This is a genomic window from Acrocarpospora macrocephala, from assembly GCF_009687865.1.
In the GTDB taxonomy this organism is placed as follows: Bacteria; Actinomycetota; Actinomycetes; order Streptosporangiales; family Streptosporangiaceae; genus Acrocarpospora; species Acrocarpospora macrocephala.
Genome location: NZ_BLAE01000021.1, coordinates 1 through 113314, shown reverse-complemented (window position 1 = coordinate 113314; position 113314 = coordinate 1). Strand labels below are relative to the sequence as shown.

The 113314-nt window shown below is 70.5% G+C and carries 111 protein-coding genes and 1 riboswitch (1 of these 112 cut by a window edge); of the genes, 77 read left to right on the top strand and 34 right to left on the bottom strand.

Translation table 11 applies throughout. The features are described from left to right. The 5 genes from Amac_RS19630 to Amac_RS19615 form a co-directional block, all read left to right on the top strand. On the top strand, positions 1-30 hold the end of the coding sequence (locus tag Amac_RS19630; RefSeq protein ID WP_246268490.1) for a zinc-binding dehydrogenase. The gene continues 963 nt to the left of window position 1, outside the view; the window shows 30 of its 993 coding nt (coding positions 964-993); its start codon lies off the left edge, out of view; its stop codon occupies positions 28-30. 355 nt (positions 31-385) lie between these two features. Next, positions 386-820: a hypothetical protein gene (locus Amac_RS19625; RefSeq protein ID WP_155355819.1), complete on the top strand. Its 435-nt coding sequence runs from the start codon at positions 386-388 to the stop codon at positions 818-820. Between the two features lie 282 nt (positions 821-1102). Then, positions 1103-1933: a peptidase MA family metallohydrolase gene (locus Amac_RS56270; RefSeq protein ID WP_246268488.1), complete on the top strand. Its 831-nt coding sequence runs from the start codon at positions 1103-1105 to the stop codon at positions 1931-1933. A 32-nt stretch (positions 1934-1965) separates the two neighbouring features. After that, positions 1966-3219 (top strand): M48 family metallopeptidase, encoded by a 1254-nt coding sequence (locus tag Amac_RS19620; protein ID WP_246268486.1) that lies wholly within the window; start codon positions 1966-1968, stop codon positions 3217-3219. A gap of 367 nt (positions 3220-3586) precedes the next feature. After that, positions 3587-4711, top strand: coding sequence for a glycosyltransferase family 4 protein (locus Amac_RS19615; protein WP_155355863.1), 1125 nt, complete (start codon positions 3587-3589; stop codon positions 4709-4711). A 405-nt stretch (positions 4712-5116) separates the two neighbouring features. Here the strand turns inward: Amac_RS19615 and Amac_RS19610 are convergent, their stop codons facing one another. Next, positions 5117-6865, bottom strand: coding sequence for an AMP-dependent synthetase/ligase (locus Amac_RS19610; protein WP_155355817.1), 1749 nt, complete (start codon positions 6863-6865; stop codon positions 5117-5119). A gap of 195 nt (positions 6866-7060) precedes the next feature. On the opposite strand from Amac_RS19610, the gene Amac_RS19605 reads away from it, so the two are divergent. The 7 genes from Amac_RS19605 (at position 7061) to Amac_RS19575 (ending at position 12801) form a co-directional block, all read left to right on the top strand. Then, the gene (locus tag Amac_RS19605; protein WP_155355816.1) at positions 7061-7828 is read left to right on the top strand and encodes a metallophosphoesterase family protein; all 768 of its coding nucleotides are present in this window, start codon (positions 7061-7063) and stop codon (positions 7826-7828) included. A gap of 14 nt (positions 7829-7842) precedes the next feature. Next, positions 7843-8277: an SRPBCC family protein gene (locus Amac_RS19600; RefSeq protein ID WP_155355815.1), complete on the top strand. Its 435-nt coding sequence runs from the start codon at positions 7843-7845 to the stop codon at positions 8275-8277. After that, positions 8274-9422 (top strand): ArsA family ATPase, encoded by a 1149-nt coding sequence (locus Amac_RS19595; protein WP_155355814.1) that lies wholly within the window; start codon positions 8274-8276, stop codon positions 9420-9422. Before Amac_RS19600 ends, Amac_RS19595 begins: the two co-directional genes overlap by 4 nt. After that, entirely contained in the window at positions 9419-9832 is a 414-nt protein-coding gene (locus Amac_RS19590; protein WP_155355813.1) for a DUF5304 family protein, read from the top strand. The genes Amac_RS19595 and Amac_RS19590 overlap by 4 nt, the downstream gene beginning before the upstream one ends. An 18-nt stretch (positions 9833-9850) precedes the next feature. Beyond that, positions 9851-10795, top strand: coding sequence for an ROK family glucokinase (locus Amac_RS19585; protein WP_155355812.1), 945 nt, complete (start codon positions 9851-9853; stop codon positions 10793-10795). Positions 10796-10876: 81 nt separating this feature from the next. Next, entirely contained in the window at positions 10877-11572 is a 696-nt protein-coding gene (locus tag Amac_RS19580) for an endonuclease/exonuclease/phosphatase family protein (protein ID WP_246268484.1), read from the top strand. Positions 11573-11670: 98 nt separating this feature from the next. After that, positions 11671-12801 carry a hypothetical protein gene (locus Amac_RS19575; RefSeq protein ID WP_155355810.1) on the top strand — a complete coding sequence of 377 codons (1131 nt, stop codon included), beginning with the start codon at positions 11671-11673 and terminating at the stop codon, positions 12799-12801. Here Amac_RS19575 and Amac_RS19570 read toward each other — a convergent pair. Both Amac_RS19570 and Amac_RS19565 read right to left on the bottom strand, forming a co-directional pair. After that, positions 12798-13259, bottom strand: coding sequence for a hypothetical protein (locus tag Amac_RS19570; RefSeq protein ID WP_155355809.1), 462 nt, complete (start codon positions 13257-13259; stop codon positions 12798-12800). The two genes, Amac_RS19575 and Amac_RS19570, sit on opposite strands and share 4 nt — an antisense overlap. Before the next feature lie 12 nt (positions 13260-13271). After that, positions 13272-14036, bottom strand: coding sequence for an alpha/beta hydrolase (locus Amac_RS19565; RefSeq protein WP_155355808.1), 765 nt, complete (start codon positions 14034-14036; stop codon positions 13272-13274). Between the two features lie 114 nt (positions 14037-14150). Here Amac_RS19565 and Amac_RS19560 point away from each other — a divergent pair, with 114 nt between their 5' ends. Further along, positions 14151-14852 carry a lysophospholipid acyltransferase family protein gene (locus Amac_RS19560; protein WP_155355807.1) on the top strand — a complete coding sequence of 234 codons (702 nt, stop codon included), beginning with the start codon at positions 14151-14153 and terminating at the stop codon, positions 14850-14852. A 141-nt stretch (positions 14853-14993) separates the two neighbouring features. Here Amac_RS19560 and Amac_RS19555 read toward each other — a convergent pair whose 3' ends face one another. Both Amac_RS19555 and Amac_RS19550 read right to left on the bottom strand, forming a co-directional pair. Next, positions 14994-17465 carry a VIT domain-containing protein gene (locus Amac_RS19555; protein WP_155355806.1) on the bottom strand — a complete coding sequence of 824 codons (2472 nt, stop codon included), beginning with the start codon at positions 17463-17465 and terminating at the stop codon, positions 14994-14996. Beyond that, positions 17462-18073 carry a MerR family transcriptional regulator gene (locus Amac_RS19550; protein ID WP_155355805.1) on the bottom strand — a complete coding sequence of 204 codons (612 nt, stop codon included), beginning with the start codon at positions 18071-18073 and terminating at the stop codon, positions 17462-17464. Before Amac_RS19550 ends, Amac_RS19555 begins: the two co-directional genes overlap by 4 nt. 193 nt (positions 18074-18266) lie before the next feature. Between Amac_RS19550 and Amac_RS19545 the strand changes: the two genes are divergently transcribed. After that, complete coding sequence (locus Amac_RS19545) at positions 18267-18734, top strand: Dps family protein (RefSeq protein ID WP_155355804.1); 468 nt, start codon at positions 18267-18269, stop codon at positions 18732-18734. Here Amac_RS19545 and Amac_RS19540 read toward each other — a convergent pair. Next, positions 18731-21625 (bottom strand): KAP family P-loop NTPase fold protein, encoded by a 2895-nt coding sequence (locus Amac_RS19540; protein ID WP_155355803.1) that lies wholly within the window; start codon positions 21623-21625, stop codon positions 18731-18733. The genes Amac_RS19545 and Amac_RS19540 overlap by 4 nt on opposite strands. A 177-nt stretch (positions 21626-21802) precedes the next feature. Between Amac_RS19540 and Amac_RS19535 the strand changes: the two genes are divergently transcribed. Next, positions 21803-22975 (top strand): alkaline phosphatase PhoX, encoded by a 1173-nt coding sequence (locus tag Amac_RS19535; RefSeq protein ID WP_155355802.1) that lies wholly within the window; start codon positions 21803-21805, stop codon positions 22973-22975. On the opposite strand, the gene Amac_RS19530 is transcribed toward Amac_RS19535, so the two are convergent. The 4 genes from Amac_RS19530 to Amac_RS19515 form a co-directional block, all read right to left on the bottom strand. Beyond that, the gene (locus tag Amac_RS19530; RefSeq protein WP_155355801.1) at positions 22945-23721 is read right to left on the bottom strand and encodes an ABC transporter ATP-binding protein; all 777 of its coding nucleotides are present in this window, start codon (positions 23719-23721) and stop codon (positions 22945-22947) included. The two genes, Amac_RS19535 and Amac_RS19530, sit on opposite strands and share 31 nt — an antisense overlap. Further along, the gene (locus Amac_RS19525; protein WP_155355800.1) at positions 23702-24730 is read right to left on the bottom strand and encodes a taurine ABC transporter substrate-binding protein; all 1029 of its coding nucleotides are present in this window, start codon (positions 24728-24730) and stop codon (positions 23702-23704) included. The genes Amac_RS19530 and Amac_RS19525 overlap by 20 nt, the downstream gene beginning before the upstream one ends. A gap of 17 nt (positions 24731-24747) precedes the next feature. Continuing rightward, positions 24748-25515, bottom strand: coding sequence for an ABC transporter permease (locus Amac_RS19520; RefSeq protein WP_246268482.1), 768 nt, complete (start codon positions 25513-25515; stop codon positions 24748-24750). Positions 25516-25593: 78 nt separating this feature from the next. Continuing rightward, positions 25594-26493: a bifunctional helix-turn-helix transcriptional regulator/GNAT family N-acetyltransferase gene (locus Amac_RS19515; RefSeq protein ID WP_174900191.1), complete on the bottom strand. Its 900-nt coding sequence runs from the start codon at positions 26491-26493 to the stop codon at positions 25594-25596. A gap of 97 nt (positions 26494-26590) precedes the next feature. On the opposite strand from Amac_RS19515, the gene Amac_RS19510 reads away from it, so the two are divergent. Next, complete coding sequence (locus Amac_RS19510; RefSeq protein ID WP_155355797.1) at positions 26591-27523, top strand: lactonase family protein; 933 nt, start codon at positions 26591-26593, stop codon at positions 27521-27523. On the opposite strand, the gene Amac_RS19505 is transcribed toward Amac_RS19510, so the two are convergent. After that, positions 27506-28939 (bottom strand): FGGY family carbohydrate kinase, encoded by a 1434-nt coding sequence (locus Amac_RS19505; RefSeq protein WP_155355796.1) that lies wholly within the window; start codon positions 28937-28939, stop codon positions 27506-27508. The genes Amac_RS19510 and Amac_RS19505 overlap by 18 nt on opposite strands. Positions 28940-29045: 106 nt before the next feature. Here Amac_RS19505 and Amac_RS19500 point away from each other — a divergent pair, with 106 nt between their 5' ends. Next, on the top strand, positions 29046-30071 hold the full coding sequence (locus Amac_RS19500) for a 6-phosphofructokinase (protein ID WP_155355795.1): 1026 nt from the start codon (positions 29046-29048) through the stop codon (positions 30069-30071). A 39-nt stretch (positions 30072-30110) separates the two neighbouring features. Here the strand turns inward: Amac_RS19500 and Amac_RS19495 are convergent, their stop codons facing one another. Further along, a complete protein-coding gene (locus Amac_RS19495) occupies positions 30111-30953 on the bottom strand; it encodes an MHYT domain-containing protein (RefSeq protein ID WP_155355794.1) in 843 nt (280 codons plus the stop codon). Between the two features lie 175 nt (positions 30954-31128). On the opposite strand from Amac_RS19495, the gene macS reads away from it, so the two are divergent. From macS to thiI, 3 genes are all read left to right on the top strand, one after another. Beyond that, positions 31129-32277 (top strand): MacS family sensor histidine kinase, encoded by a 1149-nt coding sequence (macS, locus tag Amac_RS19490; protein ID WP_155355862.1) that lies wholly within the window; start codon positions 31129-31131, stop codon positions 32275-32277. Between the two features lie 97 nt (positions 32278-32374). After that, positions 32375-33022, top strand: coding sequence for a response regulator (locus tag Amac_RS19485; RefSeq protein ID WP_155346931.1), 648 nt, complete (start codon positions 32375-32377; stop codon positions 33020-33022). A 35-nt stretch (positions 33023-33057) separates the two neighbouring features. Next, positions 33058-34254 carry a tRNA uracil 4-sulfurtransferase ThiI gene (gene thiI, locus Amac_RS19480; RefSeq protein ID WP_155355793.1) on the top strand — a complete coding sequence of 399 codons (1197 nt, stop codon included), beginning with the start codon at positions 33058-33060 and terminating at the stop codon, positions 34252-34254. Between the two features lie 27 nt (positions 34255-34281). Here the strand turns inward: thiI and aroF are convergent, their stop codons facing one another. Then, a complete protein-coding gene (aroF, locus tag Amac_RS19475; RefSeq protein ID WP_155355792.1) occupies positions 34282-35316 on the bottom strand; it encodes a 3-deoxy-7-phosphoheptulonate synthase in 1035 nt (344 codons plus the stop codon). Between the two features lie 256 nt (positions 35317-35572). Between aroF and Amac_RS19470 the strand changes: the two genes are divergently transcribed. The 5 genes from Amac_RS19470 to Amac_RS19450 all read left to right on the top strand — a co-directional run bounded on the left by Amac_RS19470 (position 35573) and on the right by Amac_RS19450 (position 39875). Continuing rightward, a complete protein-coding gene (locus Amac_RS19470; RefSeq protein WP_155355791.1) occupies positions 35573-36184 on the top strand; it encodes a sulfite oxidase-like oxidoreductase in 612 nt (203 codons plus the stop codon). A 28-nt stretch (positions 36185-36212) separates the two neighbouring features. Then, positions 36213-37313 carry a sensor histidine kinase gene (locus tag Amac_RS19465; RefSeq protein WP_218041174.1) on the top strand — a complete coding sequence of 367 codons (1101 nt, stop codon included), beginning with the start codon at positions 36213-36215 and terminating at the stop codon, positions 37311-37313. Positions 37314-37378: 65 nt separating this feature from the next. Further along, complete coding sequence (locus tag Amac_RS19460; protein ID WP_155355789.1) at positions 37379-38125, top strand: LytR/AlgR family response regulator transcription factor; 747 nt, start codon at positions 37379-37381, stop codon at positions 38123-38125. Next, complete coding sequence (locus Amac_RS19455) at positions 38122-38373, top strand: hypothetical protein (RefSeq protein ID WP_155355788.1); 252 nt, start codon at positions 38122-38124, stop codon at positions 38371-38373. Before Amac_RS19460 ends, Amac_RS19455 begins: the two co-directional genes overlap by 4 nt. Next, positions 38373-39875, top strand: coding sequence for a sodium:solute symporter family transporter (locus tag Amac_RS19450; RefSeq protein WP_155355787.1), 1503 nt, complete (start codon positions 38373-38375; stop codon positions 39873-39875). Before Amac_RS19455 ends, Amac_RS19450 begins: the two co-directional genes overlap by 1 nt. A 210-nt stretch (positions 39876-40085) precedes the next feature. On the opposite strand, the gene Amac_RS19445 is transcribed toward Amac_RS19450, so the two are convergent. Further along, positions 40086-40919: a deoxyribonuclease IV gene (locus Amac_RS19445; protein WP_155355786.1), complete on the bottom strand. Its 834-nt coding sequence runs from the start codon at positions 40917-40919 to the stop codon at positions 40086-40088. A 112-nt stretch (positions 40920-41031) separates the two neighbouring features. Here Amac_RS19445 and uraD point away from each other — a divergent pair, with 112 nt between their 5' ends. The 11 genes from uraD to Amac_RS19390 all read left to right on the top strand — a co-directional run bounded on the left by uraD (position 41032) and on the right by Amac_RS19390 (position 51881). Then, positions 41032-41505 (top strand): 2-oxo-4-hydroxy-4-carboxy-5-ureidoimidazoline decarboxylase, encoded by a 474-nt coding sequence (uraD, locus tag Amac_RS19440; RefSeq protein ID WP_155355785.1) that lies wholly within the window; start codon positions 41032-41034, stop codon positions 41503-41505. Next, positions 41502-41843: a hydroxyisourate hydrolase gene (gene uraH, locus Amac_RS19435; protein ID WP_155335348.1), complete on the top strand. Its 342-nt coding sequence runs from the start codon at positions 41502-41504 to the stop codon at positions 41841-41843. Before uraD ends, uraH begins: the two co-directional genes overlap by 4 nt. Position 41844: 1 nt before the next feature. Further along, positions 41845-42696 (top strand): factor-independent urate hydroxylase, encoded by an 852-nt coding sequence (gene pucL, locus Amac_RS19430; protein ID WP_155355784.1) that lies wholly within the window; start codon positions 41845-41847, stop codon positions 42694-42696. Positions 42697-42699: 3 nt separating this feature from the next. Then, on the top strand, positions 42700-43554 hold the full coding sequence (locus Amac_RS19425) for an FAD binding domain-containing protein (RefSeq protein WP_155355783.1): 855 nt from the start codon (positions 42700-42702) through the stop codon (positions 43552-43554). Further along, complete coding sequence (locus Amac_RS19420) at positions 43554-44027, top strand: (2Fe-2S)-binding protein (RefSeq protein ID WP_155355782.1); 474 nt, start codon at positions 43554-43556, stop codon at positions 44025-44027. Before Amac_RS19425 ends, Amac_RS19420 begins: the two co-directional genes overlap by 1 nt. After that, positions 44024-45352, top strand: coding sequence for an 8-oxoguanine deaminase (locus tag Amac_RS19415; protein WP_246268481.1), 1329 nt, complete (start codon positions 44024-44026; stop codon positions 45350-45352). The genes Amac_RS19420 and Amac_RS19415 overlap by 4 nt, the downstream gene beginning before the upstream one ends. An 81-nt stretch (positions 45353-45433) precedes the next feature. Then, a complete protein-coding gene (locus Amac_RS19410; protein WP_155355781.1) occupies positions 45434-46642 on the top strand; it encodes a glycerate kinase in 1209 nt (402 codons plus the stop codon). Positions 46643-46861: 219 nt separating this feature from the next. Next, positions 46862-48184 (top strand): allantoinase AllB, encoded by a 1323-nt coding sequence (gene allB / locus Amac_RS19405; protein ID WP_155355780.1) that lies wholly within the window; start codon positions 46862-46864, stop codon positions 48182-48184. Positions 48185-48607: 423 nt separating this feature from the next. Continuing rightward, positions 48608-49675: an allantoicase gene (gene alc / locus Amac_RS19400; RefSeq protein WP_155355779.1), complete on the top strand. Its 1068-nt coding sequence runs from the start codon at positions 48608-48610 to the stop codon at positions 49673-49675. Positions 49676-49816: 141 nt separating this feature from the next. Further along, a complete protein-coding gene (locus Amac_RS19395; protein WP_155355778.1) occupies positions 49817-51586 on the top strand; it encodes a hypothetical protein in 1770 nt (589 codons plus the stop codon). Positions 51587-51590: 4 nt separating this feature from the next. After that, entirely contained in the window at positions 51591-51881 is a 291-nt protein-coding gene (locus Amac_RS19390; protein ID WP_155355777.1) for a WXG100 family type VII secretion target, read from the top strand. Between the two features lie 9 nt (positions 51882-51890). On the opposite strand, the gene Amac_RS19385 is transcribed toward Amac_RS19390, so the two are convergent. Then, positions 51891-52331: a hypothetical protein gene (locus Amac_RS19385; RefSeq protein WP_155355776.1), complete on the bottom strand. Its 441-nt coding sequence runs from the start codon at positions 52329-52331 to the stop codon at positions 51891-51893. A 459-nt stretch (positions 52332-52790) separates the two neighbouring features. Between Amac_RS19385 and Amac_RS19380 the strand changes: the two genes are divergently transcribed. Next, a protein-coding gene (locus Amac_RS19380; protein WP_155355860.1) for an IS3 family transposase occupies positions 52791-53944 on the top strand; the annotation gives its coding sequence in 2 pieces (ribosomal slippage) (positions 52791-53004 and positions 53004-53944; 1155 coding nt in all). Between the two features lie 270 nt (positions 53945-54214). Next, positions 54215-54634, top strand: coding sequence for a cupin domain-containing protein (locus Amac_RS19375; protein ID WP_246268480.1), 420 nt, complete (start codon positions 54215-54217; stop codon positions 54632-54634). Between the two features lie 377 nt (positions 54635-55011). On the opposite strand, the gene Amac_RS19370 is transcribed toward Amac_RS19375, so the two are convergent. Then, positions 55012-56847: an ABC transporter ATP-binding protein gene (locus Amac_RS19370; RefSeq protein ID WP_155355775.1), complete on the bottom strand. Its 1836-nt coding sequence runs from the start codon at positions 56845-56847 to the stop codon at positions 55012-55014. Continuing rightward, the gene (locus Amac_RS19365; RefSeq protein WP_246268479.1) at positions 56847-58670 is read right to left on the bottom strand and encodes an ABC transporter ATP-binding protein; all 1824 of its coding nucleotides are present in this window, start codon (positions 58668-58670) and stop codon (positions 56847-56849) included. The genes Amac_RS19370 and Amac_RS19365 overlap by 1 nt, the downstream gene beginning before the upstream one ends. 147 nt (positions 58671-58817) lie before the next feature. Between Amac_RS19365 and Amac_RS19360 the strand changes: the two genes are divergently transcribed. After that, on the top strand, positions 58818-58982 hold the full coding sequence (locus Amac_RS19360; RefSeq protein WP_155355774.1) for a hypothetical protein: 165 nt from the start codon (positions 58818-58820) through the stop codon (positions 58980-58982). A 13-nt stretch (positions 58983-58995) separates the two neighbouring features. Here the strand turns inward: Amac_RS19360 and Amac_RS19355 are convergent, their stop codons facing one another. After that, complete coding sequence (locus tag Amac_RS19355; protein WP_155355773.1) at positions 58996-59781, bottom strand: SDR family NAD(P)-dependent oxidoreductase; 786 nt, start codon at positions 59779-59781, stop codon at positions 58996-58998. Between the two features lie 119 nt (positions 59782-59900). Here Amac_RS19355 and Amac_RS19350 point away from each other — a divergent pair, with 119 nt between their 5' ends. Continuing rightward, the gene (locus Amac_RS19350) at positions 59901-60449 is read left to right on the top strand and encodes a TetR/AcrR family transcriptional regulator (RefSeq protein WP_155355772.1); all 549 of its coding nucleotides are present in this window, start codon (positions 59901-59903) and stop codon (positions 60447-60449) included. A 108-nt stretch (positions 60450-60557) separates the two neighbouring features. On the opposite strand, the gene Amac_RS19345 is transcribed toward Amac_RS19350, so the two are convergent. The 3 genes from Amac_RS19345 to Amac_RS19335 form a co-directional block, all read right to left on the bottom strand. Continuing rightward, positions 60558-61766, bottom strand: coding sequence for a hypothetical protein (locus tag Amac_RS19345; RefSeq protein WP_155355771.1), 1209 nt, complete (start codon positions 61764-61766; stop codon positions 60558-60560). A 254-nt stretch (positions 61767-62020) separates the two neighbouring features. Beyond that, positions 62021-62164: a hypothetical protein gene (locus tag Amac_RS19340; protein WP_155355770.1), complete on the bottom strand. Its 144-nt coding sequence runs from the start codon at positions 62162-62164 to the stop codon at positions 62021-62023. 43 nt (positions 62165-62207) lie between these two features. Next, the gene (locus Amac_RS19335) at positions 62208-62621 is read right to left on the bottom strand and encodes an ATP-binding protein (protein ID WP_170322563.1); all 414 of its coding nucleotides are present in this window, start codon (positions 62619-62621) and stop codon (positions 62208-62210) included. A 263-nt stretch (positions 62622-62884) separates the two neighbouring features. Here Amac_RS19335 and Amac_RS19330 point away from each other — a divergent pair, with 263 nt between their 5' ends. From Amac_RS19330 to Amac_RS19320, 3 genes are all read left to right on the top strand, one after another. Further along, the gene (locus Amac_RS19330) at positions 62885-63712 is read left to right on the top strand and encodes a helix-turn-helix domain-containing protein (protein WP_170322562.1); all 828 of its coding nucleotides are present in this window, start codon (positions 62885-62887) and stop codon (positions 63710-63712) included. Positions 63713-63717: 5 nt separating this feature from the next. Then, positions 63718-63936: a DUF397 domain-containing protein gene (locus tag Amac_RS19325; protein WP_218041173.1), complete on the top strand. Its 219-nt coding sequence runs from the start codon at positions 63718-63720 to the stop codon at positions 63934-63936. A gap of 356 nt (positions 63937-64292) precedes the next feature. Then, positions 64293-66548: an esterase-like activity of phytase family protein gene (locus tag Amac_RS19320; RefSeq protein WP_218041172.1), complete on the top strand. Its 2256-nt coding sequence runs from the start codon at positions 64293-64295 to the stop codon at positions 66546-66548. Between the two features lie 242 nt (positions 66549-66790). Here Amac_RS19320 and Amac_RS19315 read toward each other — a convergent pair whose 3' ends face one another. Both Amac_RS19315 and Amac_RS19310 read right to left on the bottom strand, forming a co-directional pair. Beyond that, the gene (locus Amac_RS19315) at positions 66791-67261 is read right to left on the bottom strand and encodes a hypothetical protein (RefSeq protein WP_155355766.1); all 471 of its coding nucleotides are present in this window, start codon (positions 67259-67261) and stop codon (positions 66791-66793) included. 390 nt (positions 67262-67651) lie between these two features. Then, positions 67652-67834: a hypothetical protein gene (locus Amac_RS19310; RefSeq protein ID WP_155355765.1), complete on the bottom strand. Its 183-nt coding sequence runs from the start codon at positions 67832-67834 to the stop codon at positions 67652-67654. A gap of 223 nt (positions 67835-68057) precedes the next feature. Here Amac_RS19310 and Amac_RS19305 point away from each other — a divergent pair, with 223 nt between their 5' ends. Further along, the gene (locus Amac_RS19305) at positions 68058-69131 is read left to right on the top strand and encodes a helix-turn-helix transcriptional regulator (protein ID WP_170322561.1); all 1074 of its coding nucleotides are present in this window, start codon (positions 68058-68060) and stop codon (positions 69129-69131) included. A gap of 76 nt (positions 69132-69207) precedes the next feature. Here the strand turns inward: Amac_RS19305 and pknB are convergent, their stop codons facing one another. The 4 genes from pknB to thiO all read right to left on the bottom strand — a co-directional run bounded on the left by pknB (position 69208) and on the right by thiO (position 73208). Next, entirely contained in the window at positions 69208-71067 is a 1860-nt protein-coding gene (gene pknB / locus Amac_RS19300; RefSeq protein WP_155355763.1) for a Stk1 family PASTA domain-containing Ser/Thr kinase, read from the bottom strand. Positions 71068-71137: 70 nt separating this feature from the next. Beyond that, complete coding sequence (locus Amac_RS19295; protein ID WP_174900190.1) at positions 71138-71929, bottom strand: thiazole synthase; 792 nt, start codon at positions 71927-71929, stop codon at positions 71138-71140. Further along, positions 71926-72126 (bottom strand): sulfur carrier protein ThiS, encoded by a 201-nt coding sequence (gene thiS, locus Amac_RS19290; RefSeq protein ID WP_155355761.1) that lies wholly within the window; start codon positions 72124-72126, stop codon positions 71926-71928. The genes Amac_RS19295 and thiS overlap by 4 nt, the downstream gene beginning before the upstream one ends. Beyond that, positions 72117-73208 carry a glycine oxidase ThiO gene (gene thiO, locus Amac_RS19285; RefSeq protein ID WP_246268478.1) on the bottom strand — a complete coding sequence of 364 codons (1092 nt, stop codon included), beginning with the start codon at positions 73206-73208 and terminating at the stop codon, positions 72117-72119. The genes thiS and thiO overlap by 10 nt, the downstream gene beginning before the upstream one ends. A gap of 36 nt (positions 73209-73244) precedes the next feature. Then, positions 73245-73359, bottom strand: a riboswitch (TPP riboswitch). 128 nt (positions 73360-73487) lie between these two features. Between thiO and Amac_RS19280 the strand changes: the two genes are divergently transcribed. Genes Amac_RS19280 through thiE form a run of 3 tightly spaced genes read left to right on the top strand, consistent with a single transcriptional unit; the run spans position 73488 to position 75803 of the window. Then, positions 73488-74657: an NAD(P)/FAD-dependent oxidoreductase gene (locus tag Amac_RS19280; protein WP_155355759.1), complete on the top strand. Its 1170-nt coding sequence runs from the start codon at positions 73488-73490 to the stop codon at positions 74655-74657. 43 nt (positions 74658-74700) lie between these two features. Then, complete coding sequence (locus tag Amac_RS19275; protein WP_155355758.1) at positions 74701-75075, top strand: Rv2175c family DNA-binding protein; 375 nt, start codon at positions 74701-74703, stop codon at positions 75073-75075. Between the two features lie 50 nt (positions 75076-75125). Then, complete coding sequence (gene thiE / locus Amac_RS19270; RefSeq protein WP_155355757.1) at positions 75126-75803, top strand: thiamine phosphate synthase; 678 nt, start codon at positions 75126-75128, stop codon at positions 75801-75803. A 193-nt stretch (positions 75804-75996) separates the two neighbouring features. Here the strand turns inward: thiE and Amac_RS19265 are convergent, their stop codons facing one another. After that, complete coding sequence (locus tag Amac_RS19265; protein ID WP_155355756.1) at positions 75997-77064, bottom strand: polyprenyl synthetase family protein; 1068 nt, start codon at positions 77062-77064, stop codon at positions 75997-75999. A gap of 120 nt (positions 77065-77184) precedes the next feature. On the opposite strand from Amac_RS19265, the gene metF reads away from it, so the two are divergent. Then, a complete protein-coding gene (gene metF / locus Amac_RS19260; RefSeq protein ID WP_155355755.1) occupies positions 77185-78099 on the top strand; it encodes a methylenetetrahydrofolate reductase [NAD(P)H] in 915 nt (304 codons plus the stop codon). A gap of 111 nt (positions 78100-78210) precedes the next feature. Here metF and Amac_RS19255 read toward each other — a convergent pair whose 3' ends face one another. Further along, positions 78211-78750, bottom strand: a complete 540-nt coding sequence (locus Amac_RS19255; protein WP_246268477.1) for a GNAT family N-acetyltransferase — start codon at positions 78748-78750, stop codon at positions 78211-78213. Positions 78751-78950: 200 nt separating this feature from the next. Here Amac_RS19255 and Amac_RS19250 point away from each other — a divergent pair, with 200 nt between their 5' ends. Then, positions 78951-79469, top strand: coding sequence for a flavin reductase family protein (locus Amac_RS19250; protein WP_218041171.1), 519 nt, complete (start codon positions 78951-78953; stop codon positions 79467-79469). Between the two features lie 5 nt (positions 79470-79474). Here Amac_RS19250 and Amac_RS19245 read toward each other — a convergent pair whose 3' ends face one another. Genes Amac_RS19245 through Amac_RS19235 form a run of 3 tightly spaced genes read right to left on the bottom strand, consistent with a single transcriptional unit; the run spans position 79475 to position 82163 of the window. Beyond that, positions 79475-79942 carry a nuclear transport factor 2 family protein gene (locus Amac_RS19245; RefSeq protein ID WP_155355754.1) on the bottom strand — a complete coding sequence of 156 codons (468 nt, stop codon included), beginning with the start codon at positions 79940-79942 and terminating at the stop codon, positions 79475-79477. Continuing rightward, a complete protein-coding gene (locus Amac_RS19240) occupies positions 79939-80970 on the bottom strand; it encodes a TIGR03617 family F420-dependent LLM class oxidoreductase (RefSeq protein WP_155355753.1) in 1032 nt (343 codons plus the stop codon). Before Amac_RS19240 ends, Amac_RS19245 begins: the two co-directional genes overlap by 4 nt. After that, on the bottom strand, positions 80967-82163 hold the full coding sequence (locus tag Amac_RS19235; protein ID WP_155355752.1) for an acyl-CoA dehydrogenase family protein: 1197 nt from the start codon (positions 82161-82163) through the stop codon (positions 80967-80969). Before Amac_RS19235 ends, Amac_RS19240 begins: the two co-directional genes overlap by 4 nt. Before the next feature lie 119 nt (positions 82164-82282). On the opposite strand from Amac_RS19235, the gene Amac_RS19230 reads away from it, so the two are divergent. The 14 genes from Amac_RS19230 (at position 82283) to Amac_RS19165 (ending at position 96809) form a co-directional block, all read left to right on the top strand. Then, a complete protein-coding gene (locus Amac_RS19230; RefSeq protein ID WP_155355751.1) occupies positions 82283-83671 on the top strand; it encodes a zinc ribbon domain-containing protein in 1389 nt (462 codons plus the stop codon). Beyond that, entirely contained in the window at positions 83671-84858 is a 1188-nt protein-coding gene (locus Amac_RS19225; RefSeq protein WP_155355750.1) for an acetyl-CoA acetyltransferase, read from the top strand. The genes Amac_RS19230 and Amac_RS19225 overlap by 1 nt, the downstream gene beginning before the upstream one ends. 60 nt (positions 84859-84918) lie before the next feature. Then, positions 84919-85560 carry a TetR/AcrR family transcriptional regulator gene (locus Amac_RS19220; RefSeq protein ID WP_155355749.1) on the top strand — a complete coding sequence of 214 codons (642 nt, stop codon included), beginning with the start codon at positions 84919-84921 and terminating at the stop codon, positions 85558-85560. A gap of 80 nt (positions 85561-85640) precedes the next feature. Beyond that, positions 85641-86729, top strand: a complete 1089-nt coding sequence (locus tag Amac_RS19215; protein WP_155355748.1) for an acyl-CoA dehydrogenase family protein — start codon at positions 85641-85643, stop codon at positions 86727-86729. A gap of 2 nt (positions 86730-86731) precedes the next feature. Further along, positions 86732-87643: a hydroxymethylglutaryl-CoA lyase gene (locus Amac_RS19210; protein ID WP_155355747.1), complete on the top strand. Its 912-nt coding sequence runs from the start codon at positions 86732-86734 to the stop codon at positions 87641-87643. Positions 87644-87656: 13 nt separating this feature from the next. Next, on the top strand, positions 87657-88493 hold the full coding sequence (locus Amac_RS19205; protein WP_155355746.1) for a MaoC/PaaZ C-terminal domain-containing protein: 837 nt from the start codon (positions 87657-87659) through the stop codon (positions 88491-88493). A gap of 134 nt (positions 88494-88627) precedes the next feature. After that, entirely contained in the window at positions 88628-89824 is a 1197-nt protein-coding gene (locus Amac_RS19200; protein ID WP_155355745.1) for an ABC transporter substrate-binding protein, read from the top strand. A 19-nt stretch (positions 89825-89843) separates the two neighbouring features. Beyond that, positions 89844-90617 carry an LLM class flavin-dependent oxidoreductase gene (locus Amac_RS19195; RefSeq protein ID WP_170322560.1) on the top strand — a complete coding sequence of 258 codons (774 nt, stop codon included), beginning with the start codon at positions 89844-89846 and terminating at the stop codon, positions 90615-90617. Between the two features lie 20 nt (positions 90618-90637). Continuing rightward, complete coding sequence (locus Amac_RS19190; protein WP_170322559.1) at positions 90638-91525, top strand: LLM class flavin-dependent oxidoreductase; 888 nt, start codon at positions 90638-90640, stop codon at positions 91523-91525. Then, the gene (locus Amac_RS19185; RefSeq protein ID WP_155355742.1) at positions 91522-92709 is read left to right on the top strand and encodes an acyl-CoA dehydrogenase family protein; all 1188 of its coding nucleotides are present in this window, start codon (positions 91522-91524) and stop codon (positions 92707-92709) included. The genes Amac_RS19190 and Amac_RS19185 overlap by 4 nt, the downstream gene beginning before the upstream one ends. Then, positions 92706-93722 (top strand): acyl-CoA dehydrogenase family protein, encoded by a 1017-nt coding sequence (locus Amac_RS19180; RefSeq protein ID WP_155355741.1) that lies wholly within the window; start codon positions 92706-92708, stop codon positions 93720-93722. The genes Amac_RS19185 and Amac_RS19180 overlap by 4 nt, the downstream gene beginning before the upstream one ends. After that, positions 93719-95281 (top strand): AMP-binding protein, encoded by a 1563-nt coding sequence (locus Amac_RS19175; RefSeq protein WP_218041170.1) that lies wholly within the window; start codon positions 93719-93721, stop codon positions 95279-95281. The genes Amac_RS19180 and Amac_RS19175 overlap by 4 nt, the downstream gene beginning before the upstream one ends. After that, the gene (locus Amac_RS19170) at positions 95278-95667 is read left to right on the top strand and encodes a Zn-ribbon domain-containing OB-fold protein (protein ID WP_155355740.1); all 390 of its coding nucleotides are present in this window, start codon (positions 95278-95280) and stop codon (positions 95665-95667) included. Before Amac_RS19175 ends, Amac_RS19170 begins: the two co-directional genes overlap by 4 nt. After that, on the top strand, positions 95664-96809 hold the full coding sequence (locus Amac_RS19165) for a thiolase C-terminal domain-containing protein (RefSeq protein WP_155355739.1): 1146 nt from the start codon (positions 95664-95666) through the stop codon (positions 96807-96809). The genes Amac_RS19170 and Amac_RS19165 overlap by 4 nt, the downstream gene beginning before the upstream one ends. Position 96810: 1 nt before the next feature. Here Amac_RS19165 and Amac_RS19160 read toward each other — a convergent pair whose 3' ends face one another. Both Amac_RS19160 and Amac_RS19155 read right to left on the bottom strand, forming a co-directional pair. Next, positions 96811-97281, bottom strand: coding sequence for a MaoC family dehydratase (locus tag Amac_RS19160; RefSeq protein ID WP_246268476.1), 471 nt, complete (start codon positions 97279-97281; stop codon positions 96811-96813). 8 nt (positions 97282-97289) lie between these two features. Continuing rightward, a complete protein-coding gene (locus Amac_RS19155; RefSeq protein WP_155355737.1) occupies positions 97290-98519 on the bottom strand; it encodes an acetyl-CoA hydrolase/transferase family protein in 1230 nt (409 codons plus the stop codon). Between the two features lie 154 nt (positions 98520-98673). On the opposite strand from Amac_RS19155, the gene Amac_RS19150 reads away from it, so the two are divergent. From Amac_RS19150 to Amac_RS19085, 14 genes are all read left to right on the top strand, one after another. Then, positions 98674-99561, top strand: coding sequence for a branched-chain amino acid ABC transporter permease (locus Amac_RS19150; RefSeq protein WP_170322558.1), 888 nt, complete (start codon positions 98674-98676; stop codon positions 99559-99561). Then, positions 99558-100415 carry a branched-chain amino acid ABC transporter permease gene (locus Amac_RS19145; protein ID WP_155355735.1) on the top strand — a complete coding sequence of 286 codons (858 nt, stop codon included), beginning with the start codon at positions 99558-99560 and terminating at the stop codon, positions 100413-100415. Before Amac_RS19150 ends, Amac_RS19145 begins: the two co-directional genes overlap by 4 nt. Continuing rightward, on the top strand, positions 100412-101224 hold the full coding sequence (locus tag Amac_RS19140; RefSeq protein WP_155355734.1) for an ABC transporter ATP-binding protein: 813 nt from the start codon (positions 100412-100414) through the stop codon (positions 101222-101224). The genes Amac_RS19145 and Amac_RS19140 overlap by 4 nt, the downstream gene beginning before the upstream one ends. Beyond that, a complete protein-coding gene (locus tag Amac_RS19135; RefSeq protein WP_218041169.1) occupies positions 101166-101885 on the top strand; it encodes an ABC transporter ATP-binding protein in 720 nt (239 codons plus the stop codon). The genes Amac_RS19140 and Amac_RS19135 overlap by 59 nt, the downstream gene beginning before the upstream one ends. A 12-nt stretch (positions 101886-101897) precedes the next feature. Then, a complete protein-coding gene (locus Amac_RS19130; protein WP_155355733.1) occupies positions 101898-102791 on the top strand; it encodes an SDR family NAD(P)-dependent oxidoreductase in 894 nt (297 codons plus the stop codon). A 98-nt stretch (positions 102792-102889) separates the two neighbouring features. Continuing rightward, the gene (locus Amac_RS19125) at positions 102890-104149 is read left to right on the top strand and encodes an LLM class flavin-dependent oxidoreductase (protein ID WP_155355732.1); all 1260 of its coding nucleotides are present in this window, start codon (positions 102890-102892) and stop codon (positions 104147-104149) included. Next, a complete protein-coding gene (locus tag Amac_RS19120; protein WP_155355731.1) occupies positions 104146-104940 on the top strand; it encodes an alpha/beta fold hydrolase in 795 nt (264 codons plus the stop codon). The genes Amac_RS19125 and Amac_RS19120 overlap by 4 nt, the downstream gene beginning before the upstream one ends. After that, entirely contained in the window at positions 104937-106121 is a 1185-nt protein-coding gene (locus Amac_RS19115) for an acyl-CoA dehydrogenase family protein (RefSeq protein WP_174900189.1), read from the top strand. Before Amac_RS19120 ends, Amac_RS19115 begins: the two co-directional genes overlap by 4 nt. 9 nt (positions 106122-106130) lie before the next feature. Continuing rightward, positions 106131-106931, top strand: a complete 801-nt coding sequence (locus tag Amac_RS19110) for an SDR family NAD(P)-dependent oxidoreductase (RefSeq protein WP_155355730.1) — start codon at positions 106131-106133, stop codon at positions 106929-106931. A gap of 103 nt (positions 106932-107034) precedes the next feature. After that, entirely contained in the window at positions 107035-108210 is a 1176-nt protein-coding gene (locus Amac_RS19105; RefSeq protein ID WP_155355729.1) for a thiolase family protein, read from the top strand. Beyond that, positions 108207-109169, top strand: coding sequence for an amidohydrolase family protein (locus tag Amac_RS19100; RefSeq protein WP_155355728.1), 963 nt, complete (start codon positions 108207-108209; stop codon positions 109167-109169). The genes Amac_RS19105 and Amac_RS19100 overlap by 4 nt, the downstream gene beginning before the upstream one ends. Further along, entirely contained in the window at positions 109166-110713 is a 1548-nt protein-coding gene (locus tag Amac_RS19095; RefSeq protein ID WP_155355727.1) for a class I adenylate-forming enzyme family protein, read from the top strand. The genes Amac_RS19100 and Amac_RS19095 overlap by 4 nt, the downstream gene beginning before the upstream one ends. Further along, entirely contained in the window at positions 110710-111600 is an 891-nt protein-coding gene (locus Amac_RS19090; RefSeq protein ID WP_155355726.1) for an LLM class F420-dependent oxidoreductase, read from the top strand. Before Amac_RS19095 ends, Amac_RS19090 begins: the two co-directional genes overlap by 4 nt. Before the next feature lie 383 nt (positions 111601-111983). Beyond that, a partial coding sequence (locus Amac_RS19085; protein ID WP_155355725.1) for a DUF222 domain-containing protein occupies positions 111984-113314 on the top strand: 1331 nt, incomplete at its 3' end.

Sequence of the window (113314 nt, the reverse complement as noted above, 5' to 3'; positions counted from 1 at the left end):
CCCTGCGGGCGCATCGTCGTCCTCCCGTAACGCGTCCGTTTCCGGTGGGACGCGAGACGGGTCCGGTAGCGGGGCGCGGTCGCTGTGAAGCAGCATCCATCGCCCTGCCGTCCTGAGTGATCGGCCCGAGTCCGGGCGTCGCTGGGCCGACCCAGCAAGGAAGCGAAGAGTCGGTGAGAGGGCCACCCATGATCCTTGATCTTTTTGACGGCGAGTAGTTCTTAACCTCCTGAGCAGGGCGAATGGCGAGCAAGGTAGGGCGACGGTCGCCTCACCATTCGGGTAGTGTTACTGAGAGTAGTCGACTGATTATTCTGAGTAGTGAACTGGATCGGTCCAATGTCGTCTGGCCGGGCCGGTCGTCCCCCACATCAGGAGGATCGTCATGCCGAACAAGACCACCGTCCTCATGCTGACCGCCGCCACCGCTCTGGGCATCGGCGCGGGCGTCGCCGCCAACGCCGCGATCGGGGGAGACAGCACCCCCAAGACCACCGTCCGCGCCACGATCGGGGGAGCCATCACTCCCCACGCCACCGCCGCGGCCGTCGTCAAGGCCAACGGCGCCGTGGTGCGCTCCACCGGCGTCACCGCCGTACGAAGGATCGCCACCGGTCAGTACTGCGTCTACCTCGAGCCCAACATCGACGCCACCAAGACGATCCCGGTCGCCACCAAGATGTGGGGCGCCCCTTGGAGCGCCACCGTCCTGGTCTACTCCGGCAACACCGCGTGCGGCACTGGACGCCATGTCTTCGTCGGCACCGGCTACACCACCGGCGGCGCCCACGATGTCCCCTTCCACGTGGTCGTGCCCTAACCGAATAACCCTGTGACCGAAGGAGGCGATCGGTGACGAAGGAACCTCCGCTCAGCATGATCAGGAACCGTTTCGGATTCGTCGGGACCGCCGCCGCACTGGCCGACCGCGGATAGGCGCCGCCTTTGCCGGACCACCGCGTCCCCGGATGACCCGCGGAATCGTCGCGTAGCGGACAGCCGCCCAGCTCCCCAGAGCTGGGCGGAGCCGTCCCAGGTCCTGGCCGCGCATAGCATGCCTCCCATGCGCGTACGGCTGACGTCTGCCGATTCGGCTGGATCAATGCCTGCCATGCGTGTACGGCTGACCGCCGCCCTGCTGGCGGCCCTGCTGACGGCGTCCGCCGCCGCGCCCCCCGACGACCTGCTCGTCCAGGCCCGCGCGATCGCCCGCGAACATCCCCGGTTCTGGACGGACGCCACGATTATTCGCACGGGCGGATCGCTGCTGCTGATCGCGCGGGGCGCCCCCGGTGCGGCGGCGCTCGCGGAGGAGGTCGAGCGGGCCCGCCGGGCGGTCAACCGGGTGTGGAAGGTAGCGGAGGCGGTGGTCCTGGTGCCGCGATCGACGCAGGACGCGGCGGTGCTGGCCGAACCCGCCGGAGTACGAGGGATGGCCGCGCTGGCGGACGTGGATCACGTGATCATCGAGCCGGAGGGGTTCGGGCGGCTCTCCGAGGTGGGGCGGCGGGTCGTGCTGGCCCACGAGCTCACCCATGTCGCGACAGGGGCGGCGACGAGCGGGGATATGCCGATGTGGCTGGTGGAGGGATTCGCTGACTATGTCGGATATCTGGACAGCGGGCTCTCGCCGCGCGTGGCCGCGGCCGAACTGGCCGAGGAAGTGCGCGCCGGTGTCCTGCCCCGGGAGCTGCCGGGCCGCGACGCCTTCGAGGCCGGTTCCGCGCGGATCGCGCAGGTGTACGAGGAAGCCTGGCTGGCATGCCGTTACATCGCCGAGCGTTACGGGGCGGAACGGCTGGTGGCGCTCTACCGGGCCGCGCGGGACGGCGATCCGGACACCGCGATGGCACGCACCCTTGGGGGGAACATGGGGGATTTCACCAAGGGCTGGCGTCAGTACGTGCGGCGGCAGCTTGTCGGGCCGGTGTGATACGAAGGTCTGCGAGTCGGGGGAGGTGGCCGGTGGAACGGTCGGGGACGCGGGGGGCGGCCTTCGCGCTGGCGGGGCTGGGCGTCCTGCTGATCGCGGTGGTCGCGGTGACGACGCCGTGGCAGGTGCTCTCCGGCGCGCCCGCGGCGGAGCCGGATCCGGCGCGGGACTTCAGTGCCCAGGAGATCGCCCGCGCTCAGGCTTTCGACGCGGCGACCAGCGTGCCGTCCTACCTGTCGCTGGGCGTGACGCTGCTGGTGGCGGGCGTGCTGGTGCTCACGCCGTTCGGCACCCGGGCGCTGGCCCGGCTCAGAGGCCCGTGGTGGGTGCGGGTCCTGAGCGGGGTGGTCGCCGTCTACGGCGTCTCACTGGCGCTGAAATGGCCGCTCGGCATGTGGGCCGAGACCGTTCTCCGGGAGTATGGCCTGTCCACCCAGACGTGGGCGGCCTGGACGGGGGACCGGCTCAAGAACTTCGGTCTGCAGGTGGCGCTCTCGGCGATCATGATTCTCGTGGTGGTGGCGCTGGCCAGGAAGTGGCCCAGGCGCTGGTGGATTCCGGCCTCGGCGGGCGCCTTCGTGCTCACCGTCGGGTTGTCGTTCGCGTATCCGGTGCTGGTCGAGCCCGTGTTCAACGACTTCGCGCCGCTCCCCGCCGGGCAGCTGCGCACCGATCTGCTCGCCATGGCGGAGCGGGACGGCGTTCCGGTGAACGATGTGCTGGTCGCGGACGCGTCCCGGCGGACCACCGCGCTCAACGCGTACGTGTCCGGGTTCGGGGCGACGCGCAGGATCGTGGTGTACGACAACCTGCTCAAGGAACCCGCGAAGGAGACCGAGCTGATCGTCGCCCACGAGCTCGGCCACGCCAAGAACGGTGACGTCCTCTACGGCACGCTCGTCGGAGGCCTCGGGGCCGCCCTCGGCACCTGCCTGCTGTTCCTCGTGGCCCAGGGCCTGCGCCGCCGGACGGAGGTTCCCGCCCTCGGGGATCCCCGGGCGGTCGGCCTGCTGGTCGGGCTCATCTCCCTCGGCACGTTCCTATCCGGACCCGCGCAAAACCTGGTGAGCAGACACATCGAGGCCCGCGCCGACGCCCACGCCCTGGAACTCACCCGGGACCCCGTCACCTTCACCGCCATGCAGAAACGCCTGGCCACCAGAAACATCTCCGACCTGTCCCCGGACATCCTGGAATATGTGCTCTACGTCTCGCACCCAACGGCTCCCCAGCGCATCGCCATGGCGCGCTCCTGGGCCCTCCTGAACAGCGTCAAGGAACCGTGACCCCGGCCAAGGGCACAGGACGGGGGCCCACGTGGGCCGAACCGCGCCTCTGCCCTTCACCCGCCGCCATCAGATGGGAGTCCGGGTGGGTTGGGCCGCGCCCCTGCCCTTCACCTGCCTCCATCGGACGGGTGCCCACGTGGGCCGGGCCGTCTTGGAGCCTCTGCCCTTCACCTGCCGCCATCGGATGGGTGCCCGCGTCGGCAGGGCCGCGCTTTCGCCCTTTACCTGCCGCGATCGGATGGGAGGCCGCGTGGGTGGGGCCGTCTTGGAGCCTCTGCCCTTCACCTGCCGCCATCGGACGGGTGCTCGCGTGGGCTGGACCGCGCCCCTGCCCTTCACCCGCCGCTGCTGGACGGGGGTCCGCGTGGGTCGGACGCTGATTGTCACTAATGACTTTCCGCCGCGGCCCGGGGGTATTCAGTCGTTTGTGCACGCGCTCGCGTCTCGGCGGCCGCCTGGCTCGGTGGTGGTGTACGCGCCGCGGTGGGCGGGGGATGGGGAGTTCGACGCGCGGCAGCCGTACGAGGTGGTGCGGCATCCGGGGAAGTTGATGTTGCCGACCCGGGATGTGGCGCGGCGGGCGGCGCGGCTGGTGGAGCCGGGGACCACGGTGGTGTTCGGGGCAGCCGCCCCGCTGGGCCTGCTCAGTCCCGCGCTCCGGGCCGCTGGAGCCGAGCGGGTGATCATGCTGACGCATGGGCATGAGGCGTCCTGGGCGCGGCTGCCGATCGCCCGTGATCTCCTGCGCCGGATCGGCGAGCATGCCGACATCGTCACCTACCTGGGGGCGTACACCCGGGCGCGGCTCAGCACGCAGATCCCCGCGGCCAAGCTGGTGCGGCTGGCGCCCGGCGTCGACACCGCCCTGTTCCGCCCGGGGGCGGGTGGCGCCCAGGTCCGGGCGAACCTCGGCCTGACCGGCCGCCCGGTGGTGGTGTGCGTCTCCCGCCTGGTCCCGCGCAAGGGCCAGGACATGCTGATCAAAGCCTGGCCCCACGTCCTGGCCCGGGTCCCGGACGCCGCCCTGCTGCTCGTCGGCGGCGGCCCCGCCCGCAAATCCCTGGATCGCGCCGCCGCCGGGCACCGCGACAGCGTCGTCATCACCGGAGCCGTGCCCTGGTCCGCGCTGCCCGCTCATTACGACGCCGGCGACGTCTTCGCCATGCCCTGCCGCACCCGCCTGGCGGGCATCGACGTCGAAGGCCTGGGCATCGTCTACCTGGAAGCCTCCGCCACCGGCCTCCCCGTGGTGGCCGGCTCCTCCGGCGGCGCCCCCGACGCCGTCCGCCACGGCGAGACCGGCCTCGTCGTCGACGGCACCGAACCCCACGCCATCGCCACCGCCCTGCTCACCCTGCTCCAGGACCCCGCCACCGCCCGCGCCATGGGCGAACGCGGCCGCGCCTGGATCGAACGCGAATGGACCTGGAACCAGGTGGCCGCCCGTTTCGCCACCCTGCTCCTGGATCGCCGCTCTGGCGTCTCCTGACGTCGGGAGACGTGCAGTTCATCGAACGCGGCTGGGCCTGGAACCAGGTGGCCGCCTGTTTGCCGCCCTGTTCCTAGATTCCGCCACCGCCGGGCCGTGGGCGAACGTGGCTGCGCTTGGATTGAACGTGAGTGGACCTGGAACGAGGTGGCCACTCGCTTCGCTGGTCTCCTCCTGGGCCGTCGCTCTGGCGTCTCCTGGCGTGAGGAGACGTGCAGTTCATCGAACGCGGCTGGGCCTGGAACCAGGTGGCCGCCTGTTTTGCCGCCCTGTTCCTAGATTCCGCCACCGCCGGGCCGTGGGCGAACGTGGCCGCGCTTGGATTGAACGTGAGTGGACCTGGAACGAGATGGCTACTCGCTTCGCCGGTCTCCTCCTGGGCTGTCGCTCTGGCGTCTCCTGGCGTCAGGAGCCGTAGAGTTCGTCGATTTGTTTGGCGAAGTCGCGCATGACGAGGTTGCGCTTGACCTTGAGGGACGGGGTGAGGTGGCCGGTTTCTTCGGTTATGTCGTTTTCTAGGATGATGAATTTTTTGATTTGTTCGGCTTTGGAGACCATGCGGTTGGCGTTGTCGATGGCGCTTTGGACTTCGGCGTGGAGTTCCTCGTCGGTGAGAGTGACCTGGGCCAGGGCCTCGGGGTCGAGGGTGACGAGGGCGCCGATGAAGGGCTTGTCGTCGCCGACCACCATGACCTGGCTGATCAGCCGGTGTGCGCGGATGCTGTCCTCAAGGGGGGCGGGCGCCACGTTCTTGCCGGCGGCGGTGACGAGGATCTCCTTCTTGCGGCCGGTGATCCTGAGGTAGCCGTCCTTGTCGAGTTCGCCCACGTCGCCGGTGTGGAACCAGCCGTCGGAGTCGATCACCTCGGCGGTGGCGCTCTCGTTGTTCCAGTAGCCGTCGAAGATGTGGCGTCCCTTGACCAGGATCTCGCCGTCCTCGCCGATGCCGATGGTGACCCCGGGGAAGGGCTTGCCGACCGTGCCGACCTTGTTGGCGCCGGGGATGTTGACCGTGGACGGGGCGGAGGTCTCGGTGAGGCCCCAGCCTTCGAAGACCTCGATGCCGACGCCGCGGAAGAAGTTGCCCAGGCGCTCGCCGAGCGCGGAGCCGCCGGAGACGGCCGCGGTGAGCTTGCCGCCGGTGGCCGCGCGCAGCTTGGTGTAGACGAGCTTGTCGAAGGCGGTGTGCTTGAGCCGCAGGCCGAGACCGGCGCCGCCGGTGGCCTCGGCCTTGCTGTACTCGATGGCCACGTTCGCGGCGGTGTGGAAGATCTTGCCCTTGCCGTCCGCGGTGGCCTTCTGCTCGGCGGCGTTGTAGACCTTCTCGAACACGCGCGGCACGCCCAGCAGGAAGGTCGGCTTGAACCCCTGCAGGTCGGGGGCGACGTTCTTCATGTTCGGGGTGTGCGCGAGCACGGTGCCGGTCTCCAGCAGGACGATCTGCACCATCCGCGCGAAGCTGTGCGCCAGCGGCAGGAACAGCAGGGCGGCCCTGTCGTCCACGGTGAACATGCTCTCCAGCGGGCCGAACGCCACGTTCCGCGCCGTGAACAGCAGGTTGTCGTGGGTGATCCGGCAGCCCTTCGGCATGCCGGTGGTGCCCGAGGTGTAGATGATCGTGGCCAGGTCCCGGCCGCTCTGCCCGGTGCGGCGCTCGGTCAGCGTCTCGTCGCTGACGGACGCGCCGGACTCGATCAGCGACTCCAGGGCGCCGCCGTCGATGTTCCAGAGCAGCGGAAGGTCGGGCGCGGCCTCCCGGACGGTCTCCTCGTGCGCGGCGGTCTCCACGAACGCGGCCTTGGCGCCGCTGTCGGAGATGATCCACTTGACCTGGTCGGCCGAGCTCGTCTCGTAGATCGGCACGCCGACGCCGCCCGCCGCCCAGATCGCGTAGTCGGCCACCGTCCACTCGTACCGGGTGCGGGACATGAGGGCGACCCGGTCGCCCGGCTCGACGCCCGCCGCGATCAGGCCCTTCGCCACGCCCGCGACCGTGTCGCGGAGCTCCGCGGCGGTGACCGCGACCCAGTCCTCGCCGACCTTGCGCCGGATGGACACGGCGCCGGGCTCGTCCACCGCCCGCTGGAACACCGTGTCGGTGCAGTTGGCCGACAGTGGAACGTCCACCAGCACGGGAACGCTGTACTCGCGCACGGTCACTCCTTTGGGACACCGCTGGGTAAGTTTTGCACCGGACGCTACCCCGAGAAGTTACGCGTTGGTAGGTCCGTCACCCAGGCGTTATCCGGGCGATTTCACGCTATCAGCCTGAATATGGATCATGGCTGCGACGCGCAGGCCCAAGCCGGGTCGAGGCCCGGAGCCAAGCGTTTAGTTAGGATTGCGGGCATGCGGATCAACGTCGTCAGCGACGTCCACGGGCGGGCCGACGCGCTGGCCCGCGCGGGCGAGGGCGCCGACGCCCTGATCTGCCTGGGGGATCTGCTCCTGTTCGTCGACTACGCCGACCACTCGCAGGGCATCTTCCCCGACCTGTTCGGCGCGGCCCGGGCCAGCGAATACGTCGGTCTGCGCACGGCCGGGCAGTTCGACGAGGCCAGAGCCCTGTCGGCCGCCCTGTGGGCGGAGCGCGGCGGCGACCCGCGCGAGCACATCGAGACCGCCGTCCGGGCGCAGTACGCGGAGATATTCGCCGCCATGCCCACCCCCGCCTACCTCACCTACGGCAACGTGGACCTGCCCGGTCTCTGGACGGAGTACGCCCGCCCGGGGCACCAGATCCTGGACGGCCAGACGGCCGAGATCGGCGGGCTGACCTTCGGGTTCGTCGGCGGCGGGTTGCGCACCACTTACCGCACGCCGTACGAGATAGACGACGAGGAGTATGCGCGCAAGGTCGACGCGCTCGGCCACGTGGACGTGCTCTGCAGCCACATCCCCCCGGCCGTCCCCGAGCTCCTGTACGACACCGTCGCCCGGCGGTTCGAACGCGGCAGCGAGGCCACCCTGGCCGCCATCCGCCGCATCCAGCCCAGGTTCGCGCTGTTCGGCCACGTGCACCAGCCACTGGCCCGCCGCACCAGAATCGGCCGCACCGAATGCGTAAATGTCGGGCATTTCCGGGGTCGCGGGACGCCGTTCACTCTCGAATGGTGAAGTACGGTTAGCCCATGGCTGATCGCACCACGTCGAGCATCACGATCGGCGCAGACCCGTCAACGATCATGACCGTGATCGCCGACTTCGCGGCGTACCCCCAATGGGCCGGCCAGGTGAAGTCGGCGCAGGTCCTGAGCGACGACGCGGAGGGCCGGCCGCGGACCGTCAGGTTCGTCCTGGACGCGGGCGTGATCAGCGATGAGTACACGCTGGCCTACGACTGGGACGACGCCGCCGTCAGCTGGCACATCGTCGACAGCGGCCGGATGGTGTCCGGCCTCACCGGCAGCTACCGCCTGGCCGAGCGGGGCGGCGGCACCGAGGTCACCTACGAGCTGGCGGTGGACCTCAAGGTGCCGATGATCGGCATGATCAAGCGCAAGGCCGAGAAGGTCATCATCGACACCGCTCTGAAAGGGCTGAAGAAACGCGTCGAGGGCGCATGAGGATCCTGCTTTTCACGGGGAAGGGCGGCGTCGGCAAGACCACCGCCGCCGCGGCCACGGCGACGCTCGCCGCCAGGCGCGGCCTCAAGACGCTGGTCGTGTCCACCGACACCGCGCACTCCCTGGCCGACGCGCTGGCCGTGCCGCCCTCCGGCGAACCGGTCGAAGCCGCGCCCGGCCTCTACCTGCAGCAGGTCGACACCCAGCGCTCGCTCGAACGGCACTGGGGCGAGCTGCAGGACTACGCCAGGTCGGCCTTCCACGAGCTCGGCCTGGACGAGATCACCTCCGAGGAGGTGACCGTGCTGCCCGGCGCCGAGGAGATCATCGCGCTGCTGGAACTGCGCGAGCAGGCCCGCACCGGCCGGTGGGACGTGATCGTCGTGGACTGCGCGCCGACCGCCGAGACGCTCCGCCTGCTGGCCCTGCCGGAGGCGCTGGACTGGCACGTCAGCCGCCTGCTGCCGATCGGGCGGCGGCTGCTGAAGGCGCTCGGCCCCCTCGTCCGGCACGTCGCCAAGGTCAGCGCGCCCGAGGAGAGCGTGCTCTCGGCCGGGGAACGCCTGCACCGCGGCCTGCTGGCCGTCCGCGAACTCCTCACCGGCGACAACGCCTCCGTCCGCCTGGTGCTCACCCCCGAGGCCGTCGTCGTCGCCGAGGCCCGCCGCACCCTCACCTCCCTCAGCCTGTACGGCTACCGCGTGGACGCCGTCATCGCCAACCGCGTCTTCCCCGCCGGCGGCGCCGACGAATGGCGCGCCCGCTGGGTCGAAGCCCAGACCAGGCAGCTGGCCGACGTGCACGCCTCGTTCGCGCCGCTGCCCATCCTGACCGTGCCGTACCTGCCCGCGGAACCGGTCGGCGTCGACGCGCTGGCCGAGGTCGGCGACGCCCTGTACGGCGAGCACGACCCCTTCGCCGCCCCCACCGGCGAACCCCCGATGCGCATCAGCGCCGACGAACTCACCCTCTGGCTCCCCCTCGCCGACAAATCCGACGTCGATCTGGCCCGCAAGGGCGACGAGCTCATCGTCACCGCGGGCTCCTACCGCCGGGTCATCGCGCTCCCGGCCGCCCTCGCCCGCCGGACGGTCGCCTCGGCGGCGCTCCAGGACGGCCACCTCCGGGTAACGTTCGAGATATGACGGAAAGCAATGATCGGCCGGATCCGCTCGGTTCCGCCGCTGAAGAGGCGATGAAGTTTCTCGACTCGCTGCAGCAGCGGGTGGGCCGGGAGCTCGGCAAAGGGTTCGTCAAGGGCGCCGGGAGCGGGATCGGCAACGCGTTCGGCGGCGGCGGGAGCCGCGGCAGGCAGCAGGATGTGTGGGGGGAGGCGGTTTCCGGGCATGATCACGAGGAGTACATCTGCCGGGCCTGCCCGGTCTGCCGGGTGATCGCCGCGCGCAGGGAGTCGGGCGGCGACGTCGCCGACCACCTGATCGCGGCGGGTGGCGAGCTCCTCGCCGCCTTCCGGCAGGCGGTCGACTCCCTGCAGCGCCCGGCCACGTCCCGGCGGCACGATGACTCGCGAGTAGAGCACATCGATCTGGGCTGAGACCGGAAGAGGGACGGCATGACGCTGACCATCGGCATCGACATCGGCGGAACGAAGGTCGCGGCCGGGGTGGTGGACGACGACGGGAAGATCGTCGAAAGCCTGCTCCGGCCCACCCCCGCTGACAATCCCGAGCTGGTGGCGGGCGTCGTGGCGGAGGCGATCAAAGAGCTGGCCTCCCGGCACGAGGTCGAGGCGGTGGGCGTCGGCGCGGCCGGGTTCGTGGACGAGACCCGGTCGGTCGTCCGGTTCGCCCCCAACCTGGCCTGGCGCGAGGAGCCGCTGCAGAAGAAGGTCGCCGATCTGGTCGGGCTGCCGGTGGTGGTGGAGAACGACGCCAACGCGACCGCCTGGGGCGAATACCGCTTCGGGGCCGGGCGCGGCGAGACGCATGTCGTGTGCGTCACGGTCGGGACCGGCATCGGCGGCGGCGTCGTGGTCGGCGGCGCGCTGTATCGCGGCCGCTGGGGGATGGGCGCCGAACTCGGCCACATCCAGAGCGTGCCCGACGGCAAACGCTGCGGCTGCGGCAACCTCGGCTGCTGGGAGCAGTACGCGAGCGGCAACGCCCTGGTCGCCGAGGCCCGCCGCCTGGCCGCCATGGACCCTGGCCGCGCGTCCGTCCTGCTGGAGATCGCCGGCGGCACGCCCGAGCGGATCGAGGGCCGCGAGATCACCGAGGCGGCCCGGGCGGGCGACCCGGTCGCGCTCGAAGCCTACGCCTGGCTGGCCGGGTGGATCGGCCAGGGCCTCGCGGACCTGGCGGCGGTGCTGGATCCCGGCTGCTTCATCATGGGCGGCGGCGTCTCCGCGGCGGCCGACCTGTGGCTGGACGGCGTGAAGGAGTCCTTCGCCGAACGCCTGACCGGCCGGGGGCATCGCCCGCTCGCCGACATCAGGACCGCCGAGCTCGGGCCTTCCGCGGGGTTGGTGGGGGCGGCCGACCTGGCCCGCATGCCGTGAGCGCGGGTCAGCTTGCAGCGCCAAAGCGGTAAGGCCGCCGAGCGGCGCCCGCATGCCCTGAGCGCGGGTTAGCGTGGATTGGTGATCAGGGTCGCGTCTTACAACGTGCGCGCGCTGCGCGACGATCAGAGGGCGCTGGCCCGGGTCATCTCCGTCCTCCGCTCCGACGTGCTGTGCGTTCAGGAAGTCCCGCCCTTCTACCTGTGGCGGCGGCGGCGCGCCCTGCCCCGGGTCACCGGAATGCGGCTGGCGGCGGGTGGCCGTACCAGCGGCGTGGCCGTCCTGGTCGGCCCCCGCGCCCGCGTCGCGCACGTCGAGCACCACCGGCTGCGGTGGTTCTTCGGGCTGGAATGGCGAGCCATGGCCATCGCCATCGTGGAGGTCGAGGGAACCCGCCTGGCCGTCGGCTCGGTCCACCTGGATCTCCACTCGGGCGCCCGGATGTGGCACATCACCGAGGTGGCCGCCCGGATCCAGGCCGCCGCCGCCGAACACGACGCCTTCCCCGTCCTGGCGGGCGACTTCAACGAGCAGCCCACCGAACCGGCCTGGCGATACCTGTCCCGCCGTTTCACCGACGGCTATGCGGTGGCCCCACGCGGCGACGGCTTCACTTACCACGCGGGCAAACCCGACAAACGCATCGACGCCATCTTCGCCGGCCCCGGCCTGACCGTGCACGCCTGCGGCGACGCCGACGTGATCCCCGCCTTCGAGGACCTGCGCGCCGCCACCGACCACCGGCCGGTGGCGGCGGAGATCTCACGGTCCGCTTGACCTCGCGTGAGGATTCGGGCGGATCGAACTGTCGCTTTTCGGGGGCGGAAATGGCGTCTCTCGCCCCCGGACGGGCGGTCGGCCCGTACGATTCCCCTATGACCCGCTGCCTGACTCGGCGCGTGGTGCCGTTGTGTGGGCTTCTCACCGGGCTTCTGGCCGGGCAACTACCTCACGTCACATCGGTCGCGCACGCTCAGCCGTCTCCCACCCGCCCCAGGGCGGTCGCCGACGAGATCGTGCGGCAGGCCACGTCCGCGCGCCTGGGCAACGGGAGCTCGCTCTCCGATGTGGCCGCGCTGTCCGAAACCGACGTGTGGGCGGTCGGGCAGGAGGGCATCTGGGACGTCTGGCAGAACCGGGGCGTGGTGACCCGGTGGGACGGGCGGGCCTGGACCGAAGTGGGGGCCAGGGGCGACGTCACCGGCGTCGGGCCGTTGCGGTCGATCAGCGCGGTGTCGGCCACCGAGTTGTGGGTGGTCGGGGACGGGCACGACGGGGTGCCGTACATCGGGAAAGGCGGGCGCGGCGGGTTCGATCGGGTGATCGTGCCGCCGGTGCGGGGCGGGGACTGGCTACGGGCGGTGGCGGCGCAGCCGGGGCGGGTGGTCACGGTCGGGAGCCGGGGCGGGCGCAGCTTGATCGCGACCGGCGCGGGCAGCTGGACCGCCACGATCGGGCCCGCGGGCGCGTTGCACGGGGTGGCGCTGTCCGGCAAGGACGGCTGGGCGGTGGGCGACACCGGGTCCCGGCCGCTGGTGATGCGGCTGACCGGGAACGGGTGGAAATCCGTGTCCGTGCCCGCGATCAAGGGCGGGTATCTCCGGGACGTCTACCTGCAGAGCGCCAAGCGGGCGGTCGCGGTCGGCGGGGTCTTCCACGGCGACGAGGGCATCGAGCCGCTGATCCTGCGGTGGGACGGCAAACGCTGGACCAAGGACGAGCTCCCGATCGCCGAGGCCGAGCTCTACGGCGTGACCGGCGACGGCGAGGGCGGCTACTGGGCCTCCGGCCACGACCCGGCCCGCCCGGACGAGGCGTTCCTGTTCAAGTTCACCGGCCGCCGCTGGGAACCGCTGCGCGGCGAGCCCGCCACCAGCCGGCGCACGGTCCGGCTTCAGGCCGTGACCCGGATCGGCGACCTGACCATGGCCGTCGGCCACGTCCTGGACAAAGCCAACCGCTACGGCGACCTGGTCGAAACCTTCGGTCCAGTCGCGGAACGTTAAACGACGGCGCCGTCGTCCCAGCCGGAGTCGTTCGGCGGGCCGTCCCCCATCCGGACCACCAGCGCCACGAACCCGCCGATGAAGGCCGCGACCGCGGTGAACACGATCCACGGATCCATCGGCCAGCTCAGCAGCGCCGCCAGCAGCAGGTAGGCGGGCCCGCCGAACAGCGCCAGCCAGGACGCCTTCGTGAGCGCGTCCGTCTTGGGCAGCGGCGGAGGCGGCGGCGGGATGTAGTGGTCGTTGTCCTCATCGGGCTGAGCTTCGGCCGCGGTGTCCGCCGCGTCGTCCGCCACCACCGCGCCGGTGGACTCGCCGTCCACCTCCACGGTCGCCGGACTCGCCGGCACGTTCTCCCGATCCGGCCATGGCTGATCGGCCGAGCCGTTGTCGGGTGTGTCGTTATAAGAGGCGACGATCTGACGCCAGACCTCGTCCTCATCACTCTGTGGCGTCACATCGATCCCAGGTCAAGAGTCCTTCGTCAAGGGTACAGACGCGTAACGGCGGATGAAGTCCAGGCTCCCCGAGAAGATGGCCGGAGCGTCGTTGTCCAGGGTCGCGACGTGATAGCTGTCCACGCATTCCCGGACCTCCAGATTGTCCCCCATACGCGTCCGGAGGAACTCCACGTTAGCCGGTTTCAGCACATGGTCCTGCGTGCTCCGGTAGACCAGCACCGGCTGGCCGATCCGGTCCAGCTCGGACTGGACCAGTTTCCAGAGCCGCGGCAGCGTGGCGGCGGCGCGCACGGGCGTGCGGTCGTACGCGAGTTCGACGCTGCCCGGCTTCTTGATGTCGCTGCCGATCCCGGGCACCGACGGCAGCACCCACTTGAGCACCGGGGCCAGCAGCAGGATCGGCGAGTCGTTCACCACGGACGGGTTGACGATCACCAGCCCCCGGATCGCGGGGCCGTGCACCTCGGCCAGGCGCAGGGCCATGCAGCCGCCCATGGACAGGCCCATCACGAAGACCTCGGCGCAGGTCGCCTTCAGTTCGGCGAAGGCGCGGTCGAGCTCGGCGTACCAGTCCTCCCAGCGGGTGCGGTTCATCTCCTGCCAGGTGGTGCCGTGCCCGGGCAGCCGGGGCAGCGAGACGGTGATCCCGGCCTCGGCCAGGAACTCCCCCCAGGGCCGCAGCGACTGCGGCGTCCCGGTGAAACCATGGCAGAGCAGCACGCCGATCTGACCGCCTTCGTGGTGGTACGGCTCAGCGCCCGGCAGCAGCGGCATGTCTCCTCCAAAATCGGAAAGATTGCCCGATAGTCGCACGTTACGCCTCAGTCGTGCGAGAGGGTCAGCCGTGCGAAGATGACTCCACTGAAAACAACCGAAGGAGAGCCCCGAGTGTTCTACTGGGTGGTGAAGGCCATCCTCTGGCCGTTCCTCCATTTCGTGTTCCGTCCGTGGGCGGAAGGGGTGGAGAACGTGCCGAAGGAGGGGCCCGTCATCCTGGCCGGGAACCACCTGTCGTTCGCCGACCATTTCTTCGGGGCGCTCTTCCTGCCGCGCAAGGTCATCTCGCTCGGCAAGTCTGACTATTTTACCGGTAGCGGCATAAAGGGCCTGGTCAGCCGGGCGTTCTTCTCGGGCGTCGGCACGGTTCCGATCGACCGTTCCGGCGGGAAGGCCAGCGAGGCCGCGCTCCGGACCGGCCTGCGCGTCCTCGGCGAGGGCAGCGTGCTGGGCATCTACCCGGAGGGCACCCGCTCGCCCGACGGCCGCCTCTACAAGGGCAAGACGGGCGTCGCCCGCCTCGCCCTGGAGTCGCGCGCGCCCGTCATCCCCTGGGCCATGATCAACACTTTCGAGATGATGCCGCCGGGCCGCCCGATCCCCAAGTTCGGCATCCGCCCGGGCGTCAAGTACGGCAAGCCCCTCGACTTCTCCCGCTACTACGGCATGGAGAACGACTTCCTGGTCCTGCGCGCGGTCACCGACGAGATCATGTACGCGCTGATGGAGCTCTCCGGCCAGGAATATGTCGATAAATACGCCGCCAGCGCCAAGGTCGAAATGATCCGCGCGGCCCGCGAAGTCCACGGCTAGAACCCCAGAGCCCGCGACCGGCCGCCGGGCGGCGGCCGGTGCCGTATTCCGTGCGCGGGATGCCCTCCCGTCGCCAGGGGACAGGGCCCGGCCACATGGCCTTCCCCGGAACCCCTGGCGCGGCATGGTCATGATCGCAGTCTACGTGCGCTTCCAGAACGGGCGGCGGGCGCGGGTCGAATCCGGCGGCGCGGGAGCGTCGGCCGCGCCTCCGGTGAGGCGGCCGAGCAGATCGACGGCGCGCTGCCAGAGCCGGGCCAGGTCGGCGTCGGCACGCTCCGCCCCTTCCAGCTCGGCGGCCAGCGACGCCAGGTCGGCGTGGCCGCCCGCCATCTGGTCGATCACCCGCAGGCGGCTGGCCAGGTCGGACAGGTAGCGCCGGCGCTCCTGATCCGGCCGCCCGGCCGCCGCGCGCAGCCGGACCAGCTCCTCGGCGAGCAGGGCGCGCACGCTGTCCAGGCTGGGCTGCCGCTCCCGGCCCGGGTGGGGCCTCATCGGTCCCGGCGAAACGCTCCGTCCGCGGGCCCGGGGTCCCGCGCCCGGACCGGGGGACGGGATCGGCGCCGGCGGCGCGCCGGGCGGCTGGGCGAACGGCTGGGACGGCGTGTCCGGAGCGGGCGTCCGCCGCATCATGCGCGGAGCGGGTGGCGGCGGAGGCGCGGGCGCGCCGGGCGCCGCCCCGCCGAAGGTCTCGTCCATGGCGAAGGAGGCCTTCTCCATCCGGATCGGCGCGGCGGCCGCGACGGCGGACATGTTCATCGGCATCTCCCAGCCGCTGGGCTGCTCGACCGGCTGGATCACGTGGTGCCGCGGCTTGCCGTCGGCGACCACCCGCGAGTCGACCGCGACGAACGAGGTGAACCGGCACAGCACGCCGAACCGCAGCGAGGTCGCCACGATCCGGGACTCCAGCTCCCGCTCGCCGATCGTGTACCGATCCTCCAGGCGGCGCAGCTCGGCCCGCGCCCAGACCGCCCGCGCGGCGGGCGCGCCGGCCCCGCGGCCCTCGACCGTACGCTCCCACGGCTCGCCGTCGGCCGTTCCCCGTACGGCGATCGCCGGGCTCTCCCCACGACCCCGGAACCGCCCGGAGACGACCAGCGGCACCCCCGGGAAGAGGGAACCCACATGGGTGAGCGTGTCCTCGACCAGATCGAGGTCCACGGCGGTCAGGGTGAGGTCGGTGACCAGCGGGGAGCCGATGCGGCGGTGGATGTGCTCCATCGCCTCGTCCAGCCGGTCCTCCGACTCGACCAGCTCGCACCGGCCGGAGCCGAGCATGGCCAGCCGCCCGAGGAACCCGGCGTTGACCGCCCGGTCGATGCCGACGGCGTGGATCCGGATCCCCGAGTCGCCGGTGATCTTCGCGCCGACCCGTTCGACGATCTCGTCCTCGTTGCCGACCTGCCCGTCGGTCACCAGGACCATGACCCGGTCCCTGTTCGGATCATCGAGCAGCCGGAGCGCCTCTTCCATCGGCGCGAGGATCTCCGTGCCGCCGCGCGCGTCCAGCCGCGACAGGTGCTCGACCGCCCGGTAACGGTTCCGGTCGCTCGCCGCCACCAGCCCGCCGGTGAACGCCCGGTTGACGTCGTGGTCGAAGGCCAGCACGGCCAGCCGGTCGTGCGCGGTCAGCGTGTCCACGATCCGGGCGGCGGCGCGCCGGGCGGCGACCATCTTCCAGCCGGTCATGCTGCCGGAACGGTCGAGCAGCAGCACCACGTCCCGGGGGGCCGGTGTGGCGGCCGCGTCGGCCGGGGGAGTGAGGGTGAGCGTGAAGGTGCCCTCCTGGCCCTCGTCGTCCGGGGTCAGCGCCAGCGACGTGGACGCGTCGAAGGCCAGGCGCAGGATGAAGTCCCGGTCCAGGCGCTCGCCCGGCCGGAGTTCGACGGTGATGGTCTCCCCGGTGGTGGTGTCCACGGTGTGCAGGCTGGAGCGGATCTCGCGCAGGTCCAGACCGGCCGGGTCGATGGTGGTGGCCAGCGACAGCCGTACGGGATTGGGGAAGCCCGGGAGCAGGACCGGCGGGGTGATGCGGGACGCGTCGGGGACGGCGTCGGTGTCGGCGGCCACGCCGCCGCCGGACTGCGCGCCCTCCAGGGGCACGCCCGGGATGTAGCGGGGGGCGACCACCAGCGGGAAGCGGAATTCGGCCGCGCCGTCCTCGTAGGGCAGCGGCTGGCTGAGCGTCAGCCGCACGGTGACCCGCTCGCCGGGCACGATGTTGCCGACCCGGATGGTGAACACGTCCGGCCGGTCCTCCTCGGCGATCGCCGCCCGCTGACCCTGCGCCAGCGCGCGGTCGTAGTCGGCCCTGGCCTCGCCACGCTCCTTGAGCAGCCCTTCGACCACCCGGTCGTCGGCCTCCAGGGTGAACTTGGTGACCGCGGCCCGGGGCGGGAGCGGGAACACGTAGGTGGCCTCAAGCGAGACGTCGTAGGGATTGCGGAAGCCCTGCGCCACCTCCACGCCCGCGGTCAGGCCGCTGAGGTGCGCGGTCACCGCCACGCTCTCCAGCGGCAGGTTGCCCTTCTCGGTCTCCAGGGCGCCGAACCCGGAGTCGGGCACCGGCGCGTACTCCTCCGGCCGCAGCGGAGTGATGGGAACGGTCATGACGGTGTCCCTTCCGATTTCATGGTGATCAGGCCGAGTTCGCTCAGCGCCGCCAGCAAGGGCTGGGCCGCCGCCGCCAGCGCGACCAGGTCCGCGTCCGACGGTGCCCGGTCGGCGGCGTCCAGCACCAGAGCCACTCCTGGGGCGATCCGCACGCCGTGCACGCGCGCGGCGGGCGGTGGGCCGGCCGGTGGTGTGGGGGTTGAACGCTCACCGGTGGCGGCCCAGAAGCGGGCGCGGGCGGGCTCGGGGGAGGAATGTTCGGGCTCAGGGGAGGAATTTTCGGGTTCGGCTGGGTATGGGGAGATGAGGGCGATGTTCTGGAGGGCCGAGTCGGGGGCTCCGGCCAGCTCGATCTGGATGTCCGCGATCGAGCGACCGGCGGCCTGGCGGCGCTTGATCGCGACGAGTTGCAGCAGGTGACGCGGCCCGTACAGAGCGACTCGGCCGCGCCGGGCCAGGGGCGGGTCGAGGAGGCCGATCGTCGCGTACCACCGGATGAGGCGCTCGTTCGGGATGTCCCTGACCCGCCCGTTGACGCGCGCGTCGGAACCGAGCGCGCCGGCCGCGCGCTCGGCCAGCTCGCCGATGGTCCAGGTCTCGCTCATGGTTCAACAGTGACACTGTCACGATGACAGTGTCAACTACGGAACAGGGTCGACTCTTTTCGGGTTGACCGAAATAGGTCAATGAGGATTATTCAAAAGTTCGCCCTCGTGGCGTCCCAGCAGGTCGGCGCGACTCGTTGAACCGCGCCGGGCTCCTTTCGAATAACCCTCAATCTCGATGGAAGGAACAAGCATGGCTCCAATTACCAGCCTTCTGACCGCCGAGAACAAGAAGATCACCGGGGAGGCGTTGCAGGGCGCCCTGCTCGACCTCCTCGACTTGTCGCTCGTGGGCAAGCAGGCGCACTGGAACCTGACCGGGCGCTTCTTCCGCTCGATCCACCTGCAGCTCGACGACATCGTCAAGATGGCCAGGAAGACGGCCGACCTCGTCGCCGAGCGGGCCGTCGCCATCGGCGTCAGCCCGGACGGGCGCGCCACCACGATCGCCAACGACAGCCAGGTGCCGCACCTGGACGCCGGGCCGATCGAGGACGGCAAGGTCATCGCCGCGATGACCGACATCCTGGAGTCGATCATCCGGCGGATGCGGAAGCGGATCGACGCCACCGAGCGGCCCGACCCGGTCACCCAGGATCTCCTCATCGGTCTCACCCGGGACCTGGAGAAGCACCACTGGATGATCCAGGCCCAGCGTTAGAGCAGGCGCCTGGCCAGATCGGCGACCGGAGGGCCGGAGGCGAGCAGCGCCCTGAGGGGCGCGCTCGCCTCCGCCGGCACTCCGACCAGCTGGGCGGTCTCCGCCCAGTCGTCCGCACGCGCGGCCTGTTCGAGCAGGCCGAGCGTGGTCTCGTTCCGCACCGGGCAGTCCCGGGTCAGCAGGGACAGCAGCTGCGGCCAGCGCACGGTGAGCGCCGAGAGCTTGGCCACCTCGGCGTCGCTCGCCGGGCGCTCCCCGGCCAGGCGCTGGCGGTAGGTGACGAACGAGTAGAAGCGGAACACGTTGACGTAGCGCTTGAGCTCGCGCGGGTTGCTCGCCGACAGGGCGGGCAGCGCCACCTCGATCGCGCGGTAGGCGTTCTCGTCGCTGTACAGGTCGTCGAAGACCCGGTCGGCCGCGGCGCGCGTCTCCCGCCACAGCCCGCCCAGCGTCCCCGCGGTCTCGGCGGGCGCGCCGACGACGTGCTGGGTGGCCCTGGCGATCGAGTCGAGGGTGTCGGCCTGGGGCCGCCGGGCGCGGATCGCGTGCTCGAGCCGGGCCACCAGCTCCTGGTCGAGGTTCTGCGGCTGCTGCTGCGGTACCCGCATTTCGGGCATGCGTGGTGTGTCCGAAATTCCCATCAAAGCTCGGACATATGCCGGTAGGCGGGTGTCGTCGGCCAGGAGCGGGACCGACAGCGGCAGCTGCACGATCTTCTCCAGGAACCGCCAGCCGATGCCCTGGCGGAGGCTCTCCGGCATCGACTCCGTGAGGTCGCGGTAGGCCAGCTCGACGTGGGCGGCCACCACCTCGGGCTCCATGGCCAGCACGAAGACGCAGTCGGGGAACTCCCCGGCCAGGAACAGGTTGATCGCCTCGATCACCTGGGCCACGGTGCCGGACGAGCACCGATCCAGGTCGTCCACGAACACCACCAGCGGGCGTTCCTCCGTCGCCACCAGGCCGAGCACGTGCCGCATGTCGGTCTGGACCAGGTGCAGGAAGCCGGTCCTGGCGCTGTATCCGGGCTCGGCGAGCAGGTCGCCCGTCTCCGGTGGGGGCGCGAACAGGTCGGGCGGGCGTACCAGGGTGGTGAAGGCGGTGTCGGCGGATTCGGTGAAGAAACGCGCGAGCCGTACCCAGCCGGTGGCCACCGCGGCCAGCGCGCCCGCCGAGGAGATCGCGGCGGCGGTGCCCTCCAGGGCCGGGAGCAGCGGCGTGGCCAGCTGGGACGCGCCGGCCAGCAGCAGCGCCATGGCCAGGCCGAGCGCGGCGGGCACCAGGCGCAGCGCCGCCAGCCGGTAGGCCCGGCGCCGGACCGCCTCCCGGTCGATTCTGGCCAGGTTGAGCCGCAGCCAGAAACGTTCCCGCTCGGCCCGGGGCAGCCGCGCGGTGACCTGGGTGATGATCTCGTGCGCGAGACCGGCCCACACCTGCTCGCCGTTCTGGTACATCCACGGGTTGAACCACACCGTGGGCCGCCACCCGCTGGCCCCGGGCACCGCCTCGGGCGGTGGTTCAGGCGGCCGTTTCGCCCAGTTGCGGACCTCCGCGTTGGTCACCCGGTCGGGGCCGGGCCACAGCCGTCCCATCAGCGTGAGCAGCCGCGACGGACGCCGGGCCGGCAGCGGCCTGGGCAGCTGGATCGGCCCCGGGTTCCCCGTCGCGGCCCCCGGGTCCAGATCGTTCTGGATCATCCGCATCAGCGAGGTCTTGCCGGTGCCCCACGGCCCCTTGATGCCGATCGTCAGCGGCGGCCTGGTCTCCGGATGGCGGACGAACGCGGCGATCGCCTCCGCGTACACCCGATGGCCGAGGTCGTCGTCGATGGTCCAGCGGTCGGGGGTGAGCCGGGCCCGGGGCTGCACGGTCCGGCGTCCGGCCCGCCACCGGCGCAGCACCCCGGGCACCTCGTCGAGCTCGGCCGCCGTGAGCCGGGCCCGACCGGCCTCCGCCACGCTCGGATGCACGAAGGGCGTGCCCGTGCCGAGCAGCCGCCACTCGGCCAGCTCGGCCCGCGCCTCCGGGCGGCCGGTCAGCAGCCCGGCCACCTCCGGCGTCAGCTCCTCGTCGTCGGCCAGCAGCGAGCCGCGCCGCAGCAGCGCCTGGGCGTCCGCGCCCAGATACTCGTCGTACACCATGCCGACCAGCCGCTCAGCGGACGTGGGCCGGCCGCTCACCCGGTCGCGGGCGGGCGCGAGCTCGGGCGGGATGCCGGAGCCGGGGGCGGGCGGGGTGAGCGCGACCGGGATCTCCAGGCCCTCGGCCGAGGTGAGCAGGCGCGGCTGGAACTCGGCGTCCTCGCCGAACACGGCCAGCGCGTGCGCCAGCAGGTCGCCGACCGAGATCACCCCGTCCCGGTCCAGGTCGGTCGCGCCGTCGAGCAGGCCGGTGGCCACCACCTCGGTCAGCGAGAGGCCGCCCGGCCGCACCTCGGCGCCGATGGCCAGGCCCGTGGTGAGGGCGGCGGCGGCCACGCCCGGCGGGGTGAGCAGGGTGCTGACCGTGGGCTCGTCCGCGGCGGCGCCGCCGATCCAGCCGAAGTCGACCACCATCAGCAGCGCCGAGGCCGCCGAGTCCCCGGCCCTGGCGCCGAAGCCGCGGATCAGCGTGGTGAAGTCGCTGCCGCTCCACAGCGCCGTGCGCGGCCAGCGCACCAGCAGCAGGTCGCCGGGCGCGCCCTCGTCCAGGAAGGCGCTCAGCCGCTGGTGGTCCCGGCTGTCCAGGCTCTGCGGCGCGTCCACCTCGAACCCGCAGCCGCGCAGCGCGCTCACCAGCCGCCGCGCCGGTTCCGGGGCACGCCGGCCGGGCTCGTCGGGGTCGAGGAAGACCAGCGCCTTCCGCCTGGTGATGGTGGGCGAGCTGGTTCTGTCGGTGATGGCGCTGGTCATCTCGGCGCTCCGCGGTAATGCATGGCGACGATCACTGTAAGGGCCGTTCACCAGGGGGGTGGCCACGGTTTGCGCAAAGTTTGAGCGCAAGAACCGTGCGGATTCCCCGGGCGTTCATGCGCGTTCGATCGACTGGCGAGACCCGTCGCGCGTAGCGTGCCGTAGTGGGAGGAGATTATGTTGCGCCGCACGTTCGTCCGCTCGGGGGCCCTGGCCGCGCTCACCGGCTCACTCTGGCGGTCCGCCTGCGCGGCGCCCGCCCCCGCCGCCACGCCTTCGGCCGTCCCGTCGCCCGCTCCCACGGCGGCGGCCCGCCCCGTACGCAGCAAGGGACCCTACGGCGCGCTGGCCAAACCCGACAAGAACGCCATCGCCCTGGCGGAAGGGTTCACCAGCCGCGTGGTCGGCCGTTCCGGGCAGCGCGTCGGCGGCCTGACCTGGCATCCCGCCCCCGACGGCGGGGCCTGCTTCGCCGACGGCGACGGCTGGATCTACGTCTCCAACTCCGAGGTCCCCGTGGTCGGCGGCGTCTCCGCGCTCCGCTTCGGGCCCGACGGCACGATCAAGACGGGCTACCGCATCCTGTCCGGCACCGACCGCAACTGCGCCGGGGGCGCGACCCCCTGGAACACCTGGCTGTCCTGCGAGGAGACCGTCCGCGGGCGCGTCTTCGAATGCGACCCGTACGGCTACCGCGCCGCCGCCCCCCGCCTCGCCATGGGCCGCTTCAAGCACGAGGCCGCCGCCTGCGACCCCGACCGTGAGGTCGTCTACCTGACCGAGGACGAGCCGGACGGCTGCTTCTACCGGTTCCGCCCGCAGGACTGGGGCGATCTGACCACCGGCGTCCTGGAGGTCATGGTCGGCGACGGCCCAGGTCCGGTCCGGTGGCGGCGGATCCCCAACCCGTCCGCGTCGTACGAACCCACCCGCGACCAGGTCGAGAACGCGATCCGCTTCAACGGCGGCGAGGGCTGCTACTACTCGGGCGGCTTCTGCTACTTCACCACCAAAGGCGACAACCGCGTCTGGGCCTACGACGCCGCCGCCCGCGAACTCTCCATCCTCTACGACGCCAACGCCCCCCTCAAGGGCGTCGACAACGTGTACGTCTCCCGCTCCGGCGACCTGTTCGTGGCCGAGGACGGCGGCAACATGGAGATCAACATCATCACCGCCGACGGCGAGGTCGCCCCGTTCCTCCGCCTGGTCGGCCACGGCAGATCCGAGATAACCGGCCTGGCCTTCGCCCCCGACGGCGACCGCCTCTACTTCTCCTCCCAGCGCGGCACCACCGGCTCCAACCGCTCCGGCGTCACCTACGAGGTCACCGGCCCGTTCCGCACCTGAGCCGCCGCCCGGACCACCTCGGTGAGGCGCTCCCGCAGCTCCGCGAAGCCCGGATCGGCGCGCGGATGCTCCAGCGCGGGCAACTTCGACCGCTCGTCCAGCACGATCACCCCGGGCGACCCGCTCAGCGCGACCACCCGGGTGCCCAGGTAGACCGCCTCGTCCACGCTGTGCGTCACGAACAGCACTGTCGTCCCGGTCCGCTGCCACAGGGCCCGGACCTCGTCCTGCATGCGCTCCCGGGTGAACGCGTCCAGCGCCGCGAACGGCTCGTCCATCAGCAGCAGCCGCGGCCGGGGCGCCAGCGCGCGGGCGATCGCCGCGCGCTGCCGCATCCCGCCCGACAGCTCGTACGGCCGCAGCCGCCCCGCCTCCGCCAGCCCGGTCAACTCCAGCAACTCGGCCACCCGCTCCCGCCGCGCGGCCTTCGGCAGCGACCGCAGCCCGAACGCCACGTTGGCCGCCACCGACAGCCAGGGGAACAGCCGGGGCTCCTGGAACACCACCCCACGCGAGGGATCGGGCCCGCCGACGGGCTCCCCGAAGGCCCGCAGGGATCCGTCGGACGGGCGCGCGAACCCGGCGATCAACCCGAGCAGCGTGCTCTTCCCGCACCCGGACGGCCCGACGAGCGTCACGAACGCCCCCGGTTCGACCACCAGATCCACCGGCCCCAGCGCGCGCTTCCCCCGGAACGACCGGGTCACCCCGCGGACCTCGACGGCCTCAGCTCCCGGCGAAGGCATCCGCGAGTTCCCTCGTGGCCAGCCCCTTCTGGAACACGCTCAACTCAGGGACCGCATCCACTTTCTGCTGAGATTTCAGGAATTCGGCGGCGCTGTGGAGGTTCTCCGCGAACTTGCCGGGAGCTTCGGGCGTGCCCAGGTAGTCCGGCCCGCGCTGCTCGGCCGCGTCCAGCAGCACCAGCTGGCCGAGCTGCCGGCCGGCCTCCGCCGGGCTCAGGTTGAGCTGCCGCCCGATCGCCGCCGCGGCCGCCGCGTTGTCCGTCCTGGCCAGCTTGACCGCCCGGTCCTGCTGCCGCAGCCAGACCTTCAACGCCTCCGGATACTGCCGCGCGAACTCGGTCCTGACCACCGCCAGGTCGGCGGTGAGCTTGCCCCGCCCCGCCAGCTCCCTGCTCGTGACCAGCACCGCGCCGTCCTTCTCCAGCTCGGCCAGGATCGGCGTCCACACGTACGCGCCGTCGATGTCGCCGCGCTGCCAGGCCGCCTGGATGTCCGGCGGCTCCAAATCGACGATCTTCACGTCGGACTCGGCCAGACCCGCCTCCGCGAGCACGGCCAGCAGGCTGTAGTGCGAGGTGGAACTGAACGGCGTCGCGATCGTCTTGCCGGCCAGCGCCTTCGCCTCGGTGATCTCCTTCCGCACCACCAGCGCCTCGTTGTCCCCGATCACATCGAAGATCCACGGAATCTGGTACGGGATGTTCAGCGGCGCGGACAGACCCCGCGTGACCGGGCTGCTGCCCGCAAGCCCGATGTCGATCGCCCCGGAGATCATCGCGGTGTTCACGTCGCCGCCGGAGTCGAACTTGCTCCACACGATCTCGGTGCCGGGCAGCGCCTGCTCCAGCCAGCGCTGATCCTTCACGATCAGATCGCCGTTCGGGATGAGCTGGTAGCCGATGCGCAACTTCGCGGGCGTGCCCGGGGCCGCGGCCTCCTCGCCGCCCGATCCACACGCGGAGACGGCCAGGACGGCGACGAGGGCCAGGGCTTTGAGTAAGGGTTTCACAGGGGGTTCCTCCGGGGTCAGCCGCGCCCGCGCCAGGGCACGAGGCGGCGGTCGAGCGTTTGCAGCAGGAAGTCGATGAGCAGGCCGGAAAGACCGATCACGACGATCCCGAGGATCACCACGTCGGTCTGGTTGTAGCGCTGGGCGTCCCTGACCATGCCGCCGATGCCCGGCACCCCGTTCACCGTCTCGGCGGCCACCACCGTGGTGTACGCGACGCCGACCGCGACCCGGATGCCGGTGATGATCTCCGGTAGCGCGCTCGGCAGGACCACCCGGAACGGCACCTCCCACCGGCTCGCGCCCAGCGACCTGGCGGCGTTCAGGTAGTCCTCGTGCACGCCGCGGACGGCTTCCGCCGTGGCCACCGCCACCGGGGGGAGCGAGGCGAGCAGCAGCAGCCAGATCTTCGGCTCCTCCTCGATGCCGAACCAGATGACGAGCAGGCTCAGGTAGGCCAGCGGGGGCAGCGTCCGCACGAACGTGACCAGCGGGCCGAGCAGCGTGCGCACGGTCGGGACGATGCCGATCAGCAGGCCCAGGGCGATGCCGCCGGTCACGCCGTACAGGCAGCCGAGGAGGATGCGGCGCAGGCTGACCAGGAGGTGCTCGGCGAGGGTGTAGCCGCTGTAGCCCTCGGTCGAGGTGCGGACCAGCTGCCGCCAGACCGCGGCCGGTTCCGGGACGAAGACGGGCGGCCAGATCCGGACCATCGCGATCAGTTGCCAGGCGGCGAGCAGGACCAGGACGGCTCCGGCCCGGAGCATGGCCGGTTTCGCGGTCATGCCGCGGCGAGGGTCAGCGCGAAAGGCGAACCGCATACGGGGAGCGTATCCCCTAATTCCTATCTGTAAAGATGGTAATTAGAGCGGACGTTCCCAGAACTGCTCCATGAAGCCGTTGCCGGGCTCCTCGGCCGTGAGTTTGAAGCCCGCGGATTCGTAGATCCTTCTGGCGGAGGTGAGGGGGTCGCGGGTCCAGAGCATGATGGTCTGGTAGCCGGTGTCGCGGGCGAAGCGGAGGCATTCCTCGACCAGGCGGGAGCCGATGCCCAGGCCGCGGGCGGAGGGTTCGACCAGGAGTAGGCGGAGCTGGGCGGTGGTGGCGTCCTTGCGCACGCAGAAGACGCAGCCCGCGCGGTGGCCGTCGACTTCGACGATCCAGCCGGATTGGCCGGGGTCGGACTGGTTGTCCAGGAAGTCGGCGCAGATGCGGGCGACGAGGGCTTCGAAGTCGGCTCCCCAGCCGTACTCGCGGGCGTAGACGGCGCCGTGGCGGGCGACCACCCAGCCGAGATCGCCTGGGCGCGGAGGTCTGATGACATAGGGGGCTTTGTCGGTTTTCTCGCCCAGGACCTCGCGGATCGTGCCCATGCTGGCCACCAGACGGGCCCGGTCGCGCTCGGGGAGGGCGTCGAGCAGGGCGCTGACCTCGGCGTCGGAACGTTCGTCCAGGTGGGCGAAGGTGTCGCGGCCCTGGGCGGTGAGGGTGACCACCTGGCGGCGGGCGTCGGCTGCCGACCGTTCGCGCCGGACCAGGTCGTCGCCTTCGAGCCGGGCCAGCACCCGGCTGAGGTAGCCGCCGTCCAGTCCCAGTAAGCGCTTGATCTCGCCCACCTCGACGTCTCCGGCGGACCGGTTGAGTTCGAACAGCACCCGCGCCTCGGTGAGCGAGTAGGGCGAGTCGTGCATTCCAGACCGGAGCATCCCGATCACCGCCGTGTAGAAGCGGTTGAAGGCCCGTACCTCGGCGATCATATCCATTGCTCTCCTCAACGAATCCGTTGCCTTAGGCAACGATAGCCTGGATTGCCCCAGTGGGCTAATGTGCGGGCCTGTCGGCTGAAACAAGGAGCTCTGCGTGGGTGTGTATGTCGGTGGTTATGAGTCGAAGGTCTCCGTGGTGGACGGCGAGCTCGCCGTCGTCGGGGAGATCCCGGTGACCGCTCCCTCGTTCCTGGCCGCGCATCCGAAACTTCCCCTGCTGTACGTGGTGAGCGAGATCGACGACGGTCGGATCTCCGTCGTCCAGGGCTTCGAGACCATCGAATCGCGGTCCAGCGGCGGCGCCTCCCCCTGCCATGCCGCCGTCGACCCCGCCGGAGCCTGGCTGGCCGTGTCCAACTACATGGACGGCGTGCTCAGCCTGCACCGCCTCGACGCCGAGGGCCGCTTCGACGGCCCCGCCCTGGAGTTCCCGCACCACGGCTCCGGCCCCGACCTGGACCGGCAGCTCGGCCCGCACGCCCACCAGGCCGTCTTCGACCCCGACAACATCCTGCACGTCAGCGACCTGGGCACCGACGAGATCCGGCGCTACCAGGTGGACGACGAGGTCGAGGTGCTGCCGCCGGTGCGGCTCACCCCCGGCTCGGGACCCCGGCACATGGACTGCCGCGACGACCGGTGGTATCTCGTGGGGGAACTGGACGGGGTGGTCAGGGCGTACGACACGGACTGGAAGGAACTCGCGCGGACCCCCGCGACCCGGACCGACCTCCAGAACCACCCCTCGCACCTGCAACTGCACGGCGAGCACCTCTACGTCGGAAACCGGGGGCCGAACACGATCTCCGTGTTCGATCCGGAGACCCTGGAGCTGGTCGCCGAGGTGCCGAGCGGAGGGACCTGGCCGCGGCACTTCGCGTTCGCCGACGGGAAGCTCTACGTCGCCAACCAGCACTCCGGCGAAGTGGCCGAGTTCCGGCTGGTCGATGGTGTGCCCGAGCCGACCGGCGCGGTGATCCTCCTGGGGTCGCCGAGTTGCGTGGTGGGGTCAGGCCCAGGCGCGTGAGCGGTCCACGGCGCGCCGCCAGCGGGCGTAGGCCGTGCCGTCGTCGGCGCCGGGGTCGAAGCGCCGGTCCAGGTGCCAGGTCTTGCGGAGCTCCTCGGGGGAGGCCCAGACGCCGATCCCGAGCCCGGCCAGGAAGGCCGCGCCGAGCGCGGTCGTCTCCTGGATGACCGGGCGTTCGACCGGGATGCCCAGCTGGTCGGCCTGCAGCTGCATGAGCAGATCGTTGGCACTCGCCCCGCCGTCGGCCTTCATGACCCTGACGTCCATGGTCGCCACGATGTCGCGCACCTCGAACGCGATCGCCTCCAGGGTGGCGCGGACCAGATGCGCCTTCGTCGTCCCCCGGGTCAGGCCGAAGATCGTGCCGCGCGCCTCCGGATCCCAGTGCGGCGCGCCGAGGCCGGTCAGGGCGGGCACGAAGACCACCCCGCCGGAATCCGGCACCGACCCCGCCACGGCCTCCGATTCGGCCGCCGTGTCCAGGATTCCGAGCCCGTCCCTGAGCCACTGGATCGCCGAACCGGTGACGAAGATCGAACCTTCCAGGGCGTACGTCCGGTTGCCGGAAGGGTCCTCCCAGGCGACCGTCGTGAGCAGCCCCGCGTCCGACCTGACCACCTGGTCGCCGGTGTTGACCAGGATGAAGGAGCCCGTTCCATAGGTGCACTTCACGTCGCCCGGGGTGAAGCACGTCTGCCCGAACAGGGCCGCCTGCTGGTCGCCGGCAAGACCGCTGATCGGCAGGTCGAGACCCAGGAACGAATCCGGATCGGTCCGGCCGATCTCCCCGTAGTTGGGGACCAGTTCCGGCAGCGCGCCCATCGGCACCCCGAACAGCTCGCACAGCTCCGGCGACCAGGCGCCCGCGACGATGTCGTACAGCAGGGTCCTGGACGCGTTGGACGGATCGGTCACATGCCGCGCGCCGCCCGTGAGCCGGGCGATCAGGTAGGAATCCACCGTCCCGATCGCCGGATCCCCGTCGACCGGATCGTTCTCCGCCAGCCACGTGAGCTTGGTCCCGGTGAAGTAAGGGTCGAGCCGCAACCCCGTGAGTTCCGTCACACGAGGCTCGTGCCCGGCCTCCCGCAGCCGCGCGCAGATCGCCGAAGATCGCCGGTCCTGCCACACGATCGCCCGCCGCGGCGCGGCCAGCGAGCGCCGGTCCCAGAGCACCGCGGTCTCCCGCTGGTTGGTGATTCCGACGCACCGGGGCGGGGTACTTGCCTGGTCAAGGGCGGTACGGCAGGCTGCCAGCGTCGCCTGCCAGATCTCCTCGGGGGCGTGTTCCACCCATCCGGGTTCCGGGAAGTGCTGAGCGAACTCCGCGTACCCGCGGGCGTCGATTCGCCCATCCTCGGTCACCACGAGGGCGGTGACCCCGGTCGTGCCAGCGTCTATCGCCAAAACACCCACGGAGCCTCACTTTTTGGTCTAGACCATTGTTGTCACCAGGAGGCAGAATGCCTCCCGTCAGCGTCCCGACTAGTCTGGCCGCGTTATCCATATGGAGGAACCCGACATGCGTATTGGAGTGCTCACCGGTGGTGGGGACTGTCCCGGCCTGAACGCGGTGATCCGCGCGGTGGTGCGGAAGGGGGCCGGCGTCTACGGTCACGAGTTCGTCGGATTCCGGGACGGCTGGAGAGGTCCCCTGGAAGGCGACACGATGACGCTGGACGTCCAGGCGGTGCGCGGCATCCTGCCGCGCGGTGGCACGATCCTGGGATCGTCGCGGACCAACCCGATCAAGATCGAGGGTGGCGTCGAGCGGATCAAGGAAAACCTTGAGACCCACGGAGTGGACGCGCTGATCGCCATCGGAGGTGAGGACACGCTCGGCGTCGCCAAGCAGCTCTTCGACCGGGGCGTGAAGGTCGTCGGCGTGCCCAAGACGATCGACAACGACCTGAACGCGACCGACTACACCTTCGGTTTCGACACGGCCGTCAACATCGCGATGGAGGCCATCGACCGCCTGCACACCACCGCCGAGTCCCACCACCGCGCGCTGATCTGCGAGGTCATGGGCCGGCACGCGGGCTGGATCGCGCTGCACGCCGGCATGGCCGCCGGGGCGAACGTGATCCTCATCCCGGAGAAGCCGTTCGACATCGACAAGGTCTGCGAATACGTGGAGTCCCGCTTCAAGACCCGCTACTCGCCGATCATCGTGGTGGCCGAGGGCGCGCACCCGATCGAGGGGCAGATGGCGGTCCAGACGGGCGACCTCGACGCGTTCGGGCACGTCCGGCTGGGCGGCGTCGGCGAGCGGCTGGCCCAGGAGATCGAGCGCCGCACCGGCAAGGAGGCCAGGACCACCGTGCTCGGCCACATCCAGCGCGGCGGCACCCCCACCGCGTACGACCGGGTGCTGGCCACCCGCTTCGGCTTGGCCGCGATCACCGCCGTGCACGACGGCGACTACGGCAAGATGGTCGGCCTGCAGGGCACCGAGATCGTCCGGGTGGGCCTGGACGCCGCGACGGCCGAGCTCAAGACGGTTCCGCCGCACCGCTACGAGGAGGCCGAGGTCTTCTTCGGCTAGATCGAACACACGGCTCGCGCCCGGTTGGCGGGCGCGGGCCTACTGGTTCCTGGGTGTGAAGAACGAGTCGTTGCGCGCGGGTTCCTGGACCGGCGGCGGTAGGGTTCCGTTCTGGCGGCGGCTCTCCAGCCGGGCCAGGATGGCGGCGTCCTCGCGCAGTTCCGCCGCCGAGGGGGACAGCAGCACCGCGAGCAGCAGGCCCACGGTCAGCAGGCTGATCCCCACCAGGAGCGGGAGCAGGAAGTCGATCGCCTCGGCGCCGCCGGTGGACAGGCCTTCCTGGAGGCGGACGCTCATCGCGTACATGCCGGTGAAGTGCATGCCGTTCACCGCGACGCCCATGATCAGGGCCGCGCCGATGGTGGCCAGCGCCCCCTCGACGCGCAGGGTGAACCAGAGGGCGACGGTCGCGGCCACGACGGCGATCAGCACGGAGATCGCCACGACCAGGATGTCGTAGTTCACCTGGCCGGACATGTTCATCGCGAACATGCCCGTGTAGTGCATGGCGGCCACGCCGACGCCGGTGATCAGGCCGCCCACCAGCAGCGGGAGCGCCCGGCCGCCGCCGCGCGAGACCACCAGCAGGCCGCCGAAGGCGACCGCGACGGCGATCACGAAGGACACGATCGTGAGCGGGACGTTGTAGCGGATCAGGGTGCCCGGGACGTCGAAGCCCATCATCGCGATGAAGTGCATGACCCAGATCCCGGTGCCGCCGATCGAGAGCGCGCCGCCGATCAGCCAGCGCACCCGCGCCGAGCCCTCGGCCGATCGCGCCCGCGCGGTCAGCATGAGTCCTAGGAGCGATCCAACCACGGACATCAGGTAGGCGAGCACGGGCGTCACCCACCCATGTGCAAAGTGGTTGATATGTGACATACATGCTCCTTTTGTACGGTTGAATTTTGGATTATGTCAGCCGAAAGTGCCGAATATCGCTGTGATTGATTACGGTTTGTCATACTTCTCGGCGACAAATGATGTCCACGCCTTTATGTGATCATTGTCGGTTTGTTTGGATGATCTGTCGGAGCCGTACATTGGGAGCGTGGCGATGGGGATCGAAGGGCCTTTCTGGCGGGCCATCGCGGTCTTCCGGATCGCGTCGCTGGGATACGCGGCGATCCTGCTGCTGCAGTCGGGCGGCTACGCCCACCCGGTGACCGGGTGGATCGTCCTCGGGGTGATGGCCGTCTGGACCGCCGCCGCGACCTACGCCTACTCCGTCGAGGCGCTGCGCGGCTGGCCGCTGCTCACGCTCGACCTGCTGCTCAGCGCCGCCTGCCTGCTGTCCACCGTGTACGTCCAGGGGCCCCAGGCCACCGCGAACACCATGCCGGTCACCGCCACCTGGGTGGCCGCGCCGGTCCTGGCCTGGGGCGTGTACTCCGGGCGTCGCGGTGGGGGCGTCGCGGCGGCCGTGATGTCGGTGGCCGACCTGTGGCTGCGCGGCGTGCGCGGCTTCGACCTGGCCGCGGTGCCGGTCAACGGCGCGGTGCTGCTGTTCCTGGCCGGGATCGTGATCGGCCACGTGGCCCGGCTGGCCAAGCAGGCGGAGGAGCGCATGCAGCGGGCCATCGAGATCGAGGCCGCCGGACGGGAGCGGGAACGGCTGGCCCGGGGCATCCACGACTCGGTGCTCCAGGTGCTGGCGCTGGTCCAGCGGCGCGGCGCCGAGATCGGCGGCGAGGCGGCCGACCTGGGCCGCCTGGCCGGGGAGCAGGAGGCCGTGCTGCGCGAACTCATCCGCTCCGGACCTCGCCCCGACCGCTCCCTGCGCTCGCGCCGCCGTTTCGTGCCCGCCCGCCGCGCTCCGGCCGACCGCGCCGACCTGGGCGACGCCCTGCGCCGGTACGGCTCCGCCCAGGTCACCGTGGCCACCCCCGCCGACCCGGTGCCGCTCTCCCCGCGCGCCGTGGACGAGCTCACCGCCGCCGTCGGCAACGCGCTGGACAACGTGCGCCGCCACTGCGGCGAGCACGCCCGCGCCTGGATCCTGGTGGAGAGCGAACCGGACCGGGTGATCGTGACCGTCCGCGACGACGGGCCCGGCATCCCCGAAGGGCGGCTGGCGGAGGCGGCGGCCGACGGGCGGCTCGGGGTCTCCCAGTCGATCCGGGGCCGGGTCGCCGACCTCGGCGGGAGTGTCACCATCCTTTCTTCGTCGGACGGCACCGAGATCGAGATGTCGGTGCCGTTTTAACAAGAAAGGCGTGATCTGGACGGCCGCCACAGTGAGTCGTCTGATCGGCGGTGATGCGGCTGGCTATGGGACGGTTTTCTTGTTAATAGTGACGGGCATGAGGGTCATGGTGGTGGACGATCATCCGATGTGGCGCGAAGGTGTGGCGCGGGACCTCGGCGAAGCCGGGTACGAGATCGTCGCGACCACGGGGGAGGGGCGGCAGGCCCTGCGCATCGCGGCGGCGGTCCGGCCGGAGCTGGTGATCCTCGATCTGCAGTTGCCCGATCTGCCCGGGGTCGAGGTGGCGCGCGGGCTGGGGGCTTCCGAGCATCCGCCTCGGGTCCTGGTGTTGTCGGCCAGCGGCGAGCAGGACGACGTCCTCGAAGCCGTCAAAGCAGGCGCGTCCGGATATTTGGTGAAATCGGCGAGCCGGGAGGAGTTCCTGGACGCGGTCAAGCGGACCGCGGACGGGGACGCGGTGTTCACGCCCGGCCTGGCCGGTCTTGTGCTGGGCGAATACCGGCGGCTGGCCGCCCAGCCCAAGGCCGCCGAGGACGACGGGCCGCGCCTCACCGACCGGGAGACCGAGATCCTGCGGCTGGTCGCGAAAGGGCTCTCCTACCGGCAGATCGCCGAACGCCTGGTGCTCTCCCACCGGACCGTCCAGAACCACGTGCAGAACACGCTGAGCAAGCTCCAGCTGCACAACCGGGTGGAGCTGGTGCGATACGCGATCGAAAAGGGCCTGGCCGACCTGGACTAAAGTGGGAAGGTCGCACCCTCCGGAGGAACGCAGCAATGACCATGACCGCGCTGGGCGAGCCCTGTGTGCTCCTCAAGCTTGGCGAAATCATCCTCAAGGGCCGCAACCGCGAGGTCTTTGAGCAGCGACTGCGGGCCAACATCAAATTCGCGCTCAAGGACTATCAGATCGACATCCGGCAGCGCCACGGCGTCGTCGCGCTGTTCCTGCCCGAGGGCACCGGCGTGGAGATCGCCGAGGCGGTCGCGGCCCGGGTCAGCGAGGTCCCCGGCATTGTCCTGGTCCACCTGGCCTGGCGCGTCGCCAAGGACCCCTCCGTGGTCACCAAAGCCGCGCTCGAACTGGTCAGGGACACCCCCGAGGTGGCCCGCAGGGCCCGCTTCGCGGTCCGCTCCCGCCGCCGCGACAAACGTTTCCCGCTGCGCTCCAGCGAGCTCGACCGCCTCGTCGGCGGCGAGCTCCACGACGCGTACGGCCTGCCCGTCGACCTCAGCCACCCCGAGCTGACCGTCTCCATCGAGGTCGACCGCGACGAGGTCTTCCTCTACACCAACGGCCGCCCCGGCCAGGGCGGCCTCCCGGTCGGCTCCAGCGGCCGCGGCCTGGTCCTGATGTCCGGCGGCATCGACTCCCCGGTGGCCGCGTACCGGATGATGCGCCGCGGCCTGCGGGTGGACTTCCTGCACTTCTCCGGCATCCCGTTCACCACCTCGGAGTCGATCTACAAGGCGTATGCGCTGGTCCGCCGCCTGGACGCCTTCCAGGGCAGGTCCCGCCTCTGGGTGGTCCCCTTCGGCAAGGCCCAGCAGTCGATCCGCGCCTCGGGCCAGGACCGGCTGGCCATGATCGCCCAGCGCCGCCTGATGCTCAAGACGGCCGCCGAGGTGGCCCGCCGCCACAAGGCCAGCGCCCTGATCACCGGCGACTCCCTCGGCCAGGTCTCCTCCCAGACGATGGCCAACATCGTCGCCCAGGAGAGCGCGGTGGACCTGCCCATCCTGCGCCCGCTCATCGGCCTGGACAAATCCGAGGTGATCGCCGAAGCCCGCCGCATCGGCACCCTGGAGATCTCCGAACTCCCGGACGAGGACTGCTGCACCCTCCTGGCCGCCAGGAACCCGGAACTCGCCGCGAAGATCGAGGACCTCAAGCTCATCGAACGCCGTCTGGACGCCGAAGAACTCGCGTCCCAGCTCGCCGATTCCATCCAGGCGTACAAGCTCGACGCCTGAGCCCCGCCGGAGCGGGGCCAGGGATCCTCACGCGGGCAGGACGTCCGAAACCTGGGTGCGGCCCAGCAGCGGCGGGAACGCGCGCATGATCTCGGCGAGCTCGTCCAGGTCGCCGTCGACCAGCGCCTGCGGGCCGTCCACCAGCGCCTGCTCCGGGTGCGGGTGCACGTCGATGATGACGCCGTCGGCCCCGACCGCGATGGCGGCGCGGGTGAGCGGGAGGACCAGGTCGCGGCGGCCGCCGGAGTGCGACGGGTCGATGACGACCGGCAGGTGGGAGAGGCGCTGGGCGACGGGGACGGCGGAGACGTCCAGGGTGTTGCGGGTGGCGGTTTCGAAGGTGCGGATGCCGCGCTCGCACAGGACGATGTCGAGGTTGCCGCGCTGGGCGATGTACTCGGCGGACATCAGCCATTCCTCGATCGTGCCGCTCATGCCGCGTTTGAGCATGACCGGCTTCCCGGCCTTGCCGACGGCCTGCAGCAGCGCGAAGTTCTGCGTGTTGCGGGTGCCGACCTGGAGCATGTCCGCGTAGGAGGCCACCAGCGGCACGTCGTGGGCGTCCATCACCTCGGTCACGATCGGCAGCCCGGTCTGCTCCCGCACCTCCGCCAGGATGCGCAGGCCCGCCTCGCCCAGCCCCTGGAACGCGTACGGCGAGGTCCGCGGCTTGTACGCGCCCCCGCGCAGCAGCGTCGCCCCCGCCGCCTTCGCCATCTGGGCGGCCTCAAGCGTCTGCTGCGGCGTCTCCACCGCGCACGGCCCCGCGATCAGCGTGACCGTGTCCGGTCCGATCGGCACCCCGCCCACCCGGATCGTCGAGCGTTCCGGATGGTTCTCCCGGCTCACCAGCTTGAACGGCGTCGACACCCGCATCACCTCGGCGACCCCGCGTTGCCCGCCCAGGTTGAGCGCCGTGAACCGCTCCACATCCCCGATGAGCCCGATGATGGTACGGCTCACGCCGCGCGACACGAACGCCTCACCCCCCGCCGTGCCGACCAGGGAGACGATCTCCTCGATGTCCTCAAGGGTGGCCGTGGGGGCCATGACGATGACCATGATTTCTCTCCTCATACGCGGAAAGCCCCGAGTCCGATCCGGACCCGGGGCTTTCGTTCGCCGTTGGCTGCTAGCGCAACACGCGGTGGCGAACGGTCCTCACGGGTCCGTCGCCATACCAAAACGAGAAAACGCTATGCATGGAAGGAAATATATCGCACCCCCTCCGGCCCGGGCCAGTGAGTTGATCAACGTGTGAGATGGCGGGAAATGACCCGGTGGGTGAGCGCTTTCTGGTGGATGGCAGGATGGGCGGGTGCCGGAGTTTCCTGAGGAGGAGAGCCGCCTGCCCCCCGGGCAGTACATTCCGCGCGGCAGGCCGGTCATCCACTACGGCAGAGTGCCGGCGTTCCGGCCGCAGACGTGGCGCTTCCAGGTCTTCGGCGCCACGGCCGGCGGGCAGACGCCCGCGTACACGTGGGAGGAGTTCGCGGCCCTGCCGCGGACCACCGTGATGGCCGACTTCCACTGCGTGACCAAGTTCTCGATCATGGGCAACGAGTGGGCGGGCATCCCGGCGCGCGCCCTGCTGGCGGCGGTGCCCCCCGCGCCCGGCGTGCGGCATGTCATGGTCTGGGCGGAGTACGGCTACAGCGCCAACCTCCGCATGAGCGACTTCGACCGCGAGACCACCCTGTTCGCCACCGACCTGGACGACAAGCCGCTGAGCCCCGAGCGGGGCTTCCCGGTCCGGGTGGTCGTGCCGCACCTGTACGCGTGGAAGAGCGTCAAATGGGTGCGCGGCATCGAGTACCTGACCGAGGACCGGCGCGGCTTCTGGGAGGAGCGCGGCTACCACAACATCGCCGACCCCTGGCGGGAGCAGCGGTACTCATACCAGGAGGACCCGGGCGAGGGACCGCCCTAGCGGGCCGCCTGCCGCTACGGTGGCCCGCGTGTCCGTCACCGTGTGGTTACTCGTGTGCGCGCTCTGTGGCCTGTCCGGGTTCTGGGTCTCCCGGCGCCGGCCTCCGGCGGGTGAGCCGGCCGCGTTCGCCACGTTGCGGGTCGCGGGGCGGGCCGCGCCCTCGTTGCGTACGGGGCTGACCCGTGAGTCGGCGCGCAAGGCCGTCCGGCATCTGCGGTGCCTGCTGGGGACGGCGTCGCTGGTGGTGACCTCGACCGACCAGGTGCTCGCGGGGGCGGGGGAGCGGCGGCCGGGTGACGCGCAGGCGCTGGCGGGGGCGCGGGCGGTGCTGGCGAGCGGGCGGACCCACCTGGTGGACGGGGGCGTGGTGGTGCCGCTGGTGGTGGCCGGGCGGGTGGTGGGGGCGCTGGTCGCCTCCGACGCCGAGGTCACCGCGGCGCTGGTGCGGACGGTGATCGAGGTCGCTCGCTGGGTGTCGGGGCAGCTGGAGCTGGCCGAGCTGGATCAGTCGCGGCGGCGGGCGATGGCCGCGGAGACCCGGGCGTTGCGGGCGCAGATCTCCCCGCATTTCGTGTACAACTCGCTGACGACGATCGCGTCGTTCGTCCGTACTGACCCGGAGCGGGCGCGGGAGTTGCTGGTGGACTTCGCGGATTTCGCCCGGTATTCGCTGCGCCGGGCCCGGGATTTCACCACCCTGGCGGACGAGCTGACCTGCGTGGACCGTTACCTGCTGCTGGAGCGGGCCAGGTTCGGCGACCGGCTGCGGTTCAGCGTGCAGGTGGCGCCGGAGGTGCTGGCGGTGCCGGTGCCGTTCCTGTGCCTGCAGCCGCTGGTGGAGAACGCGATCAAGCACGGCATGCCGGGCGAGGTGCGGGTGGTGATCAGGGACGCCGGTCCTGAGGCGCACATCTCGATCGAGGACGACGGGGTGGGCATGGAGCCGGGCCGCGTGCAGGCCGTGCTGGCCGAGGATCACGAGGGCGGGATCGGGCTCAGCAACGTGGACTCGCGGCTGCGGCAGATCTACGGCCAGGCGTACGGGCTCGTGGTCGAGACCGCGCCGGGGAAGGGCACCAGGATCCGGCTGCGAGTGCCGAAATATCGCCCAGCCCATGGCTCGTTGTAGCCAAATGATTACTGAATGTTGGCGTGTCGCTTGCGGTCGCGCCGCGCGCGCGGCACGGTGTGCAGATGCTGCGTGTTCTGGCCGTTGACGACGAGGCGCCGGCGCTGTCGGAACTGTCCTACCTGCTCCGCGAGGACGCCCGGGTGGGGCATGTGGCCACGGCCCCCGACGGCGTGAAGGCGCTGCAGGACATGGTCCAGATGATCGGCGCGGGGGAGCGGCTGGACGGCGTCTTCCTGGACGTCCGCATGCCGGGCCTGAACGGCCTCGACCTGGCCCGCCTGATCGGCGGCTTCCCCGCGCCGCCCCGGCTGGTGTTCGTGACCGCGCACGACGACTGCGCGGTGCAGGCGTTCGAGCTCGAAGCGGTGGACTACCTGCTCAAGCCGGTGCGTCCGGAGCGCCTGACCGAAGCGGTCCGCCGCCTGTCCGCGTCCATCGCCGCGCCCGGCGCCGACGAGGCGGCCATGGACGTGATCCCCGTCGAGCTGGGCGGCCGGACCCGCTTCATCCCCCAGCAGGCGGTCTGGTACGCGGAGGCGCAGGGCGACTACGTGCGGCTGCACACCGCCGACGGCGGCTTCCTGGTGCGGATGTCACTGAGCGCGCTGGAACGCCGCTGGGCCGGCTCCGGCTTCATCCGCGCCCACCGCAGCACGCTGGTCAACGCCCGGCACGTCAGCGAGCTGCGCTTCGACGCGGGCCGGGCGCTGCTCCGGGTGGGCACCGAGACCCTGCCGGTCAGCCGCCGCCACACCCGCCAGGTCCGCGAGCAGCTCGTCCGCCAGTACCGCGGCGGGGACGGGCAGTGACTCCCGCCGAGCGCGACGACGCCCTGACGGCTTCGATCATGCGCCGCCAGCTCCGCGAGGCGCTGCGCACGCTGGCGGTGGTGGCGGGCGTCTTCGCGGCCCTGCCCGCGCTGCTGGCGGTGCTCCCGCGTGGGTCCGCGGCGACCTGGGTGATCCTTGGGGCGGGCGTGCCGCCGATCTGGGTGGCGGTGGCCTGGTGGCATGTCCGCCGCGCGGAGCGCGCCGAGGCCCGGGAGCGGGAGGGCTGATGTGGACTGCCGTGGCGGCGACGCTGGGCGGGGTGGTGTGCGTGCTGGTGGCGTCGGTGGTGGTCGGCACGATACGGCCCCGGCGGTATTCGACCCCGGCGGACTTCTACGTCGCGGCCCGCGCGGTCCGGCCGTGGTGGAACGCGTCGGCGATCAGCTCGGAGTACACCTCCGCCGCCGTGTATCTCGGCCTGGTCGGGCTGATCGCGGCGCACGGGCGGCCGATGCTCTGGTATTCGGTGGGGGCCGCGGCCGGGTTCGTCGTGCTGCTCGTGCTGGTGGTGGCGCCGCTGCGCAGGTCCGGGACGTACACGCTGGCCGACTTCGCCCAGTGGCGGCTGGGTTCCGTGCACGTGCGGCGGGTGGTGACCGTGCTCGTCCTGTTCATCGGTCTGGTCCATCTGGTGGCTCAGCTGCACGCGGCCGGGCTGGTGTTGCGGCTGCTGACCGGCCTGCCGCCGTGGACCGGCTGGCTGGCCGTCACCGTCGTCGTGCTGGTGGTGGCGCTGGCGGGCGGGATGGGCAGCAGTACCGGCGTGCAGGCGCTGCAGTTCTGGTTCAAGCTCGGCTCGCTGGCCGGGGTGGCGGCCGTGCTCGGGGTGATCTGGTGGAACCGTCCGAGCCACCCGCCGTCAGGCCCGGTCTATGTCACGCAGACGCTCGCGGGGGCCGGTGATCCGTCCACGCTGGGCCTGGTTACCGTGCTGACGGCCTCCGCGCTGGGGGTGATGGGGTTGCCGCACATCGTGGTGCGCTTCTATGCCAATCCGGATGGCCGGGCGGCTCGCCGTACCGTGGTGGGGGTGCTGGCCATGCTGAGCGTGTTCTCCGTGATGCCCGCCGTGTACGGCCTGCTGGGCCGCTGGTACGCGCCGCCCCGGATCCCCACCGACCAGGTGCTCCTGCTGCTGCCCTCCCTGATGGCCCCAGGATGGCTCGGGGATGTGCTGACCGGGCTGCTGGCGGCGGGGGCCTTCGCGGCCTTCCTGGCGACCTCCTGCGGGGTGCTGGTGGCGGTCGGCGGCACGCTCTCCACCAGCCTGTTCAACGGCGGCGTGGGCGGCTTCCGGCGCGGGGCGCTGCTGGTCGCGGGGGGCGCGCTCGTGCTCGTCTGGGCCACCCCGCCGGGGGCGTCGATCCTGCTGGTGCTGCTGGCGTTCGGGCTGTCGGCGGCCACGCTGTGCCCGCTGCTGGTGCTCGGCGTGTGGTGGCGGGGCCTGTCCGTGCCGGGCGCGCTGGCCGGGCTGCTCACCGGGGCGGGGGTGACGGCCGCGCTGGTGGCCGTGCGATTCGCCAGCCCCTCTTTCACGCCCCTCTGGCGTTACCCCGCGCTGGTCGCGGTGCCCGCCGCGTTCGCGGTCATGGTGGCGATCTCGCTGGTCACGCGGCATCGGGTGCCCGCGGGCACGGCCGCGCTGCTGACCAGGATGCACCTGCCGGAGGAGCTCGCGACTCCGGAAATCGACCGCTCGTCGCTCACCGGAAGCCGCTCGTCGTGGTAGCCGGACCCGCAGAACGCGAACTTCCGACCACTCGTCCGAAGCGGGTTTCACCCCTCTGATCACTCGCCGTAATGTTTCGCCTCGCGAGCCGCGCCGCCGACCTCACTCGGGGGGGTAGGACGGCGGCGCGGCGCGACGGGAGCGCCCGCGGCGGCGGCCACGATCCGGCCATACGGGGGGAGGCCGGATCGAGGGCCGCGGGCGTTCCCGTCACCCGCGCAGCTTCTTCAGCAGGTCGATGTCCTCGCGGTGCTTGTCGGCCTTGCCAGGCGTCTCGATGCAGAGCGGCACCCCGGCCGCGACCGGATGGCGCATCAGATCGGCGAACGGCTGCGCGCCGATGTGACCGGCCCCGATGTTCTCGTGCCGGTCCTTCTTCGACCCGCACACGTCCTTGCAGTCGTTGGCGTGGATCAGCTTCAACCGGCCGGGCGCCACCTGGTTCAGCTCCTCCAGCATCTTCGCCACCCCGCCGGGGGCGGCCAGATCGTGACCGGCGGCGAACATGTGGCAGGTGTCCAGGCAGATACAGGCCCGCGGGTGGAAGTCCAGCGCCTCCAGGTAGGGCCCCAGATCCTGGACGGTCGCGCACAACATCTGCCCCTGCCCGGCCATCGGCTCAAGCAGCAGGTCGGGCCCGTCGTCCGGGATCTCGTCCAGCAGCGGCAGCAACTGCTCGCGCACCTGCCGCAGCGCGGCCTCCCGCGTCTGGCTGACCGCGGACCCGGTGTGCACGACCACGCCTCGCGCGCCGATCTCGGCGCCCCGCCGCAGCGTGTGCCGGACCAGCGTCACCGAGCCCGTCATGGTGGCCTCGGTCGGCGAACCGAAATTCACCATGTACGGCGTGTGCGCGAAAACCGGCAGTCCGGCCTCCCGGAGTTTGGCGTCCTCCGCGGGAATGCCCTCGTTCACCGCCCACGCGCGCGGGTTGGTGACGAAGACCTGGATCGTCTCGGCGCCGATCTCGGCCGCGTACCGCAGGCCGCCGGTGGCCAGCCCGCCCGCGACGGACACGTGCCCGCCAATGCGATTGTTCGTCATAGTGGGCTCCAGCGTAGTTGGAGCAAGCTACAAAACCGGCCAGGCGACAGGGCCGCAGGCTCGGAGTTCCGGTTCCTAGCCCTGGCCGCCCGTCCGGTGTCTACTTGCTCCCATGCGCGAATTCGGCCGCCCTGACCTGCTCGCCTGCTGCGCGTCCCCGCGGTGGGCCGACGCGGTGCTGGCGCTCGCGCCGTACCGGACATCGGGGGAGCTGACGGCGGCGGGGGAGGCGGCGCTGGCCGGGCTAAGCTGGGAGGACGTCCTGGAGGCGCTGGCCGCGCATCCCAGGATCGGGGACCGCGCCGCCGGGGGCGATCGCGAGGCGTCCTGGTCCCGCTCGGAACAGGCCGGCACGGCGCACGCCGACGCCGCCATCCTGGGCGCGCTCCGCCAGGGCAACGAGGCGTACGAGCGGCGGTTCGGCCACGTCTACCTGATCTGCGCCACCGGCCGCCCCGCCGAGGAGATGCTCGACCTGCTGCTGGCCCGCCTCGCCAACGACCCGGACGTGGAACGGAAGATCGTCAGAGACGAGCTCGGCAAGATCGTCAAGCTCCGGCTGGCCAAGCTGTGGGAGGGCCGATGACACTCTCGACGCACGTGCTCGACACCGCGCGCGGATGTCCCGCCAAGGATGTGTTCGTCCGCCTGTCCTGCCGGGCCGCGCACGGGTTCGTGCCGCTGGCGGAGGGCCGCACCGACGAGGACGGCCGGATCAGGGAGTGGTCGCCGCTCGGCCGGGAGTGGACCGGCAAGCTGGACGAGGCCACCTACCGGCTGGTCTTCGACACGGCCGGCTACCTCGGCGAGGACGCGTTCTTCCCCGAGGTCAGCATCGTCTTCACCATCGGCGACGCCACCGCCCACCACCATGTCCCGCTGCTGCTGAGCCCGTTCGGTTACTCGACATATCGGGGGAGTTAGTTTGTTCGTCCTGGGCCCGAACCGGTACGGCAAGGCCGAGACCCGGGTGGTCCGCGTCACCAAGCACGGCGACGCTCACCACATCAAGGACCTCAACGTCAGCACGGCGCTGTCGGGTGACATGACCGACGTGCACCTGTCCGGCGACAACGCCGCCATCCTGGCCACCGACACGCAGAAGAACACGGTGTTCGCGTTCGCCAAGAAGCACGGCATCGGCGCGGCCGAGGACTTCGCGCTGCTGCTGGCCCGGCATTTCGTCGACTCCCAGCCCACGATCCACCGGGCGCGGGTGGCCATCGACGAGTACGGCTGGGACCGCCGGGGCGGCCACTCCTTCGCCCGCAACGGCCGGGAGACCCGCACCTGCGTCGTGCACTACGACGGCGACCGGGCGTGGGTGGTCTCCGGGCTGAAGGATCTGGTGCTGCTCAACACCACCAATTCCGAGTTCTGGGGTTTCGTCCGGGACGAGTACACGACCCTGCCGGAGACCAGGGACCGCATCCTGGCGACGGCCGTGACGGCGACGTGGCGGCATTCCGGCACGTCGGACTGGGACAAGTCCTACGAGAAGGCGCGCCAAGCGCTGATGGCCGCCTTCGCCGACACCTACAGCCTGTCCCTGCAGCAGACCTTGTACGCGATGGGCTCCCGTGTCCTCACCGAATGCCCCGAGATCGCCGAAGTCCGGCTCGAACTGCCGAACAAGCACCACTTCCTGGCGGATCTGTCGCCGTTCGGGCTCGACAACGACGGTGAGGTGTTCTTCGCGGCCGATCGTCCGTACGGGCTGATCGAGGGTGCGGTATTGCGCGAGGGCGCGCCCGACGCCGGACCGGCGTGGGAGTAGGCCATGGACTTCCTGCGACCCACCACCTGGGCGGAGGCGCTGGCCGTCAAGGCCGAACGCCCGGAGGCCACGCCTATCCAGGGCGGCACCGATGTCATGGTCGAGATCAACCTGGACAAGGGGCGTCCGGCCGCGCTGCTCGACCTCAACCCGATCGCCGAGCTCCGGGACTGGACGTCCGAGGACGGCTGGCTGCGGATCGGGGCGGGGGTTAGTTACACGCGGCTCATCGACGAGCTCGGCGGCTGGTTGCCGGGGCTCTCCCAGGCGTCCCGCACGGTCGGGTCGCCGCAGATCCGTAATCGGGGGACGGTGGCGGGCAATCTGGGCGCGGCCTCCCCGGCCGGGGACAGCCATCCGCCGTTGCTGGCCTCGGACGCGATCGTTGAGGCGGAATCGGTGCGGGGTGTCCGGATGATTCGGATCGGTGACTTCTACACGGGGGTCAAGCGCAACGCGCTCGAACCGGATGAGCTGATCCGCGCCGTGCGGGTGCCGTACGCGGGCGGGCCGCAGTACTTCTCCAAGATCGGCACCAGGAACGCGATGGTGATCGCGGTCTGCTCGTTCGCGATCGCCCTGCACCCGGGTCGGCGCGCGGTGGGGACTGGTATCGGCTCGGCCGCGCCGACCCCGCGCCGGGCCCCGGAAGCCGAGGAGTTCCTGGCGGGTGAGCTGGACTGGGCTGGGCGGTCTCCGGTTCCGCCGGAGACCGTGCGCCGGTTCGGCGAGCTGGTCGCTCAGGCGGCGTCGCCGATCGACGACGTGCGGGGGACCCGCGACTACCGGGTGCACGCGCTGGCCGTGATGGCGCGGCGCACGCTTGGCTGGGCCTGGACGGAATACAGGGGGACCTGATGCGGGTGAACGTGACCGTCAACGGTGAGGCGATGACCGCCGACGACGTGTGGGAGGGCGAGAGCCTGCTGTACGCGCTGCGTGAGCGGCTGGGGCTTCCGGGTGCGAAGAACGCTTGTGAGCAGGGTGAATGCGGGTCCTGCACGGTTTATCTGGACGGCGTGCCGGTGTGTGCCTGCCTGGTAGCCGTCGGGCAGGCCGAAGGCCGGTCCGTGATCACCGTGGAAGGGCTGGCCGACGGGGACAATCTAGATCAGGTGCAGCGCGCGTTCGTCGAGTGCGGGGCCGTGCAGTGCGGGTTCTGCACGCCGGGGCTGATCGTGCAGGCGCACTCGCTGATCGCGTCGTCGTCGGGGGTGCCGGAGGACGCGGAGATCAGGGAGGCGCTGGCGGGGAATCTGTGCCGGTGCACCGGGTACGAGAAGATCCTTGACGCGGTGCGGCTGGCGGCCGCCAGGAAGGCCGCGTCGTGATCGTCATCGAGAACGTGTACGTCGTGCCGGTGACCGGGGCGGAGATTCCGTCCGGATATATCGCCATTGATGGGGATCGGATCGTGGCGGTGGGCGCGGGGGCGTACGAGGGGGAAGGGGAACGCGTCGACGGGCGGGGGTGCCTGGCGACGCCTGGATTTGTCAACACTCATCACCATCTGTACCAGTGGGCGTCGCAGGGGGTGACGCCCGACGGGACGTTGTTTGAGTGGCTGGTGGCCAGTTACCGGCTGTGGGGGCGGATGGACGCCGAGGTCGTGCACGGGGCGGCGACGGCGGGGCTGGGGTGGCTGGCGAAGTCGGGGTGCACGACGGCGTCCGATCATCACTACATCTTTCCGAAGGGGCGTGGGGATCTCTTCGACGCGGAGATTCAGGCGGCGCGGGAGGTGGGGCTGCGGTTCCATCCGGGGCGGGGGTCGATGGATCGGGGGCGGTCGCAGGGTGGGCTGCCGCCGGACGAGGTCGTCGAGTCGATGGACGACATCCTGAGCGCCACCGAGGCGGCAGTCCGGAAATATCATGATCCGTCGTTCGGGTCGATGCTGCGGATCGCGGTCGCGCCGTGCTCGCCGTTCTCGGTGAGCGGGCAGTTGATGCTCGAGTCGGCTGATTTGGCGCGGTCGATGGGGGTGCGGCTGCACACGCACGGGGCGGAGACGCTGGACGAGGACGAGCACTGCAAGGAGCAGTTCGGGATGCTGCCCGTGCAGTATCTGGAGTCGCTCGGCTGGCTTGGGCCTGATGTGTGGCTGGCGCACTGCGTGCACCTCACCGATGACGACATCCGGCGTTTCGCGGCGACCGGGACGGGGACCGCGCACTGTCCGTCTTCCAACGGGCGCCTCGGTGCGGGGATCGCCCGGGTGAGCGAGTTGATGCGGGCGGGCGCGCCGGTCGGGCTCGGGGTGGACGGCGCGGCCTCCAGCGAGATGACGCCGCTGGCCGGGGAGATCCGGATGGCCATGCTGCTCCAGCGCGCCCGGTACGGGCCGGACGCGCTGACCGCGCGGCAGGCGCTGGAGATGGCCACCATGGGCGGGGCGCGGTGTCTCGGGCGGGCGGACGAGATCGGATCGCTGGAGGCGGGCAAGCTCGCTGATGTCGCGTTGTGGCGGGTGGATGGGTTCTATGCCGCGATCGACGATCCGGTGGTCGCGTTCGCGTACGGGCAGACGCCGCCGCTGGCTCGGTTGATCGTCGGGGGGAAGACCGTGGTCGAGGACGGGGAGCTGCGGACCGTGAGCGATCAGGTCGCCGCCGAGGCGGGGGCGGTGGCGCATCGGCGGCTGCTGGGGAACTGATCATGGTGGGCTGGGTGGGGCGGGCGTCGCCGGGGGCGGGATGATGAGGGGCCATCCGCTGCCGAGTCTGAGGTCGCCGTCATGAGAGATCACGTCGTCATCGCGCCGGACAAGTTCAAGGGGTCGTTGACCGCGCCGGAGGTGGCCGCTCATGTGGCCGCGGGACTGGGGGTGCCCGCCGTGCTGCTTCCGGTGGCGGATGGGGGCGATGGGACCGTGGACGCTGTCGTGGCGTGTGGGTTCGTACGGGTAGAGGTGGAGGTCACGGGGCCGACGGGGGAGCGGGTGGTGGCTTCGTACGCGACTCAGGGGGAGACGGCGGTCATCGAGATGGCTGACGCGTCCGGGTTGCGGAGGTTGTCCGGGGGGCTCGCGCCGCTGGCGGCGACGAGTTATGGGACGGGGGAGCTGATCGCGCACGCGGTTCGGGGTGGGGCGCGGAGGATCGTGCTCGGGCTCGGGGGGAGCGCGTGCACGGACGGAGGGGCCGGGCTGGCGCAGGCTCTCGGCGCACGATTCCTGGATGAAACTGGCAATGAGCTCCCGTTCGGGGGAGGGGCGCTCCGCGACCTCACCCACATCGACATTTCCGGATTTATGGCGAGAATTCGCGAAATTTCGGGAAATGAGGGTGGGCATCATCATGCGAGCGATGCCGTCGCCGGGCTGGAGTTCGTGGTCGCCAGCGATGTGGACAATCCCTTGCTCGGGCCGTTCGGGGCCGCCGCCGTCTACGGGCCGCAGAAGGGGGCGGATCCGGACCAGGTGAAGGTCCTGGAGGCCGGGCTGGCCCGCTTGGCGGCCGTCGCCGCGCACACCCACGGGCTCGCCGGGGCGATCGAGCATGACGGCGTCGTCCGCAGCATGGGCGTGGCCGGGCAGCCCGGAGCAGGGGCCGCCGGCGGCGTCGGATTCGCGGCGCTCGCCTTCCTGCACGCCGAGATCCGGCCAGGCATCGAATACCTCCTCGACCTGCTGGACTTCGACCACCACGTCCAAGGCGCCCGCCTGGTGATCACCGGCGAGGGTTCCCTCGACGACCAGTCCCTGCGCGGCAAGGCCCCCATCGGCGTCGCCAACGCCGCAGCCCGCCACGGCGTCCCCGTCGTCGCCGTCTGCGGCCGCCGCACCATCTCAGACGAGGCCCTCCGCAAGGCCGGCATCGAAGAGGCGTACGCACTGACCGACATCGAACCCGACGTCCAGGTCTGCATGACCACGCCAGGTCCTCTATTGGAACGTCTCGCTGTACGTATCGCCACGACCCGGTTGGAGGACATTGGTGAGTGAGTTCGACCTGGTCGTACGGTCTCGGCACGCGGTTCTCTCGGGTTGGGCGCTGGCGGCTGGGGGATTGGTGAGTGAGCTCGACCTAGTCGTACGGTCTCGGCGCGCGGTTCTCCCGGGTTGGGCTCTGGCGGTTGGGGGATTGGTGAGTGAGCTCGACCTGGTCGTACGGTCTCGGCGGGCGGTTGTCCCGGGTTGGGCGCTGGCGGTTGGGAGATATCGGTGAGTGAGTTCGACCTGGTTGTGCGGTCGCGGCGGGCGGTTCTTCCGGATGGGGAGCGGGCGCTGGCGGTAGCCGTACGGGATGGGCGGATCGCGGCCCTCGCCGACTACGACGAGCCGCCGCCCGCGCGGGAGACGGTGGATCTCGGCGAGGTCGCGCTGCTGCCCGGCCTGGTGGACACGCACGTGCATGTGAACGAACCCGGCCGTACCCACTGGGAGGGCTTCGCGTCCGCGACCCGGGCGGCGGCGGCCGGGGGAGTCACCACGATCGTCGACATGCCGCTCAACTCGCTCCCGCCCACGACCACGGTGTCCGCCCTGGAGATCAAGAAGAAGGCCGCCGAGGGCCAGTGCCACGTGGACGTCGGCTTCTGGGGCGGCGCGATCCCCGCCAACCTCGACGACCTCGAACCCCTCCTCGGTGCCGGCGTCTTCGGCGTCAAATGTTTCCTCTCGCCGTCAGGTGTCGACGAGTTCCCCGCCCTCGACCCCGACCAGCTCATCAAGGCGATGCGCCGCCTCGCCACCCTCGACGGCCTGCTGATCGTCCACGCGGAAGACCCCGCCACCCTCACCGACCCCCTCGGCCCGACATATCCGGAATTCCTGGATTCACGCACCCAGGACGCCGAACTCCGCGCGGTCGAACGCGTGATCGACGCAGCGGCCCTGACCGGCTGCCGCGCCCACATCGTCCACATCTCAGCGGGATCCTGCGTCGAACCCCTCCGCCGCGCCCAGCAGTCCGGGATCCGTGTCACCGCCGAAACCTGCCCCCACTACCTCACCCTCAGCGCCGAGGACGTCACCAGCCCCGCCTTCAAGTGCTGCCCTCCCATCAGGGAATCCACCAACCGCGACACCCTCTGGCACGGCCTCGCCACCGGCACCCTCATGGGCATCGTCTCCGACCATTCCCCCTGCCCCGCCGACCTCAAAGGCCTGACCACCCACGACTACACCTCCGCCTGGGGCGGCATCGCCTCCCTCCAACTCGGCCTCCCCATCATCTGGACCGAAGCCCTCTCCCGCGGGTACGACCTCCCAGACGTCGCCAAGTGGATGTCCGCCGCCCCCGCCACCCTGGTCGGCCTCCCCACCAAGGGCACAATCACCATCGGCAACGACGCCGACCTGGTCGCCTTCGACCCCACCGGCGAGTTCACCGTGAACGCCACCAAACTCCACCACAAGAACCCCGTCACCCCCTACGACGGCCACAAACTCACCGGCATCGTCCAAACCACCTGGCTACGCGGCCAAACCATCAACGACCAGGCACAGGGCCATTTCCTCTTCTCTCCACACCACCAATCATGATCACGCGAAATCACGACCCGTCACTGGCGTTCGCACGCACCGCGCCATTCGCGAAGCTCCCACTCCGGACAGTCACCATGATCACGCAGAACTGTGCCCGTCGTTCGCGCTCGGCCGCAGCACTCCATTTGCGACTGTCTCGCTCAGAGCCAGCCAACGTGGTCACCCATGGTCGTGCCTGTCGTTCGCGGTCGGGCGCAGCATGCCATTCACGACGGCCGCGTTCTGGACCAGCCAACGTGGTCACCCATGGTCGTGCCTGTTTTTCGTGCTCGGGCGCAGCATGCCATTCACGGCGGCCGCGTTCTGGACCAGCCAACATGATCACGCAGGACTGTCGCCCGGCCCGCTGTAGTGCCGGGCGCAGCGCACCAATCACGACCGCACTTGGTTGGGCGGACATGACCAACCTGGGAGGCACCAATGGCTGATTTCACGAAATTTCCAGACTTGGCGTTGCGGACGTATGGAGGCGCCGTCATCGCCGCCAACGACGAATCCTTCGCCGAACGCGAAGCTCTCATCCGCCCCGGAAACCCGCTCTTCCAAGCCCACACCTTCGGCCCCAAAGGCCAGGTCTACGACGGCTGGGAAACCCGCCGCCGCCGCGCCCCCGGCTTCGACTGGGCGATCATCCGCCTCGGCCTCCCCGGCGTGATCAAAGGCATCGTGATCGACACCGCCTGGTTCAAGGGCAACTACCCGCCGTACGCCTCCGTCGAAGCCTGCGCCGCCGACGGCCACCTCGCCCCCGTCGAACTCACCGACTGGGTAGAAATCGTCCCCAAAGCCGCCCTCGACGGCGACACGGCCCACGAATTCGAGGTCGCCGACCCCCGCCGCTTCACCCACGTCCGCCTGAACATCTTCCCCGACGGCGGCGTCGCCCGCCTCCGCGTCCACGGCGAGGTCGTCCCCGACCCCCGCTTCTTCACCGGCCTCACCATCGACCTGGCCGCCCTCCAGAACGGCGCCACGATCGTCGCCTGCTCCAACGAGTTCTACTCCACCCCCGCCAACGTCATCGCCCCCGGCCTGCCCCGCAACCAGTCAGAAGGCTGGGAAACCGCCCGCCGCCGCGACAACGCCAACGACTGGCTGATCGTCCGCCTCCCCGCCCCCGGCCGCGTCGCCATCGCCGAACTCGACACCACCAACCTCCTCTTCAACGCCCCCGGCTGGGCCGCCATCACCGCCACCGACTCCCGCGCCGAAATCCCCCCCACCACCGCGAAATGGTTCCCCCTCCTCCCCAAAACCCGCCTCCAACCCGACACCCCCCACCGCTTCCGCCTAGACAGCCCCCGCAAAATCACCCACGCCCGCCTCGACATCTACCCCGACGGCGGCCTCTCCCGCCTCCGCCTCCTCGGCACCCTCACCGAAAAAGCCGAACGCGACCTAACCACCCGCTACACCACCCTGACCAGGAACCCCCCGCACGGCCAGGTTGACGGAGTTTCTCGGATGCTGAGACGCACAGGTGCTTGATCGCAAGCGTTGAAGACGATCGGACCGGCACAGACTCACCCATGTAGCCCCATAGCAACTCTTTAAGTACCTGGGACTCCATGTCGTTGGTCTTGCGGACCACCAGGGCCTGGCTGATTAGTCTCTGGTGCGGGAGGCGCGGTGGCCGAGTTCATGGGGATGGACCCAGCCGGGGTGCAAGCGTTGATCCGGCGGCTGGAATCGGGGAAGAGCGTTCTGGCGGGGGTGCGGCCGGGGTTGGAGGCCGCGATCGCCGAGGCGGGCGCGGATTGGGCCGGTGCGGGCGGGGTGACGGCGATGCACCGGGCGTGGGCGTTCTTTCATGAGTCACAGGCGGACCTGCGATGGCGGCTGGAAGTGCTGCAGCAGGTGCTGCCCGATCGGCCGCTCGGGCTGGCGACGGTGAGTCTGCCGTTCGCGGGCCAGGAGCAGGCGGCGGCAGCGGGGAAGCGCGCGGGAATGGCGTTGGCCGGCGCACTGGCCGCTCACCTGACGGAGGACACACCGCTGTCCTGGGCGAAGGTGGATGCGGAACTGGCCGCCGCAGGTCTCGACCAGACGCGCGATCCCGCCTACGCGGCGGCGTTCCTACGCGCGCTGGGCGGAATCGAGACCGTGCACACGATCTTCGGGAAGTGGATGGATTTCCACGCTGCGGGCCCGCGCCGCGGCCTTCGCGCGGAGATCTGGGACACGGCGCAGGAGTCGCTCGGGGCGTTGGCGATCGCCTTCACCGCTGCGGAGGCATCCGGCCGCCTTCCGGCGGGCTGGCGCGAAAACGTGCTGTCGCGCGCCGATCCGGCCACCCTGTCGGCCATGGTGGCGCTCGCCCGCCCTTCCGAGGAATTCCTCAATGAGGTCGGCGTCCGCCAGTTCGGCTCACGCGCCACAGGTTCGGCACCCCTCATGATGGGCCCGGACTGGAACAGTGTCCTGGTGGCCCGCGCCTACACCGCCAACCCCGTGGCCCTGCAGAAGTTCCTGGCCGAGCACAAGGAAATAGCTGGGCAGTTGCTGCGGCCAGAGTTGGTCCGGGGCAGTGGGACTAGTGAATTCCCTGCCCTGCTCGCCACGGCCTTGGATCGCGCGCTGGACCCGGGCATCGGCTCGGCGGCAACGCGGGAGAGAGCCTGGGTCAACCTGATCAACGGGGTCGGCTATGACGGGGCGGAGGATCCTGCAGGTCATTTCGCCTCATTCAGGGACTCCTCGCTCAATAAGGTGCTGGCAGAGCGGCTGGCTCCCTATCTGGGCGAACTGGCCCGTGGTCAAGTTCAGGCGACGTCTCCTGAGCTGGGCATTGTCCCGCACGGTGTGTGGAAGGGCCTGCACGAGGACGTGGCGGCTCGTTTTGTTGGCGCGCTCATGTTGGACCCCGCCGCCGCCAAGCGGTTGCAGGCCGACTTCCAGGCTTATGTCCAGCGTCTTGAAATCGGCAAGGTGCATCCTTTCAACCCCGACCCGGAGAAGCGTGCCAGATACACCCGCGTGAGCGCTGAGGCAGGTGGTCTCTCCAACCTGCTGCTGGGTGGTTCCACCTACGCGGAGTTCAGCGACGACGAGTTCCTCGACGCGTTCAGCGACGCCGCTCTGCTGCCGGTGACTTTCGGCGTCAACTGGGCCGCCAAGAAGGCCACACCGCTGGATAGCACCGCCATCGATCACGCCACGAATGGCCCGAAAGGCGCGCTGGCTGATCTCGTCCAGGATTATCTGGGTTCACGAACCTCGGACACGGCTGACGTCGTCGCCGGGAGGATCATCGACCTCGAGATGCAGGAACTGCAGGACTCGCTGGCGCGGCATGTACATGATCCACTCACGATTGAAGATTGGGAACTGCTCCGGCAGGCATTCCAAGGACGCCTCTACCCTGCGCTGGTAAAGGCTCTCCAAGCCCGGGGAGGATGAGATCGTGGCGGACAATCCACACCGGATTCTTCAGGAAGCCGCGGAGAAGGAGGCTCTGGCGACGATTTTCGAAAGCCGTGCCGGAGAGCTTGAGCTAGTTTTCAAGGGCATCCCCCCAGCATCAGGGAGCAGCGATGGCTACTGGCTCGGAGCCGCTGCGGACAGATTCGCCAACGTGGCACGTCCTCTCGACGCGGGGATTGCCGAGCTCATCGAGACTTGCCGGGCGACCGCGCGGAATCTTCGGCGGACGGCCGAACACCTTCGCGCGACCGCGATGCTGCCCACGCCCTGACATCGACTGTCACTCCTCGGGCTTGATGCAATCGGTCTTACCGACGATCAGGATGTGCGGTTCGGTAATCCGTGCTGCGACCATGAATGTCACTGCGGATTCGGGCTTGTGGAAGACAGCCACGGACAGGTCGTTGTCCCAAAAATCAAGATCATCAACTAGTTTGTCGTAGCTCATCACGCCAAGCTGGGCTTGTACGGCCCCCGCCGCGGCACCAGGATCTGGCCGTTCTGGGTTGAGGAAGTTCGCTTGCGCGCGAAAGAACCGTTGTTTCGACCCGGGGACACAGGCGGTGTCTGAATCTTTCTCGGCTTTTTCGGTTATCCGGAACTGCCCCACGCGTTGGATCAGGTAAGACGCGAGAAGTTCTTCCCCATCGGTCACCAAATTTTGGGTCGCCATCGCGAGCGTTGGCGGCTGCGCTTCGGAGCACCCCGTCAGCATGACCAAACAGACTCCAGCCGCGGCGACTCGGGAAGCCAGCTTCACCATCCGGACATTACCTGAATCGCCGCGTGCGCTGGAGGAGTTAGCCGAACGTGCACGGCTCCGCGAAGGCAGGCGGGAGCCGTACCGATGAGCGAGAACCAGCCTCGATGACTCAAGCCTTGGTCGGCCTGGCTGAGCGGATTCCGGCCTGCGGGGGAATTTCTACCTGATCATCGTATTCATGCTTCACAGCGGCATGATGTCCCTCCCGAAAGCGTTCGGGTGAGCGACGGATTCCGAAGTGGCCCGTCGGCGCCCTCGCTGGCCCCGTAGGTGATCCTGAGTTTCAGGTAGTTAGACTGAACGAGACGGTTATGATCTTGCCCCGGTTTGGTGGACACCTGATCTCTGGGGAACCCTGGTTCCCGGAAGAAGGAGTCCACTGTGCCGAACAACTATCCGCCGGAGTTTCGCCGGCAGATGGTGGAACTGGTGCGCGCCGGACGGTCGCCGGAGGAGCTCGCCAAGGAGTTCGAGCCCTCCGCGCAGTCGATCCGTGTCTGGGTGCGCCAGGCCGACCTTGATGACGGTCGCCGCCAAGACGGTCTGACCAGCGCCGAGCGTGAGGAGCTGGCGCGGCTGCGACGCGAGAACAGGATTCTCCGTGAGGAGAAGGAGATCTTGCGTAAGGCCGCGGCTTTCTTCGCGCGGGAGACGGATCTGCCGAGATGAGGTTCCGGCTGATCCATGCGGAGAAGGACCACCATGATGTCTCCCTGCTGGCCCGGGTGCTGGGTGTGTCGCGCCAGGGTTACTATGCCTGGGCGGCTCGACAACGACGCGGTCCCTCGCCCCGGGCCCGCCGCGACGCCGAGCTGACCGCCAGGATCCGCGACCATCATCGAGCCTCGGATGAAATTTACGGGGCGCCGCGAATCCACGCCGACCTGCGGGAGATCGACGGCATCGGTGTCGGGCGCAAGCGGGTGGCCCGGCTGATGCGGGCGGCCGGGCTCGCTGGAGTGACCCGCCGCAAGGGCTGCCGGACCACGATCACTGACAGGCAGGCCATCGCTGCCGCCGACCTGGTCGGACGGAGGTTCACCGCGGCCGGGCCGGACCTGATCTGGACCGCTGACATCACCTACGTGCCGACCTGGCAGGGATTCCTCTACCTGGCGGTGGTTCTTGATGTGTTCTCCCGGCGGATCGTCGGCTGGGCGATGGCCGATCACATGCGCACCGAACTGGTGACCGACGCGTTGGCGATGGCGATCCACCAGCGCCGCCCCGACGCCGGGGTGATCCATCACAGCGACAAGGGCAGCCAGTACACCTCGATCGCGTTCGGCCGGCGCTGTGAGCAGGCGGGCATCCGCCCGTCGACGGGCCGGACCGGGACGTGTTTCGACAACGCGATCACCGAGAGCTTCTTCGCCTCCCTGGAGTGCGAACTGATCGACCGGCGCTCATTCCGCACCAGGTCAGAGGCCGAACGGGCGGTCTTCTCCTACATCGAGGGGTTCTACAACCCACGCCGCCGCCACTCCGCCAACGGCCAGCTCAGCCCCGCCGAATACGAACGCCGGCATGCGTCCAACGACACTCAAGAAGCCGACTATGCTGCCGCGTAGCCGCAAGCCCTGATGTGTCTACCAAACCGGGGCAACTTCAGTTATGAGGGTGCGGATGTGGCGGGCGGCGCTGTCCCGTGGTCGCCGCCACCGTACCGACCGGGCGGGCGTCAGCGCGGTGAGCACCTGTTGCCCGGGCGGGTATCCATCGGGGCTGAAACCTGTTTCATGGCAGCGAGAGCGTGGCCTCGGTGTCGTATCGTTGGCGCGTTATCGAAAGGGCCGCACGTGATTGCCTCTGAAGATGGATTCCACCGCAGTCTGTACCAGGTGAAGCATGAGTCCCTTTCCGGGCAGACGGCGCAGACCGAGGGTATGCGGCGACTGGAGGCGGTGTCCGGCCGGACCGTCGGCTCGGAGAACCTGTGGATGGGGCAGACCCATGTCGCACCGGCCACCGCGTCTGCCAACCACCATCACGGCCGCTCCGAGACCGGGATCTACGTGGTCAGCGGCCATCCGCAGTTCGTCTTCCTCGACGAGACCGGCGACGGCGAGCCACGCGAGACCACGCTGCGCACCGGTCCCGGCGACTACATTTATGTTCCGCCGTGGGTGCCGCACCGCGAGGAGAACCCCGACTCCGATGAGGAGGCTGTGGTCGTCATCGCGCGCACCACACAGGAGGCGATCGTCGTCAACCTGCCAGACCTGCGCTGGGTCGGCCCCGTCGGGACGACCTCGCTCTGACGTCGGCAAATCATGATCGAACTCTTTCGTCGCATCACAGGCGAACCAAGGACGTCCAGCCGCCGCCACTCGGGCCGCTTGTCTCACCTATTCGAGGCGTGATCGCCGCAGTTGTTGATCACCAGCATGGCCGATCTTCAGGGCGGGTCTGGTTGCCTACGGAGGCTGTGGGCGGCGAGAGGCTAGCGATCGCAAGAAAACCGGGGAGTCCTGGAGATACCGCCGCCGCCTTCCGCGCGGGCGAATGACTCTCGCAGGCGGGGCGGATCGGCGCAGCGTCACCTCCGGCCCGCTTCTGCGCTACATGTGAGTGACCTCGCAGGCGGGGGCGGATCGGGGGCACGCGCCAAGCCATGGTCACTCGGCGGCGCGGCCTGTTATCGCGGCGTCGGGCTGCTGCCGACGGGGACGAATCCGGTGCCGGCCCGGTAGTTGGGGGACTGGTGACGGAAGTAGGTGTTGTAGACCTGGCAGTAGCGGCCTCCGCGAGCCAGGAGGGTCGTGTGGTCGCCCTCCTCCACAATCTGGCCGTGGTCCAGCACGATGATGCGGTCGACGTGTTCGATCGTGGACAGCCGGTGCGCGATGACGATGGAGGTGCGGCCGGCCAGGACCAGGTCGAGCCCCTCCTGGATCTGGGCCTCGGTCAGCGGGTCGACGCTGGCTGTGGCCTCGTCCAGGACCACGATCGCGGGATCCTGGATGAGCAGGCGGGCTAGGGCGACGAGTTGGCGCTGGCCCATGGACAGGGCGCGGCCGTGCTCGCCGACGTCGGTGCGCAGGCCGTGGGGGAGGGCGTCGAGCCAGTCGCCGCCTCCGACGGCCGCAGCGGCGGTGAGCACCTCCTCGTCGTCGGCCTCGGGTCTCGGGTAGCGGATGTTGTCGGCGACCGTGCCGCTGAACAGGAACGGGATCTGCGGGACCGCGCCGATCTGCCGGCGGTAACCGGTCAGGTCCAGGGTGCGGACGTCACGATCGTCGATCAGCAGGCGGCCTTCCTGGAACTCGTAGAACCGGGTGATCAGCTTGCTGAGCGTCGACTTGCCCGCGCCGGTGTGGCCGACGAGCGCCACGGTCTCACCGGCTTCGATGATCAGGTTGAAATCCCGGAGCACGGGGTTGGCCGGATCGTAGCCGAAGGTGACGTCCTGGAACTCGATGCGGCCCGCCAGCGTCCCGGCGGGCTCCGCGGCGGTCTGCACCACGCGGGGCGGGGCGTCGATCAACGCGAAGACCCGCTCTGAAGCGGACAGGCCCTGCTGGAACTGGGACCAGAAGGCGGCGATGGACGTCAGCGGGATCCAGAAGAGCGACACCCCTTGAAGGAAGAGATACCAGTCACCGGCGGACACGCCGCCCGCGAGCACCGTTGTGCCCCCCAAGTACACGAGCGCGACCGTCGCCAGCCCGGCCACCAGGAAGAGCACCGGGAAGATGGTGGAGAAGACGAATCCCTGCTTGAGCGTCACCTGGTAGCTCTGCCGGTTGATGGGCCGGAACTCGTCGTAGACCTGCTGCTCCTGGCGGAAGTTCTTGGCCACCGCGATGCCGCCCATGGTCTCCTGCAGGTTGGCGTTGACCCGGCTCAGTGAGCGCTGCGCCCTGCGGGTACTGGCCCTGGCCAGGCGCCGGAAGAGCAGCGCCAGGCCCATCACGACCGGCACCACCAGCAGGGTCAGCAGGGCGAGCTCGACACTGCGCAGGAACAGCAGGACCGTGACGAAACCCACCATCAGCACCTGGCTGATCAGGTCCATCGTCAGCGTGGACACCGTGGCGAAGTCGTCGGTGTCGGACGTCACCCGGCTGACGATCCTGCCTGACGGCGTCTCGTCGTAGAACGAGAGATCGCGCTCCAGCACCGCGTCGAACGCGTCTTCGCGGAGGCTGAGGACGACGTCGCCGGTGACTCTCGCGCTGTAGGCCTGCCGCACGAAGTTGAACAGCCAGCCGAGCGCGCCCGCGAGCAGGAGCGCTCCCGTGAGCTGCCACCCCACCTCGGCGATCGTGCCGTCCTCGATCGCGTCCACACCCCAGCTGGCCACCAGCGGCATGGCCGCCTGGCTCGTCGAGGCCAGCACGATCATGACGGCCACCAGGCACATCGCACCAAGCTTCGGCCGGAAGTATGACGCGATCCGGCGGAGCAGGTCACGGTCGCGGTAGCTGCGGTCGTAATCTTCGGCGTCGAGGCCGTCCATGAGGAAGCCCATCAGCGCGCCCCTCCCTGCTCGCTCGCCAGGACCGGCGCCTCGGGCGTGTCCGTGACTTCGTCGTAGTGGGCGAAGATGCGCCGGTAAAGGCGGCTGCGCGCCAGCAGCTCGTCGTGCGTGCCGTAGTCGACCAGTTCGCCGCGCCTGAGCAGCAGCACCTTGTCCGCCCAGCGGATCTGGGAGAGCCGATGGGTGATCATGAGCGTGGTGCGGCCGTCGAGAACGCGGCCGATCGCCTGCTGGATCTTGTCTTCGGTGGCGGAGTCGATGGCGCTGGTCGAGTCGTCGAGCACGAGGATCGCCGGGTCGGTCAGCAGCGCCCGCGCGATGGCCAGGCGCTGGCGCTGGCCCCCCGAAAGAGTGACGCCGCGCTCGCCGATGACGGTGTCGTAGCCGTCGTCGAGCTCGGCGACGAACTCGGCGGCCTGGGCGTCCTCCGCCGCCCTGACCACGGACTCGCGATCGGCCCGCTGGCCTTGACTGAAGGCGATGTTCTCGGCCACCGACCGGGAGAAGAGCACGATGTCCTGCTCGATGGTGGAGATCTGGGAACGCAGCGAGTCGAGATCCCAGTCACGCACGTCGACGCCGTCCACGAGGATCCGGCCGGAGGTGACGTCGTAGATCCGGGGGACCAGCTTCGTCAGCGTGCTCTTGCCCGAACCGGTCTCGCCGACGATCGCCACCGTCTCGCCCGGGCGCACGGTGAACGTCACCCCGCGCAGCACCGGTTCCCCCTCCTCATGGCCGAACGTCACGTCATCGAAGACGATCTCCCCGCTGATCGGGGCGGCGTGGCCGTCGGCCCGCTGCTCCAGCTCCGTCTCGGAGTTGACGATGGTCAGGATCCTGCGGGCAGACACGATCCCGATCTGCAGCAGCGAGAAAGTGAAGGTCGACATTTGCGTCGGGAAGCCCAGCATGCCCATGAGCCCCATGAAGGCGACCACCTCGCCGATGGTGATCGCTCCCGTGCCATGCAGGTAGATGGCGTGCCACAGCGCCCCCGCCATCGCGAAGGCGAACAGGAGAGTGGGCAGATAACGGGCCTGGACCAGACCGTTGGCGACGAAAGAGTCACGGTACAGGCGCGCCTGAGATCGGAACCTCCGCCGCTCCTGCCCCTCTTGCGCGGTCACCTTGATGACCTCGATGCCGCGCACCGCCTGGCTCAGCCCCGCGTTCAGCTCCCCGAACTGCTCACGCATGCGCGTCGCCACCGGGTTGAGCTGCCGCATGTAGTGCCAGAGCGCGACGGCGAAGACGACCGCGAAGACTCCAGGCACCAGCAGAAGCCGCGGGTCGATCACGACGATGAAGAAGAAGGGCACCAGCCCGTTGAGGCCAGAGTCGACGATCAGGTCGGCTCCCGGCGTGACCATGATGGACAGCTGCCGGATGTCGTTGGCGGCCCGCGCCATGAGGTCGCCGACTCGCTGCCGGTTGTGGAAGGTCTGGCTCTTGCCGAGCAAGCTCACATACAGCTCGTCACGGGCATCGCGCTCCAGCCGCTTGGCCAGGACTTCACTCGACAGCCGTGCGACGACATCGAACAGCCCACGGACCACCACGATCGCCACCAGCGCTAGCGCGATCACCCCCAGAGCCGACGACGGCTCACCCCGCTCGCCCAGCACCGCGTCGAAGGCCACCCCGGTGAGCTGCGGAACCGCGGCGTTGAGCACCACCATGACCAGCGACCCGCCGAGGAACCCGACCAGATGCATCGGATGGCGGCGCAGATGGGACCAGAGCCAGCGCACCGGCCCACGCCGGTCATACGGCGGCCCCGAAACGGAGAACTCCGAACTGCTGGTCGTCACAGCCACGGCTCCCCCCAGCCCATATCGGCGACAACATCGAAACTGTTGTCTATCACCAGCCTCCGACAGTTTCCCAACCGATTTCCCCGGCCCACGCTCCACCAGCTCTTGGCCGAACACCTAGGCTGCGCACGGAGACTGGAATGGATGTCCGTGTGGCCGAGGCCGCGGCGATCCTCCGCGAGCTCGGCCACCAGATGCGGCGGGCCCCGCTTCTATGTCGGCGTCCTCGGTCCGGCTCCCGAGCAGGTCGAGGCCATGCTGGAGCGCTACGACTGGGCGAGTCGGCCCGCCCTCGCCCTCCTGAGCTGATCGCGTCGGGAAGTCAGGCTGCCTTGATCGCGCCACCGTCGATCAGGTAGTCAGCACCGGCGATGCTGCCGGCGAGCGGCGAGGCCAGGTAGACGACCAGTGCGGCTACCTCGGCGGGCTCGACGAACCGGCCCGTCGTCATACCCGCCTGTCCTGGCAGTGCCCGGAGCAGCTCCTCGTGCGGCACCCCCAGCCTGCTGGCCAGCTGCGCGCCGTATCCCTGTGCTCCCTCCCACATCGAGGTCAGCGACGGGCCGGGCGAGACCGTGTTGACTCGCACGCCCTGCGGCCCGAACTCCTCGTTCAGCGCCTTCCCGAATGCGGTCAGCGCCGCCTTCGCGGTCGTGTAGATGACCGGTCCGGCGCTCGGCTGCCGGGCGCTGTTGGAGGAGATGTTCACGATCGCGCCGCCCCGCTCGACCAGGCTGGGCATCGCGGCCCGGGTGACGCGTACCGCGCTGAGGACGTTCAGCTTGTACGTCTCCAGCCAGTACTCGTCGTCGAAGGAGAGGAACCCGCCGGCCTGCCCGTCCCCCTCGCCGCCGCCCACGTTGTTCACCAGGATGTCGACGCCGCCCAACTCGGCCATCGCCCGCTCGCCCAGCGTGGTGGCGCCGTCGGCGGTGGCCAGGTCGGCGGTCACGACGAGTGCTCCCGTCTCCTTCAGCTCGGCGGTGAGCGTACGCGCTCCGGCGACCACCCGCACTCCCTCGGTTGTCAGCGCCCGCACGATCGTCAGGCCGATCCCTCGGCTGGCACCGGTGACCACTGCGGTCTTGCCGTTCAGTCCTAGATCCATGACAGAGCCCTTCCGTTCACTCGCAACACCTCCGATGCGTTGACGCTACAAGATGCAACAGCAATGTTGCAAGTTCTCATCAACCAAGGACGTTGATGTAGCCTGTCGAGGTGAGCAAGATGCGCTCGGACACAGAGCGGACCGTGGGGACGATCCTGCAGGCGGCCGAACGCGTCCTCAGCCGGAATCCGGCGGCGAGCATGGAGCAGATCGCCGAGGCCGCCGGGGTCGCCCGCACGACCGTGCACCGCCGCTTCGCCTCACGCGACACGCTCGTCGACGCGATGACCGCCTGGGCCACACGGCGGTTCGCCGAGGCCGTCGAGTCGTCCTACACGACCACGGCTCCGCCCCTGGTCACGCTTCACCAGGTGACCGCGAACGTACTCCGCATCAAGATCGACTGGGGATACGCGATGAACCGGACCACCTCGGCCGATCCCGAGGTCGCGCGTGTGCACGCCGAGGTCCGAGATCGGTGCGACGAGATGTTCCGCAGGGCACGAGACTCGGGCCTGCTCCGCGCGAGCGCCGATCTCACCTGGGTGCGCCGCGTCTACTACGCGCTCATTCACGAGGCTGCGACGGCACCGGACGAAGGCCTGGATGCCGACGCCCTGGCCACCCGCCTCGTCGACACCCTGCTGCACGGTTTCGGCGAGCGTTAATCGCCCATCCACGCAGCCTCGCCCGGACAGCCGGTCCAGCTTCGGATGGGTGAACTGCCGGCGAAACTGGACGGGGGATGAGCGCGTGGTGATAGTGCGACGGTGGTGTCAGGCTATGGAGAGTAGGTTCCGGCAGGAGTCCCGGTCGTATGACAGCCCGATCCGCTGGAACCACGGCACAGGGTTGCCCATCACCGGATCCCAGACCTTGTCGTTGGCGACGAGGGCCTGAAGGTAGATTCGCTGCGCGTCCGTGAGGATGGGTGGCTCGCCGACAGGGACGGGGAAGGCCGCCGCGAGCAATGGCCCCCAGTCGGACTCCACGGTCCAGTGACTGGTCATCGAGGCGATCGCTAGTGCGGACGGCAGTAGTTCGTCGAAGGACTTCGCTCGTTGCACGGCGGCGGCGACGAGCGCGAATCGGAGGAAGCCGGAGAGTTGACGAGGGTGGTCGTCGAGCCATGAATCCGCCTCGGTCGGATTCCGTAGAGCGGTCAGGATCTCCTGTGTCGCGGCGTCGTCGTCGGCCAATGTGGGGGCGAGTGCCGCGCAGGCGCGTACGGCGGGATGGGGATCGGTGAGGAAGGCCCGGGGTGTGGCACCGACCTCGCCAAGCGTCAAGACGATGGCGCAGCGTTCATTGTGATCCTTGGCTTGGTCGGCGGCCTGTTCGAGGCGCACGACGAGATCATCGGTACTCGCGATGGCGCCGGGGACCAGGGCGAGGGCGCCGACCGCCCCGACGGCGTCGGCCCGCACCCGGAGATCCGGGTCGTCGAGACATGCGATGGCCGAGCCGAGGAGAACCGGTGCGATCGCCCGGATGTCGAGCACGACCCGAGCCATGATCGCATCGATCGATTCGTCCCCCCACGCTCCTTCATCCCCGGCCAGAATCGCCTCCAGCGCCGTGTCGATCTCGTCTTCGCGATCTTCCGGGTACGCGACGGCCCTGATCTCCTCTTCCGCGGTGTCCGGCTCTGCCGCCTCAGCCACCGCCGCGAGAAAGCGGAGCATGGAGCCCCGCAGCGGCTTGGCTTGGAACCCGGCGGCGGCCGAGATTGAGTCGCTGGCGGGCTCCGCCGATCCCAGATCGGCCAGCAATCCCGCCACGACCAAGGCTGCCGGCGGCGTGACCGACCAGGGCGTGCCTTGGTGGATCACCGCGCTCCACAGGTGATCGAGGGCTTCTTCCCTCGCATCTTCGTCATCACCGGTCAACGCCCGCAAATGCGCCGGGGTGTCCGACGCCACGCCGTACGCATGGAACAGACGCGACCAGTCGACCTCGGCCACAGCGGCCCAGCCAGAATGCATGGGGGAATTCTGCCGTACGGCGACCGCCTGGTTGCCGGAACCGATCAGTCACCCACCGGGATCACGCATGGGGACCAGGAGAGACCCCTCTCCGCAAATCGTCGTTCTGGCCATCGGTTGTTACAACCTGTCAGCCATGGCCAGATCGGCCATTTATGGCTTCGGCGGCGAGTGTCAGGGCTTCGTCATCGATCACTGTTCTCCTTCCCGCAGGCCGCCTCCTCGCCATGGCGAGGAGGATCACCAGCGGCGAGCTACGCGAGGGCGCGCGCAGGGCCGCCGGTCTTGCCGGACGGGACGACCCGCAACGCGCGGGAATCCGGCGCTTCTGTCGCGCGCGCGTAGTGCGAAATCTGCGCGGCACGACGCCGCTCGAATTCGGTCCACGTATCCGTCATCTCTTTTCCTTCTTGAGTGAGTACGACTTTCAGCGAGCGCGCTTCATTCCGCGAGCTGAAACCACACCACCTGGCCCGTCACCCCCTCATGCCAGCCCCACATTGAGGCGATCTGACTCACCAGCCAGAGACCTCTGCCCCCGCAACCCTCCCCATTGGGATCCACGACGACCTCGGGCTTACTGCTGGGCGACCCCTGATCGATCACCTCCACCCGGACGACCCCCACCTCCCGGCAGACCACCACGGACACCGAGCCGCCCGGTTCACGCCCCGAATCCGAATGCCGGATCGCGTTCCCCAGTAATTCCGATGTCAGCAGCAACGCGTCATCGATCCGGGTGCACCCCGCGCTCACCAGCACGTCCCGGACGTATCGCCGGGCCAGCGGAACCGACTCCGCCACGCCAGGCAGATCCGCATACCACAGCACGCTCCGCGACAAAGCGACTGACACGCCCATGGTCCTCTCTCCGAACTTCGGGCCAAATGTGACGCCACGTCATGTCCGACCCGATCATCTGGTGCATTTGTCGGATTGCTGTCATATCCGCATTGGCAAAATAATTCTGAGGGGTTCCAGATTGGCCAAAGACACGCTTTATTAGTAGGAGAACACCTCGCACAAAGATGTCACGAATAAGCCCAGTCGAATGGGGCTGGGTGTCAATAACCGTCAGAATTTGTCAGTACGCGGTGAGCGTGAAAGCAGGGGCGTACATGGAAAATGATCTCGGTCCGCGTCTTACGCCGGCTCAGCGATTCGGCAGGGAACTCTCGCGCGTCCGCAGAGAAGCGGGCCTGACCCAGGCGCGTCTCGGCAAGCGCCTGGAATGCTCATCCTCACTGGTGGCGCACATCGAGATCGGCGACCGGAATCCCAAGCCCGACTTCGCCGCCCGATGCGATCAGATATTCGGCACAGGCAACCTCTTCGGCCAGCTATGCCGGAACATCACATCCCCCACGGGACCGGAATGGTACGTCCGCTGGGCGGAACAGATCGAGCCCGGCGCGCGAGTCCTGCGCAGCTGGAATCCGCTGCTGGTTCCCGGCCTGTTCCAGACCGAGGCGTACGCGCGGGCGGTCTTCCAAGGCGCCCTGGCCACATCGGAGCAAGAGGTCGAAGACGGCGTCAGCGCCCGCCTGCGCCGCCAGCTAATCCTGGAAAGGGAGAAACCCCCCTCGGTGTGGGCACTCATGGACGAGGGCGTGCTACGCCGCCTCATCGGAAGCCCCGAGGTCATGTACGAACAACTCGACCGCCTGACGTCACTGGCCACCCGCCAGAACATCCTGATCCAGATCCTGGCCCCCGAAGCTCCTTGTACGGCGGGCTGGGCATCGGCCTTCAGCATCGCCGAGTCGGTCAACGCTCCGACCGTGGCATCGGTCGAATCGGCAGGTCGTGGCGAGGTGTCAGCGGAGCACGAGTTCGTCTCCATGATGTGGAATCGATATGACAGGATACGAGCAGACGTGTGCCCGTCCACGCAGTCGCTCGGCATGATCAAGGAAGCACGGGATCAATGGAAACAAAGGATGTGATCAGCGTGGATCTCTCCAAGGCCGTGTGGAAGAAGAGCTCCCGCAGCGCCGACAACGGCGGAGAGTGCGTCGAGGTCGCTGTCAACATCCCGGGAATCGTCGCCGTCCGCGACAGCAAGAACCCCCACGGCCCCGCTCTCACCTTCACCTCCGCCGAATGGCGCGCCTTCCTCGGCGGCGTAAAGCACGGCGAATTCGACGCGAGGGTTTCACCGGGGCAATGACACCGCCGCCCGCCCGACGGCCGCGAACGGGCTGACGTCCAGCCCCTGCGATAGTCCCGGGAGCCGGCGGGCAGGCTCAGCGTTTGCCGCACAGCGCTGCCAAGGCGGCCCACGCCGGACGGTAGGGCGACGTGGGCGGCGGGATCGCGTGCCGGCAACACAGCGAGCTGGTCGTGCGCGCCCGCACGATAAACCCAGCGAGAGCGTAGATGCGCGCTCGCAGCCGGGCATGTAGGCGCATGGGATCGCAGATATTCATGATGCGTTTGATGTCTGGTTCTGCGTTGGCGGGCTGCGGGGTCTTCGCTCAGTCGGAGCGGTTGCTTCACCCGCACTGACAAATTTCGGAGGTACTTGTGCTCAGCACAAGGTGGCCCGCCCCGGCCTTCGCGGCCGCGGCGGTCATCGCCATGCTTGGCGTGACCGTCCCCGCAGCCGGCGCGACGACACACGATTCCAAACCCGATCTCGGCGTCCCCTGCTCGGCCGACGTGGCCCTGCGCGGCTTCACCGACAGCCTGGACAAGACCACGTTCGAGGGCACCCCCGTCGGGGGCTTGTCCGCTTTCGCGCTGCTCCGCGATGACCGCGCCCTGGCCCTCGTGGACAACACCGGCACCGTCCCCGCCCGCCTGTACGAGATCGCCCTCACCCCCGGGAAGAAACCCCTCTCGGCCGAGGTCCGCGACATGACGACGCTGCGGCGGCCGGACGGCGTTCCGTACACCGGCGCCGACTTCGACGGCGAGGGACTCATCATCGAGCCCTACGGCAAGACCGTCCTGGCCAGCTCCGAGACCGAGCCGTCGATCCGGCGGTTCCGGCTCTCCGACGGCCGGCAGGTCGCATCCTTCGACGTGCCGGCCAGGTTCCGGGTCACTCCGGCAGGCGAGGCGCAGGTCAACCAGACCTTCGAGTCGCTTACCGCCACGTCTGACGGCAAGGTGCTGTACGCCGGCATGGAAGGGCCGCTGTCCGCCGACGGCCGCGACGCGGCGGGCTCAGGCCGGCAGCGGATCCTGCGGTATGAGGGCAGCTCCGGCGGCACCTACACCCCGGCCGCCCAGTACGCCTACCGCACCGACCCCGGCCTCGGGCTGGTCGAACTGGTGGCGCTCGGCGACGACCAGCTGCTGGCGCTGGAGCGCGGCTTCACCGCGGGCGTGGGCAACACCGTGCGGGTGTACCGGGTCTCCGCCACCGGCGTGCCGGACGTCTCCGGCGTCGCCTCGCTGGCCACCCTGACCGACCCGCGCGCCTGGCTCGGCAAGCGGCTGCTGGCCGACCTCGTCGACTGCCCGCCGTCCGGGGCGACCGCCAAGCAGCCCCAGCCGAACCCGTTGCTGGACAACATCGAGGGCATGGCGCTCGGCGACCGGCTGGAGGACGACACCCGCATCCTCTACCTGATCTCCGACGACAACAACAGCGCGACGCAGATCACCCGGGTGTACGAACTGAGCGTCCGGATCCCGGACGAGGCGCGGTTGCGGGACCGGGCGTTGCTGTCCGCGACCGACTACCAGCCCGGCCCCGTGTCCGGAACGCAGCTGGCGCCGACCACCGTCAACGGGATCACCCCGCCGTTCCCCGGCCAGCCGATCCCGGGCTTCTCCGCGGTGATCCCGGTCAACCGGGGCTCCAAGTCCGCCAACCGGCTGCTCGCCATGCCGGACAACGGGTTCGGGGCCAAGAACAACTCGGCCGACTTCCTGCTGCGGGCGTACGTCATCGAGCCGGACTACCGGAGCGGCGAGATCGACGTGCGCAGCCACATCAGCTTCCGCGACCCGGACCGCAAGGTGCCGTTCCCGATCGTGAACCAGGACACCCCTGACCGGCTGCTGACCGGGGCCGACTTCGACATCGAGTCGCTGGCCTGGGACGCGAACGGCACCCTGTGGATCGGTGAGGAGTTCGGGCCGTACCTGGTCAACACCGACCGGACCGGCAAGGTGCTGCGGGCGCCGATCCCGCTGCCGGACGGCACGAAGTCTCCCCAGTCGCCCGATCTGGCCCCGGGTGAAAGCCCCACCCTGCCGGCCAGCCGAGGGTTCGAGGCCATGGCCGCCAGCGAGGACGGCTGGACGCTGTACCCGATCCTGGAGGGCGCCAAGACCAACGATCCCGACCAGCGCCGGCGCGTGGTCTACGAGTTCGACGTCCGGGCCGGTGCGTACACCGGTCGCACCTGGTCCTTCCGGGTCGACGACCCGGGGCTCTTCGTCGGCGACGCGTCGGTGCTCGACGGCCGGCGGCTGCTGCTGATCGAGCGGGACAACAACATGGGCCCGAGCTCGCAGATCAAGCGTCTGGTCGTGACCGACCTCGACGCCGCGGGGCCGGACGGCGTGCTGCCCCGCCGCACCGCCGTGGACCTGCTGCGGATCGCCGACCCGAAGGGCGTGTCCACGCCGGCCCGGCCGGGCGAGTACGGGGTCGGGGACCTGTTCTCCTTCCCGCTGCAGTCGGTCGAATCGGTGCTGCCGCTGTCGGGCGACCGGGTCGTGGTGGCCAACGACAACAACTTCCCCGGAAACGACGGGCGCATCCCGGGCCGCGCCGACGACACCGAGGTGATCGTCATCGACGTGCCAGGCCTGCGCGACTGACGAAACCCTGAAGCGCCACCCCCGTCGGACCGGGCAATCCACCGACGGGGGTGAGCGTGATCATCCACGGCCTCGGTTCGCGCCGCGCCCTACGCGCGGCATGGGTGGTTCATCGGCGTCGCGACGATCGGCGTGCTCCTGCGATTGGGTGCGATGCTCGGGTATCGGCCGGCGATCCCCGCTGGTGGACAAGGTCGCGGCGCACAACCCCAGAAGTGATTAACCGCTCGCCACTCCGCCTGTCAGGTGACCGCGCGTATGACGGTGAGCGACGCCCGTGTGCTGGCCCGAGCATTCGTCAGCCGCTGCTCCGCGCCGACCACGCCGGGTTCTTCGAGCATCGCGGCGGCGGCCTCGGCAAGCTCGACCATGGCGGATGCCATCATGTCGGAGGCGTGCCGGCCGTTGGACGTGGTGGCCTCCGCCGACAGTGCCGACGCCGTCTGACTCGCCTTCCTGGCGCGCTTGATCGCATCCTCCAGCCATGCCCGGCGCACCTCCCCAGCGTTGTCCGGCTCGCAGCTGGCGATGGCCTCCACGGTCAGTTCCCCAAGGATGCCCTGGCCGGTCACATACGTGCCTCTGCTGCGTTCTCGCCAGGTCTCTGTTTCGAGAGGGGTGGCTGTGTCTGAGCCGGATACGGTACGCGAGCGTGATCGTCTCGCGAACATGATCGCGCCCACGATCACGCCGCCGACGACTATCCATTCCACCAGGCTCACTATCACTCTCCGTCGAGAACGGCCCGCGGTTCCGCTCTTTGCCGCGGGTGCTTTTCATTAGGCCGCGTCGAGCATGCCGGCAAGTGCTGCCACTCTCCTTCGCGCGTCAGCGAGGGCGAGTCGTTCTCTCTCGACCTCGGCCAGCCCTCCATGCACGATCTGGACCGCATTGCGGTATAGGGAATTGATCCGTTCGTCTTGATCCTGGAGATACTTCAGCTGGCAATGGGCGCACCAGCGGGCGGTGGCTTACCGCCGCGGCTATGGCCGGAAATTCGCGGCGGTCTCGAGAGTGAGATGCACGGCGGCCAGGCGGCAGGGAGGGCCGCTCTGGCCGCCGCGGCCCCCGACGAGGCGATGACCTGCGCGCGAACCCCTTGGTTACCGAGACCGGTTCCTCTTGTTCCTGGAGTTGAGGAAGATGCCTCCGACGGTGGCGGCTCCCAGGATCGACGCCGCCTTGACGATGGCGCTTGACCGTCGGCGCTGCGCGCTCGCGCGTGCGAGCGCGGCGATCAAGCCGGTGACTCCGGTGATGATCGCCACGATGATGGTGGGGTCCATTTCTGCCCTACCTTCCTCAATTGCGCAAAATGCTAGTGGTGGATGGTGCGGAATTGGCGTCGTGCAAGACTGCATTGAGGAGCCGCTTGAAGACCTCCACGGGTGGCTACAGGTAACTCACCTCTGGAGGAGCCGTTCGTCTATCTAGATGTACCTGCGGCCGATGGCGTCTTGTATCCCAGTTTTCTGGGATATCTACGGGCCGGCACCTAGACTTTGGCGCATGAAAGCCGACATGGTCGGGTTCGAACAGAAGCTGGCCCGACAGCACAGTGCTCTTGACGTGCTCAGCGTTACTGCTTCAGAGGTCCTTAACCGGGTGCCCGCTGATGTGTGGTGCACTGTCCTGCTCGACCCCTCCACGTTGCTTGACACTGGCGGCCAAAACGTGGCGGGTTTCCCCGATGAGTACCTCACCCGCCTGTTCGAGATCGAGCATTTAGAAGCAGACGATCCAGGTAACCTGCGCGATCTCGCGAATAGCGCTGCTATGACCAGCCTGCTGAGCCGCTCGACGGCGGGTCGGCTCGATGTCAGCAAGTACTACCAAGAAATCCTGCGTCCGCAGGGACTGGGTGATGAACTACGCGTCGTCATGCGCGACGGCCCCCGTGTCTGGGGAATGATCGTGATGTGCCGCGAATCTGGGGCGGCGCCTTACACGGCCGCGGATGAGGCAGTCGCCGCGCAGGTGAGCCGTCCCGCGACGGTGGCGCTACGGCGCTCTCTGCTCCTGAGCGGGGTGGATGAGGGCAGGATCCCGGATGCGCCAGGGTTCATCGTGGTCGATCGAGACGCGACTGTCCGAACCGCATCGCAAACCGCGCTTTCCTGGCTGGAACTGCTTCAAGACGGAGCCCCGGGTCAGGCCCGCCCCCTACGCGCGGTCATCTCCGCGGCGCGACGGTCTGGGGTAGCGCGTTCTCGCGCCCTCACCCGGTCAGGCCAATGGGTGGCGCTTCAGGCGTGGTCGATGGATCAGAGAGAAGAGCAACTCGTCGCCATCTCCCTCGGCCCACCCGAACCCGGTGAACTCACCGCGGTGATTCTCGGCGCGTACGGCCTGAGCGAGCGGGAGCAGCAGATTACCCAGCAGGCCATGCGTGGTCACTCCACCGAGCGGATCGCCGCGCATCTGAATATCAGCGCTCACACGGTTCAGGATCACCTCAAAAGCGTTTTCGTCAAGACCGGTCTGGGCAGCCGGCGGGCACTCGTCGCGGACATCTTCTTCCGCCACTATCTGCCCTCCTTCGGCGATGGTCCGTTGTCGACCGACGGACGACGTTTCGCTTGAAACACAGGGATAGCCCGACTTTCTGCCGAGCCCGTTATGTGACTCTCCGCACGAGACAACTCCTCCAGGTTCGAGATCAGTGCCAGAGAGTGATCCTCGTCCCCTGCGGGACCTGGCCCACGGGGTTCTGGGAGATCACTCTGCGGCCGCCGACGACCTTGCGGACGCGGACATCGAAGCCCGCGGCCTGGAGTTCCTTACGGGCGTCGTTGACGTCCTTGAAGCGGACGTCCGGGACGGTGACGAAGTCGGGGGCGGCGATGGACGGATCGCGTTCCCAGGGCCAGAACGGGGTGTCGGGGCCCTTGGACACGGTCATGCAGATCTTGGTGGTGGCTTCCATCTCGGCGCCGCCGGCGGGGTCCTGGGCGATCACCGTGCCGGGCGCGGCGTCGTCGGTGACCTCGTTGACGCAGTCGGTGGGGTAACCCTTGCTGGCCAGGAACTGCTGGGCCTGATCGCGCATCATGCCGGTCACGTCGGGCGCGAGGAGCCCGGCGCTGACGACCAGGATGACCGAGGAACCCTTGCGAACGCGCTTGCCGACGACCGGGTCGGAGCGGACCACCAGGCCACGGGCGATCTTGTCGCTGGCGGTCTTGCGGACGCGCGAGACCGTCAGACCGGCTTCGGAGATCCTCAGCCGGGCGTCGGCCTCGCTGAGGTTCTCGGTCTTCGGCACCGGGACGGTCTCCGGACCGGCCGACGCGATGATGGTCAGGACCGTGCCCTTGTCGACCTCCTGGCCGCCGGCCGGCTCGGTCTCCAGGACGATGTCCTTGGCCACCTTGCCGTCGAACCGGGCTTCGCCGATCTTGACCTGGAAGCCGAGGCCGCGGGCCTGCTGCTCGGCCAGCTTCACGTTCTGGCTGACCAGGTTGGGGACCTTCAGGGTCCGCTCCTGCGAGAAATACCACCCGCTGAACGCGATCCCGACCAGCATCACCACGGCGAGCCCGGCGATGAACCAGATCGGCCGCGAGTTCTTCTTCGCGCGCGGCGCGGCGGCGGGCAGGTCGAAGCTGGGCTGGATGGTCGTGTGCTGGACCGGGGCCTGAACGCCGGGGGCCGTGTGCTGCCCGCTGGTGCGGGCCAGGCCGCGATGCGCCTCGACGGCCGCGACCAGCATGGCCGCCGCGTCGGCGGGCCGCCGGTCGGGCTCCTTGGCGGTGGCGGACAGCACCAGCTGGTCCAGCGCGGGAGGCGTCTCCGGCGCCAGCTGCGAGGGGGCGGGCACGGTGTCGTGCACATGCCGGTAGGCCACCGACATGGGCGACTCGCCCTCGTACGGCTGGTGCCCGGTCAGCAGCTCGTACAGCATGATGCCCGCCGCGTACACGTCGGCGCGCACGTCCGCGACGCCCGCCATGACCTGCTCGGGCGACATGTACGCGATGGTGCCGATCATGATGCCGGACTTGGTCTGGTTGCTGGCCTCGATCGCGCGGGCCAGGCCGAAGTCGACGACCTTGACCCGGCCGTCCTCGGTCAGCAGCACGTTCTCCGGCTTGACGTCGCGGTGGATCAGCCCGGCCTGGTGGGCCGCGCCGAGGGCGGCCAGCACCGGGATCATGATCTCCAGGGCTTCCCGGGCGGGGATCCGCCCGCGCTCCCGCAGGACGTCGCGCAGCGTCTTGCCCGGGAAGTACTCCATCGACAGGTACACGTGGTCCCCGTCGGTGCCCTGGTCGAAGACGTGCACCACGTTCGGGTGCGACAGTGAGGCGACGGATTTCGCCTCGCCGATGAACCGACGCACGAACTGCGGGTCCTCGGCCAGCGAGCGGTGCATCACCTTGACGGCGACCATGCGGTCGAGCCGGATGTCCAGAGCCAGGTAAACGGAGGCCATACCCCCCCGGGCGATCCGGGACTCGACGCGATAACGCCCGTCGAGCGTGTGCCCTACGAGTGGGTCGGTTAGCGTCGTGTCCACGGCCCAGAGTTTACGGGTGATTTGCCACCCCCAGAGCGTGGGAATCCCAAACCGAGACCCATAAAAAGCTTTACTGGCTTTTTGGATCGCTCCGGTCACGCGCGGGTGACGACGCTTCAGCGTAGTGGCGGCGGGGGATGCGGCCCGCCAGGCGCGCGCGCCGGCCTGCGCTGACCGCGTCGCGCATGGCGGCGGCCATCAGCTCAGGGCGCCTGGCCCGGGTCACGGCGGTGGCCAGCAGCACGGCGTCGCAGCCGAGTTCCATCGCCAGCGCGGCGTCGCTTGCGGTGCCGATCCCGGCGTCCAGGATCACCGGCACCTGGGCCGACTCCACGATCAGCTCGATGTTGTGCGGGTTGCGCACGCCGAGCCCGGACCCGATCGGCGCGCCCAGCGGCATCACCGCCGCGCACCCGGCCTGCTCGAGCCGCCGCGCCAGGATCGGGTCGTCCCCGATGTACGGCAGCACCGTGAACCCGTCCGCGACCAGCCGTTCCGCGGCGTCGAAGGTCTCGATGGGGTCCGGCAGCAGGGTCCGCTCGTCGGCGATGACCTCGAGCTTGACCCAGTCGGTCCCGAGCGCCTCCCGGGCCAGCCGGGCGGTCAGCACCGCCTCCCCGGCCGTGAAACACCCGGCCGTGTTCGGCAGCACCCGGATGTCCCTGGCCCGCAGCACGTCCAGCACCGACCCCTGGGCGGCCGGGTCGAGCCGCCGCATGGCCACCGTGGTCAGCTCGGTCCCGGACGCCACCAGCGCCCGGTCCAGCACCTCCAGCGACGGCGCGCCCCCGGTGCCCATGATCAGCCGGGACCCGAACTTCTCGCCGCCCAGCACCAGCACATCGTCATCCACGCCCGTCATCCTCCCTGCACCGCCGTCAGCACTTCGATCCGGTCCCCGTCGGCGAGCGCCGTGGAGTCCCAGGCCCCCCGCCGCACCACCTCGTCGTTGACGGCCACCGCCACACCCCGCGTCCGCCCCGTCAGCGCCAGTACGGCATGCGCCACCGAAGCCCCTTCGGGCAGCTCGTGACCGCTGCCGTTGATCGTCACTCGCATCTGTTTCCTCGATCGAATCGGGCCGGGTCGCAGGCGGCCAGGCTCAGGGGCGGCGGAGCGCCGGTGAGCAGGGCGGCGACCGCGTCGGCCGTGATGGGCGAGAGCAGCACGCCCGCCCGGTGGTGCCCCGTCGCCACGTACACGCCGGGCAGGCCGGTGGCGCCGATCAGCGGCAGGTTGTCGGGGGTGCCGGGCCGGAAGCCCGTCCTGGTCTCGGCGAGCTCCAGCTCGGCGATGCCGGGCACCAGGTCGCGGGCGTCCCTGAGCAGCTGGTAGACCCCGCCCGCGGTGACTCTCGGGTCGAAGCCCTGCTCCTCCATGGTCGCGCCGAGCGTGATCTCGCCGTTCTCGCGCGGCACCAGGTAGACCGGCACGCCGTGCACCCAGCCCCGCACGCATCCGGACAGGAAGCCGCGAGGGCCGTGCAGGCGCAGGATCTGGCCCTTGATGGGGCGGACCGGGAGGCCGGGCAGCAACGCCGCGGACCGGGCACCCGAGGCGACCACGATCTGCTCGGCCCGGACGGCGCCCTCCGCCAGCCGTACCAGACCGGACTGGACTTTCACCGCCGGTTCCGGGACGAACGTGGCGCGCGCCCGGGCCAGCGCCGCGCACAGGGCGGGGGCGAGCAGGCGCGGGTCCACCCAGGCGTCGTCGCGGGCCAGCAGGCCGCCGCGCACCGACGGCGCCAGCATGGGTTCGCGCTTACGGCATTCGCGGCCGGTCAGGCGCTCGACCCGCAGGCCCAGCGTCTCCTCGAAGCCGGCCAGGTCGTCCAGCTGGGCCAGGTCGTCGGAGTCGTAGGCGATCTCCAGCGTGCCGTCCGTGCGGTAGTCGACGGTCCGGCCGCTCGCCTCCTCCAGTTCGGTACGGAACGACGGCCACCGGGCCAGCGACTCCAGACCGAGCCGTAACAGCGGCTCCTCGGTGAAGGTGACCTCGCTGACCGGCGCCAGCATGCCCGCCGAGGCGTAGGTCGCGCCACGCCCGGGATCCGGATCCACGACCGCCACCCGCAGTCCTCGCAGGGCGGCCCGCCAGGCGATGGCGAGGCCGACCACACCGGCCCCGACGACGGCCACGTCGAAATCGGTATTCTTGCCACTTTCCGAAACTGCGGATTCAGGCACCGCGCTCCCTTCGCCGGCATTATCCGGATCAGGTGTCATAGCGGTCGAGAACCTGGAGAGTTCTCCTCTCAGCCCGGTCAGCCGGACTCCCGCGCGTCTTACCGCATCAGCCTACTCGGGTCCGCACCCGCAACGCACAACACGCCATTTACATACTGTGCGCGGTACTTACCCAATTTGTTACCCAATCTCCATTGGCGAGTGCCCCCGTAGGCAATCTATGGTCAGGGCGTGGATCACGTCGTGGTGGTGGGAGCCGGCCTGGCCGGTATTCGGAGTATCGAAGCCCTGCGAGCCCACGGGTTCGCCGGCCGCATCACGCTCGTCGGGGAGGAGGCCCATCGCCCCTACGACCGCCCGCCGCTCTCCAAGGCCGTGCTGCTCGGCGCCGCCGACTCCTCGGTGGTCGACTCCGACCTGGACGCGCTGGATGTGACGCTGCGGCTCGGCACGGCCGCCAAGGGCCTGCGCGACGGCGTCGTGGAGACGACCGACGGCGAGCTCCAGTTCGACGGCCTGGTGGTCGCCACCGGGGCCGCCCCGATCCTGCTCCGCGGGGAGGGCCACCAGCACGTCCTGCGGACCATCGACGACGCCCTGGCGCTGCGCGCCAAGCTGCTCCCCGAGACCCGGGTGGCGATCATCGGCGCGGGCTGGATCGGCGCCGAGGTGGCCACCGCCGCCGCCCGCGCGGGCTGCCAGGTGACCGTGGTCGAAGCCGACGACGCGCCGCTGGCCGGCGCCCTCCCGGTGGGCGCCTACACCATCCCGTGGTACGCGGAGGCGGGCGTCGAGCTCCTCCTCGGCACCAAGGTCGGCACGGTCGACCCGGACGGCCTGACCCTGCTCACCGGCGACCGGATCGAAGCCGACGTCGTCGTCACCGGCGTGGGGGTGCGGCCCGCCGTGGCCTGGCTGGAGGGCTCCGACGTGGAGCTCGACAACGGCGTCCTGGTGGACGAGCACCTGCGCACGTTCGCCCCCAACGTGGTCGCCGTCGGCGACTGCGCCAACTGGTGGTCGCGCCGCTTCGGCCGCCGGATGCGGATCGAGCACTGGGACAACGCCCTCAACGGCCCCGACGTGGCCGCCGCCACCCTGATGGGGGAGTCCGCCGTCTTCGACCCGGTCCCCTACTTCTGGTCCGAGCAGTTCAACCACATGGTCCAGTACGCGGGCCACCACGCCGGAGCCCGCATGATCCTGCGCGGCGACCCGGAGCGCGACGCCGGCTGGTCGGTCTGCTGGCTGACCGACGACCACCGCCTCACGGCCATCCTGACCGTCGACCGCCCGCGCGATTTGCTCCAGGGCCGCCGGCTCGTCGAAAGCCGCCAGAGGGTCGACGTGGTACGGCTCGCCGACCCCGGCGTGACCCTGCGTGATTGCACTGTGGCGTAATCGAAGTGTTTCATGGCGCGCGCCATGTGGTAATGGTGGTGGCGTGACGCTTACTGTTGCGCAGATCGACCGAGAGACCGACCAACTGGTGGGGGACTGGCTTCCGCTCTCAACGGTCGCGGAGAAGCTGGGCCTGAGCATCGGCCGGGCCAAGCAGCTCATCAAGGACAAGAAGCTCGTCGGAGTCCGCAGAGGCGGAGGCGAGCCGCAGATCCCGGCGGTTTTCCTGGCCGGAGACGATGTCATCAAGGGCCTGCCCGGCACCCTGACCGTGCTGGCGGACGCCGGATACGGCGAGGTCGAGTCCATTCGCTGGCTGTTCACCAGCGATGACTCGCTCCCCGGCGCGCCCATCGACGCGATCGTGGCGGGCCGCCACACGGAGGTCAAGAGGCGGGCCCAGGCGCTGGGCTTCTAACGCCCGGGCTCCTGACGCCCGGGCTTCTCAGCGCATGACATCGTGGTCGGGTGACCGAAGACTCCAACGAAGACTTCCACAGCGCCCGGCGGCGTCTTTCGCGCGCCCTCCTGTACCTGTGCACCGACGGCAGACGCGACCGCGGCGACCTGGACGAGTTCCTGGACGCCGCGCTCGCGGGCGGGGTGGACATCCTCCAGCTGCGCGAGAAGGGGCTGGAGGCGCGGGAGGAGCTCGCGCTGCTCGAACGGTTCCGCGCGGCCTGCGACCGGCACGGCGCGCTGCTGGCGGTCAACGACCGGGCCGACGTCGCGTACGCGGCGGGGCTGGCCGGGTTCGCGCCCGACGTGCTGCACCTGGGCCAGGACGACCTGCCGGTCCCGGCCGCCCGGGCGATCCTGGGCCCCGGCGTGCTCATCGGCAGGTCCACCCACGCCGAGGCCGAGGCGTCGGCCGCCGCCGTCGAGCCCGGGGTCGACTACTTCTGCTGCGGCCCGATCTGGCCCACCCCCACCAAACAGGGCCGCCCGGCCGCCGGACCCGCTCTGCTCCGCCACGCCGCAGGCCTGCCCCGCCCGTGGTTCGGCATCGGCGGCATCAACCTCACCAACCTCGACGAGGTCCTGTCGTACGGCGTACGCCGGGTCGTCGTGGTCCGGGCCATCACCGAGGCCGACGACCCGAAGGCCGCCGCCGCCGAGTTCAAGCGCCGTCTCAGCCGGGCTTAGAGCGCCTAACAGGATGAGCAGGTCGCCGCGTTACTCGCCGTTATCCGGCGCCGTTCACGCAGGTGACGGTTCTCGCCGCACCGGCGCCAAGAGCGGCGGCGGCATTCTGTTGGGCATTCCTAGCGGGGTGGCCGCGATTGGCCTAGGGGGCCGGGATAGCCGGGTGGCCCGAGGTAGCGCGCGTTAGCCGGGTTCAGGTCCGGCGCGCGGTGGCCGCCACGGCGAGCGCGGCCAGGGCCTCGCGGGCGTCGGCGGTGATGCCGGCCGTCTGGAGGGAGTCCAGCGCGTCGCGGAGGTAGCGACCGATCATGTCCTCGCAGTAGGCCAGCGCCCCGGTGTCCTCGATCACCTCGCGCAGCCGGGCCACCCCCTCGGCGTCCAGCTTCGGGTCGCCGAGCAGGTTCCGCACGTCGTGCGCCTGCGCCTTGGACGCGGCGGCGAGCGTGCGCGCGATCAGCATGGTGCGCTTGCCCTCGCGCAGGTCGTCCCCGGCGGGTTTGCCGGTCTCGACCGGGTCGCCGAACACGCCCAGCACGTCGTCGCGGAGCTGGAAGGCGATGCCCACCTTCTGGCCGTACTCGGCGCAGAACCGGTCGATCCACGGCTCGCGCGAGCGGGCGGCCAGCACCATGCCGAGGCGGAGGGGCTGCTCGACGGAGTATTTGCCGCTCTTGTAGAGGGCCACCCGCAGCGCGCTGTCGAAGGTGTTCTCGCCGTGCGCCTGTTCGAGCAGGTCCAGGTACTGCCCGCTCATCAGCTCGGTGAGCATGTGGTCGAAGACCGGCTGGGCGGCGGCCAGGGAGGCGACCGGCACGCCGCTGGTGCGCCACATCTCGCCGGACCAGATCAGCATCAGGTTCCCGAGCAGGATGGCGGCGCCCTCGCCGAACTGGAGGGCCGAGCCGCTCCACTCCGCGTCCAGGTGCAGCTTCTCGAACCGGCGGTGGGCCGACGGCATGCCGCGGCGCAGGTCGCTGGAGTCCATGACGTCGTCGTGCACGAGCGCGCTGGCCTGGAGCAGCTCCAGGGAGGCCGCCGCTGTGAACACCCCCGGGTCCGCGCCGCCGCCTGCCGCCCGCCAGCCCCAGTAGCAGAAGGCCGGGCGCAGCCGTTTGCCGCCCGCCAGGAAGTCCTCCGCCGCCGACATCACCGCGATCAGGTCGGGATCGTCGAACGCGGGGCGCTGCCGGTCGAGGAACCGCTGCAGCGCGCGGTCCACATCCGGGCGGATGAGCTCCAGCGGACCCGTGACTTTTGTCATGTATGAGAGGGTATCTTCCATTGATCCTTATCCCCTTCCCCCGGGGCGGATGGGACTTAAGATCATGAATGAGACATTGTGGATCTCTGTTTCCCGGGACAGGCCTGTAACCTGTGGGGTATGTCTCTAGGTCTTCCGTCGCGATTGCCTGACCGTGTTCCGACGGTCAAGGACCTGCTCGCCGCCGGCGAGCGGTCGTTCTCGTTCGAGTTCTTCCCGCCGAAGACCGACGAGGGGGAGCGGCAGCTGTGGCGGGCGATCCGGGAGCTTGAGGCCCTGCGCCCGACCTTCGTCTCGGTGACGTACGGCGCGGGCGGCGGGAACCGGGATCACACGGTGTCCATCGTCGAGCGGCTCGCGCACAGCACGACGCTCACGCCTGTGGCGCATTTCACCGCCGTCAATCATTCCATTCGGGAATTGCGGCATTTGGTGGGGCGATTCGCGGACGCCGGAGTGCGGAACATCCTGGCCGTGCGGGGAGACCCGCCGGGGGATCCGATGGGGACCTGGGTACGGCATCCGGAAGGCGTGGAGTATGCGGAGGATCTTGTCCGGCTGATCCGGCAGTCGGGGGAATTCTGCGTTGGTGTGGCGGCTTTCCCGTACAAACACCCGCGGTCGGCGACGATCGAGTCGGACACCGAGCAGTTCGTCCGTAAATGCCGTGCAGGCGCTGATTACGCCATCACCCAGATGTTCTTCAAAGCCGACGACTACCTCCGGCTGCGGGACCGGGTGGCGGCCAAGGGCTGCTATACGCCGATCATTCCCGGCATCATGCCGGTGACCCAGATGAGCACGATCGCCCGCTCGGAACAGTTGTCAGGCGCGCCCTTCCCGCCCGAGGTGGCCGCGCGGTTCGAGGCCGTCGCCCACGATCCGGAGTCGGTGCGCCGTCTGGGCATCGAACACGCCGCGGAACTCTGCCAGACCCTGCTGGACGAGGGCGCTCCCGGCATTCACTTCATCACCTTCAACCGCTCCAGCGCGACCCGCGAGGTCTTCCAAGCGCTGGTGCCCGCGATCGTGTAGGCATCCTCTAGCGCGGTGTCCACAAACCTTCGGTCGCAGTGCCTCACCGACCTCGGCGATCGCGACGCTCCGAGCCGGTGAGCGTTGCTGGACACCGCACGAGGCGAGGGTCTAGGGGAGGGGGAGTCGCGTCCCGGCGATCGCGTACGTCTCGTACCCGCCGGGGAAGACGAACTCGGTCATCAGGTCGAGGAAGCCGACGCTCCGGTAGAGATGCCGGGCCGCCGTGGGCGCGTCATGGGTGGACAGCACGGCGGTCCGCTCGGTCCGGTCCGCGCAGATGGCCTTGATCATCGCGCGCCCGATGCCCTTGCCCTGGAAGTCCGGCCGGACGTGGATCTCGGCCAGCTCCAGCGCGTTCCCGAACCAGTCGTCCGCGATCACCGGCCCCGCCCGCTCGAACAGCGCCCGCCGCACCACGTCGTGCCACCACTGCCCCTGCGCCCCCCGGAATCCGTAGGCGAACCCTACGATCTCCGGCGCCGCCGCGAACACGCACACGAAATCCGGATAAGTCGCGTGATTGCGCATGATGGCCATGCGCCCGGAGAGCTGATCAGGCGGCGGCCGCATCGCCGCCGTGTAGATGTCGATCACGGCATCCAGCGCCGCGACGAACGCATCCGCTCCATTTCGCCGCAATTCGATCACAGCTAGCCACCCTAGCAGTGCCGCGCGCTATGGCCGATCCGGCTGGTCCTAGTAAAGCAAGCAATTGCTTGACATCGCGCGGCGCTGCCTTCTAAGGTCGAGATGTCCGTAGGGACGGTGTTTCCGCCCTAACCAGGACGCCTCGATCTGCTGGTGCAATGAAATCGATCACCGATTTGGAAGTGCTCGGGATGGTTGCTGTGACGCATGAGCATGTGTCTGGTGAGTTGTTCCGTTCGGTGTTCCGCCACCACCCGGCGGGGGTCACCGTGGTGACGTTCGAGTCGCCGGGCGGTCCGGTGGGCTTCACCGCGACCTCGGTCGTCTCGGTGTCGCTCGTCCCGCCGCTGCTGTCGTTCGCGATCGCCCACACCTCCTCCAGCCTGGAAGCGCTTTCCCAGGCCGACACCGCGCTCGTGCACTGGCTGGAGGCCGGGCAGTCACACCTGGCCAACCGGTTCGCGCGCAGCGCGGACGAGCGCTTCAGCGACCCGGAGTCGTGGACCCCGCTCCCGTCCGGCGAGCCGTTGTTACGCGGGGTGGGAACCTGGGCGAGGTGCCGCCTGGCCGAGCGCTTCCAGGCGGGCGATCACACGATCGTCATCGGGCTGGTCGTGGAGGCCCAGGTGGACGGGGCGGGCGACAACGCCCCGCTGGTCTACGCGGACGGCCGCTACCACGAGATCACCCCGATCACCCCACGCCTCAGCCCGCGCTGACCAGCTCAGCCGAGGTCGCGGCGCGGATACCGCTCGAACCGCTCCGGCAGCGGGGAGGCCGGGTGGGTCGCGGCCCCGGCCACCCGCACCTGGCGGGTGTCCAGCAGCCAGCCCGCTCCCGAGCGGGCCAGCGTGTCGACGTACCGCCCCCAGATGTGCAGCTGCTCGCCGTTGGCCGCGCTCTCGTGCCAGGCGTACACGTAGCTGACGGCCGACGCGGCGTCGCCGGACAGCTCCACCCGGATGTTGGACAGGTGGTGGTTGGTGGCGCGATAGCGCCCCAGCCGGTCGGCGAAGAGGGCGCGCAGCGACTCCCTGCCGGTGAACACCGCGCCGTTGCCGTAGTCGAAGGAGGCGCCCTCGGTGAAGATGCTGGCCAGCTCGTCCACCTCGGCCCGGTCCACCAGGTCGCAGTAGGCCAGCAGCACCTCGGTGACGGCCTGCCTGTCGGCCGCCTCCCGCCAATCGTTCATCGGGCCACCTCTCGCTTTCCCTCGTCCGCGAAGCCGCGGAGGATGTCGCTCAGCCGGTCGTCCTCGACCGGCCACGGGTAGTAGGACGAGATCCGGTCCAGCCGCCCGCCGAACCGCTCGGCGCAGAGCTTCGGCATCTCCTCGGGCCGTCCCAGCACCGCGATGTGCCCCAGCAGCGTGTCGTCGATCAGGTCGCCCATCCTGGTCCACTCGCCCGCCCGGGACAGCTCGCGCAGCTCGGGCTGCAGCTCCTCGTATCCCACGCTGGCCAGCACGCGCCGGTAGGCGGGGGTGGAGGCGTAGAACGCGATCTGCTCCCTGGTCTTGCGCTTCATCGCCTCGAACTGCTCCTCGGTGTCCCCCATCACCATGAAGATGGGGCAGTAGAGCGACACCCGCGACCGATCGCGCGAGGCCGCGGCCAGGCCGCGCTCCAGCGCGGGCAGGGTGACCTCGTCCAGGTAGGCCGCGGTGGTCACGCCGTGCAGGATCAGGCCGTCGCACAGCTCCCCGCCCAGCTCGGTCATCCGATCCCCGACGGCGGCGATCATCACGGGGATGGGCAGCTCGTGCCGGTCCGGCGTGAACACCGGCGACATCAGCGTGTGCCGGTAGTAGGGCCCCTCGTAGTTCAGCTTCGTCCCGGTGCGCCACGCGCTCCAGATCGCGTCCAGCGCGGTGAGGAAGTCGCGCATGCGCGCCACCGGGCTGCCCCACGGCATCGAGAAGCGCCGCTCGACGTGCGCCCGCACCTGGGTGCCCAAGCCCATCACGAAGCGCCCGCCGGACAGCGCGGCCAGATCCCACCCCAGGTACGCGGTGGACATCGGGTTGCGCGCGAAGGCCACCGCGATGGCCGTGCCGACCGTCGTCCCGCTGGTGGCCATGAGGGCCGCCTGCGACTGCAGGAAGGCGTCGGTCACGCTCTCGCTCGCCCACACGCCGTCGAAACCGGCCCGCTCGGCCCACGCCGCGGCCGGGCCGCAGACGGCGGCGGAGGAACCGATCAAACCAAGGTCGATCTTCATCGGGCGTCCTTCGGTAGTCCCAGCACGCGCTCGCCCACGGCGTTGCGCATGATTTCGTCGGTGCCGCCGCCGACCCGCAGGCCGGGCAGCCCGAGGATCAGCTCCGACCAGGCGTAGGTGCCCCACTCGCCGGTGTCGGCGACCAGGGCGGCGCCGAGCGCGTCCGCGGCGATGTCCCCGGCCCGGCGCAGCAGGTCGGTGAGGATCAGCTTGGTGACGGCCAGTTCGGGGCCGGGGACCCCGCCGCTGAGCATCCGGGCCGTGGTCTCGCGCGCCGCCCAGCTCCTGATGTGCAGGTCGGCCAGGGCGTCGCGGATCCGCGCGTCCCTGGCCGCGCCGGTGTGCCTGGCCAGGTCCACCAGGCGGGCCAGCAGTTCCTCGTCGAGCCCGCTCTCCAGGCCGATCGCGCCGCGCTCGTTGAGCAGCACGTCCACCACGACCCGCCAGCCCTGGTCCACCTCGCCGAGGCGGTGGTCGTCGGGCACGTACACGTCGGTGAGGAACACCTCGTCGAACGAGGCGCCACCGGTCAGCTGCCGGATCGGGCGGATCTCGACGCCGGGCGCCCGCATGTCGACCAGGAAGGTGGACAGCCCGGCGTGTTTGGGCGCGTCGCGGTTGGTCCGGGCGATGCACAGTCCCAGGTCGCTGTAGTGGGCGCCGGAGCTCCACACCTTCTGCCCGTTGAGGACCCACCCGTCGCCGCGCCGCTCCGCCCGGGTGGTCAGACCGGCCAGGTCGGAGCCCGCGCCGGGTTCGGAGAAGAGCTGGCAGGCGAGGAGGCCGGCGGTTCTGAGGCGGCGCAGGTAGGTGGTCTTGAGGAAGTCCGAGCCGTGGGTGAGGAGCGCGGGGCAGAACGTCGAGACGCTGAACCGGGTGTAGCCGTCGTCGGGGAGGTCGTACTGCGATTCCAGCTCGCGGAACGCGGTCGCGTACGGGGTGGGCAGCTCGCGCCCGCCGTAGGCGGCCGGGCCGTTGATCCAGGCCAGCCCGGCCCGGTCGAGGGCGGCGCGGTAGTCCTTGAGGCGGGCGATCTCCTCCTGCTCGCCCTCGGCCCGCTCGGCGACCACCGAGACCCGGTCGTCGCCCTGGCCCCAGACCGGGCGGCCGGTCCCGCCGGAGCGGCGGGAGGTGTAGGAGTCGAGGAATTCGGCCGCCTCGCGGTGGAACTCCTCCTCCGATAGCCGGTTCATGGTCCTCCAGGTCGGTCGGGCGGCTGTTTGCTCTCGCCGTCCGGGTCTGGCTATGCTAGCAAAGCAATCGCTTGATTTACACGCTCACGGGACGCGTACCAGGACCAAGAGGAGCCTTGATGAGCGGAATCACCTCTTACGGTGTGTACGTCCCGGCGTACCGGCTGGACCGGGGGGAGATCGGCGCCTCCCTCGGGCTGCCGGGGCTGAGCGGTGCGCGCGCGGTGGCCGGGCACGACGAGGACAGCACCACGCTCGCGGTGGAGGCGGCCCGGCGCGCCCTGCGGCGCGCGCCCGGATTCCCGGCCGCCGAGCTGTGGTTCGCCAGCACCCGCCCCGCCTACCTGGAGCGCGGCAACGCCGCCGCGATCGCCATGGCGCTCGGCCTGCCCGAGGAGCTGGCGGCCTTCGACGCGGGCGGCGCCATCAGGTCCGGCGCGGGCGCCCTCCGGGCGGGCCTGCGCGGCGATGGAGCCGTCGTCGCGCTGGCCGACCTGAGATACGGGCTGCCCGGCTCGGAGGACGAGCTGCTCGGCGGCGACGCGGCCGCCGCCTTCACCATGGGGGACGATCCCATCGCCGAGCTGCTGGGCGGCGCGTCCCGCACCATGGAGCTGCTGGACCGCTGGCGGGTTCCCGGCGCGATCCGCACCAGGACCTGGGAGGAACGTTTCGGCGTCGAGGACTACCTGGAGGCCGTCGAGGCGGTGACCGCGGCGGCGGCCAAGGAGGCGGGGCTGGAACCTGACGAGATCGACCACGTCGTGATCAGCGGTCCGCACGCGCGGGCCGTGCGGGAGGCGCGCCGCCGCTTCGAGCCGGCCCGGCTCGCGGCCGGGCTCACCGCCGACGCCGGCTACGCGGGCGCGGCGGACTTCGGCGTCCGGCTCTGCGCCGCGCTGGACCAGGCCGAGCCGGGGCAGACCATCCTGGCCGTGCTGGCCGCCGACGGGGCCGACGCGTTCGTGTTCCGCGCCACGCCGAAGCTGGCCGCCTACCGGGCGGCCGTCCCGCCGGAGCCCCGCGCGGTGCTCCCGCTCCGCTACGCCGAGTACCTCACCTGGCGGGGCCTGCTCGACCGGGAGCCGCCGCGGCGTCCGGAGGCCAAGGCCCCCGCCCCGCCCGCCTCCTGGCGGAACATGCGCTGGAAGTTCTCCTTCACCGCGGCCCAGTGCGCCGCCTGCGGCACCAGGAACCTGCCGCCGCGCCGGGTCTGCCTCGGCTGCGGGGCCGCCGACCGGGGTGAGCCGGTGTCCCTGCGCGACCTGCTCGGCACCGTGGCGACCTTCACCGACGACTGGCTCTCCGAGTCGGTGCAGCTCCCGGCCAAGGCGGTGGCCGTGGACTTCGACGGCGGCGGCCGGTTCGAGTTCGAGATGACCGACGCCCCCGGGCGCGAGGTGGCCATCGGGGACCGGGTGGAACCCGTCTTCCGGCTGGCCGGCGTGGCCGCCAACGAGATCCGCAACTACATCTGGAAGGTTCGCCCCCACGAGGAGGAGTCCTGATGCCCGCCCACGCCCTGAAGAACCCGGTGGCCGTCGTCGGCATGAGCTGCACCCGATTCGGCGAGCTCTGGGACAAAGACGTCGACGACCTCCTGGTCGAGGCGACCCTCGGCGCCGTGGGGAGCGTGCCAGGACTGGAGCTCGGCGACGTGGACGCCTTCTGGCTCGGCACGATGACCTCCGGCGTCTCCGGCCTCACCCTGACCCGGCCGATGAACATCGCCGACCGCCCGGTCACCCGGGTGGAGAACATGTGCGCCACCGGCTCCGAGGCGTTCAGGAACGCGTGTTACGCCGTGTCCTCAGGGGCGTACGACACGGTCATGGCTGTGGGCGGCGAGAAGCTGAAGGACTTCGGCTTCTCCGGCCTGGAGATGCCCAGCGTGCCCGGCGACGGCACGCCCGCCAACCTCAGCGCGCCCGCCATGTACTCGATGATCGTGCCGTCCTACGCGCGCCGGTACGGGATCTCCGAGGAGCAGGTCAAGGAGGCGATGACCCACATCGCCTGGCGGAACCACGCCAACGGCGCGCTGAACCCGCGCGCGCAGTTCCGCAAGAGCGTGCCGAAACAGGTCATCGCCCGCGCCCCGGCCATCGCCGGGCGGCTGAGCGTCTTCGACAGCTCCGGGGTCGCCGACGGCGCCGCGGCGGCGGTCATCGTCCGGGCCGAGGACGCCCGCAAGTACACCGACCGCCCGCTGTACGTGCACGCGCTCGCGCTCAGCGCCGGTGCCGCGACCGGGCGCAACGACGACCGGTACGACTACTCCGACCTGCCCGAGGTGGTCAACTCCAGCCGGGTGGCGTACGAGCAGGCCGGGATCACCGACCCGGCCACCCAGATCTCGCTGGCCGAGGTGCACGACTGCTTCACGCCGACCGAGCTGGTGCTGATGGAGGAACTCGGTTTCTCGGCTCGCGGCCGGGCCTGGGAGGATGTGCTGGCCGGGCGCTACGACCTGGGCGGCGCGCTGCCGGTCAATCCCGACGGGGGCCTGAAGAGTTTCGGTCATCCCGTCGGCGCGAGCGGGCTGCGCATGCTGTTCGAGATGTGGCTGCAGTTCCGGGGCGAGGCCGGGGAACGTCAAGTAGCCAATCCCGGGTTCGGCCTGGTGCAGAATCAAGGAGGCAGTCCCGGCGCGCTCGTGAGCGCCGTCTCGATCGTGTCGGATCGAGCGCCCTGAGCCACCGGGGCGAACACGCCCGATTTCCCTGACCGTTGTTCAGTTGAGGTAGGACACTCGATGACCCCTCCAGGAAAGACCACCAAGAGCGCTACCGGGAACCGGCGCAAGTCGACCGGGTCGCCCATCGGGCAGGCGCGCAAGGAGAGCGTCCTGCTCGCCGCGGCCAAGGTCTTCGCCGAGAAGGGCTTCTCCAGCGCGACGGTGCGCGACGTGGCGGACGAGGCGGGCATGCTCTCCGGCAGCCTCTACTACTACTTCGACTCCAAGGAGGCGATCGTCGAGCAGGTGCTCCTGGACTACCTGGACACGGTGATCAGGGAGTACCGCGCCGCGGTCGCGGACGCGGCGGGTCCCGCCGAGGCGCTGCGGGAGCTGATGGCGCGGGCGCTGCTGAGCGTGGCCCGCAACCGCTACCAGGTCCTGATCCTGCAGAACGACTGGCACTACGTGCAGGACTTCCCGAGTATCTCCCGCGGCCAGAACGAGATCGCCCAGATCTGGATGGACGTCATCGACGCCGGCATGGCCGGGGGCGTCTTCCGGAAGGAGTTCAGCGCGCGGATGGTGTACCGGACCGTGATGGGCGCCGTGCAGGCCATCATCCGCTGGTTCGACCCTGACGGGCCCATCACCATCGACGAGATCATCCACATCGAGACCGAGCTGCTCCTGAACGGGGTGAACGTCCCGGCTCCTTGAGCCGGGGCCGCCCCCGGCAGGGGCCGCGGCCTGGTCCAAGATTGAAGCAATTGCTTGCTCGGCAGTACGAAAGGATCCGCATGAGGGAGGACGCGGCGCTCCGCGCCGAGTTCGGGGCGACCGTTGGCCGGTTCCTCGACGCCCGCAGCCCGGTCGCGGTCAGCCGGGACTCCCTCGGCGGGCCGGGCGAGCCGCTGTGGCGGGCGCTCGCCGAGGAGCTGGGCCTGCCCGGCCTGCTGCTGGACGAGCGGGCGGGCGGCCAGGGCGGATCCATCGCCGACCTGGGGGCCGCCCTGATCGAGGCCGGCCGGGTCGGGCTGCCCGCCTCGCTCCTGGTCACGGCCGGGCTGGCCGTGCCGCTGCTGGCCAGGTCCGGCGCCGAGCCGGGCCGCGGCCTGCTGGCCGAGATCGTGGCCGGGCGCGCGGTGGTGGCCCTGGCCCTGCACGAGGACAGCGCCGGGGTGGCGCTGGACGCGCCGGGGACCGAGGTGGAGCCGGGGGACGGCGAGTGCCGGATCTCCGGGCGCAAGCGGTTCGTCGCGGCCGGCGAGGCGGCGACCCACTTCATCGTGCTGGCCCGCACCGCCCTGGTCCTGGTCGAGCGCGGCGCGGACGGCCTGCTGGCCGAGCCGATGCGGGCCCTGGACCACGGCCGGGGCCTGGCGATCCTGACCATGGACCAGACCCGCGGGCAGGTGCTGGCGGAGGGCGCGCGGGCGCGTGAGCTGGCCGAGCGGGCGTTCACCGAAGGCGCGCTGCTGACCGCGGCGGACGCCCTCGGCATCGGCGAACGATGCCTGGGGCTGGCCGTCGACTACGCCAAAACCCGCACTCAGTTCGGCCGCGCCATCGGCTCCTTCCAGGCGATCAAGCACAAGCTGGCCGACATGTACGCGGAGACGGCCACCGCCAGGTCGGCGGTGGAGCGCGCGCTCGACCAGGCCGCCGCCGGGGAACCGGGCTGGGAGCTCACCGCCTCCATGGCGAAGGCGCGCGCCGGTGACGCCGTGCTGCACGTGGTCAGGGAGGCCATCCACGTGCACGGCGGGATCGGGTTCACCTGGGAGCACGAGCTCTCCCACCACTTCCGGCGCGCGCTGACCGGCTTCGCCCTCTTCGGCACCCCCGCACACCACCGCGACATCGTCGCCCGCGCCCTCGGAGTGTAGCCATGTCCGACATCCCGTCCAGCGTCGTGCTGCGCGAGGTGGGCCCGCGCGACGGGCTGCAGAACGAGGCCCCGGTGCCCGCCGCGCGCAAGGCCGAGCTGATCGCGGCGCTGGGCACGACCGGCCTGTCCCGCATCGAGGCGGTGGCGTTCGTGCACCCCAAGGCCATCCCGCAGATGGCGGACGCGGCCGAGGTGTGGGCCGCGGTGGCGCCCGCCCCCGGTGTCGGGTACTCGGCGCTGGTGCCCAATCTGAACGGCGCGCGCCGCGCGCTGGCCGCCGGCTTCACCGACCTGGAGGTCGTCGTGTCGGCCTCCGAGACGCACAACCTGCGGAATGTGAACCGCACCCCGGAGCAATCACTCGACGGGATCGCCGAGGTGATCGACTTCGCCCACCGCAGCGGCGCGACCTGCCAGGTGATCGTCGCGACCGCGTTCGGCTGCCCGTACGAGGGCGAGGTGCCCGCCGAGCGCGTCGCCGCGTTCGCCCTGCGCGCCGTCGCCGACGGGGCCGACTCGGTGTGCTTCGGCGACACCACGGGGATGGGCTCGCCACCCCGGGTCCGGCGGCTGACCGGCCTCTTCCGCGACCAGGCCCCCGATAGCCGCCTCGCCCTGCACCTGCACGACACCCGGGGCACCGGCCTGGCCAACCTGGTCGCGGGCCTGGAACTGGGCGTGGCCGAGTTCGACGCCAGCGTGGGCGGCCTCGGCGGCTGCCCGTACGCGCCGGGGGCCACCGGCAACATCGCCAGCGAGGAGGCGGTCTACTTGCTCCAGGAAATGTCCGTGCACACGGGCGTGGATCTGGAGGCGCTGCTGGAGGTCGCCGCCCTGGCGCAGGAGATCGTCGGCCGCGAGCTGCCGTCCCGGCTGCTCAAGGCGGGCCCGCGGACACGGTTGAGTGTGTGAACGGAGATAAGGCATGCCTTTGGACCCCGGCTACATCGGCAGTACGGTAGGCCCTTTCACGACCGAGTGGACCGCCCGCGAGACGCTGCTCTACGCGCTCGCCGTGGGCGCGGGGGCGCAGGAACTCCAGTTCACCACCGAGCACAGCGCCGGGATCGCGCAGCAGGTCATCCCGAGCTTCGCCGTGCTCCTCGGTTACCACGGCGGGCTGCCGGAGATCGGCACGTACGACCCGGGCAAGGCCGTACACGCCGAGCAGCACTTCGAGCTGGAACGCCCGCTTCCCCCGGAGGGCCGGGCGGTGTCCACGGTCACCGTCACCGACATGTGGGACAAGGGCAGGGACGCGCTGGTCTGGACCGAGACCCGGACGGCCGACGCGGCGACCGGGGACCCGCTCGCGGTCGCCCGCTCCTGCGCCTACCTGGGCGGGGCGGGCGGCTTCGGCGGGGAGCGCGGGCCCCGCACGGAGTGGTCGCCGCCGGACCGCGAGCCGGACGCCGTGATCCGCCTGGCGACCCGGCCCGACCAGGCGCTCCTCTACCGGCTTACGGGCGACCGTAACCCGCTCCACTCCGACCCGGCCTTCGCCGCCAGGTACGGCTTCGCCCGGCCGATCCTGCACGGCCTGTGCACCTACGGCTTCACCGCCCGCGCCATCGTGAACGGGCTCTGCGACGGGGACGCCACCCGGCTACGCGGGATGTCGGGGCGCTTCTCGCGGCCGGTGCTCCCGGGGGAGACCCTCACGGTGGCGCTCTGGCGGGACGGCGCCGAGGTGCGCTTCCTGACCTCGGCCGACGCCGGCACGGTCATCGACCGGGGCGGCGCCGTCCTGGCCGGACCGTGACCGAAAAGCAGCCGCCGACCCCTTGCCTGTCCGTTCTCACCTCACACATAATCAAGCAGTTGCTTTAAAAGCAAGCATTTGCTTTACAGCATCGGGGGTCCGGATGTCAGGGCCTTAACCCAGGAGGGTGCATCGTGTCTCGTCAAACCACCACATGGAGAGGAACACGCCTGGCCGTCGTCAGCGCCGCGCTCTCCGCCGTCATGATCCTCGCCTCGTGCGGCTCGTCCGGCGACGACGCCCCGGGCGCGGCGGCCGAGGGCCAGGTCTACAAGGTCGGCTTCCCCGCGCTGCTCACCGGCGCCGCCGCGTTCGCGGGCAAGCCCATCGTGCAGGGCGCGCAGGTCGCCGTCGAGGAGATCAACCAGACCGCGTTCCTCGGCCAGGGCGCGACCGTCGACCTGAAGGTGGAGGACATCAAGTCCGACCCGGCCAAGGCGATCGCCCTCTACCGCCAGTACGCCACCGAGGGCGCGGCCGGAGTGCTCTGCTGCGGCCTCTCCAACGAAGCCGGGGCGCTGGCCCCCGTCATCCGGCAGAGCAAGGTGCCCGCCATCGTCACCTCGGCGATCCTGGACGGGCTCGCCTCCCCGCCGCACCTGTTCCGCCCCGTCGTCCTGCCCTCCTCCCCGGGCGGCGTGTACGACAAGTTCGTCGACAGCATGGCGAAGGCGGAGGCGTACAAGACGGCCGTCGTGGTCGTCAACGGCGACGTGGACGCCATGGTCGCCGACGGCAAGGTGTGGCAGGCGGCGCTGGAGCGCAACGGCGTCAAGGTGCTGGAGACCATCGCCGTCGGCTCCGCCGACCGGGACTTCACCGCCACCGCCACCCAGATCGAGGCCCAGACCCCGGACGTGGTGGTCGCCAGCACCCTGGGCACGCCCACCGCGCTGCTGGCCCGCTCGCTCCGCGACCGCGGCTACGACAAGCGCATCCTGTCCAGCTACGGCGCCTCCGGGCCCGCCCTGTTCGACGCCGGCGGGGCCGGGCTCGCGGGGCTGGCCTTCGCGACCCCCTTCGCCGCCGACCATCCCGTCAACGACACGGCCAGGAAGTTCACCGAGCGCTACCGGGCCAAGTTCAACACGGCCCCCGACATGTTCGCCGCCCAGGGCTACACCGCGATGTGGCTGCTGGCCATGGGCCTGAAGAACGCGGGCCCGGGCGCGGCCCCCGAGGCGGTCGGGCAGGGTCTGGCGAAGGTCGCCACGCAGGAGTCCGTCTACGGCGGCCTCCGATACGAGGGCGGCCAGGCGATCCTCGAATCGCCCGGCGTCTACCTGGAGTGGACCGCGGACGGCAAGTTCAGCGCGCTCAGCAACGGCTGAACGGCGGAAGGACATCCTGGTGGAGTTCGGCATAGCGTGCGACATCACCACCGTGGGACCGGGCCTGCTCGGCGAGATCGAGGCGGCCGCCGAGGCCGCCGAGCAGGCGGGGTTCGCCACCTGGTGGGCGAGCGGCGACCGTGAGCAGGCCGTCTCCGGCGGGCACGACGCGGTCCTGGCGTTGCAGTGCGTGGCGCGGGCGACCGAAGGGCTCGGGCTCCGGCTCAGCGGGGACGTGCTCTCCGCGCGCAGCCCCGCCGTGCGGGCCAAGCAGCTCGCGACGCTGGACTGGTTCAGCGACGGCCGGCTGGAGTACGGGCTCGACCTGGGTGCCGTGCTCGACCAGGACTCCGGCGAAACGAATCCGCGGACGGCGGCGGAGCACCTGGCCGCCATGCGGGCCCTGTGGTCGCAGCCGCGGGCGGCGTTCGAGGGCGAGCGGGTCGCGTTCCGCGGCGCGATCGCCCTCCCCCGCCCGGCGGGCGGCGGCCTGAAGGTCCACGTCCGCCACGGTGACCCGGCCGTCCTGCGGATGCTCGCCCGGCACGCGGACGGCTGGCTCGGCTGGCTGGTCCCGGCGGACGAGCTGCCCGCCGCGCTCGCCGGGCTCGCGGCGGCGCTCGGCGAGGCCGGGCGGCCCGCGGTGGAGGTCAGGCGCACCTGGCTGGTTCCCGGTGACGAGTTCGCCCAGGCCAGGGACATAGTGTCCGCGGATCCCTCGCTGGGCGTGGACGAGCTGGTCGCGGTGTTCGGCACGCTGCCCGCGCCCGAGCGGGTGCGGGCCCTGATATGAGCTCTCGGAAAGGAGCGGCGATGCGGGTCGGCCTGGTTGACCTGTTCGACGGATCGGCGCAGCGGGACCTGGCCTACCTGCGCGCGTTCGCGCGGACGGCCGAGGAGGCCGGTTTCTCCTCGCTGTGGCTGCCCGAGCACCTGGTCTTCTTCGAGGAGTACGACTCCGCCTACCCCTACCCGGCCGCGCCGAACCCGGCCAACCCCGAGGTGGCCGAGGTGCACACCTACGGCGCGGGGTCCGCGCCCCGGGTGGAGGCGGCCCAGGAGCAGGGCCTGCTCGACGTGCTCCAGACGGCCGCCGAGCTCTGCCGTCACACCACGCGGCTGCGCGTCGGCTCCTCGGTGCTGCTGCTGCCGCTGCGCGACCCGCGCCTGCTCGTCCGCGAGCTGGCCACGCTCGACCTGCTCACCGGCGGGCGCTTCGACCTGGGCGTCGGGGTCGGCTGGTCGGCGGAGGAGTACGCCGCTGCCGGGGTGCCCTTCGCCGAGCGCGGCGCGCGCTTTGAACGCAACCTGGCCGCAATCTCCGAACTGTGGGCTGGCGAGGGCATGCCCGGCACCGGTCGCCCGCTGCCTCGCGTGCTGGTGGGCGGTCAGTCCAGGCCCGCTATCCGCCGCGCCGCCAGGTACGCCACCGGCTGGTATCCCTGGAACCTCACCACCGGCGACTTCGCCCGCCACCTGGCCGAGATCGAGGCCGGCCTGCGCGAGCACGGCCGATCCCGCGCCGACTTCCACGTCATCGCCGGGCTCCGCTTCCACGGCGCCGTCGCCGACCTGCGCCCCGCCGTGGAGCGGTACCTGGAACTCGGCGCCGACAGCGTGAACCTCTCCCTGCGCATGACCCCCGCCACCTACCCGGACACGATGCGCGAGGTCTCCCGCGCGCTCGGGCTGGCCGCATGAACGTCGAGGAGTTCCGCGCCCAGGCTCGGGACTGGCTGGCCGAGCACGTCCCGCGCGAGCCGCTCGGCTCCTGGACCAGCCCCGAGGGGTTCGCGCGGCACCGCGCCTGGGAGCGCGTCCTGTTCGAGGGCGGCTACGCGGCGGTCGACTGGCCGCGGGAGTACGGCGGGCGCGGCGCCGGCCTCTTCCACACCATCGCCTTCGCCGAGGAGTACTACCGCGCGAAGGCGCCCGCCCGGGTCAACATGGGCGGCCTCTACCTGCTCGGCCCGATCCTCATGCGGTACGGCACGGCGGAGCAGCGCGGCCGCTGGATTCCCCGCCTGCTGTCCTGCGCGGACATCTGGTGCCAGGGCTTCAGCGAGCCCGACTCCGGCTCCGACCTGGCCTCGCTCCGCACCCAGGCGGTCCGCGAGGGCGAGGAGTTCGTCGTCAACGGCCAGAAGACCTGGACCTCGTTCGGCGGCTTCGCCGACTGGATCTTCGCGCTGGTGCGCACCGACCCGGAGGCGGGCCGGGAGAACAAGCACCGGGGCATCACCTTCCTCTGCGTGGACCTGCGCTCGCCCGGCGTCGAGGTGCGCCCGCTGGCCATGGTGGACGGCACCAAAGGCTTCGCCGAGGTGTTCTTCACCGACGTCCGGGTGCCCGTCGCGAACGCGGTGGGGGAGCTCGGCGAGGGCTGGCGGGTGGCCATGTCCACGCTCGGCTTCGAGCGGGGCGCGGTCTTCGGCGACCACGCCAAGTACTCCGCCGACGTCGAGTCCTTCGCGGAGCTGGTCCGGGCCCGCGGCCTGGCGGGCGACGCGCTGGCCCTGGACGAGCTGGGGCGGCTCTTCGTGGCGACCGAGGTGTACCGGGCCAACGTGTACCGGCTCGCCGAGCTGGCCGAGGGCGGCGCCGACCTGGACCTGCGGGCCAGCGTCAACAAGCTCTACTGGACCGAGGCCCAGCACCACATCTTCGCGGCGGGCCTGGACCTGCTGGGCGGGCTGGCCGCCCTCGGCGGCGGCTCGCCCGTGCTGCGCGAGGCGCTCACCCCGCGCGCCGCCGGGATCTGGACCGACTGGCACCACCGGTACTGGTACGCCAGGGCCGCCATGATCTTCGGCGGCACCTCCGAGATCCAGCGGAACATCATCAGCGAGCGCCTGCTCGGCCTGCCCAGGGAGCCCCGGCGATGAATTCTTCCCTGACCGTCCCCCTCGACGAGGAACAACGCGACCTGCTCAAGCTCACCCGCCGCCTGCTGGAGGAGCACGCGGGCGAGGCCCACCTGCGCCGCCGCATGAACCTGGACGCCGCCCACGATCCTGATCTGTGGCGGCGGCTGGCCGACCTCGGCCTGCTCTCCCTGGTGCTGGACGAACGCTGGGGCGGCGCCGGCCTGGGCGACCACGTGCTGGCCCCCGTCCTGCACCTGCTGGGCGAGTTCGCCGTCCCCGAGCCCTTCCTGGAGACCGTGGTGTCCGCCCTCCTCATCCAGGAGGCCTGCCCCGAGGATTTCGCCGCAACCTGGCTCCCCCGCATCGCCTCCGGCAACGCCGTGGCGGCCCTGTCCTTCGGGCCCCGCACCCCGGTCGTACCTTATGCGGCTTCGGCGGATCTCCTCCTGGTCTGCGGCGGCGGCGTGACCGCCATCGAGGCAGCCGAACTCGTAGTCGAACGGCAGGACGCGGTCGACCCGCTCTACCCTCTCTACCGAGTCACCGGAACGGGACAGCAGGTAAGCCTGGACGCCCCAGCCGTGGAACGGGCCTGGACTCGGATGGTGGCGGGCTCCGCCTGTCTGCTCACCGGTGTCAGCACCCGGCTGCTCGACATGACCGTGGCATACGTGAAGACCCGCCATCAGTTCGACCGGCCCGTCGGGTCCTTCCAGGCGGTCAAGCACAAGCTGGCCGACGTCGCCACCGGCGTGGACCTGTCGCAGGCCGCGTCCTTCGCCGCCTTCCGCGACACCGGCGCCCCGGACGCCCAGGTACGGGCCGCCGTGGCCAAGGCGTACGCGGGAGAAGCCGCCCGGCAGGCCGACGTGGAGGCGCTCCAACTGCACGGCGGGATCGGGTTCACCCTCGAATACGGCCTCCAGTTCTGGCTGAAACGCGCGATGGCCCTCTCGGCCGCCTACGGCACCGCCCGCGAGCACCGGCGCTCTCTCGCCGTGCGTCTGCTGGCCAGGGAGGCGGCCCGATGAACCTGGCAGAGCTGGGCTTCTGGCGGATCGCCCGCCGGTCCCCCGAGAACGTCGCGGCCGTCGAGCCGGACGGCACCACGGTGACGGCGGGCGACCTGCTGGCCCGGGTGAACCGGATCACCCGTCTGCTGCGCGACCTCGGCCTGACCGGCGGGGACCGGGTCGCGCTGGTGGCCGCCAACGAGGTCGCCGCGCTGGAGACCGTGCTCGCCTGCCACCAGGCCGGGTGGTACCTGGTGCCGGTCAACACCGCCCTCAGCGCGGCCGAGATCGCCCACATCATCGGCGACTGCGCGCCGGGCGCGGTGGTGACCTCCGCAAGGTACGCCGACACCGTCCGGGCCGCCCTCGACCAGGCGGGCGTCGCCGCGGAACGCCGGTTCGCCACCGGACCCGCCGACGGCTTCCGCGTGCTGGCCGAGGCCGCCACGCCGTACTCGGGGGAGTGGGCCGAGGACCGCGCGCCTGGCGCGTTCATGGCCTACACCTCCGGCACCACCGGCCGCCCGAAAGGGGTGCTCCGGGCGCTCGCCGCCGGTGACCCCGACGACGTCTACGCCGCCGGGTCGGCCTGGCAGCTGGGCATGTTCGAGGTCGAGCCGTTCGCGGCCGGCACCCACCTGGTCACCTCGCCGCTGTCGCACACGGCGGTGAACGGGCTGGCGCTGGCCTCCCTGCACCTGGGGCACCGGGTGGTGCTGATGGAGCGCTTCGACGCCACCGGGATGCTCCGGCTCGTCGAGCGGGAGCGGGTGACCACCACGCACGTGGTGCCCACCCAGATGCACCGGCTGCTCGCCCTCGACCCCGCCGTGCGCGGCTCCTTCGACGTCTCCAGCATGCGCAACCTGATCCACGGCGCGGGGCCCTGCCCGCCGGCGGTCAAGCGCGGCGTCATCGACTGGTTCGGCCCGGTGATCTACGAGTACTACGGGGCCAGCGAGGCCGCGGGCACGGTCATCTCGGCCCGCGAGTGGCTGGCCAGGCCCGGCAGCGTGGGCCGCGCTCAGCCGGGGACCGCCGTGAAGATCATGGACGAGCACGGGCGTGAACTCGGCCCCGGCGAGCGGGGACGGGTCTACCTGGAGCTGGGCCCCCGGGCCTTCGAGTACCGGGGCGACCCCGAGAAGACCAGGTCCAGCGTCCTTGACGGCTGGGTCACCGTGGGCGACCTCGGCCACCTCGACGAGGACGGGTACCTCTTCCTGCTCGGCAGGACCGCCGAGGTGATCGTCTCCGGCGGGGTCAACGTCTACCCGGCCGAGGTGGAGGCCGCGCTGCTGGAACACCCCGGCATCGCCGACGCCGGGGTCGTCGGGGTGCCCGACCGGGAGTGGGGCGAGATCGTCTGCGCGGTCATCCAGCCCGCCGACGACGCCAGGGAACGGGCCGCCGCGCCCGGTTTCCGCGAGGAGGTCGTCGCGTTCTGCCGGGAGCGCCTGGCGGGCTTCAAGCTGCCCCGGCGCATTGAGATCGTGGCCGCCCTGCCGCGCGGGGCCAACGGGAAGCTTCGCAAACATCTGCTGCTGCCGGAAATCGACGGGAGGCCGACCGGGTGAGACCCCTGCCCCTGCCCACGCCCGACACCGCCGCGTTCTTCGCGGCCATCGACGCGGGCCGGCTCACGGTGCCCCGATGCGGCGCATGCGGCAGGTTCTTCCTGTATCCGCGCGCCTACTGCCCGTTCTGCACGTCCGGCCAGGTGGCCCTGGAGCCGGTCTCGGGGCGGGGCACGCTGGAGTCGTACGTGGTCAACCACCGGCCCGCGCCCGGCTTCGAGGAGGACGCGCCGTACGTCGTGGGGGTGATCCGGCTGGCCGAAGGCCCCACGCTGTTCGCCGGCATCGAGGGCGAACCCGCCGTAGACGGCGAGCTGGACGCGTTCTTCGAGCCCCGGGGCGAGCGAAATGTCCTGAAATTTCGGATGAGGAAGGCGGCCGGATGAGTCTCCGAGGCAAGGTCGCGATCGTCGGCGCGGCCGAGACCGACCGCATCGGCAAGGTGCCCGACATGTCGGCGCTCGAGCTGCACGCCCAGGCGGCCGTCAACGCCCTGCGCGACGCCGGCCTCACCCCGGCCGACGTGGACGGGGTCGCCTCGGCGGGGGAGTCGCCCGTGGACGTGGCCGACTACCTGGGAATCGTCCCCGAATACCTGGACGGCACCAACGTCGGCGGCAGCTCGTCCATGCTGCACGTGCGCCACGCGATGGCGGCCATCGCCGCCGGGCTCTGCACCACCGTCCTGGTCACCCACGGCGAGTCCGGGCGGTCCCGGGTCGGCATGGTGCCGTGGGCGCCCGCCCCGCAGTCGTACATGGCGCAGTTCGAGGTCCCGCACGGCCCGATCGGCGCGCCCGCGCTCTTCCCGATCGGCGTGCGCCGGTACATGCATATGTACGGCATGACCGAGGAGCAACTGGCCACGGTCCCCGTCGTCCAGCGCCAGTGGGCGGCGCGCAACCCCCGCGCCAAGCTCCGCGACCCGATCACGGTGGCCGACGTGCTGGCCTCCCCGATGATCGCCGACCCCATCCACCTGCTGCACTGCTGCCTGGTCACCGACGGCGGCGGCGCGCTGGTGCTCACCTCGGCCGAGCGTGCCCGCGACCACCGCGCGCCCGTCCACGTGCTGGGCGCGGGAGAGTCCAGCGAGTCCTCGGTCGTCTCGGGGCTGCGCGACCTGACCTCCTCCCGCGCCATCGAGCGGGGCGGCGCGGCGGCCATGCGGCAGGCCGGGATCTCGCACGGCGACGTGGACCACCTGATGATCTACGACGCGTTCGCGCACGTCCCGATCTACGGCCTGGAGGACCTCGGCTTCGTGCGGCGGGGCGAGGCGCCCGCGTTCATCGCCGACGGGAACACCGCGCCCGGCGGGCCGCTGCCGATGAACACCAACGGCGGCGGCCTCTCCTACACCCACACCGGCATGTACGGCATGTTCGCCATCCAGGAGTCGGTGCGCCAGCTGCGCGGAACCGCGCCGGCGCAGGTCCCCGGGGTCGAGGTCAGCCTGGTCACCGGAGTCGGCGGCATGTTCATGAGCTCGGGCACGCTGGTGCTGGGCAGTGCCCGAGCGCGCTGAGCTACTCGTCCGGGAGGAACTTGACCAGCGCGGTCCGCCGCGCCCGGCAGACCACGACGCCGTTCTGGTTGAGGCCCCGGTGCTCCAGGGTCACGATGCCCTGGCCCGGGCGCGAGGCGGACGGCCGCTTGCCGATGATCTCGCTCTCGCAGTAGAGGGTGTCCCCGATGAACACGGGCGCGGGGAAGGCGATCTCGCCGAAGCCGAGGTTGGCCACCGTGGTCTTCTGGGTCAGGTCGCCGACCCCGATCCCGCCCACGATGGCCAGGGTGAGCAGGCTGTTCACCAGCCGCTGCCCGAACTCGCTCTCGGCCGACCGGACGGCGTCCAGGTGCAGGGTCTGAGTGTTCATCGTGATGCTGCAGAACAGCACGTTGTCAGCCTCGGTGATGGTTCGGCCGGGTTCGTGCTTGAAGATGTCACCGACGTGCATCTCCTCGAAGTAGAGCCCGCGCCTGGTGTGTACGGTCACGCTTGTTCTCATTTCGTTAGTTCGGCCCGGTGATCGGGGTGGGCGACGTGGGCGAGCGACTCCGCGCGCTCGGCCGTGGTTTTGCCGCGCAGCCAGGCGACGCCGTACTCGGTGACGACCGCGTCGGGCGTGTGCCGGGGGATGGTGGCCGCGGCGCCGGGGGCCAGCGCGGGCACGATCCGGCTGTGTTTCCCGTCGGGGGTGGTGGACGCCATGGCGATGACGGAAAGGCCGCCGGGGGAGCCGTGGGCGGCCTCGGCGAAGTCGGCGGCGCCGCCGACCCCGCTGACCTGCCTGCCTCGTACGGTCTCGGCGTTGACCTGGCCGAGCAGGTCGACCTCGACGGCCGAGTTGACCGACACCAGGCCGGGCAGGCCGCCCAGCCGGCGCGGCGCGTGGCCGGTCCGGCTGTCGAAGACGCCGATGGACGGGTTGCCGTCGGCGAACTCCATCAGCGTCCTGGTCCCCATCAGTTCCACGGCCGAGATGGCAGGGCACGGCATCATGTCCAGCGAGCTGAGCACGCCCTGCTGGAAGAGCGCCACCATGGCGTCGGTGGCCATGCCTACCACTCGGGCACCGCGCAGGCCGGCCAGTCCGTGGATGAGGGATTCGGGGACCGAGCCGAGGCCGAACTGCAGCACGGGCCGGTCCGGCAGCAGATCCAGCACGTGTGCCGCGATGCGGTCGCTGAGCGGGTCGCGGTCCGCCTCGTGGTACTCGCACATCGGGGTGTCGGCCTCCACCAGCGCGGTGATCTCCGAGACGTGCACGGCGGTGTCGCCGTGGGTGCGGGGGACCAGCGGGTCCACCTCGGCGAGCACGACCGTGGCCCGGGTGACCGCCGCCCGGACGTAGCTGGCCGAGGGGCCCAGGTTGCAGTACCCGTTCCGGTCCGGCGGGGAGACCCGTACCAGCGCGGCGTCGGTCTGCCAGTGGTCGAGCAGGGCGGGGACGGCCGAGGCGCGGGCGGGGACGTACTCCGACAGACGCCGGGCGGGACCGTAGGGGTGCCAGGTGAGGTAGCGCAGGTGGCCCTGGCGCACCGCGTCGAGGAACGGGTAGCCGCCCAGCTGCAGTCCCGAGTAGAGGGTGGGGGCGGGCAGCAGGTCCGCGGTCTCGCCGAGGGCGCGGAGCAGGGTCTCCGGGGTGCCGCAGCCGGGGGCGCCCACGACGCGGGCGTTCGCGGGGAGCAGGCGAATGGCCTTGCCCGGCGGGAGCGTGGCGGGAAGTGGCATGAGGGGCAGCCAATCGTCGTACGGGCAACGCCTAACCGTAGTGTCGGCCCGCTAGTGAAGCAAGTGCTTGATTTACCTTGACACGGATCGCGGCACGTGGATAGCTTCCGGTAAAGCGAGCGCTTGATTTGTGGTGTTCCTGGAGGCAGCGGTCGTGACACTCGTCATCCAACAACTCGTGAACGGCCTCGCCCTCGGCGCCGTCTACGCTCTCTTCGGCGTGGGTTTCGCGCTGATCCTCACCAAGATGGGCATCCTGAACGTCGCCCACGGCACGTTCGCCACCTGGGGCGCGTTAGTCGCCTACTTCGCGGTGGCCGAGCTGGGCCTGCCCTTCCCGCTCGCGCTGGCTGCCGGGGTGCTGGCCGCCGGGATCATCGGCGTGCTGACCGACCTGGTGGCCTTCGAGCCGCTGCGCCGCCGGGGCGCCGGCACGTTCGCGCCCATCATCTCCTCCATCGGGATGTGGATCGTGCTGCTCACCGTGGCGCAGGCGGTCGGCGGGGGCTCGGCCACCAGCTTTCCCGACGGCGCGATCCCGGCCGGGCCGATCCGGCTGGGCGGCCTGGTGATCCTCCCGGCGCAGCTGCTCAACATCGCCGCCGCGCTGCTGGTCGCCTTCGGGCTGCATCTGGCGCTGGCCAGGACCCGGTTCGGCGCCGCCGTGCGGGCGATCTCCGCCGACCCGAGGTCGGCCACCATCGTCGGCGTCAACGCCGCCCGCACGCTCCGGGTGGTGGCCTTCACCGCGGCCGCCATCGCCGGTCTCGCGGGCGTGCTCGCCGGGCTCTCCTCCAACAACGTCTCCTTCGACCTGGGCGAGGCGCTGCTGCTCAAGGGCTTCGCGGCGGTGGTCGTCGGCGGGTACGGCGACATCCGCGGGGCCGCCCTGGCCGGTTTCCTGATCGGCATCCTCGAAGTGGTCAGCGCCCAGTACATCTCCTCGGGCTTCCGGGACGCGATCACCTTCGGGGTGCTGCTGGTCATCCTGGTGGCCCGGCCCCAGGGCATGTTCGGCGAGCGCCGGCTGGTGCGCGCATGAACCTCGCGGCCTGGAACACGACCCTGCAGTTCGCGGGGGTCAGCGCGCTCTTCGCGCTCAGCATCTACGCCTCCCTGTGGACCGGCGTGCTCAGCCTGGCGCCCGTCTTCTTCGGCGCGGTCAGCGCCTTCACCTTCGGGTGGGCCACGATGACGCTGGGGCTGACGCCGGTGGCTGCGCTGGCGCTCGGCGCCGTGGGCGGAGGGCTGCTCGGGGTGCTCACCGCCTTCCTGGTGCTCCGGCTGGAGAGCCACTACCTGGCGATGGCCACCATCGCGCTGGTCCTCATCGGCCGGGTGCTGGTGATCAACATGGAGGGCTTCACCGGCGGCGTGGCGGGCACCCTCGCCCCCGGCGACCTGGGGACCTGGTTCTGGTGCCTCGGCTGCCTGGGGGCCGCCGCGTACGTGCTGGCCCGGCTGCGCGGCTCCCGGTTCGGGCTGGCGGCCTCGGCCGTACGGGAGGATCCGGCCGTGGCGCAGTCGCTGGGGATCTCCCCGCGCGCGGTGCAGCTGGTGGGCTTCACACTCTCCGGCGTGTTCGGCGGGGTCGCGGGCGTGCTCCAGGCGAGTTTCCTCCAGTTCATCGGCCCGGACACCTTCTACACGCACCTGGGCTTCACCACCCTGGCCGCCGTCGTCCTCGGCGGCGCCTACCACTGGCTCGGCCCGATCATCGGCGCCGTCGTCTTCACCGCCCTGCCCGAGCTGCTGCGCGGCCCGCTGGGCGAGTTCGACTCCATCGTCACCGGCCTGCTGCTGGTCGTGATCATCGTCTACCTGCCCCGGGGGCTGGTCGACCTACGGCGGTTCCGCCTGCTGCGCGGCCGCGGGAAGGCGGTGGTGTCGGAATGAGTGAGGTTCTCGCGATCGAGGTCGAGGGCTTGGTCAAGACCTTCGGCGGGCTGCGCGCGGTCGCCGAGGTGGACCTGCGCGTCCCGCCGCGGAGCATCTACGGCCTGCTCGGCCCGAACGGAGCCGGGAAGACCACCGTCGTCAACATCATCAGTGGTTTCCTGGCGCCGGACCGGGGCGTGATCCGGGTGCACGGCCGGGAGACGCACGGGCTGCCGCCGTACCGGATCGCCCGGGAGGGGGTGGCCCGCACCTACCAGAACATCCGCCTGTTCCCCGGCATGACCGTGCTGGAGACGGTCGCCACCGGCGCCTACCACCGGCGGCGTTCCACCATCCTGGGGGCCGTGCTGCTCAGCCGCGCCGAGCGCAGGGAGCGGGCCGAGGTGGCCGCGAAGGCGCTCGCGCTGATCGAGCGGGTGGGCATCACGGCCTCGCCCGGCGCGCTGGCCGAGACCCTCTCCTACGGCGACCAGCGGCGGGTGGAGATCGCCAGGGCGCTGGCCGCCGAGCCGCGGGTGCTGCTGCTGGACGAGCCCACCGCCGGGATGAACGACGCCGAGTCCCGGCAGGTCGGCGAACTGCTGCTGGGCCTGCGCGCGGAAGGGCTGACGCTGGTCCTGATCGAGCACAACATGCGGCTGGTCGAGGAGTTCTGCGACGAGGTCACCGTGATGAACTCCGGCGCCGTGCTCGCCGTCGGCACGCTCGCGGCGTGCCTGGAACAACCCGATGTCAGGGAGGCCTATTTTGGCAAGCGATCCGATGCTCGCCGTATCGAAACTCTGCGCCGCGCACGGCGTGGTTGAGGCCGTCCGCGACGTCGACGTCCAGGTGCCCAAGGGGGCGCTGGTGGCGCTGGTCGGGGCCAACGGCGCCGGCAAGACCACCACCCTGAACTCGATCGCCGGGCTGCACAAACCGTCCTCCGGCACGGTCCTGGTCGGCGGCCGGAACGTCACGGGCTGGCCCTGCCACCGGCTGGTCCGGGCGGGCGTCGCGCTGGTGGCCGAGGGCCGCCGGGTGGCGCCCTCGCTCACCGTGCTGGAGAACCTCGAACTCGCCGCGTACGCCAAGCGCCGCGACAAGGCCGACTTCCAGCAGCAGATCGGCCGGGTCTACGACCTGTTCCCCGTGCTGGCGGAGCGGCGCGGCCAGTACGCCGGGCTGCTGAGCGGCGGCGAGCAGCAGATGCTGGCAGTCGGCCGGGCCCTGATGACCCGGCCGGACGTGCTGGTCCTGGACGAGCCGTCGATGGGCCTGGCCCCCTCCATCGTGGACGTGCTGTTCACCACCATCTCCACGCTGCACGAGACGGGCTCCACCATCCTGCTGGTCGAGCAGAACGCGGAGCTGGCCCTGGCCGTCAGCGACTACGTCTACGTCATGCACCGGGGCCGGATCGTCGCCGAGGGCGAGCCGGACGAGCTGCGGTCGCGCCCCGAGATCATGACCGCCCTGTTCGGCTAGAAAGGCACCCCTGTGAACGAGATCAGACTGGACGGGCAGGTCGCCGTCGTCACAGGCGCCGGCCGGGGACTCGGCCGCGCGCACGCGCTGCTGCTGGCCGCGCGCGGTGCGGCGGTCGTGGTGAACGACGTCGGCGCGGCGCTGGACGGGGTCGGCGCCGAGCTGACCCCCGCCGGGCAGGTGGTCAAGGAGATCACCGAGGCGGGCGGCAGCGCGGTGGCCGACGCCACCGACATCAGCACGCCCGAGGGCGCCCAGCGGGTGGTCGACCTCGCGGTGGAGACCTTCGGGCAGCTGGACATCCTGGTCAACAACGCCGGGATCCTGCGCGACCGTACGATGGCCAAGCTGACCCGCGACGAGGTGGACCCGGTGCTCGCGGTGCATCTGGGCGGGACCGTCTGGATGACCAAGGCCGCCTGGCCGGTCTTCACCGAGCGGCGGTACGGGCGGATCGTCAACACCACCTCCGCCGCCGGTCTGTTCGGCAACTTCGGCCAGACCGCGTACGCGGCGGCCAAGGCGGCCATCGTCGGCGTCACCAGGACGCTGGCCCTGGAGGGGGCCCGCCACGGCATCGCGGTCAACGCCATCGAGCCGGGCGCGCGCACCCGGATGACCGAGGACCTGCTTGGCGAGCTGGCCGACCGGCTCGACCCCGGGCTGGTCTCGCCGCTGGTGGTCTGGCTGGCCGACCCCGCCTGCGACGTCACCGGCGAGGTGTACAACGTGGGCGGCGGCCGGGTGGCGCGAGTGGTCGTCGCGCAGACGCCGGGCTACTTCTCCCGGTCGGTGTCGCCGGAGGAGATCCGCGACAACTGGCACCGGATCAACGACCTGACCGAGGCGACCGTCGTCGAGACCTTCCAGCAGGAGCTGGAACTGCTGGTACGGCAGCTGTCCTGAGCTCGCTCGGCCGCGATGTAAAGCAAGCGTTCGATGTAAAGTAAAGCAAGCGTTTGATAAACTTTGGTCCCGGACACCTAACCACACGAGGGACAAGCGTGAAGTTCACCTATTTCCACCTGATGCCCTTCGACGGGCTGCCAGAGGATTTCGCCCAGAGGCACCGGAGCGTCTGGGTCGACATCGACCCCCGCCTCATGGACGTGCGGCGCATCCACCACCTCTACAACGACTACCTGGACGAGCTGGAGCACGCGGCGCGCACCGGCTTCGACGCCATCGGCGTCAACGAGCACCACAGCAACGCCTACGGCCTGATGTCGAGCCCGAACATGATGGCCGCCTCGCTCGCCCGCCGCACCGCCGACACCGACGCCAAGATCCTGGTCATGGGCGACGCGGTGCCGCTGTACAACCCGCCCATCCGGATCGCCGAGGAGCTCGCCATGCTCGACGTGATCAGCGGCGGCCGCCTCATCACCGGGTTCCCCCTCGGCAGCAGCCAGGACACCAACTATGCCTACGGCATCAAGCCCGCCACCGTGCGCGAGCGGTACTACGAGGGTTTCGAGCTCATCCTCAAGGCCTGGCAGTCCCAGGAGGTGTTCAGCCACAACGGCCGCTACACCAAGCTCCGCTACGTCAACCCCTGGCCGAAGCCGCTCCAGCAGCCGCACCCGCCGATCTGGGTGCCCGGCAGCGGCTCCCTGGAGACCATGGACTTCGCCATCCGGCGCGGCTTCCCGTTCTTCTTCCTCTCCTACTTCGGCACCGAGTTCTCCGGCTCGATGTTGCGCCGCTTCTGGGAGCGGGCCGAAGCGGCGGGCGTGGACGATAATCCGTACCGGGTGGGCATGTTCCAGCCGATCCTCGTCGCCGACACCGATGAGGAGGCCGAGCGCCTGTACGCCGACCACGTGAAGTACTTCTACCGCCGGTGCACCCACACCTACCCCGGCTTCGCCGAGGCCCCCGGCTACAAGAGCGTCGAGTCGCTTCGCGCGGTGCTCCCACCGCCCGGCGCCAAGTCGACCGCACGGCCGGACAGCTTCCGCGCGGCCAGGGACTACGAGTGGGCGGACTTCATCAACCTCGGCATCATCATCGCGGGCAGCCCCAGCACGGTACGGGAGAAGCTGGAGCACCTGTCTTCGACGAACCGCATCGGCAACTGGATCGCCCTGATGCACATCGGCGACATGCCGCGCGAGAAGGCCATGAACAACATCGAGCTGTTCGCCACCAAGGTCAAGCCCGGCCTGTCCGGGGTCTTCTCCCAGTACGAGCACCACTGGTGGCCCAAACCCATCCCCGGCTTCGAACCGGCGGCCGTGGCTCCCGTGGCGGTGGCACGATGAGGCACACCTTCGAAGGCCCGCACCAGGGCGACGTCACCGTCGTCGACGAGCACGGCACGCCCGGCGGACCCGTCGTGGTCTACCTGCACAGCGAGTGGGGCGCGTTCGAGGAGCCCCCGCTCTCCGGCGAACTGCTGGACGGCGCCCGAGTTCTGGTCGTGCACCTGCCCGGCTGGGGCGTCTCCACCTCGGTCCGCGCCGCCGCCAGCCTGCCCGACCTGGCTCTGACCCTCTGGTGGGCGCTGGACCGCCTGGAGGTGGGCGGCGTGCGCCTGGCCGGGCACGGGCTCGGGGCCACCCTGGCCGCCGAGATGGCCGCCGTCCAGCCCGCCCGGGTCGCCGCCCTCGCGCTGATGGCCCCCTGGGGCATGTTCGACGAGGCCGACCCCGGCGCCGACATGTTCGCGCTGCTGCCCAGGGACCTCAACCCGCTGATCTACGCCGATCCGGAAGGCCCGGTCGCGGCCGCGCAGCAGCCCAGGCCCGCCGACGCGCACGAGACCGGGCTGGCCGTCATCCGCCGGGTCCAGGTGCTCGGGGCGGCGAGCAACTACCTGTTCCCCATCCCGGACACCGGGATCGCCGAGCGGCTCTACCGGCTCGCCGGGGTTCCCGTACTGCTGGTGTGGGGGGCGCGGGACGGCGTGGTGCCGCCCTCGCTGGCCGGGCTGTGGTCGGGCCACCTGCCGCACGCGCGCAGCGAGGTGGTGGCCGACGCCGCGCACATGGTCCCGTACGAGTCGGCGGACGCGCGCAAGCTCGTCGGCGAGTTCCTCACGGGCACCCCGTGAGCGGTGCCCTCGGGAGCGGCTTCGACGACCCCGACCACACGCTGATCGCCGAGGCGGTCCGCGAACGCTGCGCCGAGTTCCCCGACGAGTACTGGGCCGCCTGCGACGCCGAGCACCGCTTTCCGTGGGAGTTCTTCACCGCCATGGCCGAGGGCGGCTGGCTGGGGATCGCCCTGCCGGAGGAGTACGGCGGCGCCGGCCGCGGCGTCACCGAGGCGGCGATCCTGCTCCGCGAGGTCGCCGCCTCCGGAGCGGCCATGAACGGCTGCACCGCCCTGCACATGAACCTGTTCGGGCTCCAGCCGGTGCTCAAGTACGGCAACGAGCGGCTCAGGAAGACGTTCCTGCCCCCGGCCGCCGAGGGCAGGCTGCACGTCGCCTTCGCGGTCACCGAACCGGACGCGGGCACCGACACCTCCCGCATCAAGACGGCCGCGGAACGGGACGGCGGCAACTGGGTGATCTCCGGCCAGAAGATCTGGACCAGTAAGGCGCTGGAGTCCGACGTCGCGCTGATCCTGGCCCGCACCGCCCCCGCCCCCGGCGACGAGCGGCGCAGGTTCGACGGCCTCAGCCTGTTCCTGATCGACCTGGACCGCGAGCACGTCGACATCCGGCCCATCCCCAAGGCCGGCCGCAACGCCGTCGCCAGCTGCGAGACCTTCTACGACCGGCTGCCGGTCGAGGGCTGGCGGCTGGTCGGCGAGGAGGGGAAGGGCTTCAAGCACATCCTGTCCGGGCTCAACCCCGAGCGCATCCTGATCGCCGCCGAGGCGGTCGGGATCGGCTACGCGGCGCTGCGCCGCGCCACCGACTACGCCCGGGTGCGCGAGGTCTTCGACCGGCCGATCGGCGCCAACCAGGCCATCAGCCACCCGCTGGCCGACGCCTACGCCCGGCTGGAGGCGGCCTGGCAGATGACCATGGTGGCGGCCCAGCGCTACGACGCGGGCCTGTCCTGCGGGGCCGAGGCCAACATCGCCAAGTACCTGGCCGCGCAGGCCGGCTACGACGCCGCCGACCGGGCCGTGCAGACCCACGGCGGGCTCGGCTACGCCCACGAGTTCCACGTCGAACGCTACTGGCGCGAGGCGCGGATCATGCGGCTGGCCCCGGTCAGCCAGGAGATGTCCTTGAACTTCATCGCGCAGCAGGTGCTCGACCTGCCGCGCTCGTACTGAGGGGCTTTCATGGCTCTTGAGGGCAGATTGGCCGGGCAGGTGGCGTACGTGCTGGGCGGCGGCAGCCACGGCCCCGCCCGGCCCGGCGAGCCGCTCCCCATGGGCAACGGCCGGGCCATCGCCCTGCGCCTGGCCGCGGAGGGCGCCACCGTGGTGGTCGGCGACATCGACCTCGGCCGGGCCCAGGCCACCGTGGCCGCGCAGGCCGGGCCGGGCCTGGCGGTCGCGGTGGACGCCGCCGACGCCGCGTCCTGCCAGGCGGCCGTGGCGAGCGCCCTCGGCTCCTTCGGGCGCCTCGACATCGTGGTCTGCAACGTCGGCGTCTCCGGGCGGGAGCCGATCAAGGCGCAGAGCGTCGCGGAGTGGGAGTACTCCGAGGCGGTCAACCTGCGCTCGCACTGGCTCACCGCCCAGGCCGCGCTGGAGCCCATGCTGGCCCGCTCGCGCGGCGCGTTCGTCTTCGTCGGCTCCACCGCCGGGCTGCTGAGCAGCCGCCGGTCGTTGTCGTACGAGGCCACCAAGGCGGCGCAGCTCGCCGTCATGCGGCACATCGCCGTCCGCTACGCCGCGCGCGGCATCCGCGCCAACGCGGTCGTGCTCGGCGTCATCGACTCGCCGCTGGTGCGGCGCGAGTTCGGCGAAGAGGGGGCGCCCGCGCGCGCCGCCGTGGTCCCGATGGGCCGCGAAGGCCGCCCCGAGGAGGCCGCCGCCGCCGTGGCCTTTCTCGCCTCCGACGACGCCGGCTACGTCACCGGCCAGAGCCTGATCGTGGACGGCGGCGTCAGCGCCTCCTGGCCCACCCCCTCTTAATCAGAAACCCGTCCCATAGACAGCCGCAACGCCGCCGACCAGGCGACTCACCGCTGCGGCCGTCCAGATCACGACTTTCTAATTAACGAAGGGATAGACGACCGTGCGAAACGACGTGGTGATCCGCGGGGTCGGCATGACCCCGTTCGGCAAGTTCCTCGGCTCCTCCATGAAGGACCTGGGCCGGCAGGCGACGCGGGCCGCGCTGGCGGACGCCGGGATGGAGGTCGGCGACATCCAGGCGGTGTTCTTCGCCAACGCGCTCGCCGGTCTCATCACCGGCCAGGAGAGCATCAGGGGCGAGACCGTCACCTACCCCCTCGGGTTCGGCACCATCCCGGTGCACAACGTGGAGAACGCCTGCGCCTCCGGCGGCAACGCGCTGCACCTGGCGTGGCTGGCGGTCGCCTCCGGCATGCACGACACCGTGCTGGCGCTGGGGGTGGAGAAGGCCAATCACGAGGACCGTACCCGGACGTTCCGCGCGTTCGGCGCGGGCATGGACGTGGAGGACGGGTTCGCGGTCGGCGACGGCGCGGGGGAGGACCGCAGCCCGTTCGTGGACCGGCAGGCGCGCCTGGCCAGGACGCTCTTCGGCGAGCGCGGCGTGAGCATGGCGGGCCTGGCCAGGGTGACCTCGCGGTCGCTGGAGAACGCCCGGCTCAACCCGATGGCGCACCGCAGGTTCGGCGGCTCCCCGGAGGACGTGCTGAAGGCCCGGGTGGTGGTGGATCCGCTCACCGTGCTGATGAGCTCCCCGATCAGCGACGGGGCGGCGGCTGTGGTGGTGACCCGGGCGGGTTCCTCGCCGCGCGACGTCAGGATCCTGGCCTCCCGGCTGGCCACCCGCCCGCCCAAGGGCGTCGAAGGCGCGCCCGGTGCCGCCAAGGCCGCGGGGCTGGCGGCGTACGAGCAGGCGGGGCTCGGCCCTGGGGACGTCGACTTCGCCGAGGTGCACGACGCGTCCGTCGCGTACGAGCTGCTCACCTGGAGCGAGCTCGGGCTCTGCGCGCCCGGCCAGGAGCAGGAGTGGGCCATGACGGGCGTCACCGAACGGTCCGGCGCGATGCCGGTGAATGTCTCCGGCGGCCTCGTCGGGCGTGGTCACGCCCTCGGGGCCAGCGGCCTCGCCCAGGTCCACGACATCACCCAGCAGATCCGGGGCGAGGCGGGCGAGCTCCAGCTGCCCCACGTCCGCGTCGGCCTGGCCCAGATCGGCGGGGGCGTCATCGACTGGGAGACCGCCGCCTCCACCGTGCACATCCTGGCCGCCGGATGAACGTCGTCGACGGCCACATGCACATCCTGGACGCGTCCTGGCTGCCCGAAGGGCTGCGCCGGGCGTGGGCGCGGCAGGCCGCCGGGCGCAGCCACCCCGAACGGGACCCGGCCGACATCTTCCCCCGGGTCGGGATGGGGCAGAGTGACCCGGACGGCGCGCTGACCATCGCCGCCTTCGACCGGGCCGGGGTCGCCGCCGGGGTGATGCCGGTCGTGGACTGGACGATCGTCGGCCGCCCGGCGGGCGAGCACCTGCCCATCCGCGACCTGCACGCCCGCAACCAGGTGCTGGCCGACGCGGTCCCCGGCAGGCTCTTCTTCTGCGCGGGGATCGACCCCCGCCACCCCGACGCCGCCGAGATCCTGGACCACGCGGCCCGGATGCCCGGCTGCCGGGGGGTGAAGCTCTACCCGGCGGCCGGCTGGGACCTGGGCGACCCGGCCCACGCGTGGCTGTTCGAGCGGATCCTGGAGCTGGACCTGCCCGTGGTCGTGCACACCTCCCCGCTGGGCGGCGACCCGCTGCAGACCGTGCGCTCCCGGCCCGCCGAGGTGGCCGCCCTGCTGGCCAGGTACCCGGCGATGACCGTCGTCTTCGCGCACGCCGGTCTCGAGGCCTGGTGGGCGGAGGCCCTGGACGCCGCCACCGGCTGGCAGCGGGCCTACCTGGAGCTGTCGTTGTGGCAGCGCTGCGCGCTGGCCGACTACCCCGAGTTCCGCCGGCGCGTCGCCAGGATGCGCGCCCAGCTCGGGGCGCATCGGCTGATCTTCGGCTCCGACATCATCCGCGGCGACCGGTCGGACCCCCGGGGCGAGGAGCTCATGACCTGGATCGATAGGGTCGCCAGCCTGGCGGAGCCGTACGCAGGGGAGCCGCCCGTCCTGGCCGCGGAGGAACTCGCACTGTTTCTGGCCGCCAACGCGGTCCGTGTCTTCAACCTCAAGGAGCTGTCATGAGCGACACGATGGGAGAGATCTTCGAGAAGGCCGGCCGGCGCTTCGGCCCCCACGTCGCGGTGGAGTCGCAGGGCGCCAGCCGTACCTTCGCGGAGGTGGTGGCGGCGGGGCGGCGGCTGGCTCATGCGCTGCGCTCGCGCGGGCTGGCGCCGGGGACCCATGTCGCCGCGCTCCTGGAGAACCGGATCGAGTCCCTCGAGGTCTACGTCGGGCTGGCCCTCGGCGGCTACCCCGTGGTGCACGTCAACGACCGGCTCACCGCCGAGGAGATCGACTACGTGCTGACCGACTCGGGGGCGCGGGCCCTGGTGCACACCGACGGGGTCGCCGCCACGGTTGCGCGCACCCGGTCGGCGGCCGGGCTGGCGGCGTGGCTGGCCATCGGCGGGGACGGCGGCGAGTCCTACGCCGAGGCGCTGCGCGGGTCGAGCGACGAACCGCTGCCGCCCACGGCCACCCCTTCGGATATCGCCATCATCGGCTACACCAGCGGAACCACCGGCTTCCCCAAGGGGGCGCTCGCCTCGCACCGCGCCGTCGCGGGCTGCACCAAGCTGGTCCCGTACGCCTACCGCCTGCCGTTGCACGGGCACTGCGCCTTCCCGGGCGGCTGGTCCTTCGTGTCCGGCATCTGGGGCGTGATATTTCCGCATTTCTACACCGGTGGCACGGTCTCCTTCATCCCCGGCGCCACCCCCGAGCAGTGGGGCGCGCACATGGCCGAGCGCGGCTCCACCTTCACGCTTGGCCTCACCCCGCTGATCCCGGGCCTCCTGGAGGCGCTGCGGCTCTATCCGCAGGTTCTCGACACCCTCCTGTCCGTGCTGCACTCGGGCGGACCGCTCCCACCCGAACTGGCCGGGACGCTGGTGGACGTGATCGGCGACCGGCTGGTCGAGACGTGGGGCATGACCGAGGTGGTCGGGCCGATCACCATCACCAACCGCGCCGACTGGACCGGCCGCACCCAGGCCAAGGACATCTTCGCCTCGGTGGGCCGCCCGCTGCCCACGGCCGCGGTCCGGGTGGTGGACGCCGACCGCGAGCCGGTTCCCGTGGGGGAGGTCGGCGAGCTCGTCATCGAGTGCGACACCATGTTCTCCGGGTACCAGGGCCAGCCGGAGAAGACCGCCGAGGTCTTCCGCGACGGCGAGTACTACACCGGCGATCTGGGCTACCAGGACGAAGCGGGGTATTTCTACGTCACCGGGCGCTCCAAGGAACTGATCATCACCGGGGGCGCCAACGTGTACCCGGCGGAGGTCGAGCGGGTGCTGCTCACCATGGACTCGGTGGCGGACGCCGCCGCCTTCGGTCTCCCCGACGACCGGTGGGGTGAGGCCGTCTCGGTCGCCGTGGTGGTCAAGCCCGGGGAGACGCTCACGGAAGAGCAGATCGTGGAGTACGTCCAGGAGCGGCTCGCCTCGTACAAGAAGCCGCGGAGGATCTTCTTCGTGGCGGCGTTGCCCCGCAATTCCAGCATGAAGGTGATGAAACACGTGCTGCGCGAGGCGTTCCTGAACCCCGAAGGGAGCACGCTGTGAAGATCGGCATCAGTGAGTGGTACCCGGGGGCCGGTCCCCGCGCCGGGCGCTGGTCCATCGAGTCGGCCCAGCTCATCGAGGGGCTCGGCTTCCACTCGGTGTGGCTGCCCGAGCACGTGGTCTTCATGCCGCGTTACACCTCCAAGTATCCGTACGAGCAGGGGGGCGCGGTCGAGGTCAACGCCACCAGGGGCGTGCACGACCCGCTCGTGCTGGCGGGCGCCATCGCCGCCGCCACCTCGCGCATCCGCATCGGCACGTACGTGATGGTCGTCCCGCAGCGGAACCCCGTCGTGACCGCCCGCCAGATCGCCACCGTGGACCAGCTCTCCGGCGGCCGCTTCAACTTCGGCGTCGGCGTCGGCTGGTCCGCCGAGGAGTACGCGGTCCTCGACGTGCCCTTCGAACGCCGCGGCGCCCGCATGGACGAATACCTCCGCGCCATGAAAGCCACCTGGGCCGACGACGAACTGACCGAATTCCACGGCGAGTTCGTCGACTTCCCCCCGCTGTACGCCTTCCCCAAACCGATCCAGCGCCCGCACCCCCCGATCATCGTCGGCGGCAACAGCCCCGCCACCCTCCGCCGCATCGTCGAACTCGGCGACGGCTGGGCCGGCTACAGCCAGAGCTACGACGACATCGCCCGCTTCACCGAAGAACTGGAGAGCCGCCTGGTCGCCGCCGGACGCAGCCGCGCCGACGTGTCACTGCGGGTCGGCCGCCGCGCCAAGGGGAAAACGGAGAAGGACTGGGAGGACGACGCCGTCTACATCCGCCGCTGCGCCGAACTGGGCCTCGACGAGGTGGTGGTCTCCCCGAGAATCGGCGACGACGCCTACGAACGCGACATGACCAGATACGCCGAGATCGTCGGCCTCCGCTGACCTCGCTGCTCTGGAAATGCTGCCCTCGCTGGTCTAGGAATATCGCTTGAGCTCGTCGGTGCCACGCTGGCCCCTCTAACCGCAGGACCCGAACTTATCTGCTCGATGCCTCCCCGCCTTGACGTCCGCTGTCTCATGATCTTGTCCAGTGGCGTTTGGCCGAGACGAGCGCTTGTTCCTCGCGAGTTGAGGGTCTGTGGGTTGGTGCGCTGCTCCTGATCGGGCGTGGCGGATGGATCTTCGGATGGCGGCGGGTAGGTAGATCTTTTCACGGGGCGCGTGACCTGCGGTTTTGTCGCGGACTGAGGCCCGGTTTTGTCGTAGCTGCTGGATAGCGTGAGGGTGGTTGTTCGGATCCGCCGGTGCGAAAGGGGGGCGCCTTCATGCTCGGTTCTCCGATCGAGGTGCGGGATCCCTCCCGTGCGGGGGGCGTCCGCGGACGCGAGTTGCCCGCGTTCCTGAAGGGCACCGTGCTGGATCCTGACTACGTCCCGCCCCGGCGTTCCGCCGACGACACCCACGACGACGCGCACAGCGACCCATACGGCGACCCATACGGCGAGGCAGGGCAGCAGAACACTCCGCGGCAGAACGCACGGCAGCAGTTCCTCCACGGCCGCTCCCCCGACACCGGCCGCTCCACCGGCCCTGGCCGCTCGGCCGACGCCGACCGCTCCACCGATCCTGGCCGCTCGGCCGACTCTGGTCGCTCCACCGATCCTGGTCGCTCCACCGATCCTGGTCGCTCCACCGATCCTGGTCGCTCCACCGATCCTGGTCGCTCCACCGATCCTGGTCGCTCCACCGACGCCGGTCGCTGCACCGATCCTGGTCGCTCGGCGGGGCCGGAGGTGTGGGGCGAGTCGGTGGGTTCGGGGGTGTTGGTGGCCGAGTTCCGGCGGCTCGCCTCCCGGATTGCGGTGACCGACCTGCCCGAGGATGCCGGGTTGTGCGTGGGCGAGACCGAAGACCTGCTGTTCTCCCAGGACCGGCTGAGTTCGGCGATCGCCGCCCGGGTGGGGCGCGTCCACGCCACCGGTGAGGCCAGGAGCGCCGGAAGCGGCGGGCACGCCTCCACCGGTACCTGGCTGCGCGCCTCGGCGGGGATGAGCGGTGCGGGCGCCTCTCGTCTGATCCGGCTGGCCACCCAGCTGGCCCGCCTGCCTGTCGTCCGGGATCGGTTCGCCTCCGGCACGCTGGCCGAGGGGTCGGTCGAAACGATCTGCCAGGTCACCGCCCACCTGACCGACGCGCAGGCGGCGCTGGCCGAGCCGATCCTGCTGGATTTGGCCGACAGCGCCTCCCCGGCCGAGATTCGCAAGGCCGGACAGTACCTGCGGGAGCTGCTGGATCCGGGCACCCTGGACGATGACGCCGAAACCGACTACGTCACCCGTTCCCTGCTGGTGCGCCCGTCCAGTACGGGTGGTGTGGAGGGGGAGTTCCGGCTGCCGCGTGAGGCCGGCGCCCGGCTGCGCGAGTTCCTGGCCGCCTACGCCCGGCCGAAAGGCAAGGACGACGACCGCCCGCTCCGGGTCCGCCAGGCCGACGCCCTGTCAGCGCTGCTGAGCAAAAAGGTCACCACCGAACTGCTGGTCCTGGTCCGCGCCGAATCCCTCCCCACCGACCACCCAACACACGACCACCCCACCACCACCGACCCCATCACCGGCCACCCCACCCATGACGCCGACTCCACCCACGCGCCCTCCAC

What these genes read in the sequence shown, in the direction of transcription:
- Amac_RS19190 (WP_170322559.1), top strand. Translation starts at nt 90,638, where the DNA reads ATGCGGGTCGGCCTGGTTGACCTGTTCGACGGATCGGCGCAGCGGGAC.
- Amac_RS19180 (WP_155355741.1), top strand. Translation starts at nt 92,706, where the DNA reads ATGAATTCTTCCCTGACCGTCCCCCTCGACGAGGAACAACGCGACCTG.
- Amac_RS19235 (WP_155355752.1), bottom strand. Translation starts at nt 82,163, where the DNA reads ATGAACCGGCTATCGGAGGAGGAGTTCCACCGCGAGGCGGCCGAATTC.
- Amac_RS19605 (WP_155355816.1), top strand. Translation starts at nt 7,061, where the DNA reads ATGCGGATCAACGTCGTCAGCGACGTCCACGGGCGGGCCGACGCGCTG.
- Amac_RS19145 (WP_155355735.1), top strand. Translation starts at nt 99,558, where the DNA reads ATGAACCTCGCGGCCTGGAACACGACCCTGCAGTTCGCGGGGGTCAGC.
- uraH (WP_155335348.1), top strand. Translation starts at nt 41,502, where the DNA reads ATGACACTCTCGACGCACGTGCTCGACACCGCGCGCGGATGTCCCGCC.
- thiS (WP_155355761.1), bottom strand. Translation starts at nt 72,126, where the DNA reads ATGCGAGTGACGATCAACGGCAGCGGTCACGAGCTGCCCGAAGGGGCT.
- Amac_RS19410 (WP_155355781.1), top strand. Translation starts at nt 45,434, where the DNA reads ATGAGAGATCACGTCGTCATCGCGCCGGACAAGTTCAAGGGGTCGTTG.
- Amac_RS19245 (WP_155355754.1), bottom strand. Translation starts at nt 79,942, where the DNA reads ATGAACGATTGGCGGGAGGCGGCCGACAGGCAGGCCGTCACCGAGGTG.
- Amac_RS19350 (WP_155355772.1), top strand. Translation starts at nt 59,901, where the DNA reads ATGCGCTCGGACACAGAGCGGACCGTGGGGACGATCCTGCAGGCGGCC.
- Amac_RS19330 (WP_170322562.1), top strand. Translation starts at nt 62,885, where the DNA reads ATGGAAAATGATCTCGGTCCGCGTCTTACGCCGGCTCAGCGATTCGGC.
- Amac_RS19425 (WP_155355783.1), top strand. Translation starts at nt 42,700, where the DNA reads ATGGACTTCCTGCGACCCACCACCTGGGCGGAGGCGCTGGCCGTCAAG.
- aroF (WP_155355792.1), bottom strand. Translation starts at nt 35,316, where the DNA reads ATGGTCATCGTCATGGCCCCCACGGCCACCCTTGAGGACATCGAGGAG.
- Amac_RS19495 (WP_155355794.1), bottom strand. Translation starts at nt 30,953, where the DNA reads ATGTCACATATCAACCACTTTGCACATGGGTGGGTGACGCCCGTGCTC.
- Amac_RS19500 (WP_155355795.1), top strand. Translation starts at nt 29,046, where the DNA reads ATGCGTATTGGAGTGCTCACCGGTGGTGGGGACTGTCCCGGCCTGAAC.
- Amac_RS19520 (WP_246268482.1), bottom strand. Translation starts at nt 25,515, where the DNA reads ATGACCGCGAAACCGGCCATGCTCCGGGCCGGAGCCGTCCTGGTCCTG.
- Amac_RS56270 (WP_246268488.1), top strand. Translation starts at nt 1,103, where the DNA reads ATGCCTGCCATGCGTGTACGGCTGACCGCCGCCCTGCTGGCGGCCCTG.
- Amac_RS19120 (WP_155355731.1), top strand. Translation starts at nt 104,146, where the DNA reads ATGAGGCACACCTTCGAAGGCCCGCACCAGGGCGACGTCACCGTCGTC.
- Amac_RS19355 (WP_155355773.1), bottom strand. Translation starts at nt 59,781, where the DNA reads ATGGATCTAGGACTGAACGGCAAGACCGCAGTGGTCACCGGTGCCAGC.
- alc (WP_155355779.1), top strand. Translation starts at nt 48,608, where the DNA reads ATGGCTGATTTCACGAAATTTCCAGACTTGGCGTTGCGGACGTATGGA.
- Amac_RS19590 (WP_155355813.1), top strand. Translation starts at nt 9,419, where the DNA reads ATGACGGAAAGCAATGATCGGCCGGATCCGCTCGGTTCCGCCGCTGAA.
- Amac_RS19515 (WP_174900191.1), bottom strand. Translation starts at nt 26,493, where the DNA reads ATGGATATGATCGCCGAGGTACGGGCCTTCAACCGCTTCTACACGGCG.
- Amac_RS19175 (WP_218041170.1), top strand. Translation starts at nt 93,719, where the DNA reads ATGAACCTGGCAGAGCTGGGCTTCTGGCGGATCGCCCGCCGGTCCCCC.
- Amac_RS19340 (WP_155355770.1), bottom strand. Translation starts at nt 62,164, where the DNA reads ATGACGGATACGTGGACCGAATTCGAGCGGCGTCGTGCCGCGCAGATT.
- Amac_RS19595 (WP_155355814.1), top strand. Translation starts at nt 8,274, where the DNA reads ATGAGGATCCTGCTTTTCACGGGGAAGGGCGGCGTCGGCAAGACCACC.
- Amac_RS19210 (WP_155355747.1), top strand. Translation starts at nt 86,732, where the DNA reads ATGTCCGACATCCCGTCCAGCGTCGTGCTGCGCGAGGTGGGCCCGCGC.
- Amac_RS19585 (WP_155355812.1), top strand. Translation starts at nt 9,851, where the DNA reads ATGACGCTGACCATCGGCATCGACATCGGCGGAACGAAGGTCGCGGCC.
- Amac_RS19225 (WP_155355750.1), top strand. Translation starts at nt 83,671, where the DNA reads ATGCCCGCCCACGCCCTGAAGAACCCGGTGGCCGTCGTCGGCATGAGC.
- Amac_RS19155 (WP_155355737.1), bottom strand. Translation starts at nt 98,519, where the DNA reads ATGCCACTTCCCGCCACGCTCCCGCCGGGCAAGGCCATTCGCCTGCTC.
- Amac_RS19140 (WP_155355734.1), top strand. Translation starts at nt 100,412, where the DNA reads ATGAGTGAGGTTCTCGCGATCGAGGTCGAGGGCTTGGTCAAGACCTTC.
- Amac_RS19100 (WP_155355728.1), top strand. Translation starts at nt 108,207, where the DNA reads ATGAACGTCGTCGACGGCCACATGCACATCCTGGACGCGTCCTGGCTG.
- Amac_RS19535 (WP_155355802.1), top strand. Translation starts at nt 21,803, where the DNA reads ATGTTGCGCCGCACGTTCGTCCGCTCGGGGGCCCTGGCCGCGCTCACC.
- Amac_RS19370 (WP_155355775.1), bottom strand. Translation starts at nt 56,847, where the DNA reads ATGGGCTTCCTCATGGACGGCCTCGACGCCGAAGATTACGACCGCAGC.
- Amac_RS19460 (WP_155355789.1), top strand. Translation starts at nt 37,379, where the DNA reads ATGCTGCGTGTTCTGGCCGTTGACGACGAGGCGCCGGCGCTGTCGGAA.
- Amac_RS19220 (WP_155355749.1), top strand. Translation starts at nt 84,919, where the DNA reads ATGACCCCTCCAGGAAAGACCACCAAGAGCGCTACCGGGAACCGGCGC.
- Amac_RS19550 (WP_155355805.1), bottom strand. Translation starts at nt 18,073, where the DNA reads ATGAGCGAGACCTGGACCATCGGCGAGCTGGCCGAGCGCGCGGCCGGC.
- Amac_RS19305 (WP_170322561.1), top strand. Translation starts at nt 68,058, where the DNA reads ATGAAAGCCGACATGGTCGGGTTCGAACAGAAGCTGGCCCGACAGCAC.
- metF (WP_155355755.1), top strand. Translation starts at nt 77,185, where the DNA reads ATGTCTCTAGGTCTTCCGTCGCGATTGCCTGACCGTGTTCCGACGGTC.
- Amac_RS19540 (WP_155355803.1), bottom strand. Translation starts at nt 21,625, where the DNA reads ATGACCAGCGCCATCACCGACAGAACCAGCTCGCCCACCATCACCAGG.
- Amac_RS19095 (WP_155355727.1), top strand. Translation starts at nt 109,166, where the DNA reads ATGAGCGACACGATGGGAGAGATCTTCGAGAAGGCCGGCCGGCGCTTC.
- macS (WP_155355862.1), top strand. Translation starts at nt 31,129, where the DNA reads ATGGGGATCGAAGGGCCTTTCTGGCGGGCCATCGCGGTCTTCCGGATC.
- Amac_RS19625 (WP_155355819.1), top strand. Translation starts at nt 386, where the DNA reads ATGCCGAACAAGACCACCGTCCTCATGCTGACCGCCGCCACCGCTCTG.
- Amac_RS19450 (WP_155355787.1), top strand. Translation starts at nt 38,373, where the DNA reads ATGTGGACTGCCGTGGCGGCGACGCTGGGCGGGGTGGTGTGCGTGCTG.
- Amac_RS19530 (WP_155355801.1), bottom strand. Translation starts at nt 23,721, where the DNA reads ATGCCTTCGCCGGGAGCTGAGGCCGTCGAGGTCCGCGGGGTGACCCGG.
- Amac_RS19565 (WP_155355808.1), bottom strand. Translation starts at nt 14,036, where the DNA reads ATGCCGCTGCTGCCGGGCGCTGAGCCGTACCACCACGAAGGCGGTCAG.
- Amac_RS19185 (WP_155355742.1), top strand. Translation starts at nt 91,522, where the DNA reads ATGAACGTCGAGGAGTTCCGCGCCCAGGCTCGGGACTGGCTGGCCGAG.
- Amac_RS19205 (WP_155355746.1), top strand. Translation starts at nt 87,657, where the DNA reads ATGCCTTTGGACCCCGGCTACATCGGCAGTACGGTAGGCCCTTTCACG.
- Amac_RS19265 (WP_155355756.1), bottom strand. Translation starts at nt 77,064, where the DNA reads ATGACAAAAGTCACGGGTCCGCTGGAGCTCATCCGCCCGGATGTGGAC.
- Amac_RS19110 (WP_155355730.1), top strand. Translation starts at nt 106,131, where the DNA reads ATGGCTCTTGAGGGCAGATTGGCCGGGCAGGTGGCGTACGTGCTGGGC.
- Amac_RS19600 (WP_155355815.1), top strand. Translation starts at nt 7,843, where the DNA reads ATGGCTGATCGCACCACGTCGAGCATCACGATCGGCGCAGACCCGTCA.
- Amac_RS19345 (WP_155355771.1), bottom strand. Translation starts at nt 61,766, where the DNA reads ATGCATTCTGGCTGGGCCGCTGTGGCCGAGGTCGACTGGTCGCGTCTG.
- Amac_RS19230 (WP_155355751.1), top strand. Translation starts at nt 82,283, where the DNA reads ATGAGCGGAATCACCTCTTACGGTGTGTACGTCCCGGCGTACCGGCTG.
- Amac_RS19545 (WP_155355804.1), top strand. Translation starts at nt 18,267, where the DNA reads ATGGCTCCAATTACCAGCCTTCTGACCGCCGAGAACAAGAAGATCACC.
- Amac_RS19420 (WP_155355782.1), top strand. Translation starts at nt 43,554, where the DNA reads ATGCGGGTGAACGTGACCGTCAACGGTGAGGCGATGACCGCCGACGAC.
- Amac_RS19310 (WP_155355765.1), bottom strand. Translation starts at nt 67,834, where the DNA reads ATGGACCCCACCATCATCGTGGCGATCATCACCGGAGTCACCGGCTTG.
- Amac_RS19295 (WP_174900190.1), bottom strand. Translation starts at nt 71,929, where the DNA reads ATGACGGGCGTGGATGACGATGTGCTGGTGCTGGGCGGCGAGAAGTTC.
- Amac_RS19485 (WP_155346931.1), top strand. Translation starts at nt 32,375, where the DNA reads ATGAGGGTCATGGTGGTGGACGATCATCCGATGTGGCGCGAAGGTGTG.
- uraD (WP_155355785.1), top strand. Translation starts at nt 41,032, where the DNA reads ATGCGCGAATTCGGCCGCCCTGACCTGCTCGCCTGCTGCGCGTCCCCG.
- Amac_RS19165 (WP_155355739.1), top strand. Translation starts at nt 95,664, where the DNA reads ATGAGTCTCCGAGGCAAGGTCGCGATCGTCGGCGCGGCCGAGACCGAC.
- Amac_RS19575 (WP_155355810.1), top strand. Translation starts at nt 11,671, where the DNA reads ATGACCCGCTGCCTGACTCGGCGCGTGGTGCCGTTGTGTGGGCTTCTC.
- Amac_RS19240 (WP_155355753.1), bottom strand. Translation starts at nt 80,970, where the DNA reads ATGAAGATCGACCTTGGTTTGATCGGTTCCTCCGCCGCCGTCTGCGGC.
- Amac_RS19555 (WP_155355806.1), bottom strand. Translation starts at nt 17,465, where the DNA reads ATGACCGTTCCCATCACTCCGCTGCGGCCGGAGGAGTACGCGCCGGTG.
- thiI (WP_155355793.1), top strand. Translation starts at nt 33,058, where the DNA reads ATGACCATGACCGCGCTGGGCGAGCCCTGTGTGCTCCTCAAGCTTGGC.
- Amac_RS19360 (WP_155355774.1), top strand. Translation starts at nt 58,818, where the DNA reads ATGTCCGTGTGGCCGAGGCCGCGGCGATCCTCCGCGAGCTCGGCCACC.
- Amac_RS19215 (WP_155355748.1), top strand. Translation starts at nt 85,641, where the DNA reads ATGAGGGAGGACGCGGCGCTCCGCGCCGAGTTCGGGGCGACCGTTGGC.
- Amac_RS19445 (WP_155355786.1), bottom strand. Translation starts at nt 40,919, where the DNA reads ATGACGAACAATCGCATTGGCGGGCACGTGTCCGTCGCGGGCGGGCTG.